This window comes from Alphaproteobacteria bacterium (assembly GCA_017302575.1).
Lineage (GTDB): Bacteria > Pseudomonadota > Alphaproteobacteria > Rickettsiales > UBA3002 > JAFLDD01.
In genome coordinates this window covers 518406-633748 of sequence record JAFLDD010000001.1, presented here as the reverse complement: position 1 = coordinate 633748, position 115343 = coordinate 518406, and the positions used below count along the sequence as shown (strand labels likewise).

Here is a 115343-nt window from a genome sequence, read left to right as displayed (position 1 = left end):
CAAGGTGCTGATCGCATCATCGTACAAGTGCCAGGCTTGCAGGACCCATCACAGCTTAAAGCGCTGCTTGGTAAAACAGCGAAAATGAACTTCCACTTGGTCAATGAGGAAGTAAGCGAGCAGCAAATTCTCAGTGGCGCTATGCCATCGGGCACTAAATTGTTGGGTAGTGATCGCGCTGGTGAACAAGCGCGTGTGCCCGTATTAAGTGAAGTAGCGCTAAGCGGCGAATTGCTGATTAACGCGAATGCTACCTTCCAAGACGGTATGCCAGTCGTGGATTTCACCTTTAATTCTCAAGGTGCACGCATTTTTGGTGAAATCACCCAAGCGAATGTGGGCCGCCGCTTCGCCGTTGTTCTGGACAATAAAGTAATTACCGCCCCCGTGATTCGTAGTTCGATTTTAGGTGGTCGCGGTATTATTGAGGGGAACTTCACGGTCGAGTCTGCCAATGAGCTAGCCATGCTACTGCGTGCGGGCGCGTTGCCAGCGCCACTCAATATCATCGAAGAACGCACCGTTGGGCCAAGCCTTGGTCAAGACTCGATCGATGCAGGCACGCTCGCCGCAACCGTAGGCACGGTGCTGGTGATTGTCTTTATGCTGCTTTCATATGGGCTTTTTGGTGTGTTCGCGAATGTCGCCTTGATGATGAATCTGGTGCTGATTATGGCCGCTATGTCGCTGCTGCAAGCCACGCTTACGTTGCCAGGGATCGCAGGCATCGTGCTGACGATGGGTATGGCGGTGGATGCCAACGTACTCATTTACGAACGTATCCGCGATGAGATTCGTATTGGCCGAACGCCCGCAGCCTCTATCGAATACGGCTTCAAGGCAGCTTTCGTCACCATTTTTGATTCGAACCTCACCACCTTAATTGCCGCCGCACTGCTTTACTATTTTGGTTCAGGTTCAGTGAAGGGCTTCGCGGTAACGCTGACCATCGGTATTTTGTGCTCGATGTTCACATCCATCATGCTCACTCGCTTGATAATTTATAACTGGGCACGCTGGGCAAGACCGAAAAAGCTGCCCATCTAATGCGCGACATCATGCCACCAACGGCTGCCCACCTGCTGAAGGTTGATTCCTACGGGGATCAGGGCTTTAGCATTAATGGTGTGATGCATGTTGATTCACTCTTATTGTTTCCCGAGCGTGTCGTCGTTTGGGAGAAGCTTGCCATACCCGCATGGACAATCGAGGATTTCAGTGAAGTCTTAAGCACCATTCCGCCGATTGAAGTTCTGCTACTAGGTACGGGCAAAACGCACCAGTTTGTTCACCCTGACCTCAAGAAGGCATTCAAGGCTAAGGGCATTGGCGTGGATAGCATGGACACAGGCGCGGCGTGCCGCACCTATAATATCCTGCTGTCTGAAAGCCGCAGAGTGGCGGCAATCTTGCTTAAAGCGCTATAAATCAATTGATTAATTTATATGGATTGATTAACTAAAGTTTAATGTTTCCTGTGGCATAATCCTGATGAACACATCAATCATTTGGGGGAACCATGGCAGACCTTGATAACAAACAACCTTATGTAAGACCAGATGCATACCTAACACCTGGTGAAGCAGGCGTGGGAACAAATATAGGCCTTCCCCCACAACATTTTGCAGAACTTGATACACGTTTGCGCGATTTGGTTACAACGTTTGCTCGTAGTGGTACCCAAAACAGTACGGTTGAGAGTAGTGGTCGTCAATTAATAGGCATTATCTTAAACCAGGCGAACGACATAGATACTCAGCGTGATGATGATACTCGTATCGAACGAGCCAGCCTTTTGCTTATGCTTCAAGACCCCTCCGCTGCCACTCGGCTTACTGAAATAAATGGTGCGAGTAACGAAATATTCAACGCGCTTAGGCCACAGCTTCGTGAAGCGATTTTACGTGAGCCGGATGATCTGATTAGCCGTGAGCGCTTGGAAGGAATTCTGCAGGATACCCTGCGCCAAGGTATTGGTAACATGGACCGTAACAAAGATGAACGCATCAGCGCTGCAGAACTTTCCAGTGTAGCCCCCAATGGGCCGCTGGTTTCATTGGTGCGCGAATATGAAGAAGGGCGCGGCGGTCGCTAATAATAAATAGAAAAGATTGGAATTAAAAGGCCACCTTTCGGTGGCCTTTTTTATTTAGGCGGCCTTCTTCGCTTTAGCAGCTTCAAAGTTCGCTGCTGCGAAATCCCAGTTTGCAAGCTTATCGAGGAACGTCGCGATGAAGTCAGGGCGACGGTTCTGATAATCAATATAATACGCATGCTCCCACACATCGATGGTGAGCAGGGCAATTTGTCCTTTAGTCATTGGCGTTTCGGCATTGGCGGTCTTTACCACTTTCAATTTACCGTCCGTATCGAGCACCAGCCACGCCCAGCCTGAACCAAATTGGGTCGCGCCTGCGTTCTTGAATTCTTCGACGAACGTATCGTAGGAGCCGAAGTCTTTCTCAATCGCTGCAGCGAGCGCGCCTGATGGTTTGCCGCCACCTGCAGGCTTCATGCTGTTCCAGAAGAAGGTGTGGTTCCATACTTGTGCCGAGTTATTAAAAATCCCCGCTTTCGAAGCATCGCCCGCCGAAGCCATGATGATTTCTTCCAGTGATTTGCCAGCGAGTGGGTTACCCTCAAGCAGTTTGTTCAGGTTCACCACATAGGCATTATGGTGCTTGCCATGGTGGAATTCGAATGTCTTAGCCGACATGTGTGGCTCAAGCGCGGTTGGGGCGTAAGGAAGGGCGGGTAGGGTAAAGGTCATAGCAGCCTCTTTTGATGTTAATGTTGACGCAGCCAAGGTAGGTGCTGAAATGGCGCTCACCGCCACTCCCGCTAACATTCCTTGGACAAAATCCCTGCGTGTCAATTCCATGTGTGCGGCAGTTATACTGGTTTTGCGCAAAAATTCAATGCGTGTTTCGTGGACAGTCATTTTACATCAAAAAAACCGAATGTTTGCCCCGTTTGACCTAAGGTTGAATTTCTGCTAACCCAGATGGGTCTTTCAAATAAAACTAAGAAAAGTCTCACAACAATTCGGTAGGTTTTATGCGTGGATTTCGTGACATTATCAGTAAAATGAGAGGTGACGATAGTCGCGCGGCACACATCGCCCTGACGGCGATGCTTGTAGTTTCAGTATTGTATGCTTCAGTGATTGCTTCTGCTTAATGTGTTGTTTTTGATTAGTGCTGCTCGTTTTTTTTGTTGGCATCGTTTCATCTCTGGGTTAGCCATCTGCGCGACCAATGCGCGAGGGCGGAATTTTGTATCACGATAGACTCACACCCTTCATTATCCATGAATCAGACGTTAGCGGCCGTGTCGTACGTTTAGGCGCGACGGTTGATGCTATTTTGCGCCGCCATGATTACCCGCTCGCCGTATCTAACCTGCTGGCAGAGCTTCTAGTTGTTGCGGCTATTTTATCGTCGAATCTAAAGCATGAAGGTATCGTGACCTTGCAGATGAAAGGCAATGGCCCCATACCAATGATGGTGGCAGACGCCGTATATGGCGGCGTGATTCGGGGTTATGCCGAAGTGCGCGGCGAGGTAATTGGCGCTTCTCCACGCGCCTTGTTGGGCGACAATGCCTACCTCGCTATCACTCTGGATGCAGACGCAGGCGAGCGTTACCAAGGCGTTGTAGAGCTTGAGGGCGAATCGATTGTCGATGCGCTGAATGCTTATTTTCGCAACTCGCAGCAGCTTGATGTCGCCTTTAAGCTCGCGACAGGCCGCGATGATGCTGGGGCTTGGAAAGCAGGCGGCGCGATGATTGAACGCCTACCCACAGCAAAAAGCGATAGTGAAGAATCTTTGGAGTCATGGCGCTACGCGCAAGTCATGTTGCAAACCCTTAAGTCCGAAGAGTTGTTGGATACGGAGCTGGATGTACAGGATCTGCTATATCGCCTCTACCATGAGCAGGGCGTGGTGGCCTATGATGCTCGACCCATTACCACCCAATGCCGTTGCTCGCGTGAGCGCATTCACAAGCTACTGCTCTCCATGCCTGAAGAAGACCGTCGCTATGCATTAGTGGATGGTAAGGTGAGCGTGCATTGCCAGTTCTGTAATACGGCGCAAGAGTTTACGCCCGAGCAGTTAAGTCTCTAATTCCCTCAATAAAATGCTGGATTATTGTACGGTTGTTTGATAAACAGTCGTTCAATACATCGCTTAACGGGAGTTCAAAACATGCCGCGTGCGAACGTCAAAGACAAGCGCAAAGCGCAGCTCATCGGTGCAGCATTAGAGTCGATCGCCAAGCGCGGACTCATGGAAACCACCATTACCCATATCTCCAAAGGTGCGGGTATGAGCCGTGGCATCATCAACTTCTATTTCAACAGCAAAGAGATGATGATGCGCGAAGCGCTGAAGTCACTCATCGACGAATATGAAGCGGAGTGGTTTGCCGCTATCGCCCAAGCGGGTGATGATGGCGCGCGTCGTTTAGCGTCACTCGTAAGTGCGCATTTCGACAAAAAATTATGCTCCGCCAAGCGCCTCAATGTCATGTCAGCGTTTTGGGGGCATGCGGCCACCCAAGCTGCCTACCGCAACCAGCTTGAAGCAGCCGATGCAAAAATCGAGCATGCATTTACCGAGGCACTTGCCCATATGCATGGCTCTTCCCTAGAAGACGCAAAGCATCACGCGCGCCAACTGCACGCTTTGATTCGTGGCCTGTGGCTCAACTTCATGCTGAACCCACAAACCGTTTCGCGCGAGTCGCTGGCGGCTGAGTGCTATAGCTTTATCGAGCGTCTTTCGGGCGGGCCTGTGCGCGTAGTGGTCAATAAAACAGAAGCCGCAGCTCCGATAGCGCCTGCAGCGCCTAAGGCTCCAAAGCCAGAAAAGCCGCCAGTTGCTAAGAAACCTGCCAAGAAAAAAGAACCCGCCCCCCAGCAAATGGACATCGAAGATCTATTTGGCAAGTTGGGTTAGAAAATATTTCTGAACACCAGCGAGCAGTTGTTCGTCGTAAGCGTCAGGTTGTAATCACCCGTGTAGGTAGTCCCATCGGGTGCTGTAGTACAGGTCCATGTCTGTACCCATATCTTGCCTTGGCTTGGCTTTCCGTCGTCCATCTTGCTATCAATGTTCCAAACATCCTCCGCCTTCATAACGATGCCATGTGAAATGGTATTCGTTGCGTTGGCGCCAGCAAAGAAGGCATTGCCTGCATCAAGTCCCCACCAATAGGGGCCTGCAGTCATATTCCACCTAACAGCGGTCCATCCAACATTTGGATATTTGGAGGCTGGGATATTGACTCCTCGTAAGGCAGCATAAGATTGTCCCACTACCCCAGTAACACCCGTATAACTTCCCTCAACGAGTCCTGCATTCGCCAAGTGCTGCCAGAAACGGAACATCTCATGCGCATTGGTAGCGGCTGCGCCATCAGCAATCCCACCGCCGCCATTACCATTACAGGTGGCGGCACTTGTTGCTGCTGCTGTCAATGCGGCACAGGTAGCGTCCGTTCCATCGGTCGTTGCGCCTGCTTGTGCGCCCCAAAATCTAACGGCGTTCGGCATATCGCCAGGATAAGCGAAATACTTGTCACGGAAGGTTTGGGCGGCGGCCATATAGCGCTGATATTCCGTGCTGACTGCCCGCAGCTCACTAGCGTGAATCAGTGATTGCCCCGCCAAGATGCCACCCGTAAGCAGGCCAAGAATGACCAGTACGATGGAAAGCTCGACGAGTGAGAAACCTTTTTGCATTATAGTCCCAATTTGATCATAAATGCGCAGGCGGCAACTGTTTTGGTCAAGTCGTATTGAGCGGTGCTACTGACGGAGGTGGTTGAGCAATCTGTTCCGCCGTTTGCGTTACCGGATGCCATAACAATCATGCCGCCATAAGCAGGCCGCCCATCATCCATTTTCGTATCGATATTCCATGCTTCTTCAGCTTTGAGGGCATCGCCCAACATATAATTACCCAGAGCGCCGCCAAAATGTAGCCAATTCATGGTAGGATAAGCGAAGAAGGTTGCACTATCGGCAGTATTTCCTAGATACCACAGCGAATATCCAGCTCTACCGAGTTTGCTGCCTGGTACGTTGGTGCCGATGATAGGGTTTTGGCCAGCAATTCCGGCGGGGCCTGCTAGACCAGTGTAGCTGCCTTCAATGAGTCCAGCCAACGCGAGTTGACGCCAGAATTGATAGGCCTCTGTTGAAGTACTGACCACGCTGCCATTGGCGATTTGGCCATCACCATTGCCATCGCACGAGCCTGCCGCGTTTGTGGCAGCAGATGAATTTGTAAGGCAATCTGCTGTGCCCGTCATGCGTTGCCAGAACGCTGTGGCATTGCGCATATCTCCAGGTACAGCAAAATATTTGTCACGGAAGGTATTACTCGCAGCTTGATAGCGCTGGATTTCAGTTGAAACGGCACGCAGCTCACTAGCACGAATGAGCGATTGCCCCGCCAAGATGCCACCCGTGAGTAAGCCAAGAATGACCAACACAATGGAAAGCTCGACAAGTGAGAAGCCGTGTTTCATGTGTGCTTTCCTACTTTGGCAAATCGGGATAAATATAGCCACATATGCGGCGAATGATTGGCCCAAGCATAATCGCAACGGGCACGGCAACCACAATATCAATCGCAAGTAAGTGCGGCCAGTAATCCCAGAATTGGTCAATCGGGCGCAGCACGCTGGTGGAAACTGCCGACATCACAACGCAAGTGCAGCTCGCCATGAGTGCTGCATAGGTAATGCGTGCGCGTTTGAGCGGGGTGGTGAAAAACATGAAGTGATTATAGGCTAGGCAGCGTGTGTCTGCAAAGTTTTTTGCCATGTATCAAGGTCTTGCAGTGCACGCGCCGAATAAGCCTGCGCGCGTGAGTCTTTACGAACACGCCCTGCAAGCGGTGTGAACAGCCCAAAATTGATATTCATGGGCTGGAAGGTTTCGGCATTTGCCTCGCCCGTAACATGCGCAAGCAATGAACCAAGCGCCGTGGTGCGTGGTGGTGGTGAAATTGCTTCACCAAGCAGCTCAGAGGCGTAGAATCGCCCAGCCATAAGACCGCATGCGGCGGATTCCACATATCCTTCAACGCCTGTGACTTGCCCAGCAAAGCGCAAATGCGGCGCAGACTTCAAGCGCAACGAGCCATCCAGCAATTTAGGGGAGTTGATAAACGTATTGCGGTGAATGCCGCCAAGCCTTGCAAACTCTGCATTCTCCAAACCTGGAATCATTTTGAAAATGCGTTGCTGCTCACCGTACTTAAGCTTCGTTTGAAAACCAACGATGTTGTAGAGCGTGCCTAATTTATTATCCTGCCGTAGCTGCACGACGGCATAAGGCCTTTCAGTAGGATTATGCGGATTAGTCAGGCCAACAGGTTTCATAGGGCCAAAGGACAAAGTCTCTTTACCACGCTCTGCCATCACCTCAATCGGCAAGCAGCCTTCGAAATAGGGCGTGTCTTTTTCCCATTCCTTGAATTCCGTTTTCTCGCCAGCGTTTAACGCATCGATAAATGCGTAATATTGCTCCTGCGACATGGGGCAGTTGATGTAGTCTTTACCATCGCCCTTATCCCAGCGCGACTGGAACCACGCCTTGCTCATGTCGATGGATTCTTTGAACACAATCGGCGCAATCGCGTCGAAGAAGGCGAGATATTCCTGCCCCGTATGTTTCAAAATCACTTGCGATAACGCCTCAGAGGTGAGGGGGCCTGTTGCGATGATCGTTGGCTCGTTTGGTAGTTCAGAAATTTCTTCGCGCACGAATGAAATATTGGGGTGATTTTCCAACGCCTCGGTAACGGCTTTTGAATAGCCCTCGCGGTCAACGGCAAGTGCGCCGCCCGCAGGCACTTTATGGGCGTCTGCGCAGCGCATGATAAGTGAATCACAACGACGCATTTCTTCGTGAATCAAGCCAACCGCATTGCGCTCATAATCGTCCGAACGGAAAGAATTGGAGCAAACAAGCTCAGCACAATCGGTGGTCTGGTGAGCGAAGGTTTTCTTCACGCCGCGCATTTCGTGAATGATAACGGTAATGCCGCGATTGGCCGCCTGCCACGCAGCCTCAGAGCCCGCAAGCCCCGCACCGATGATATGAAGTGTTTTGTTCATGCGCTCTGTAATAGCGCCAACGCCTGCTTGTGCAAGGTTTTATCGCCCGCTGCGACAACATTTGCATAGTCGCTTAGCGTTACGGGCTTGCCTTCCCATGTGGTGATCACACCACCTGCGGCTTCGATAATGGGAACAAGTGCCAAGATATCGTAAGGCTTTAAACCAGCATCCACTACCACATCACGTGCACCGCGTGCGAGAAGGCCGTAAGCATAACAATCGCCATCTTTCACGGTGCGGCGACAAGATTGCGCGAGCTTAGCGACTTTTGCACCTTGCTCTGGCGTAAAGTAGCGTAGTGAGGTGGTGGAGAACTCAGCATCCGCAAGTTTCTTGATGGTGCGTGTTTTTAATACATTGCCACTACAATAGGAAACGCCGCCACGTGTGGCTACCCAACGTTCGCCCGTAACGGGCTGATCAAGAATACCAAGAATCGGCACTCCGTCCGAACATAGTGCCACCAGCGTGCCCCATTCCTTGAGACCCTCGACAAAAGCACGCGTGCCATCAATCGGGTCGATGACCCACGTGTAGTTTTGAGTATACGGGGGTCTTACCCCCGAAGCCCCCGCCGCAAGCGGCTCGCTTATGCTACGCAGCGTTCCACTCACTGAAATGCCGAACTCCTCGCCGAAAATCGCATGGTCGGGGAATTCTTGTTCAATCAGCCCACGCATGGCGCTTTCGGCTGCTTTATCGGCTTCAGTCACGGGGCTGTTATCCGCTTTTGTCTCAACCGTTCCCACGCGCTCAAAATGCGGGCGAATGGCTCGACCAGCCGCATCGGCCAGCAAGTGAGCGAAGGCGATATAAGTTTTGATATCTTGCATAAGAATATGTTAAATAGGTGAAAATAGGCTGGTGCAAATGAAAAAAGGCTTCTCGCTCGTAGAACTTTCCATCGTTTTGGTGATTTTAGGACTTCTCACAGGCGGCATCCTTGCGGGTCAATCACTGATTCGCGCTAGTGAACTTCGTGCTGTCTCGGTGGAATATCAGCGTTACATTGCAGCAAAGCAGACTTTCCGAGACAAATATTTCGCACTTCCTGGCGATATGACAAACGCCACTACTTTCTGGACAGCACAGGACGCTGGCGATGGTTTGGGTGTGGACTGTACCGATGTTCCAAGCACGACTCAGGCAACCTGCAATGGAAATGGCGATGGTTTTCTTGTTGGTTACGAATTCTTTCGTTTTTGGCAACAATTGGCGAACGCGGGTTTGATTGAAGGAACCTATACGGGTGCACGTTCAGTAGCGGGGCAGGGAAATTCTCATGCGATTGGTACCAATGCCCCACGTAGCAAATTAGCAAATGCTGGCTGGAGCAACAGATATATGAATTCTGGAGATTATGCTGGAACCTTCTTCGCAACCGAAAAAGGAAATGCGATGATATTTGGCGCCCAGTCTACTAACTTTCATACATTGGCCAATGCGATCAAGCCGGAAGAAGCGTGGAATATTGACACAAAAATGGACGATGGAAAGCCAGCTTACGGCATGGTTGGCTCTAATTTTACCACTTGCACCACAGCAGGCGCAAACAACGTATTCACTGCCGATTATGCACTCACAACAACCAGCACAAGTTGCGCGCTGGTATTCCCATATGCTCTATAATTAGCCACTGAATGCCTGCAAGCCCGTAATGGCGCGGCCAAGGATGAGGGCATGTACATCATGCGTACCCTCGTAAGTGTTCACCGCTTCAAGATTACACATATGGCGCATCACGTGATACTCGTCGGAAATGCCGTTTCCACCGAGCATGTCGCGCGCAGTGCGGGCAATTTCGAGTGATTTGCCGCAGCTATTACGCTTCACGATGGAAATCATTTCTGGCGCCCAATTATCTTCGTCTAGCAAGCGACCCACACGAAGTGCGCCCTGCAAACCAAGATTAATCTCAACCATCATATCGGCGAGCTTTTTCTGAATGAGCTGATTCGCCGCCAACGGCTTATCAAACTGTTTGCGATTAAGGGTATAGTCACGCGCAATCTCAAAGCAGTGATGTGCTGCACCAAGCGCACCCCACGCAATACCATAACGCGCTTTGTTCAAGCATCCGAATGGCCCTTTGAGGCCGCTAACATTCAGCTCACGGTCTTCAGGAACAAACACATCATCTAGCATGATCATGCCAGTGATGGAGGCACGCAATGAAAGCTTACCATCAATCTTTGGAGTGCTGAGGTTGCCCTTATCTTTACGCTCAACAATAAAGCCACGAATCGTTCCATCCTCCACATGCTTTGCGCCATACACTTTCGCCCAGATGATGCAGATATCAGCAATGGGTGAATTGGTGATCCATGTTTTGGAACCGGTAATTTTATAGCCGCCATCTACTTTGGTTGCGCGGGTCTTCATCGAGCCAGGGTCAGAGCCATGGTCAGGTTCGGTAAGGCCAAAGCAACCAATAAGCTCCCCAGTTGCAAGCTTGGGCAGGTACTTCTCTTTCTGGGCATCGTTGCCGTAAGCATAAATCGGGTGCATGACGAGTGACGACTGAACTGAAAGTGCCGAACGATAGCCTGAATCAACCCACTCGATTTCTTTGGCAATCAAACCATAAGCGACATGCGAAAGCCCAGCACAGCCATAGCCTTCGATCGTTGAGCCAAGCAAACCTGCTTCGCCCATCTGGTGCATGATTTTTTTATCGAATGTTTCGGTGCGATTGGCTTCAATGATGCCAGGATAAAGCACGCTTCGCGCAAAACTGCGTGCGCTGTCGGCGGCCATGCGCTCTTCGTCGGTGAGTTGCGCGCTAAGATTGAACGGGTCTTCCCAATTAAGTGCCTGAATCATGTAATGCTCCTGTTGAGGAGGCTATAGCATCACACTTGGAGATTTACAATAGAGCCACGGTCCCAATAAATGCCGCGCCGCAGCGCAGTAAGGGCGTTATTAATCATCTCGCCTAGCTCGCTATCGCTAGGGAAATAATTTACGACGGCGCGCAGGGCCGAGGTGGCGCGCATTTCTTGTTTCGTTTCTGGGCGCTTGATGACGCCAGTCTCGGCGGCACGTAAAAATGGATTACCTGAACGAATTTGGGTCATGGCGTGATTATAGCACTACATGCCTGCGGCGGCAATGCTTAGCGCATCACGCGTCAACCAATCGGTAATTAGGCTGATTTGCTCATGATTCATAAGTGCAGGGGCGTGGCCGACGTTGGGTATGGTTACGGTGTCTGCGCGTAAATGGATACGCCGCATGGCGCTTACAGTATCCTCTTGCAGGATGTCAGATGTCGCGCCACGAATAATATAAGTGGGTACATTCACTTTATCCCATACCTCGGCGAGGTTCACATCCTCCACCTTAGTGAAGTTGCCACTAGCAACCCGTAATGGCTCGGCGATGCGGGGGTCGCATAAATAGCGCCATGTGCCGTCAGCATTTTGGCTGATGCTGTGGTTGATCAAATGTTGCCAATGCGCTTCTTCGGTAATGCCCCACGGCGCAAAATTGGTGCGAATATACGCTTCACCAGCAGCACGGTCTGCAAAATGAACGGGCATTTCGCTTACGTATTTATAGATACGACCCAGCGCTTCTTTGGAAAGGAATGAACCTACGTCATTCAGCACCAGTTTACGAACTCTATCGGGGTGAAAAGCCGCCACCATCATGCCGATGATGCCACCCATGGACGTGCCCACCCAGTCGACAGAGCGCATATGAAAATTGCTCATCACCGCGATACAATCTGCAACGTAAGTCGCATAATTATAAGCCATTGGGTTCTCTAAAAGCGCACTTTCACCACGTCCTGCCATGCTCAACGCCATCACGCGGTAGCCGCGTGAAACAAGGGCAGGGGCTAGAAAATCAAAGTCACGTGCGTTGCGTGTTAAGCCATGAACACAAAACGCGACATTCTTGGAATCGGTGTTGCCCCAATCATAAAACACAATCTCGTGCCGACCTTCATCATGCAGATTCGGCAAGCTGATACTGTGACGAGTGAAGCTCATTAAAATTTGATGAGGTTGCGCTCGATGGTCAAGCCCGTCATCGGAATTTCGGTGGGGATGCCTTCAAACACGTCTGCCAGCAAACGCGCTGAGCCTGCCGCTTGTGTCCAACCCAACGTGCCGTGACCCGTGTTGAGATACAAGTTGCTAATAGGCGTTTTACCAATGATAGGCGGACCATCAGGCGTTGAAGGGCGAAGACACGCCCATTCATCGATTTTCGATAAATCCGCTTTCGGGAATAATGTTCTGACGCCACGCACGATGGGGTCGATGCGCACTTTGCGAATATCATGATTATAACCCGCAAACTCCGCCGTGCCCGCAACGCGGATGCGGTCGCCAAGGCGGCTATAGACGACTTTTAATGCCTCGTCCGTCAAGCTAACAGTTGGGCAGAATTCATTCGCAGGGAAGGTGATAGAGTAGCCCTTCATGGGATAGATCGGCACATAAAGCCCAAGCTGGCGCAGATGCACCGAGCTATAGGCCCCCGTGCTCAACACGTAATGGTCAAAGCCGCTCAAATACCCTTGCGATGTTTCAATGTGCGAAATTTTACCATCAGCTTTATGTAGGCGCTTAATTTCAGTGCCATACTGGAACTTTACACCGTACTTCTCGGTGATGAGGGTAGCCAAGCGCTGCGTGAATTTATGAATATCGCCCGAAGCATCTTTAGGTGCCAACACACCGCCGAAGATTTTTTTATTCGAATGTGCCAGCGTTGGCTCAATCTTCACGCATTCTTCTGGTGTCAGTAGCGATTCAGGGTCACCACCCATTTTATGCTGGAAATCCGCCTGAATTTTTGCGTGATCCAAGCAGTTCTGACTGGAGAAAACGTGCAGAATGCCCTTGTTCAGATAATCAAAATCCAATTTCGTATCGGCGATGATTTCGTCCGTCTTCATACGGCTATAAACGCCAAGGCGGAGCAGTGCCTCGCTGTGGCGACGTGTACGTGCCGGTAAGCAATTGAGCAAGAATAGCAAGCCCCAGCGAATCATGTGCGGGTCAGCTTTGAAGCGGAAGACGAGCGGCGCATCGTCTTTGAACATCCAGCGAAACACGTCAGGGAATACGTAAGGATTTGCCCATGGCATTGCGTGTGAATAGGAAAGCTGGCCGCCATTCGCAAAGGAACATTCCATCGCGGCGGCGCTCTGGCGCTCAAGTACGGTTACTTCATGGCCACGCTTGGCAAGTTCATATGCCGATGTGACGCCTAATACCCCAGCACCTAAAATACAAATTTTCATGATTGCCTCATTGCTACGATGTGGTTTTATACGAACTTGCATAGAGGAGCAATGGGGTGTGGATATTCAAAATATCGTCGTATTAACGGGGGCGGGGATTTCTGCCGAATCGGGCTTGCAGACCTTCAGGGGCAGCGATGGCCTATGGTGCGGCCACCGTATCGAGGACGTCGCAACCCCTGAGGCCTATGAGGCCAACCCTGCACTGGTGCAGGAGTTTTACAATATACGCCGCCGCCAATTGCGTGAGGTGGAGCCCAATGCTGCTCACCATGCCCTCGCAAAACTGGCGCGCGCTTGGAAAGGTGAGTTTCTTCTGGTGACACAAAATGTCGATGATTTGCACGAGCGTGGTGGCTCACCCGTCGACTCGTTGCTGCATATGCATGGCGAACTCAAAAAGAAACGCCATAACGAGACAAGTCGCGTGCTGGACTGCGATGAGGATTTGGCATCCGATAGTGACTGGCGGCCCCATATCGTGTGGTTTGGCGAAATGCCTCTTGAGATGGAGCGCATTTACCGTGCGCTACGAAACTGCGATTTATTCATCTCGATTGGCACATCGGGCAATGTCTATCCCGCCGCAGGGTTTGTGGCTGAGGCACGTCACGCTGGCGCGCACACCATTGAACTAAACTTAGAGTCGTCTTTGGGCGAAAGCCTATTCGCTGAGAAACGCTATGGTAAGGCAACTGAACTCGTACCCGCGTATATCGACACGTTATTAAAGTGACTCAGCAGTTTTCAGCACTTCTGCCGCGTGCCCAGTGACTGACACTTTAGGCCATACCGCCGCAACTGAGCCTTTTTTATCGATCAAGAACGTAGCGCGCTGGATGCCCATGTATTTTTTGCCATACATGCTTTTTTCCACCCACACACCATAGGCTTCGCACACGGAGCCGTCCTCGTCGGAAGCGAGCGTGAAGGGTAGGCAATATTTGGTTTTGAACTTGTCATGGCTTTTTACGGGGTCCTTCGACACGCCGATAATCACCGTATCGGTCTTTTTGAATTTCGCATCAAGATCGCTGAAATCCTTGGCTTCGGTGGTGCAGCCAGGCGTATCGTCTTTCGGATAAAAATAGAGCACGACATTTTTCTTACCCGCATAATCTTTGAGGGCTACATTACCACCACCATCCGTAGCCATGCTAAAAGCAGGTGCTTTGTCGCCCACATTGAGCGAAGATGATTCGATTTTCTTTGCAGCTTTCGCCATGATGCTCTCCTAAGCAGTTGGTAACAATTCATCCCACAAGGCACGCACACGCGCCTCAACTTCCATCACACGGGCTTTGAGTGCGTCAAAATCATTCGCCCCCATAGCCGCTGTCAGCAAGCGTTTAAGGCCCGAAGGCGCATCGTCGGTGATGATGCCCGCCTCCCAGGTCAAACGCAAATAGCTGAGCAGGTCAGATAGGAATAATTTTGCCTGAATCAAGTCGTTGGCTTTTTGTGCGTCGATAACACGAAGATTCGCGGCTTCTTGTAGCACCGCTTCTGCTTGCGCATGCCAAACGCTAGGGTGCGCCAACGCTTCACGCAAACAGAGATATTGCGCGATAAAATCAATATCGACCATGCCGCCGCGATGATGCTTAAGATGCCATGGATTAGTGGTGCGATGTTCTTTGGCAATACGTTCGCGCATTTCGCGCACGTCCGTCAGTAGTACGTTGTGATCACGCGCTTTACAAATATGGCTACGAATGACCGTGCCGAGTGTTTCGACAAACGACGTGCCGTGATGCGCAATGATGCGCGCTTTGGTGAGCGCCATATGCTCGTAAGTCCAAGCACTGTTGGTGAAATACGCGTCAAACGCTTTGAGGCTAACGGCAATTGGCCCGTCACTGCCGCCTGGTCTTAGGCGTGTGTCAACTTCATACAAGCGACCCTCGCGGGTGAGAAGGGTGAGAGCGCTGACAAGGCGTTGGCTTACGCGCTGCACATGTGCGCGCATTTCAGATGCTGCATCCCCCTCATCATCGTAAACGAATACTAAATCCAGATCCGAGCCGAAGGTCATTTCGCGACTGCCAAGTTTACCTAACGCCAATGCCGCAAACGATAATGTACGAATATCGGGCACATCTTCGGCGTAAGCATCCAGCACGCTATTGATGGTGGTCTGGACAATCACGTCCGCAAGGTCGCTGAGGAAGCAGCCAATATCGAGCGGTTTGGCAAGTTTCTTCAATAAATGCACGCCTGCCTGAAAGCGCTTCTCGTTATTATAAAGCCGCAAATAACCCATGCGCTGCTCGTAATTCTGAGTATAGGCGATGCGCTCATGCAGTAGCGCAGCCAATTGTGTTTTACTGGGCAGGGGCTGGAAGAAGTCAGCTTCGAGCACGCTTTCCAAAAGGCCAGGGTCTTTGCTGAGTGTGTCGCCAAGCGCAGGCGCAGAGCCCAGAATATCTGCCAATAATTCGAGCAACTCTGGTCGCGTATTGAACAATGTAAAAATCTGCGCACCTGAAGGAAGCTTGTCGATGAAATCATCGAAATGGAAAAATGCTGTATCGGGTTGTGCGGTTTTACTAAGGGCGGTCAGCACGGCAGGTATCAATTCGGTTAATACTTGGCGTGAACGCTTCGAGCGTGTCGACCGGCGATGGCCACGATGCCAGCCCTGAATAATATCTGAAATGCGGCGTGCTTCTTTATAGCCCATACGCTCAAGTGTTTTGAGCGTTTCTGGGTCTGCCTCTACGCCGGTGAACACCAAGTTCCCATCCACTGCCAATGGCTCCGAGCCTTGCATAGACTCGGAATAAATGCGGTGAACTTCATTGAGCACATCAAGGCAATAGCTTCGCAAATCCTGCTGCGAATTGTAGTTAAGAAAAATACGCAGCCACTCCATACCGTCGTCGGTGTCGGGTAGGGTGTGCGTTTGCTCGTCATTTCGCATTTGCAGGCGATGCTCAAGATTGCGCAGATACACATAATGTTGGTGCAAGCGCTCACGCGTAGCGGGTGCGACAAGCTCCGCCTCGACCAATTTGTCTAGCGCATCCAGCGTGCTTTGTACGCGCAGCGTTGGAATACGCCCACCCCATACGAGCTGCTGGGTTTGGACAAAAAATTCTATTTCGCGAATGCCGCCCATGCCTGTTTTAATGTTGTGCCCTTCAAGCGTAATGGTTTTACCATGTGACACATTCATTTGGCGTTTGATGGAGTGAATATCCGCGATGGTCGCGAAATCGAGGCTTTTACGCCAAATATAAGGCACAAGCTCACTCAGGAATCGCTCACCTGCCACAACATCACCCGCAATCGGGCGCGCTTTGATCATCGCGGCGCGTTCCCAGTTTTGCCCCACGGTTTCGTAATAGGTGAGTGCTGAGCCAACGGTAACAGCGGGTGGCGTTGACATAGGATCAGGACGCAGACGCAAATCAGTGCGGAATACATAACCATCCTGCGTGCGTTCTTGCAGAAGTGTCACCAAGTCTTGCGCGATTTTATTCATGAAAATTTGGGCATTGCGCTGCCCCGTGTAGGGTAGCTGCTCTTTTTCATAAAGTATGATAAGGTCGATATCGCTGGAGTAGTTAAGTTCCAGCGCACCCAGTTTGCCCATCCCTAAAATGATGATCCCGCTTTCTAGACTTGGGTTATCCATGTGTTTGGGGGCAAATTCACCACGCTTGGCTGCCGCACTAAGCAAATGATTTAGCGCTGTCTGCACGCAGCGCTCTGCGCAGGTAGAAAGCAATGCGGTCACATTTTGAAGTGACATTTCGCCCGAAATATCTCCCAGCGCGACGGCAAGTGAAATCTGTGCCTTGGAAATACGCAGGTGCTTCATCAAATCATCTGTTGGCTCCGCGATTGCCGCGACAATACGCTGTGCTTCCTCGCTATAGCCGTGTGTTAGCCCACTAAAGAACACATCCGGATATTTTTGAATCAAGCGTGATATATACGGCGAATTGCCAGCACTGGCTTGTAACAAGGGCTTTGCCGCCTTATGTGCCATTGGCGCAGCAAAGGTGCTTGAAAGCGTTTCCCATAAATGGGCAGCGTCGCGCTCATTGCTTGCAGCAGGTAAGTGAAGGGTGCTATCAGAGTGAGTAGAAACCATAGGAACATCTCGCCGCAATAACGCACATGGTCAAGCGCATTACGCATAGTCTGGCGTTTTTAGTCACACTCCTCATCTTAATCGTTGGGGGTGCGGTGATTCTTACGGCAGGTGGCCCTAAGCATATTTCATGGCTTAAACCCACGATCGAGCGGGCATTGCAGGTCAAAGGATCGCCTTACAAAGTAAGTATTGGCGATGTGGTGATTGATTGGCGGTCGCTGAATCGCTTTGGCGCGATTCGCCTTACTCGTGTCGAATGGCAAAGCTTGGACGGTCAGGTGTTCGCGACACTACCAGAGATGGACGCTACCTTGCGACTCCCCAATCTACTGATCGGTGATGTAAGTTTGGGTAGTGTCACGGTGTATAACCCTAAGCTTTTCCTCGTGCGGGACGAGCAGGGTGAAATCAAGCTTGGCCTTCAAGAGGACAGCGCAATTCTTACCATCCAACAACTTCTCGCACCTATGATGGCAGAAGATGAGCAAGCAGAAGAGGATGACGACAGTGCCGCTTCGATTCGTTTGCCATTCAAGCGCTTCGCAATTGAGAATGCCTACATGCAAATGAAGGACATGAAGTCGGGCAGTAAGCTCATTAGCTCGCCTTTTTCGCTGCGTGTCGGGCGTGATGATGACGGCATTTATGGCGCGATGTCCATGCCATTTGTACGCAAAGACACCAGCAAAAACGCCACCACTCACTATGTAGCCGGCACCGCGCAATGGAGCCGCGAAACCAAAGAATCCATCGCCAGCCTAAGCTTCGAACAGATGCCAGCCGACATGATTTGCATGTTCACCTCCTGCGGCCCAGTTAGTGATGTAAAAGGCAAAGTATCGGGAAGTATCAAGCTCGGCTTCAATAAAAAGCATGTGCTTGAGAATGCCGATATTACGATGAACACCGCCCGCACAATACTGACGATGCCAGAGTGGTTCCCTAAACCGCTTGATATTCGTGAAGGTCTGATCTCCGCGCGCTTAAGCAAGAACGCTAAGCAGTGGCTGGTTCATGAATTGAACCTCAAGCTGCCTGATACCGTAATTAAAGCCTCAGGCAATGGTATGAAGCACGCGGATGGATGGGCAGTGCAGGTGACTGCAGGTCTCACCTCGTTGCCCATGAATGCGCTCTATAAATATTGGCCCATGATGCTTTCGCCCGAATCGCGCACATGGGTGACCACTCACATCACGGAGGGTATCGCGCGTAAAGCAACGCTCCAAATTTCCCTACAGCCACAGGATTTCAGCGCGGAATTTTACCCCGACCACGCGATTCGCTCAGAGATTGACGCCGAGAATTTGACGGTTGATTATCTCAAAGGCTTCCCACCCGCGACTGGTGTGAACGGCCATGTTGTCTTCACCGGCGAGACGATGGAGGCCTCAACCACCACAGGGAAAGTGCTGACAGGCACTACGATTGCTGGGTCGCGCATTCGTGTGAAGAATCTCAATGCACCGTCCACACCTATGGAAGCGGAATTGAAAGTTTCCGCACCCGCGCGTGACGTTGCCAGTTTGCTTGCCCTCAAGCATTTCGTGTTCGAGGACGCACTGAAGCTTAATCCAGAAACCATTCAAGGAACGGTCGATGGCCAGCTTGCTCTGAAGTTCGACGCGTTTAGTGGCAATCCAGATGGTGAAGTGAATTTCGATAAAGTGGACTATGACATTAACGGGCTTTTAACGGGCATTAGCCAACCCGATCTATGGGGTAAGCTTAATCTGCAAGCGCTAGACGGTACGATGCGCGCTAGCAACGACGCCTTCGCATTCAATGGAACGAGCAAAATTGATGATACAAAATTAACGCTCGACGTTGAGCAAGAAGAGTCGGGGCCCATGGTGGTTGGCGTAAAAGGCACGCTTGGCTATAAGGACTTTGTCGGTGTTGGCTTGCCTAAAATGCGTGAAATTAAAGGCGGTAACGCGAAAATTGATGCGCAGTTAGAAGTCGGTGCGGATGACGCAATCGTCAAGCGCGCTGCAATTGATGTGACCGACTTGGAGCTCGATATCCCGCCGATTACATGGAAAAAAGCGAAGGGCGTAAAGGGCACGCTGAATGTTAAGCAGCTTGATAAGCACACCTATGCACCGCATGCCTATGGTTTCGATATTCGTTCAGACGATTTGCGCGCCAAGGGTGAAGTCGCGACTAAAGACGATGAGGTGGTCTATGTTTCTGTTCCGCGTTTGCAAACGAACCTGAATGATTTCCGAGTTAAGTATGAAGTGAAGCCTTCTGGCAAAGAAGTGCGGCTGAGTGGGAAGCGCCTCGACGCATCGGGCAGTTACGACGAGGAAGAGAATACGTTGCTCCAAGATTTCCCCGCACTTGATTTGGAGGTCGATCTAGATGAATTCGTGCTGAGCCAGACAGGCCCCACCAAGCGCGTGAAGGGCTATTTGCGTTGCGATAAGCAGCGCTGCACTAGCGCCGAGTTCAACGGCACCGCAGGCAAAAGCGATTTTAGTGCGACCATCGGCACAGTGAATGGTCAACGCCAACTAGAATTAAAAGCAGGCGATGCGGGCGATTTCTTGCGGGCGCTTGATATTACGGACCGTGTCTATAATGGCGCGCTGAATCTCAAAGGCACGTATGATGACACCCAAAATCCCGCGCCATTTAATGGCCGCTTCATTGTTGAAAAATTCAATCTGAAGAATTCACAGGTGCTAGGAAAAATTCTCAGCGTCGGTTCGTTCAGTGGTTTGGCAAACACCCTTACAGGTGAGGGTATCTATTTTGATAAACTCGCCGCGACGATGATTGCGCTGGGCGGCAAAGTCACCGTGAAAGACGGTAAGGCGAGCGGTAGCTCTGTAGGGTTGACGATTGAAGGTGCGCTCGACACCGCGACCACTGTGCTCAACATGAAGGGCGTGATTGTGCCCGCAAATTGGATCAACGGTTTCGTCGGTAAGATTCCAATTATCGGTATGCTCGCGGGTGGCAGCGACGAGGGCTTAGTAGCGTTCCGCTACACGGTGGATGGCAAATATTCCGACCCGCAAGTGTCCGTAAACCCGCTTTCAGGGTTCACACCTGGTTTCCTGCGCAATATCTTCAGCATCTTCGACGCACCACCGCCTGATGAACTCAAAGACGTGCAGCCCGAAGCCTATCCGAGTGAGAAGAAAAAGAAATAGAACTTGAGTTTAGCAAATAAGAGGCGCGGGTTCTTTTGCAAAAGAACCAATCATAGGCAGTGATCTTTGTGTAATAGCTTCATTGAGAGAAACTATGCCGTCAGGATTTGCTTCTCTCAAGATTTTAGTAATTCTTTGTATGACTACTTCATCATTTGTTTCGACCGCAAAATCTTTTCTATGATTAAATCTATTGGGAGGAAAGACTCTGTTCATATGAGATTGAACTGCTTCTTCTCTAATATCCTCAGGTAAAATAGTTGCGTAAGCTAAAAGATGTCCTTTTAAAGTTGCAAATTGAACGCGGTTATCAACTTTGCCGTCATCATAATCTAGAACCGTAATTAGTTCATCTCTAATAATGGGGACGATTTCTCTTGCTATTTCTTAAACCGATTTCTGTGCGTCTATATCATACGGAGGCATAAAAATATCCTATGTTAAACTCACACTGTAAAACATATCAGTTAACTTTCTCTTAAATTGGAAGTGCGTGGCTATTAAATGTTAATAAGCTTCTGATTCCACTAGAAGAAAATGCTTGGTTTTGCCCGCAGAGACTTTCACGCTCAAATCCGTCACAACGTAATTATCGTCTTTGATTTGTTCGTCGTTGATACGGAATCCACCACCTTTAATGAAGCGCCGCGCTTCACCATTCGAAGCAGCAACGCCCGCCGCAACTAATAGCTTGTAAGCAGGTACGCCGACATAAGCAGGAATTTTTGGCAGTGTCGCGCTGGCTTTGCCTTGCTCGAAAGTCTCTTGCGCGGTGCGCGCCGCTTGCTGGGCTGCTTCGCGACCATGCAGCAGTGCGGTTGCTTCTGTCGCTAGCACTTTTTTCGCTTCGTTGATGCCTGCTCCCTCAAGCGCACCAAGCTTGGCAATTTCGTCGAGCGAAAGTTCGGTGAACAGCTTCAGGAATTTCACGACATCGGCATCTTCCGTATTGCGCCAATATTGCCAATAATCATAGGGCTTCAACATATCCGCATTGAGCCACACAGCACCCGCCGCCGTTTTACCCATCTTCGCACCGCTCGATGTGGTGAGTAGTGGTGATGTGATGCCGAAGAGGTATTTATCCGAATTCATAGCAACTTCGTCGTAGGCTGCGGAAACATCTTCTTCGACAGTTGCGGTCTTTGATGTCTTTATCTGTGGCATCAACCTACGGCTCAATTCGATGCCATTAACAATATTTCCCCATTGGTCAGAGCCACCCATTTGAACACGGCAGCCATGTTTGCGATTCAGTTCTACGAAGTCATAGGCTTGCAGAATCATATAATTGAATTCGAGGAATGAAAGATTCTGTTCGCGCTCTAGACGCAATTTTACAGAATCCATCGACATCATTCGGTTCACCGAGAAATGGCGACCATAATCGCGCAGGAAGGCGACGTAATTCAGGTCTTTCAACCAGTCGTCGTTATTCACCATCACGGCGTCGGTCTTGCCATTGCCGAAGGTAATGAATTTGCTGAATACTTGCTTCAAGCTGTCCATGTTCGCTTGAATGTCAGCATCGGTCAGTGGTGGGCGTGACTCATCTTTGCCCGAAGGGTCACCGATTTTGGTCGTGCCGCCACCGAGGAGAACGATGGGCTTATTGCCCGTTTTTTGCCACCAACGCAGCAGCATGATTTGCAGCAACGAGCCAACATGCAGCGACTTGGCCGTGCAATCAAAGCCAATATAAGCAGTGGCTGGGCCGCTCTTCAGCAGCGTCGCTAACCCTGCCTCATCCGTCATTTGGTGGAGGAAGCCACGGGTCTTGAGAATTTCAATAAAATCAGCGCTCATAATTCACTCTTGTGATGCAATGGCATAACGTGCATCATATCTTCCGACAAGAGGAAACCATGTTTGATACGCCAGAGTGGGTAATTGGATTGATGAGCGGCACCTCCGCCGATGGGGTGGATGCGGCGCTGATTCGCACGGATGGCAAGAAACATGTCGAAGTTGGCCCATCCCTGATGTTGCCCTATAGTGACTTGGAGCGCGCCGATATTCTGGGGCTGATGAAGGGGCAGGGAGACCGCGCCGCCATTGCCAATGCGCTGACCCTCAAGCATGCGGAAGCGGTGAATCTACTCATCAAGCAATCTGGGCTAGCACGTGAGAATATTAAACTGATCGGCTTCCATGGCCAGACCATTCGCCATGCGCCGCATGAGGGCATCACCGAGCAAATCGGCAATGCGCCGTTGCTGGTCGCAAAAACAGGTATTTCCGTGGTGAGTGATTTCAGAAGCCGAGACGTAGCTGAAGGCGGGCAGGGAGCGCCGCTCGTGCCGCTTTACCATCGTGCTTTGGCAGAAAATCTACCCAAACCACTCATGGTCGTGAATATTGGTGGAGTCGCGAACGTTACTTTCCTCGGAGAGAACCGTGAAATTTTGGCGTTTGATTGCGGCCCCGGTAATGCGCTGATGGATGACTGGATGCTGCACCACGCCGCCACACGTTATGACGCGAATGGTGAATTAGCATCGCGCGGTGAAGTGGATAAAGGGCGTGTTGAGAATTTCTTGGCTGATCCGTTTTTTGCACTCCCTGCGCCAAAGTCGCTGGATCGCAATCATTTCCAATCCCGCGTGGCGGAGGGGCTGACAGCAGCAGATGGTGTGGCAACCCTTGCGGCCTGCACGGTTGAAGCGATTGCAAAGGCGTTCGAACACGTCAATGATACGCCGAAATCATTGCTCGTCACGGGTGGTGGTCGCCATAATGCAACGCTTATGGCAATGCTCACGCAACGCTTGCCTAAAACCAAGGTAGCGCCTGTTGAGTCGGTTAAATGGAATGGCGACACGCTCGAGGCCGAGGCCTTCGCCTATCTTGCTATGCGTAGTGTTCGCGGGCTTGCTTTAACACTGCCGTCAACAACGGGCGTAAAAGTAAAAGTAACGGGCGGCGCGTTTTATAAAGCCTAAGCCTCATTAATTGCCTTGATCAGATTATCAAGCGGCAAGTTGCGGCGCTTACGGTCAGGGCGCAGACGTGGACGCGCCTTGAACTCTTCTGTCTTGGTGAGGACGTATTGGTCCACCAATTCATAAAGCTGGTCCATGTTATTGCGGTAATAGTGATCCGCACCGTTGATGACTTTGTAATCTACCTTGGTGCCTTTTTGCGCTCGGAGTTTTTCAACCAGTTGTGCAACGGCAGGCTCGCTCACGATATCGTCGCGGTCGCCTTGGGTAATCAGACCCGAAGCAGGGCATGGTGACAAGAAGCCGAAATCATACATATTTGCTGGCGGAGAAATCGCCAAGAAGCCTTCGATCTCTGGGCGGCGCATCAGCAACTGCAGCGAAATCCAAGCGCCAAAGCTGAAGCCAGCAATCCAGCAGCTTGAAGCATCTGGGTTTTGCAATTGTACCCAGTCGAGCGCGGTTGCAGCATCCGTCAACTCGCCGATACCATCATCAAATTTACCAACTGATCGGCCAACGCCACGGAAGTTGAAACGCAGTACCGAGAAGCCAGCACGTGCAAAGCTGCTGTAAAGGCGATAGACAATCTTGTTATTCATCGTGCCGCCATAGAGCGGGTGAGGATGCAGCACCACAGCGATTGGTGAGTGCTTATCGGGATTATGGTGATAACGGCCTTCTAAGCGGCCTTCGGGTCCTTGAAAAATCACCTCTGCCATACGGTCTCCATCTCAGATGTATTTGATTTAGGCGCGGTGGTAGCGTAAACCCCATCGGGAAACAAGGTTTTTATGGCATCTATACGCGACGAAATTGATAGCATCATGGCACGTGACCCAGCCGCAAGAACGCGCTGGGAGGTGATTTTTTGCTATGCGGGTTTCCATGCAATCATGATTTATCGTAGCGCTCACTGGCTCTGGCAGCGTGATTTGAAGCTATTGGCGCGCGTGCTTTCGCATATTGGGCGGTTGGTAACGGCAATCGAAATTCACCCCGGTGCAACCATTGGTGAGAAATTCTTTATCGACCATGGGTTTGGTGTGGTGATTGGCGAAACGGCTGTTATTGGCAATCACGTGACCATGTATCATGGGGTTACGTTAGGCGGCACATCACTCAGCCGTGGCAAGCGCCACCCAACCATTGAAGATGAGGTGATTATCGGTGCTGGCGCTCAGGTGTTAGGCCCTATCACCGTGGGTAAGGGGGCACGCGTTGGCTCTAACGCGGTGGTAGTAAAAGACGTGCGCGCAGGGGCAACGGTGGTAGGTATCCCCGCCCATGAAGTCGAGGCAGTGCAGGAAACTCAAAGCTTTACCTCCTACGGGACGACGGATGGAAATGACGATCACGATGTCGTAAAAACCTTGCTTGAACAGGTCAAAATGCTTGAGTCACGCTTGCAAAACATCGAAAAACGTAGCATAGAAGCGGGCGAAGAAGCGGCAGCAACGCGCTGGGAAGCGAAGCAATAATGTTACTCTCGACCAAAGGTAGATACGCTGTAATGGCGATGGTGGATTTAGCCACCCAGAAAAACGACAGACCGTTGACGCTGGCGGGTATTGCTGAACGTCAGGAAATCCCGCTCGCGTATCTGGAACAGATTTTTGCTAAACTCAAAAAGCGCGGCATTGTAAAATCGGTGCGCGGTCCAGGTGGTGGATACCAGCTTGCAAAAGCAGCACATGATACGAATGTTGCCGAAATCGTTATAGCGGCGGATGAGTCGATCAAAATGACGCGCTGTAATAACGGTTCGCACGAAGGCTGCATGGCGCCTAAAACGCGCTGCCTTACTCATGATTTGTGGGAAGGTCTTGGTTATCAGATTTTCAACTATCTTAAATCCGTATCGCTAGCAGATGTGTGCGAGCGTAAGCTCAAACAAAAATTCCCCCTCGATCCTCAGGAAGCGGCGAATATGTATATGCTCGCTGAAATGATGCAGGACACGACGGCTCATGCCTAAAAGTTACCTCGATTACAACGCCACATCGCCGATGCGACCTGCGGTGATTAAGGCCATGCAACCGCATGAGTGCTGTGCGCTGAACCCGTCATCGACCCATGCGGCGGGGCGTGTTGCCAAAAAATTGCTGGAAGATTCGCGTAAAGCGATTGCCGATAGTGTGAGCGTGTTCGCCAACGAGGTGCTTTTTACAGGTTCGGCAACCGAGGCAAACAACATGGTGCTGCGCGGGTTTGACCGCCCTATGTTGGTTTCTGCGATTGAGCATGCCTCCATACTTAAAACGGCATCATTACTGGGTGGCGACACACTTCCCGTTGATGAAAATGGCATCGTGATACTCGAGGTGCTCGACAAGAAGTTGGCTGCACTGGGTCGTCCCGCGCTGGTGAGCGTGATGCTCGCGAACAATGAGACGGGTGTTATCAACCCCATCGCCGAGATTGCCGATATCGTGCATAAACATGGTGGCTTACTGCATACAGACGCGGTGCAGGCGATCGGCAAAATCCCTGTCGATTTCGGGTTACTGAAAGCGGATATGATGACGATTGGTGCGCATAAAGTCGGTGGGCCAATCGGTATTGGGGCACTGATTTTGCGCAATGACGTGGCGATCAAACCCTTACTGACAGGCGGCGGACAGGAGCTTGGGCGTAGAGCCGGAACGGAAGATGTGGTAAAAACCATTGGTTTCGCCGCGCTGATGGGCGAGGTGGCCAATTGCCCAGAAGCCAAGCAGCACGCCGCTTGGCGTGATTGGCTTGAAGCAGAATTAGGTAGCGTTGTATTCAGCAAAGACGCTCCACGCCTGCCAAATACCCTGCAAATCGCTATGCCAAACGTCAAAAGCGAGACGCAGCTTATGAACTTTGACTTGGAAGGTTATGCTGTATCGGCGGGCTCTGCTTGCTCCTCGGGCCGTATCGAGCCTTCTTATGTGCTCAAGGCCATGGGAATCACTGAGGAAACAGCAAGTTGCGCGATTCGTATTTCCATGGGCTGGAATACCACAGAAAATGACGTAAAATCATTTGCCAGTGCGTGGAAAAACACCTATGAGCGCCTTGGAAAACATAAGGCTGCCTAGCCTTGATAATAGTTGACCTTATTACTATGTTATTATAGTAAGCGGACAAAACAACACGAGATACAGAATGACCATCAAGTTTCCCATTTTCTTGGACTACCAGTCCACGACACCATGCGACCCACGTGTGGTCGAAAAAATGCTGCCGTACTTCACTGAAAAGTTCGGCAATCCGCATTCGCGTAGCCACGCCTATGGTTGGGAAGCTGAAGAGGCGTGCGAACTAGCGCGTACGCAAGTCGCAAGCGTTATCAATGCCGACGAAAAAGAAATCATCTTCACTAGTGGTGCGACGGAAGCAAATAACATTGCGCTCAAAGGTGTTGGCCATTTTTACAAAGACAAAAAGAATCACATCATCACCGTGGTGACCGAGCATAAATGCGTACTGGATTCAGCGCGCCATTTGGAGATGGAAGGTTTCACGGTTACCTATCTGCCCGTTAAGCCAAATGGCTTGATTGATTTGAAAGAACTCGAAGCAGCCATTACCGACAAGACATTGCTGGTAAGCGTGATGGCGGTGAATAACGAAATCGGCGTGATTCAGCCACTCGCTGAAATTGGGGCAATCACCCGTAAGCATGGCGTGCTGTTCCATACGGACGCAGCGCAGGCATTTGGTAAAATTCCGCTCGATGTCGAGGCGATGAATATCGACCTCATGAGCATCAGCGCGCACAAGATTTATGGACCAAAAGGTGTGGGGGCTCTTTATGTGCGTCGTCGCCCACGTGTGCGTTTAGAAGCGCTGTTCACAGGCGGTGGCCAAGAGCGCGGCATGCGTTCAGGCACCTTGCCAACCCCGCTTGTGGTTGGGTTTGGCGAAGCAGCGCGCATCGCGCAGGCTGAAATGGCCAATGACGCTTCCCGCGTGCGCTACCTGAGCGACAAGTTCCTGAAAGCAACGCTCGACGGCGTAAAAGACGTGTTCTTGAACGGTGATCGCGAACAGCGTTGGCCGGGCTGCATCAACCTCAGCTTCGCCTATATCGAGGGCGAGTCGATGATTATGGCGATTAAGAACCTCGCCGTATCGTCTGGTTCGGCATGTACCAGCGCATCGCTGGAGCCTTCTTACGTGCTACGCTCCATCGGCGTGGGTGAAGAGCTGGCGCACACCTCGATTCGTTTTGGTATTGGCCGTTTCACGACCGAAGAAGAAGTCGATGAAGCGATTAAAATCGTTAGCGGTTCGATCGAAAAATTACGTGCCATGAGCCCGCTTTGGGAAATGGTGCAAGAAGGTGTAGATATTTCAAAAATTGAGTGGGCAGGCCACTAATTATGATACGCATTCCAGATGTTATACACCACAACCCGATTGCGGAAATGTTGCATCGTGGCAAGGTCATACGTCAGGTGACTAACGAAATTATGGGGAAACTCGGAGACGAGCAGATAGCGGTGCTGGTTCAAGCGTATGCCGATAAAGGGTACGAAGGGGACCTTTATGGACTAGTAGAAAGCAAAGTGCACAAGTATGTAGCGCATAAATACAAGGAAAATCACGCTATCCAATGTGATGATGCAATGGTTGAAGAGGCAAAAGCCTTTGTAAAAGGCGATATTGAGATAACGGAAAAGGTAGTGAGGGATAGGTAATTGGCATGGCATATTGTGAAGAAGTTATTGCTTCCATCATCGCCTGATAAATACTGATTCCTTTGATAAGCGAGTAGACGATTAATGAATACTGAGCCAGAGCGCGATGATGATGAAACCGCTAAATATGCGGAGAGGGTATCTGTATTTCGTTCAATGAATGCAGCGTTGGAAAAGGCCTTGAAATATGCAGAGTTCACTCAAGATGAAGAAATCACACTGCCTTTGATGGGTAAGGCCCTTTCAGTGCGTGAGGATCAAAACTTTTATTCTGGCATACATGATGTTGCCCTTCACGTTCAAAATGAATGGGGTTTAGCATTTCAAGTGTGTCGGATGAAGGTAATGGAGCGCTTAACCAATGAATATATAAGAGACGGCGTTGATCCAGAGAATATTGATGCAAGAACCGCATTTAATACGCTTGTATCTTATTTAGATAACCAGCAAGAAACAGAGCGGGTGAATGCTGAATTTCGCCAAAGGAGTTTATAATGGCATACAGTGAAAAAGTGATCGATCACTATGAGAACCCACGCAACGTTGGTTCGTTCGATAAAGACGATAGTGATGTAGGCACAGGCCTCGTTGGTGCGCCAGCGTGCGGTGACGTAATGAAGCTGCAAATCAAAGTCAGCAAAGAGGGCGTAATTGAAGACGCGCGCTTCAAAACCTTCGGCTGCGGCTCGGCGATTGCATCCAGCTCGCTGATTACCGAATGGGTAAAAGGCAAGTCGATTGACGAGGCAGCGCAAATCAAGAACACCGAGATTGCGCAGCACTTGGCGTTACCACCAGTGAAAATTCACTGCTCGGTATTGGCTGAAGACGCGATTAAAGCGGCTATCAAGGACTATAAAGACAAACATCAGAGCTAGTCATGCAAGCGGGCAAAGCCATTTCCATCACCGATCGTGCTGCTGAGCAAATCAAGGCGCTCATTGCGCAGCGCGAGAAACCGCCTGTTGCGGTGAAGGTGGGTATTCGCACGCGTGGTTGTTCGGGCATGAGCTACACCGTCGAATATGCGGACGAAATCGGCAAGTTCGACGAAGTCGTGGAAGATAAAGGCGTGCGTGTGCTCATCGACCCTAAGGCGGTGATGTTCCTCATCGGCACCGAGATGGATTTTGTCGAAGAAAAATTCAAAAGCGGCTTCGTGTTCGTGAACCCGAACGAGAAGGGACGCTGCGGCTGTGGCGAGTCCTTCCACGTTTAGCCATGACCAATTATTTCACACTGCTTGGCATTGCCGAATCCTTTGATTTGGATATCAAGACGTTGGAAAAATCCTATTTCGATATTCAACGCGCGGCACACCCTGACCGACAGATTGGTAAATCAGAAGCCGAGCGTATCGTAGCGATTGAGCGTTCGATGGACGCGAATCAGGCATACGAAGCCTTGAAGAACCCACTCACCCGCGCCGAGCATTTACTGGCCCTCAAGGGCGTTCATGTGAACTCCGAGGCAGACACGGTAAAGCCTTCACAAGCGCTGCTGGTGGAGATGATGGAGCTTCGCGAGCAGATATCCGACAGCAGTGAAGATGGCCGAAAACTGCTCGAATTAGTGAGCGATATCCGCAAAAGTGCCGATGAATCGGTGGATGCGATTGCCGAGGCGCTCAGCGCAAATGACCTAGAACATGCGGCGCAATACACGATTCGCTTGCATTATTTGGGCAAAGCGGCAGAAGAGGCGCATATGTACCTCTATCGCATCAAAGCCCAGCACGCCCACACGCACGAAAGCCACTAATGGGACATTTATTACAGATTCACGAGCCAGGCCAAACGCCTCTCCCGCATGAAGACAGCATTGCGGTCGGTATCGACCTTGGCACGACCCATTCGGTGATCGCCATCGCCAGTGAGGGTAAGGCTGAGGCTATTCATGATGCGCATAGCAAAGCCATCATCCCATCGGTTGTGCAGTATATTGGTAAAAGCGCCATTGTTGGGCACGAAGCACGTCACGCTTACGCCGAAGGTGAAATGGATGTGTTGGCATCCGTCAAACGCTTGATGGGCAAGTCTGCGGCGGACATTCCAAAAATCGCCGACCAATTGCCCTATGATGTAGAAACGGGCGAGGGGCTTGTAAAACTGAGGCTGGCTGAGCGTAGCGTTTCGCCAGTAGAAGTATCTGCCGATATTTTGAAGCACATGAAATTATTGGCGCAAGAGGCGCTGGGGCGCGAAGTCACCAAAGCGGTGATAACCGTGCCTGCTTATTTTGATGATGCAGCCCGCACCGCCACCAAAGACGCAGCGCGCATCGCAGGGCTAGAGGTTCTGCGATTGTTGAATGAACCGACTGCCGCAGCACTCGCCTATGGTTTGGATTCGAATGCTGAAGGCATTTTTGCTGTGTATGATTTAGGTGGAGGCACGTTCGATATTTCCATTCTTAAATTGCAGCAGGGTGTATTCCAAGTGCTAGCAACGGCGGGTGATACGCAATTAGGTGGCGATGATTTTGACCAGAAAATTGCTGAATATGTTATTTCCAGAACCCATCTCGACCATTTGCAGCTTACCGAAATGAGCCAATTATTGGCAGCATCACGTGCCGCCAAAGAAGCACTAAGTACTGCAAGTGAAGCCATTGTTGATTGGGCGGGCGAGCGCGTAGGCGTGACGCGCGCGCAGATAGAGCAATGGATTTCACCACTCGTTCAACGCACGATCTTGTGTGCCGAACAAGCCATTCACGATGCGGGCATCAGTAAAGCTGATATTCAGGGCGTTGTCATGGTCGGTGGTTCAACGCGCGTGCCGCTTGTTAAAGCGCAAATGAAAGCATTTTTTGAATGCCCAATACATGATTCCGTTGACCCTGACCTAGTAGTAGCTATGGGCGCTGCCTTGCAGGCCGAAGCGCTGACCAAAGGTTCGAACACGCTGTTGCTCGACGTATTGCCGCTTTCACTAGGCCTTGAAACCTATGGTGGCATTGTTGAAAAGATCATCCCGCGCAATACGCCGATTCCCGTGAGCGTGGCGCAGGAGTTCACGACCTATCAAGATGGCCAGAATGCGATGAGCATTCATATCGTGCAGGGTGAACGCGAAAAAGTAAGCGATAACCGTTCGCTGGCGCAATTTATCCTCACCGACATTCCGCCGATGGTGGCAGGCGCCGCACGCGTCAAAATCACCTTTGAGGTTGATGCAGACGGGCTGCTTAGTGTGCACGCAAAAGAACAGGTATCTGCTGTTGAGCAGCGTGTAGAGGTGAAACCATCATACGGTCTTGCATTTGAAGAAATCGAACATATGCTGCGCGAAAGCATGGAGCATGCGAAGTCCGATATTTTAGAGCGCTTATTAATAGAAGCGCGGGTAGAGGCAGAGCGTGTGATGCTGGAGTTACAGCGCGCGATGGAGCTAAGTCCTGATCTGCTTAAGCAAGGTGAAGTGGCGATGTTCGAAGCGCAAATGCAAACCTTGAAAGCCGCGATTGCTGGTACGGACAGGGAGCGCATAGATTACGAAGTGCATCAACTTCATGCGTTGGTCGGCCCATTTGCTGAACGTCGTATGAATCATGCTATTGCGGGTGCATTAGCCGGTAAAAACGTAGAAGAAGTCTAAAAACGGAGACATAGAATGCCTAAAGTGACCTTTGTACTGCATGACGGAAGCGAAAAAGTGGTGGATGCGCCAAATGGCATCTCGTTGCTTGAAGTCGCGCACAAGAACGACATTTCTCTCGAAGGCGCTTGTGAAGGTTCGCTCGCCTGTTCAACCTGCCACGTGGTGGTGGACGAGGCATTTTATGGTGGTCTACCCCCAGCCAGCGACGATGAAGAAGATATGCTGGATTTGGCGTTTGGCTTAACGCACACCTCGCGCCTTGGCTGTCAAATCATGATGAATGATAGCCTCGAAGGCCTCAAAGTGAAATTGCCATCCGCGACCCGTAACATGATGGTCGATAAGAAATAGCCATGAATGAATTAACCCCTCCGCCTGTTAAAAAATCACGTACTCATAAAATTCTGATTGCTGTTGTGCTTTCCCTGCTGGGTGTAGCTGGGCTTGGCTATTACGCCTCGCGAGCGGGCCTTGATAAAGCGGTAGTTGAGCAGCAGCTTAATGCGTGGATTGAGCAAACAGAGAAGCAAGCCAAAGAGCAAGGCCAGTCAATTGATATTCGTTATGGCGACGTTGCCATCAAAGGCGGACTGGCGGACGGCCACGCGCTAATCAGCAATATTGAGGTGATCAATACGACTACGCAGGAAAAGAATCGGGTGACTGTCGAGCAGATGCGCTTAGAGCCACACAGCGCGGATTTGAGTGAAGTGAGCATTACATTCCTCACACCGATTCATGTATTCGAAGGCAATAATCGCTTTGAGAGCGCATCCTTGGTGAGCGAGCCGCCACTTGCCTTTACCGTCGAAAAAACAGAACATGATGGTGAAGGCTTCACCCGCATTACCAACCATTTCTCGCAAAAGACCACGCTGCGCTTTTTAGTTGGTCAAGATGCTAGCGGCGAGGAGGAAGAAACCCAAACGCTCACCCCGCGCTATGATACGATCGACGTGAGCATGAGCGAAGGTAGCCGTGGAGTAGTCACCACCCATGAAAGTCGCCCAGATTTGGGTAGCAGCGAACTGCGCATTAAAAATCTCAAGATCGTTCCCGTGGGTAATGAAGTGGGTACGATTACCGTAGACTCTATAACCAGTGATTGGAAAAACAGCCTCAACGATGAAAAAATCAACGTGGTTGAAATCAGTTCATCGCTTAAAAATCTCAGCGCGAACGAAAAATTCTTGCCATTTGCACCAGTGAATGCCGCCCTCAAACTGCGTTTTGAAGGCGCTATGCCCCAAAGCCCCGAGGCATTGGCGGCAATGCAATCTGCGCAGACATCGCTGAAGTTGGATGAATTCAGTCTCAGCACCAAGGACGCAACGATCAGCGCAACCGCCGACTTCGTTGCCAATAAAGAGGATATCCTGCCCGTGGGCATGGCAAATATCAGTATTGGCAATGTCCAATCATGGCGCAAGATACTGAAGCAACATAAGGTCCTGCGGAAAAAAGATGAGCCGCTCATCAATACGCTATTTATTCGCGTGGCGGGGCAGACGCTGCCTGACGCGAAAGATGTCAGCATTGATATTCAGCGCGCCCGCGAAGGCGCATTCCAGATTGGTGGCATCACCTTCGAGGAGTTGCTGGCGATTCTTTTGGGTAATATTAAAACCCCTCTCGATACGAAATTGCCAGAGCCAACAGCACAGGCAGCACCGGTGGACGCAGTAAAAGCGGAGTAATCAGATGGCTAAGAAGAAAGCATCTACGAAGAAGAAGCAAAAACTCCCTACATGGGATTTGACCCATCTTTATACTGGTATTGATGACCGCACCATCGTGCGTGATATCGCGCAGATCGCCAAAGAATCTGCAGCCTTCGCCAAGGATTACCAAAAGAAAGTCAAATCACTGAATGCGCCAGCATTTGCTGAGGCAATCAAGCGCTATGAGAAACTCTCCGACGCGATGGGTAAATTAGGTAGTTACGCCCAGTTACTGTATGCGGGCGACATGGCAAACCCCGCCATTACCCAGTTTTACCAGAACACCTCAGAGACACTTACGCTGCATTCCAGTAAATTGGTGTTTTTCACGCTCGAAATTAACAGCCTGTCTGACGAGCAATTGAACAAACATTTCAAAGCGTCCAAAATCGTGGCACATTATAAGCCATGGTTGGCGTCGATTCGCAGCTATAAGCCCTATCAGTTGAATGACGCGCTGGAGCGCTTCATTCATGAAAACAGCGTAACCATACAAAGCTGGACGCGTCTTTATGATGAGTCCAATGCGCGCTTGGAATTCAAGGTGAACGGCAAAAAATTGGCGAATGCGGAAGTGTTCGATTTGCTTTCCGGAAAAGATGCGAAGCTGCGTAAAGCTGCCGCCAAAGAAATTGCCCGCGTCTATCAAGAAAACGCACCACTCTTCACGCTGATTACCAACACGCTCGCTAAAGCAAAGCAGATTGAGGACGATACGCGTAAATTTGCGCGTCCGATCAGCAGCCGCAATGTCTCCAACCAAGTCGAGGACGAGGTGGTGGATGCGTTAATTAAAACGGTGAAAGCGAACTATAAGAATCTCTCGCATCGCTATTATAAATGGAAAGCCAAGCAGTTCGGCAAAAAGAAGCTCGACTATTGGGACCGTAATGCACCACTCCCTAAAATGGCTGATGGAAACATTCCATGGCCTAAAGCCGTCAACATTGTGATGGACGCTTACGAAGTATTCTCACCTACGTTGGCGGATGTTGGGCAGCAATTCTTCGAAGGAAACTGGATTGATGTGCCTGCGCGCAAATCAAAGGCATCGGGCGCATTTGCTCACCCAACGGTTCCTTCCGCGCACCCGTATTTATTGCTGAACTACCTCGGCAAAACGCGTGATGTGATGACACTCGCTCACGAGTTGGGGCATGGTGTTCACCAAGTGCTTTCCGCAAGCCAAGGCGCGCTGATGTGCGATACGCCGCTCACGTTGGCAGAGACTGCATCGGTATTCGGTGAAATGCTGACCTTCCAATCCATGCTCAGCCAAGAGAAGGATAAGAAGAAGCGTCGTGCGATGATTGCCTCAAAAGTCGAGGACATGTTGAACACTGTGGTGCGCCAGGTGGCGTTCTGCGAGTTTGAGCGCATGGTGCATGATGAGCGTAAGCTGGGCGAACTCTCGACCAAACGTATCGGTGAAATTTGGATGCAGGTGCAAAGCGAGTCGCTTGGCCCAGCTATCCAATTACATCCAGAATACAACGTGTATTGGATGTATATCCCGCACTTCATTCATACGCCGTTTTATGTGTATGCCTACGCATTCGGCGATTGCTTGGTGAATTCGCTATATGGCGTGTATCAGAAGGAAAAAAGCGCAGGGCGTGGCGTAACCTTCGCCGATAAATACGTGGACATGCTGGCAGCAGGTGGCACGTTGCGTCACAAAGAACTGCTCAAGCCATTCGGTCTGGATGCGTCTAAGTCTGATTTCTGGCAACAGGGATTAGATGTGATTAGCCAATATATTGACGAGTTGGTGTAACTCGCTATCGCGTATCGTCAATGGCGGCATAAAATAGATGCAATTGCCAAGAGGCCTTAGCCACGCACCATCCGCAATATATTGCCCGCGCAACGTCATTATTTCCGAGCGCGTTAAATCAGTTTCCACAACACCGATCGCACCTTTGACGCGCACGTCTTTCACGCGTGAATGCTGCTGAAGATCTTTAAGCCCGCTCCATAGAGTCGCTTCAATCACCTCTACTTGCTCGAGGCGTGGTTCTTGCTCAAATAAATCGAGCGATGCATTGGCCGCAGCACAGGCGAGGGGATTGCCCATATAAGTAGGGCCATGCATGAAGGCTTTTTCGTATTCACCGCTCCAGAATGCTTCGAATACTTCTTGGGTTGCGAGCGTTGCAGCAAGCGGCAAGTGGCCGCCCGTCAAGGCTTTGCCGACACACATAATGTCCGGCACGATGGCAGCTTCTTGACAAGCAAACATACTGCCCGTGCGGCCAAAGCCTGTCGCGATTTCATCGGCAATGAATAAAATGCCATGCTCGCGGCACACGCGGCGAATCTCGGAAAGAATATCCGCCGAATGGAATTTGAATCCGCCTGCGCATTGCACGAGTGGCTCGATGATAAGGCCAGCGACTTGCCCTTTAATGGCCGCAACGGTCTCTTCAAATTCGGCGAAGCTATATTCGTCGGTCGGTATATCGAGCGTATAATTTTTGAGCGTGAGGCTATCAAATGCGCTGGTGAATGGGCTTTTGCCAGAAACACCCATCGCGCCAATCGTGTCGCCATGATAGCCATGATTGAAGCAAATGAATTTAGTGCGCTTCAAGTCGCCACGATTGCGCCAATATTGCAGAGCCATTTTAAGCGCCACTTCCACCGCTACTGAACCTGAATCACTGAAAAACACGCGATCCATTTTGCTAAGTGCACTTAGGCGCGTGGCAAGCCTGTAGGCTTGCTCATGCGCCAACCCACCCAGCATCACATGGCTGAGTGTTTCAGCCTGTTGCTGAATCGCTTTTACGATATGGGGGTGCTGATAGCCGTGACACATGGTCCACCACGAGGCGATACCGTCGAGCAATTTGCGGCCATCGGCGAGGTGAATGTAGCTGCCTTTCGCGCCGACAACGGCTAAAGGCTCGTCCGCCGTTTTCATTTGGGAATAAGGTAGCCAGATATGCTGCAACCCTTCGTCCAACCAGTCTGCGGAGGATTTACGCGGCACTTGCTTCCGATGCGTTTTCAGGTGGCATAGGGTGAATGCCCAGTTTTGCGAACAGGCGCTGATCTGCTTCCGTATCCGGATTGCCGGTAGTCAGCAATTTCTCACCATAGAAAATGGAATTTGCGCCGGCGAAGAAACACATGGCTTGCATTTCATCGCTCATCGCTTCGCGACCTGCGGAAAGACGCACCATGGATTGCGGCATCAAAATACGCGCCACAGCAATCGTACGCACGAAATCAACGGCGTCGACTGGTTTTTCTTTTTCTAGGGGCGTGCCCTTCACCTGCATCAACTGATTGATCGGCACAGACTCGGGGTGTTTGGGCAAATTCGCCAAGGTGCGCAGCATTTCTGCACGATCGGTTTCATTCTCACCCAGACCCAAAATACCACCCGAGCAAACCTTCATGCCCACGTTGCGTACGGCCTCCAGCGTATCGAGGCGGTCTTTGAACGTACGTGTGGTGATGATGTTTTTGTAATGCTCTTCCGAAGTGTCGATATTGTGGTTGTAATAATCCAATCCAGCTTCTTTCAGTTGCAGAGCTTGATGCGCATCGAGCATACCGAGGGTTGCACAGGTTTCCAAACCCAGTGCTTTCACGTCACGCACGAGTGCGGTGACTTTTTCCATGTCGCGGCCTTTGGGCGAGCGCCATGCAGCACCCATACAAAAACGGGTCGCGCCCGCTTCTTTCGCTTTTTTGGCAGCTTCGAGCACCGTATCATGCTCCATGAGCTTGGTTGCTTTTACGGGCGTTTCGAATGACGCGCTTTGTGAGCAGTAATTACAGTCCTCAGGGCAACCGCCTGTTTTGATGGAGCAGAGGGTGCTGACTTGCACGGCATTGGGGTCAAAATGCTGGCGATGCACACTCGCCGCACGGAATAACAGGTCATTCAATGGTAAATCGAATAAACCCTTCACCTCTTCACTTGTCCAATCATGCCTTGTCATAGTATCTCCTTATCGGACGCGGAATATAGCCATTGGATTGGAAAATGCCAGCATTAGACGACATGGTAGCCAAACGCCTAAAAGACCTCGCTGAGCGTCATCAGCAGAGGGTTTTGCGTGATTCTACGCGTACCGAAGGCATTTATGTCGAACGGGCAGGGAAAAAATACATATCTTTCTCCTGTAATGACTATTTGGGGCTTAGCCAGCACCCCAAGGTTATTGAAGCAGCGATTGATGCTACGAAAACCTACGGTGTAGGGGCAGGGGCTTCGCGCCTGATTACAGGCAATCACCCGCTCTATACGCCGCTTGAACAAACCATTGCCGCAAAGAAGAAAACCGAAGCCGCATTGATATTGGGTAGTGGTTATCTCACTAATCTTGGGGTCATTCCCGCGCTTATGGGCAAGGGTGATCTCATCATCGCCGATAAGCTGGTTCATGCTTGTATTATCGACGGTGCGCAACTATCCGGCGCGACACTCAAGCGCTTCAAGCACAACGATATGGAAGATTTGGCGCGCCTACTAGCATCGCGCGGCGATTATGAAAATTGCCTCATCGTCACCGACCACGTATTCAGTATGGACGGTGACATTGCGCCCCTCAAAGCCATGCGCACACTAGCGGATAAGCATGATGCATGGCTGATGGCAGACGATGCACATGGTCTGGGAATCATCACGCCCGAAGCCGAGCCGCATATTTGGATGGGCACATTGTCCAAAGCCGCAGGCAGCTATGGTGGGTATATCGCCGCCAGCCAGAAGGTGATTGATTATCTCATCACCAGCGCGCGCAGTTTTATTTTCTCAACAGGCCTGCCGCCCGCAACACTTGCTGCCGCCAACGAAGCCCTAAAATTGATGACGCCCGAACTCGCTGCAAAAGCACTCGCCAATGCCAAACGATTCAATTCAAATGCCAAAACTACCATTTTTCCCGTGATTTTAGGCGAGGAACAAACGGCGCTGGAAAAAAGCAAACAGTTGGAAGCTGCTGGCTTCTTGGTGCAAGCGATTCGCCCGCCGACCGTGCCTGCGGGTACAGCGCGCTTGCGCGTGGCGTTTAGTGCATTACATACCGAAGCAATGGTCGATGATTTGCTAAAAGCGCTATGAAAACACTCACACTCAGTGGATGGACACAACCAGCCGATGCATTGTCACGCATCGTGCCGGACTCGGTGCATTTTGATTATAGTGATTATGCTAGCCCTGAGGAGAGTTTTGAAGGCCTGAAACCATTTGCGGATATCGAGCGCGTTGTCGCATGGTCATTAGGCGGCCAATTGGCGCTTCGTGCCATAGCTGCTGGTGTATTAAAGCCTAAAAAACTAGTGCTCATCGCGGCGCCATTTCAATTCGTTTCTGAATTCGGTATGGATGATTTCACGTTCAATCAATTCCGCACCAACTATGCGAACGACGCGGCTCGTAGTAAAACACGCTTTCATGGCCTGATTGCCAAAGGCGACAAGCACCACAGGGATGTTGTAACGCTCCTTGGCCATCACCCTGAAGTTGAAAACACGGCGCGTTGGCTGCCGTGGCTCGATGATTTGTCGCGCTTCAGTGTCGAAAATCTCAACGTATCTGCCATTCCTGAGCCGCTCATCATCCATGGAGAGAATGATGTTATCGTACCAGTTGAGCAGTCAGAAATGCTAGTAAAACATCTAGGTTGTGGCATATTAGAAAAGTGGAAAGAGTGCGGACACGCACCGCACCTACACGACACAGACACATTCAGAGCTAGAATTTCAGAATGCCTATAGAACAGCAACGTGTTGCCGAGGATTTTAATCGTGCCGCATTTTCGTATGATGCGCACGCAACGCTTCAGCACAGCTTGATGGTTGATGCGTGTCTGCTTGCTAGTGAATATTTCAAACCCAATTCCAAAATTCTAGATGTTGGCTGCGGCACAGGTGCATTTGCGTTGCATACGCGCGATTATAATAAAGAATGGAACGTTGTGGGCGTTGACATTGCGCCCGCTATGGTCGAGCTGGCGAGCAAATATTCCCCATGCTTCGTTGGCAACGCAACGGATCTACCATTCAATGAACTATCATTTGATGGCGTATTCTCAGGGGTCTGCTTGCAATGGGTAAGCGATAAGCAAAAAGCGCTAAGCGAAATGGCGCGGGTAATAAAACAGGGTGGGCGAGGGGTGATCACCAGTTTTGGTGCGCGTACCCTGCGCGAATTGCGTGATACGATGTGCGCCGTCGGTATGCCCTATAGTGTCATGGAAATGCCAAGCTTGGATGTATACGTACGTCTTGCAAAGTTGGAGGGCTGGAAGGTATTGTCGGCGCAGCAATCGACCACAGTTGAATATGTCGCTTCTGTTGAAGAAGTCATGCGCCAGCTCAAGCGCATTGGCGCTACGAACAAGCATAAGGACCGCCCGCGCCATTTATTCGGTGTACGCCGCTTTGAACGCATGCTGGGCGAATACGAAAAATTGGCGACACCGCTTGGCATTCCTGTTACATGGGACGTGATATCCCTTGTATTAGAGAAAGCATGACCGCTTCTTTTTTTGTTACATCCACCGGCACTGGCATCGGCAAGACATTCGTGACTGCCGCCATTGCACATCGCCTGAAAATTCCAGCTTTCAAGCCCATTTCATGTGGCGGTAACGAAGATAGCGAAGTGTTGATGGCTGCTACCAGCCAATCGCTCGATGAAACCACGCCGTGGCGCTATGCCGCGCCGCTTGCCCCCAGCATGGCCGCCCCGAAAGAGGGTAAGCGGGTGAATCTTGATGAGGTGGTGACATGGTGCAAAGCCCGCCACGGCCTTGTCGAAGGTGTGGGCGGTATCATGGTACCACTCAATGAGAGTGAAACCGTGTTGGACTGGATGAAGCAGCTTAATTGGCCGCTTATATTGGTAACGGGAAGTTATCTGGGAACCATTAGCCACACACTTACAGCGTTAGAGGTGCTGAAAGCCGCCAAGCTCGATGTGCGTGCGCTAATCATCAGTGAGTCACTAGAAAACAACGTAGGTCTGCACGAAACACGTGATGCACTTGCACAATTTGCTAAACATGTGCCACAACTTATAACGCTACCGCGTGCTGATTCGTGGAGAACCGCTCAAATGGAGATGGCATGGCTACGCTAGAATGGTGGAAAGATAAACTCGACCGCGCGCTGCTGATCAAGCCGCGCCCTCGCAAGGAGCCCTCAATTTACGCGACGTTCTATGAGCGCATGATGGCCTCGGCCATCGACATGGGCGTGATGATTTTTGCCCTTGGCCCCACGATGAATAGCATCAGCCGTAAAATTTATAGCCAAATGTCGCCTGAGCAGGTCGATGCACTCACCCAAACTACAACGATTAGTGACGCATTACACCAAGCGGCAGCAACGGGCTTTCTGGCGTTGTGGCTAGTAAATTCAGTATTGCAAATGATGTTGATTGGCGTTGCATATATTAGCTGTCAAATGCTTTTCAAGAACACTCCTGGCAAATGGCTGTTGGGCTTAAAACTCACCACTTCCGACAATCAGACATTTCCTGCTGTCTGGCGATTGGTGCTGCGCTTTATCGGTTATGGTATTGCGTGCCTGCCATTATTGCTCGGTATCGTGTGGATGAATTTTGATAAGCAATCGCGCGGCTGGCATGATTGGCTAGCGGGCACTCGCGTCATCACCACGCGCCCAGATGGTTGGTATTGGGCACAAACAAAGCGTGGATTCTTCTGGGCGAAAGAGCGCCTACTTCGCAAATAATCGGTTGGCGAACCAGCCCGCTACGATAGCGAGCAATATGCAAGCAATCCCGTAAAGCCATGGTTGGTGATGCGCTGTACGGAACAACCATGCATCCGCACCTGTTTTATACGCACGTAGTGGAATCGTCTGGCTGCTGACGATACTTCCATCCCTCACCAAATACGAGGTAACGGTATAATCGCCCTCAGCGAGAGAATCAGGAAAGGGGATAGTGGTGCGGAATAGAGTTTCACCAAAATAGCGGATCGGTGCGGTGTTGGTGTACCAGCCACGTCGTGAAAGCTCGCCAATCAAGCCAGCATCAAATACCGCATTGCTGCTGCTGTCCTTTGCAACCACATTGGTTGCGCCAATGCCTAAATAGGACTGCATGGCTGGGCTGAGTAATTTATCAAGCGGCTTGGTGCTTCCCACCGCGTAATACATTGGGAGTGGGCCATAGCGTCTGCTTTCGACATGCATCCACATACCCGCAATTTTTTCTTTGCGACGAATGCGTATATCGGCCTCTGGGCCGTGTACGACGATGACTAGCTCACCTTGCTCATTGCGTGCGCCGTAAAGCAGCAGTTCTTCACCACTAAATCGCTCATGAATCTGAATGCTACGCTTAGAGATATCCGAGACAAGCGGTGTATTGAAGTTTGCCAAAGGCTGAGCCATGGCCGCATTCGCCGTAAATAAAAATACACTGAGCAGGAATAATCTCATCGCTCAATCACCGTCAGCGTAAAAATTTCGGGTGGGGTAATAAATAGCCCGTAGCCCAGTCGTAGTGCCACCGCGAATAGAATCAGCGCGAGCAACGCGCGCAAGTAATGCACGGGTAAACGGTGCGTGAGGCGTGCACCCCATTGTGCGCCAACCACCGAACCCATCAGCAATAATATGGCTAATACCACATCCACTGTTTGCGTCGTAACGGCGTGAAGCAGTGTGGTAACCGCCGTGGTAAATGTCATGTGATATAGCGATGTGCCCACGACTACCGAAGGCGGCATACGTAACACATAAAGCATCATCGGCAGCATGATGAAGCCGCCACCAATGCCCATTAATGCGACGAGAAGGCCAGTGAGAATACCCATGCCGACAGGCAGTAAAACGCTATGCGTAACTTCCGAGCGCGCAAAATGACGACGCAAAGGCAGCTTCTCCAATATCGGAAAGAGAATCGTGTCCTCCACACTTTCGCGTTTACGCCCTTGGTGGTAAAGCCACGCCTCACGCGCCATTAGAATACCAATCAAGATCAGGATGGTCACATAAAGCAAGGTGATGATGAGGTCGATTTGACCAGCGCGACTCAGTGCTTTGAACAACACAATACCCAACACTGCGCCAATGATGCCGCCAACCACAAGGTGATTACCCATGAGCACGTCGACACGCTTATGTTTCAGATGGTTGAGATATCCTGAAAACGATGACGCGATAATCTGATTGGCAGAAGTGGCCACTGCTACTGCAGGCGCAACACCCATGAACATCAAAATCGGTGTGAGCAAAAATCCGCCACCAATGCCAAATAGGCCAGCGAGTATGCCCGTAATACCGCCAAGCGCGATAAGATCAAAAACGCTGGCCGAGATTTCGGCAATGGGGAGATAAACTTGCAACGACTATCTCAAGAACGCAGCAAAATATTGGCGCAGGCGTTTTTCTGCCTCGCTGTTAAATTGCGTCATCATTTCTTGTGTCATGGTGTGGAACAAGCGTTCACGTTCTTGCAATGTCGCCTTCTCATTAATCGAGCGCGAGCGAATCACATTCACGTCTCCTTCGGCGATAGCAACCGCATGCACCCCGTCATAGATACGGAATGTTGCGCGGAGCTTGCCGTCATAACGATCACTCTGATCGTCAGTGAAGAAGCCACGTAGTCCTTCGGTTTTAGGAAGCGGAACTTCCACCACCGAGGCTTCATCAATCGTCACTTCCATTAGGCCGGAGGTGCCCGCAGCTTGAAGCCTGTCACTCGCCCATTGTTTAACGGCGTTGGTAGGCGTCATGAAGAAGATATGCTCCACGTTCGGTGATTTCATTGGTGGTTCATATTGCTCCACCACGCGAATTTCGACGGCGGCTAAGCGAATCTTTGGCTGGTTCGCAAAGCTGATTGGTGCAAGGTTCTGTGGGGCAGGTGCTGGCTGGCAACCCATAAGCGCAAGCGCGCTAAGTGCGAATACTATTTTTTTCATAAGTTCCTCCGTGGTGAGACTATGTAGCAGTTCGCCGCGCTTCGGGCAACTTGGCATCGGGCGGGCGAATATATAGGGGCACTGCTTCGTGAAGTGGCGTGATATCCAAAAGCGGCGCGGCCTTACATAAGATCGCCGCATCAATCGGTGCAACCATGCTTGCTACATGGTCAATCAAGATATTCCCCACAACATGAGAGGTGCGAAGTTTCAAAGCACTCGGCGCAATCATGGTAATGTCGCAGGTGGCAACGGGTTTGTCGGTAAAATCGAATGACTGGTGGTAAAGTTCTCCCTTACCGGCGTTGAGCACCACATCACACGCCTGTCCCGCTTGCCAAGCGTAAGCTTCCGTTGTGGTAAGGGTTTTGAGTGGTGTCTTTGTCACCAAATGAATGCCATGTGCGGCGGCGAGTGCGATGCGAATGCCTGTGAACGTACCAGGGCCAGTGGTGGTAATAATCGCTGTAATGTCCTTATAGGCTAGATTCGCCTGCTTAAGCAGCGTATCAATCGTCGCAATTAATAGGGCGGATTGCTTCCCCGCAGGGATGGTCTGGCTATAGCACGCATCCGCCACGCGCAGCGCCACGGAACTATCGCCCGAGGTGCAGTCAAATGCTAGATATGTAGCCTTGTCATTCATGTGTGATGCTCTATATTGTAAAAAATACAAATGCAGGAGTTTTTTATGGCGGTATGCAGTCTTGAAAAAGAAAAATGTGGCCCATGCCATGGTGAAGGCAGCGCCTTAACGGCGGATGAGGCAGCAAAACTCATGAGCGAGCTAAGCGGTTGGAATTTTGCGCAAAGTGGCGCAGCTATCCATAAGCGCTTTGAATTTAAGGATTTTATGACTGCGCTCGCTTATGTGCAGAAAATCGCCGTTGTCGCTGAAGAGGAGGGTCACCACCCCGATTTAGGCCTAGGCTGGGGCTATGTAGACGTGACGTTGACGACGCATTTTTTCAACGCCCTAACCCGTAATGACTTTATCGTTGCAGCGAAAATCGACGCGCTATAAACAGCGCGCATGGCGAAGAAACTCTATATCAAGACCTATGGCTGCCAGATGAATGCGTATGATTCCGTGCGCATGAGTGAGTTGCTCGCCCCCATGGGTTACGAGCAAACTGACGCGCCAGATCATGCGGATTTGGTCATCCTCAATACCTGCCATATTCGTGAGAAAGCGGCCGAGAAAGTCTATTCCGACCTAGGTCGTATGCGCGACATCAAGCAGTCGCGCCCTGAACAGAAAATGCTCATTGGTGTGGCGGGCTGTGTCGCGCAGGCTGAGGGCGAAGAAATTGTGTCGCGCGCACCTTATGTGGATCTGGTTGTTGGCCCGCAATCTTACCAGCATTTACCTAATTTGATTCGCGAAACCATTCGTTCGAATACGGCAGCGATTAACCTCGCTTTTCCTGAGATATCAAAATTCGACCAACTCACGGAAGCGACGCTGACCCAAGGCTCTAGCGCGTTTGTGTCGATACAAGAGGGCTGCGATAAATTCTGTACCTTCTGCGTTGTGCCCTACACGCGCGGTGCGGAATATTCGCGCAGCGTGCGCGATGTGTTGGAAGAAACCCGTAAGCTGGTGGATTTGGGTGCGATTGAAATCACGCTCCTTGGTCAGAACGTCAATGCGTATCACGGCATCGGCATGGACGGAAAAGAGTGGGGGCTTGGTAAACTCATTCGCGAAGTGGCAAAGATTCAGGGTATCAAGCGTATTCGTTACACAACATCGCACCCAAATGATGTGGACGATGAATTGATCGCCGCACATGGTGATATCGAGATTCTCATGCCCATGCTGCATTTGCCGGTGCAATCTGGTTCGAACAAGATTCTCAAAGCCATGAACCGCAAACACACGGCGAGTGATTATCTGGTGGTGATTGAGAAATTGCGCGCGGCGCGCCCTGATATTCAGTTCTCATCCGATTTCATTGTCGGCTTCCCTGGCGAGACCGACACAGACTTCGAGGATACGTTGCGACTGGTCGAAACAGTTGGCTTTACGCAAGGCTATAGTTTCAAATTTAGCCCGCGCCCAGGAACGCCTGCGGCAGAAAAGGCGCAGCAGGTGGAAGAAGCGGTGCTTGATGCGCGCCTTCAAACCCTCCAAAACTTGCTGGCCGTTCAACAAGAAAAATTCAATAAAACCAAGTTAGGAACTACGCTTTCTGTGCTATTTAATCGCGAAGGTAGGCTTGAAGGGCAAATGCAGGGCAGGTCGCCATTCATGCAATCTGTGTATGTGGATAACGGCGCAGCCTATGCAAATCGCCTCGTTGACGTGCATATCACAGGCGCATACGCTAATAGTCTCAAGGGCGAGGTGATCAGCACTTCGCAGCGTCTTAACCCCCAGCAGGAGCGCGTAGCGCATTATGGCTAAGCCAGACAAAAAAACGTCCCGTGAAACTCAGTCCGTAAATATTTTCTTCGAACATAACCACTTCTTGCCAATGTTATATGGTGCGAACGACTCGAATCTGGAGCGTTTGGAGCAGTTGCTGCATGTAACGCTCGTCTCGCGTGGTAACATGATTTCCATCACCGGTCATAAGCGCGATATCGAGGCGACTGAGCAGGTCTTGCAGTCGCTCTACAAACAAATCGAAAGCGGTGCTGAAATTTCCGACGCTGACGTGGACGCGGCCGTGCGCCTGATCCCGCCCGTGCTGGACAATAAAAAACCAAAAGGTCGTGATGGCCAAGACTTAGAGACGGATGTTTATATTCGCACCCTCAAAAAAACCATCGCCCCCTATACGCATGTGCAAGCCAATTACATGCGCACGCTGTATGATAACGAGTTGGTGTTTGCATTAGGGCCTGCAGGTACGGGTAAAACCTACATTGCGGTGGCGATGGCGGTATACCAACTCATCAATAAAAAAGTGGAACGGATTATTCTCTCACGCCCAGCAGTTGAGGCGGGTGAGAAAATCGGCTTCTTGCCAGGCGATATCAAAGACAAAATCGACCCCTATATGCGCCCACTATATGACGCGCTGTTCGACATGATGCCCGCCGACCGCGTGCAACAGCACATGGATAATGGCGAGATTGAGCTCGCGCCACTCGCCTTCATGCGTGGCCGAACCTTCAGCAATGCCTTCGTGATTCTCGACGAAGCGCAAAATACCACCCGCACGCAGATGAAAATGTTCCTGACGCGTATGGGTGAGCGTTCGCGTATCCTGATTACGGGCGACTTATCGCAAATCGACTTGCCGAAAGACGTGAAGTCCGGCCTTGCCGATTGTATTCCTAAAATCGAGCATATCCCAGGCATCGACGTGATTCGCTTCAGTGACGGTGACGTGGTACGCCACCCACTGGCGAAGAAAATCGTGCAGGCCTATGACGAGTGGGAAGAAAAGAAAAAACAATTCGCCGAGCAGAATGACAATTAACTTACTCGTCGATGACCCGCGCTGGCGCAATAGTTTCAAGACGTTGCGCGTGGACGTGCTGAAAGCCGTGCGCATGGTGCTGAAGGACTATGACGTGAAGGGCGCAGTTGTAACGCTGAAGTTTTCCACCAATGAAGACGTTGAAACCCTAAATCACCTCTATCGCGGTAAGAAGAAACCCACCAATGTGCTTTCTTTCCCCAATGACGAGCCACCACTAGGTGATATCATCCTCGCTTATGAAACGGTGAAGCGCGAAGCGAAAGAGCAAAAAAAGACCTTCCGCGCGCATACGCTGCATTTGGTGGTGCATGCAACACTGCATTTATTGGGCTATGACCATGAGAAATCTAGAGAGGCAGAAGAAATGGAAGCGCTTGAAATTGCATACTTAAAGCGATTGGGCATTGCCAACCCATACGAATCCCGCTAAGTCTATTCAACCATATGCCCAGCTCAGACATAGAACCCGAATTACCTGGGTTAGAATCCAAATCCCATCACGGTAAAAGCGGAACCGCGACGCCGTCGCCCATGCAGCTTGCGATTAAATGGTTTCGCCATAAAGTAGTTGGCCGCGCTGAAAACACCCTCAAGGAAGCACTGGAAGAAGTGCTCGAGGAAAATTCCCCAGAGATGCAATCCATCAGCGAAGCAGAGAAGAACCTGCTCAAGAACATGATTCATTTCGGCGAATTGACGGTGCATGACATCATGGTGCCGCGCACGCAAATATTGGCGCTGCCAAAACAAACGTCGCTGGCTGAACTCAAGACTCACATTATTAGCATTGGTCATACGCGCATTCCTGTTTATGCAGAGTCGCTCGACCAGATTGAGGGATTCATCCACGTTAAGGACCTTTTCCCATTCGTGGCGGGAGCAAAGCCCTTCGATATCGCCATGGTGATGCGTGAGATTTTATTCGTGCCACCTTCGATGAAGATTGTCGATTTGCTGGTGCGCATGCGTATGTCTGGCTGCCATATCGCGATTGTTATCGACGAATATGGTGGGACGGATGGCCTCGTCACCATGGAAGATTTGTTCGAAGAATTGGTGGGTGAAATTCAAGACGAACACGACGAAGATCACGAAGAGCTGATGGTAGAGTGGGTGGGCGGTAACATTGTTGAAGTGGATGCGCGCGTGCCAATCATTCAGCTTGAAGAAACGCTCAATGAAAGCTTCCGCAAAGAAGGCGACGAAGTTGATACGGTGGGTGGGTTAGTCTTCTCGGCGCTGGGACGAGTGCCAATCAAGGGAGAAGTGCTGCATATTCACCCTAACTTTAAATGCGAAATTATTGCGGCAGACCCGCGTCGTATACGCCGTTTGCGCATTACCAAGCACGCATGATTGCCCGTTTCGTGAAGTGGGCAGAGTGGGTCCAAGCGCGTCAAGGCTGGCAGCGCACAGTCCTATTGTTCATTGCGGGTGCGCTTAGTGCATTAGCCCTTGCGCCTTATTATTTATGGCCCGTATTATTTGTCACGTTTCCGCATTTGCTATTGCAGATGGAGAAGGGAACCGCTCGCCAAACAGCATGGCGTTGCTTCGTATTTGGGTACGGTTTTTTTGTCGCAGGCACGTATTGGATAGCATTTTCATTGTTGGTGGATGCCGCGCAGTTCGGCTGGCTGTTTCCTATTTCTGTTTTCGGACTGAGCGCTGCTTTTGCCATATATTTCTTAGTGAAGGGCTACCTCTTCGCCAAGCTACGCACCACACATCGATTCGCGAACATCTGTTTATTTGCGGCGCTTTGGGTGGGGTTTGAGTACCTGCGTTCTGCGGGCATATTTGGTTTCCCATGGAATTTGCTGGGCTACACCTCCATGGCCTCTGAGCGTTTGTCACAACTTGCTTCCGTCACGGGAACATTTGGTTTGTCGTGGCTTATTGCGCTGTGCCTATTCCCGCTCATATATCGTAACCGCGCTTATATTTCAGCGATCTTGGCATTAGTGATTGCCGTCTATAGTTACGGCATATGGCGCGTACCAAGCAGCGCCGCGCCTGTCACCGAAACGCGTTTGCGTTTAGTGCAGCCGAACATCCCTCAAGAAATGAAATGGACAGACGCTGGCAAAGACCAGTCGATGCGCATTCACGGCGTGCTCACCCATATGCAGACCGACGCGCCACTAGCTGATGTCGTCATCTGGTCGGAGACGGCATTTCCATTCACCGTCTATGATGGCAGTGGCTGGTTCCATATGGTTCGCCATTTTGCGCCATATGGTGGGGCTTTTATTACCGGCGTCATTCGCTCGCATCGCGATGAGGTGTGGAATAGCATGATGGTGGTAGATAACAAAGGCGAGTCGCTTGATTATTATGACAAGCACCAGCTTGTACCATTTGGCGAATTTGTTCCACTGCGCAGTATATTGCCGCTTGAGAAAATTACCCCTGGCACCATTGATTTTTCACGAGGTGAGGGTGTGCGTACACTGCGCATTGTGGGTGTGCCTGCCTTCAGTCCATTGATATGCTATGAGGTGGTTTTCCCGTGGCTGGCCGCTAAAAAGGATGACCGCCCCGCATGGCTTTTGAATCTCACCAATGACGCATGGTATGGCGACACGGCAGGCCCATACCAGCACTTTGACATGACGCGAATGCGCGCCATTGAGCAGGGTTTGCCACTCGCAAGGGTTGCAAATACGGGAATATCAGCCCTCATAGACCCCTATGGTCGTATCGTTGGAAAATTACCATTAAATGAGCGCGGCATTATCGACAAAGCTTTACCAAAACAGTTGAATATTACTCCTTACGCGCAGTTCGCAGAAGCGCCTATTTTGCTGATATTATTCATTTTTATGTTGGTTTATATATCTTACTGGAGAGCAAGGTTACCTTAGGAATTTCTTAATAACCTTTAATTAGCTTGCGATATAAAACCAAAGCGTTTACTGAATCTTCTTCAGTGTAATTTAGGTTGTATACATACGTTATGAGTGATTCACATCCAGTCGACGTTCATGTCGGCAAACGTTTGCGGTTAAAGCGCACCATCATGGGGTTAAGCCAAGAGTCGATTGGCAAAGCCATTGGCGTGACGTTCCAGCAAATTCAAAAATATGAGCGTGGTATCAACCGCATGGGCGCTAGCCGCCTTTACGATTTTGCCAAGACCTTGAATGTTCCTGTTTCCTATTTCTTTGAAGGATTCGGTGACGAGCTGACCGTCGATAGCGCGGTAATGGGTATGGCAGAAGGTGAAGCACCTGCCTATGAGCATGAGCAAGTCAGTAGCCGCGAGACGATGGATATCATGCGCGCCTACTACAAAATTAAAAATCCCGCAGTGCGCAAACGCATCATTGAATTAATCAAAGCGGTTTCGGAAGAAAACGCCGACAAATAAGTTGACGTTACGGCGCAGTTCGTTAAGTTGCGCCCCAGAATTGGTGGGCATTTGGAGTTTGGCGGCCACCTTAAAAACCGGTCTAAGCATGTTCGCACTGCCAGCACTCCAGATTATTTTTGATAGGAGCTTCCTGTGAGTCAGTTTGAACGCAGTCATTACATTTTTACCAGTGAATCCGTCTCGGAAGGGCACCCCGATAAAATCTGCGACCAGATTTCCGACGCCGTGGTGGATGCATGCCTGACAGAAAATCCAGAAGCGCGCTGCGCATTTGAGACTATGGCAAGCACCAACCGCATCATCATTGCAGGTGAAACGCGTGGTGCTGATAAAGTGACCGCTAAGCGCATGGAAGAATTGGCGCGCAATGTCGTTAAAGACATTGGCTATGAGCAAGAAGGTTTCCATTGGAAAAACTTTGAGTTCCATAATCACGTACACCAGCAGTCAGCCGACATCGCGCAAGGCGTTGATAGCGGCGCGGACAAAGACGAAGGTGCAGGCGACCAAGGCATTATGTTTGGTTACGCGTGCAACGAAACCCCTGTATTGATGCCAGCACCACTTTATTATTCGCACCGTATTTTACAGGCGCTATCTGAGGGTCGTCGCAGTGGCAAGTTCGACAAGCTTGAGCCGGATGCAAAAAGCCAAGTGAGCTTGTTATACAAAGACGGCGTGCCTGTGCGTGCCAACTCGGTGGTTGTTTCAACCCAGCACAGTCCTGATATTTCACAAGCTGAAATCCGTGAATTGATTCGTGGCGTGGTGCAAAACGTTCTACCAAAAGGCTGGATGCCAGAAGAAAATGAACTCTTCACCAACCCAACGGGTCAGTTCATCATTGGTGGTCCAGACGGTGACTCAGGCCTCACGGGTCGTAAGATTATCGTCGATACGTACGGCGGTGCGGCCCCACATGGCGGCGGCGCGTTCTCGGGTAAAGATCCAACAAAAGTTGACCGCTCGGCAGCGTACGCTGCGCGCTATCTAGCGAAAAACGTTGTGGCTGCTGGTCTTGCTGACCGTTGCACCATTCAGCTTTCTTACGCCATTGGCGTATCACGCCCTGTGTCGTTCTTCGTGAACACGCATGGTGATGCGCGCGTGAACCCAGAGAAGCTCGAGAAGGTATTACAGCAATTGGTGAATCTCTCACCGCGCGGTATCCGTACGCATCTGCAACTAAATCGCCCAATCTATCTGCCAACTGCTTCGTATGGCCATTTTGGTCGCGAGCCTCAGGCAAATGGCGCATTTAGCTGGGAGAAAACGGACTTAGTCGCGGAGTTGAAGCGTGAGTTCGGCATCAGCAACGCAGCCTAAGTACCTATCGAGTTTTGGTCGTAATCGCGGGCGTAGCCTTCGTCCCTACCAGCAACAGCTGGTGGATGAGCTGTTGCCAACTCTAAAGCCGTCGATAGAGTCTGGCTATAAACGCTATGCACTGGAGATTGGTTTTGGCGCTGGCGAGCATCTAGCTGCGCAGGCTAAGCACAACCCCGACACGCTCTATATTGGGTGCGAGCCTTATATTAATGGCGTCGCCAAGCTGCTCACGGAAATTGACCAGCATAAACTCAAGAATATTCGCCTGCATACGCGCGATGCACGCGAACTGCTTGAAGTGCTGCCCGAAGCCATTTTCGATGAGATATTTGTTTTGTTCCCAGACCCGTGGCCGAAGGTGCGTCATAACAAGCGCCGCCTGATTAATCAGCAGACGCTCAGCATGCTCTCACGTGTTCATAAAAAAGGCGGTAGATTGCTGGTCGCTACCGACCATGTGGATTATTCAGCATGGATATTGGAGCATCTTCTGGCGCACCCTGATTATGAGTGGACGGCCAAGGAAAAAGCCGATTGGCAAACACCCCCCAAGGACTGGACAGTCACCAAATACCAGCGCAAAACCACCGAACAAGGCCGCGAACCCATGTTTTTTGAGTGTGTTAAAAAGTAACACGCGAATCTTCATCAAACCTTCACATGACTTTGATGAAGTGCATTTGTAGGTTGGCATCACAAAAAACCAATTATGAGGATGAGTATGTCGACCCCTGAAGAACGCGCAATTGCAAATCAAACATTACAATCAAATATCGTTGCTTATGGCTATACCGAGTTACGCCCCGGTGCCTATAAATGCAGCGTATTGTTGGATGATTCGCTGATTGGCACAAAAATGGATGGAAAGCCAAATCTCCTCGCTTCGTTTAAAAATCTTATCGTTGATGGGATTAAACTGAAAGCGATGGGAGAAGCAACGCACGGTGTAGTATCTCAAGATAACCGTACGCCGGTGATAAGCGTTATGGTAAGCAGCAAAGATAAAGCCGAAAGATTTTGTGATATGATTCAGGAGCTTGCGCCGAACTCAGCGAGAGCAGATATTGCGGCTTTGCGAAATATACAGGCTGTTAGTGCTGCGGGTCGTGCTTAGTACGTAAGAAATGGCTTGATTTTAGTGTGCCAAAACCCTAAATAGCCCCAACATTCAAATACACACACAAAGAGGTGGCCTCAACAAGCCGCCTTTTTTGTTACTTGGAGATACGATGAGCAATGTAGCTCAACAGGTAAGAGAACTCATAGAACCGTCGATTACGTCGATGGGGTTCAACCTCGTGCAGGTAAAACTCAACGATGGTAAGCATCGCTTACTGCAAATTATGGCCGAGCGCCCGGATGGTTCCATGACGCTGGATGATTGCGAAAAAATCAGCCGCCAGATTTCTGCGATACTTGATGTGGAAGACATTATCGACAGCGCATACCGCCTCGAAGTCGGCTCACCCGGTATTGACCGCCCGCTTGTCTCGCTCAAGGATTTTGAAAATTACAAAGGCCATAGCGCAAAGTTGGAGACCATTCTGCCAATCCATGGCCGCAAACGTTTTACTGGCACGATTAAAGCCATCGAAGGTGAGAACGTGGTTCTTGCTGTTGATAAAGAAGAATTCGTTATTCCGCACCGCGATGTTCAAGCAGCAAAGCTGGTGCTGACCGATGCATTGATTAAAGCCCACCAAAAGAAAACCGCCTAAAGGAGAAGAACAATGGCTGCACCACAAGTAATTCACGGCTCAACCGAGATGCTGCAAATCGCAGATGCAGTAGCGCGTGAAAAGAACATTGACCGCGACACCGTGCTGGAAGCAATGGAGAACGCGATTCAAATCGCAGGCCGTAAAAAATATGGTCAAGAGCACGACATCCGCGCTGAGATTGACCGCAAGACAGGTGCTATCACCTTGTTCCGCGTCATCACGATTGTTGAGGCAATCGAGAACCCAGAAGACGAAGCGAAGTTTTACACGGTCGCACAAGGCCAGAAAAAATTCCCTGGCTGCAAAGTCGGTGACGAGTTCCGTGACGAACTACCACCCATCGACTTCGGTCGCGTTGCGGCACAGACTGCGAAGCAAGTGATCGTACAGAAAGTGCGTGATGCTGAGCGTGAGCGTCAGTTCGACGAATTCAAAGACCGCATTGGCGAAATCGTCAATGGTACGGTGAAGCGTGTAGAATATGGCAACGTAACAGTAGATTTCGGCCGTACCGAGGCTGTGATTCGCCGCGATGAATTGATCCCAAGAGAGACCTTCCGCAAGGACGATCGCATCCGCGCCTACATTCATGACGTGCGTCGTGAGAAGACGGGTGCTCAGGTATTCCTGTCGCGTACCCGCCCTGAATTCCTCGCGAAACTCTTCATGCAAGAAGTGCCAGAAATTTACGATGGCGTAATTGAAATTAAAGCGGTTGCTCGTGACCCTGGTTCACGCGCTAAAATCGCCGTCATGTCGCATGACCCAAGCGTAAACCCCGTGCTTTCATGCGTGGGTGTGCGTGGTTCACGCGTACAGGCAGTGGTTTCGGAACTGCAAGGTGAGAAAATCGACATCGTGGAATATGCGGAAGATCCTGCGACCTTCGTGGTGAACGCGCTTTCTTCGGCAGAAGTAAGCAAAGTCGTGATCGACGAAGACTCAAACCGTATCGAAGTAGTCGTTCCAGACGATCAGCTTTCGCTGGCAATTGGTCGCCGTGGTCAAAACGTGCGCTTGGCTGCGCAGCTCACTGGCTGGAACATCGATATTCTGACCGAAGAAGCCGAGTCAGACCGTCGTACGCAAGAGTTCAACCGCCTCAGCGCGCTCTTCATTGAAGCACTGAACGTGGAAGAAGTGATTGCACACTTGCTTGTGACCGAAGGCTTTAGCTCGGTAGAAGAAGTTGCCTTCGTTCCGGTGGAACAGCTTGCCGACATCGAAGGTTTCGATGAAGCAGTGGCCGCAGAACTTCGCAATCGTGCTAATGATTATCTCGACACCAAACGCGCTGAGACCGAGAAAAAGCTCAAGTCGCTGGGTGTAGAAGAAGCATTGATGAAGCACGAAGGCCTCAGCCTCGATATCGTTGAGAAATTGGCAGATAATGGCGTAAAAACCATGGACGATTTCGCAGGCCTCGCAACCGACGAATTCATGGAAATCATTCCAAAATCAGGCCTCAGCATGGACGAGATCAGCGCGATGATTATGAAAGCGCGTGAATCTTGGTTCGCTGCATAACCATGCGGAGGAACGCAACATGGCAACGGAGGTTGAACGTCAGTGCATCGTAACGCGGCAGGTGAAACCTGTCTGCGAAATGATACGCTTTGTCGTCGGCCCTGAAGATCGCTTAGTGCCTGATGTTGCTGGAAAATTACCAGGCCGTGGATTGTGGCTGACCGCCTCGAAGCTGTCACTAGCGGAAGCGATTGCCAAACGTTCCTTCGGCAAAGCTGCCAAGCAAACCGTTGAAATACCAGACGGCCTGCAAGAGCTGATTGAGCGGCTATTGCAGCAGCGCCTGCGTGATGCGCTATCGATGGCACGTAAAGCAGGGCAGCTACTGAGTGGCCACGACAAGGTCATGGAAGCCCTTGCTAAGGGCGAAGTAGCGGCGCTCTTGCACGCTTCCGACGCAAGTGAAGACGGCATCCGAAAAATGAAAGCAGGTGACATTCCCTCTTACCGGAGTTTATCGCGCGCCTTACTTTCAGAAGTGACGGGGAAAGAGAATGCGGTGCACGTGGCTGTATTGAACGGCTCGGCTGGTGCATTTTTTATCGCAGAATTGCGCCGTTTCGCTTTATTTATGGAAGAAACTGGTTTATAGCACAACGCCTTAACAGAAAAGAACGACTGAACATGACCGACGATACCACCTCTAAAAAAGACGCACTGAAACTTTCAGCGCCTAATACGCTGTCGCTTACCAAGACGATGGAGGCGGGGAAGGTTAAGCAGAATTTTCAGCGTGGCCGCAGCAAGACGGTAACAGTTGAAGTCAAAAAAACCCGTACCTTTGCTCGTGGCAATGAAGGCGGCGCACCAATGGTTGAGGTGCAAAAGGGCGCTTCGGACGCGAGCAAGCAGCGTGTATTGAATCAAGCCGAGCGCGAAGCGCGCCTGCGTGCCCTCCAGCAAGCGGATAAACAAGACGATGCCTTGGCATACCAAGCCATTAATCCCGTTCGTTCGTTTGACGATGTTGAAGACGAAATTCTGGAATCCACCTCCACGGCGACTACGCCAATGGATGATGTGGCAGCGCGCAATTTAGAGAAACTGAAAAATGCGCCTTCCAACTCACGCCCAGCGCGCCCAGATTTGCCAGGTGCATTAAAGCGCCCAATGAATCCAGCGCGTGTCGCGGCTGATGAAGAAAATGAACGTGCGGCGGCAGCTAAGAAAAAGCGACTCAGCACCGAGCCAGACAATGAATATAAACGTGGCGGTAAAATGACCATTTCCCAAGCCTTGGGTATGGACGACGGTACCATGCGCGTACGTTCGCTTTCTGCGGTGAAGCGCCAGCGCGCCAAGGTCGCGAAAAAAGCAAACGTCATTCCTTCTTCGCAGCAAGAGAAAATCGCCCGTGAAGTAATCATTCCAGAAGCAATCACCGTTCAAGAGCTCGCTAACCGTATGGCCGAGCGTGCCGTAGACGTGATTAAAGAACTCATGAAATTGGGCACTATTGCCACCCCCCAACAAGCGATTGATGCAGATACCGCAGAATTGATTGTGGGTGTGTTTGGCCACAAATTCAAACGCGTGAGCGAATCAGACGTTGAGGAACATCTCAGCCAAGACGAAGACGCAAATGAGGCGCTGGCGCCACGTTCACCCGTCGTGACGATTATGGGTCACGTTGACCATGGTAAAACCTCACTGCTCGACGCGCTCCGTCAGACGGACGTGGTATCGGGCGAGGCGGGCGGTATTACCCAGCATATCGGTGCCTACCAAGTGCAAGTGCCAAGCGGCGATAAAATTACCTTCCTTGATACACCTGGTCACGAAGCCTTCACCGCGATGCGTGCGCGCGGCGCAAAAGTTACGGATATCGTGGTACTCGTCGTTGCGGCGGATGATGGTATCATGCCTCAAACCATCGAGGCGATTAACCACGCAAAAGCAGCAAAAGTGCCAATTATCGTGGCCATCAACAAAATCGACAAGCCAGGTGCTGACGTTAACCGTGTAAAAACGGCTCTCATGCAGCACGAGTTGGTGCCAGAAGATTTCGGTGGTGACGTGATGTGCGTCGAAGTTTCTGCGAAAGCAAAAACCAACCTCGATAAATTGCTCGAATCTATTCTGCTGCAAGCAGAGGTGATGGAACTTAAAGCTAACCCAGAGCGTCGTGCGACAGGCTCGGTCGTTGAAGCGAAGATCGACAAAGGTCGCGGTGTGGTGGCAACCATTCTCGTGCAACGTGGTACACTGCGTAAAGGTGATATCGTGGTTGCAGGCGCTGCCTATGGCCGCGTGCGCGCTATGCACAATGACAAAGGCCAAGACATTGAGGAAGCACCACCAAGCTTGCCAGTGGAAATCCTCGGCCTCGACCAAGCGCCAGACGCGGGGGATGAATTCTCGGTTGCTGAAAGTGAAAAAGCAGCACGTGATATTGTGGAATATCGTCGTGAGAAAGAGAAAAAGCGTATCGCTGTATCGACCGCTAAATCGCTCGACCAGCTATTTGCCGCCGCAGGCGAAAATGCAGTGAAAGAACTCAATGTTATCGTCAAGTCAGACGTGCATGGTTCCGCAGAAGCCATTGTTGGCTCACTTGCAAAATTCGATGGCGACGAAGTGAAAGTGCGCATCGCCCATATGGGTGTTGGTGCAGTGACAGAGTCGGACGTGATTTTGGCTCAAACCACGGGCGCAATCATCATCGGCTTCAACGTCCGCGCGATGCCGAAGGCGAAAGAACTCGCGGCCGCACAGAAAATCGATATTCGTTACTACTCGATCATCTATAACCTTATTGACGATATCAAAGCCGCGCTTTCTGGCTTGCTCAGCCCAGAGCTGCGCGAAAGCTTCATTGGCTACGCAGAAATTCGCGAAGTCTTCAACATTACCAAATACGGTAAAGTTGCTGGCTGTATGATTACCGACGGCCTCGTGAAACGTGGCGCGAAAGTACGCTTGCTGCGTGATAACGTGGTGATTCACGAAGGCACGCTCAAAACACTCAAGCGCTTCAAGGACGAAGTGAAAGAAGTGAAGTCTGGCTTCGAGTGCGGTATGGCGTTCGAGAATTACGAAGATATCCGCCAAGGCGACATGATTGAGTGCTTCGAAGTGCAATCGATTGCGCGCTCGGTGGAAGCAAAAGAAACGGCAAACGCCTAGGGGGCTCGCATGGGGGAAAGTAAACCGCCATCACAGCGCCAGCTTCGTGTTGGTGAAGAGATCCGAGCTGCACTCGCGCAAATCTTCATGTTCGGTGAAACCCACGTGCCAGAGCTAGATGGCGGTTCCATCACCGTTTCCGAAGTGCGCATTTCGCCTGACCTCAAAAACGCTACCGTGTTCGTGATGCCGCTTGCGGGCAGCAACAAAGAAAAAATCATGGAAGCGCTGAAAGAAAACGTAAATCGCATTCGCTATCTCATGAACCAGAAAGTCGTGCTGCGCTTTTCACCGAAGATTTTCTTCAAGCTCGATACTTCCTTCGAAGTGGCAAACCGTATCAACACGCTACTGCAATCCGACCGCGTGCGCCAAGACGTCACTAAAGATGATAAATAATGGGTTTTATTATCACATTTTTGTTGCTGATAGTCGCCGCCCTTATTCTCAAAAAAATTGCGATTGCCAATAATCTAAATAAGTGGGCTGCATATTTTTTCTATCCATTATTATCTGCCATAATATTATTCCCGATATCTAGATTAATGTATCATACTTGTGGTTTTGTAAGTGATTGTGACGCAGTTTTTTCGATGGCAGTTTTGGCTATTATATTTGCGCCATTCACTACCTTAGTAGCAATCGCGATATTGTATGTCGAAAATCGAAATATTAATAGATAGATGCATTGTTAGTGGGCGCCAAAAATAACATCACTGGCTGGCTGAATCTCTATAAGCCCATTGGCATGACATCCGCGCAGGCTGTCAACAAAGTGAAGTGGCTCACTAAAGCAAAAAAACTCGGCCATGCGGGAACGCTCGACCCGCTTGCGACGGGCATTTTGCCCATCGCCTTTGGTGAGGGCACGAAATGCATCAACTTGCTGATGGACGCGAAGAAGACCTATCGTTTCCGTGTGATGTTTGGCGAACGCCGCAGTACCGACGATGCAGAAGGCGAAGTCGTCGCCACCAGCAACCACATTCCAACCGAGGCGGATATTCGAAATATACTGCCCAAGTTCACGGGTGAGATTCTCCAAACCCCACCCATCTATTCCGCCATTAAGGTGGACGGCGAGCGCGCCTATGATTTAGCGCGGGCAGGGGAAGATGTGGCGCTGAACGCTCGTCCAATAACTGTTCATTCTATTGATTTTAAAGGATTTACCAAGCCTAATGAGGCCGAATTTGAGGCACTGGTGGGCAAGGGCACTTATATACGCTCCTTGGGGCGTGATATTGCCCAAGCGCTTGGTTCTGAAGGATATATCAGCCTGTTGCACCGCGCATCGGTAGGGCCATTCCATGAAGCACAGGCGATTTCACTGGATTTTTTGGAAAACTCTGCGCATATGGGCGCCACCTTTGAGGGGGCTACCCCTGATTGGTTGCTGCCCACCCGCGCCGCGCTGGTCGACATCCCGGCCGTGACGATAGGTGACAGTGAATGGCAACGGCTTCGCCATGGACATGTGCTTGAACGTCCGCACCCGCCAACCCCTTTAATGGGGCTTCTCTATAAGGAAGAACTGGTGGCACTCGCGGAAAGTGACGGCACGGTCATTAAAACGAAGCGGTTGCTGAATATTTTTTAAACCCGATGTCGTATGGAGAAGTCTCATGAGTATCACTGCTGAACGCAAAGTTGCAGTCGTTAAAGAATACGCTACCACCAAGGGTGACACTGGTTCACCAGAAGTTCAGGTGGCATTGCTCACCGAACGTATCAATAACCTGACCGAACACTTCAAAGGCCACGCGAAAGATCACCACTCGCGCCGTGGTTTGTTGATGTTGGTTAGCCGTCGTCGTTCATTGCTTGAGTATCTCAAGAAGAAAGACAACGCACGTTACAACGCATTGATCAGCAAACTCGGTCTGCGTAAGTAACACGATAAGAATACGTCTTGCCCGCGCTTCATGTACCGCGCGGGCAGGGCGGCTGTAAACGGTACATGAACAGGCTTCCCGCCTGAGGCACTGCGGAATAGATCGTTTTTATTTGCGGAATGAGGTGTACGGCATAGGGCTGGCACGGCGGCAGAGGGGAAGAAAGAAAGGAATGAACGAAATGTTCAACGTTACTAAAAAATCTATTGAATGGGGTGGTCGCACCCTGACTCTCGAAACTGGCCGTATCGCCCGTCAAGCTGATGGTGCTGTCATGGTCACTTATGGCGAAACCATGGTACTTGTTGCTGTGACCGCCGCAAAAGCTCCCAAGCCCGATATCGACTTTTTCCCACTCACGGTGAACTACACCGAGAAAACCTATTCGGCAGGTAAAATTCCAGGTGGCTTCTTTAAGCGCGAAGGCCGCCCAACTGAAAAAGAAACCCTTACGTCACGTCTGATCGACCGCCCAATCCGCCCAATGTTCGCGGAAGGCTTCTATAACGAAGTGCAAGTCGTTGCGACCGTGATGTCACACGATATTGAGAATGATCCAGATATCGCGGCGATGGTTGGTACCTCAGCAGCGCTTGCTATTTCTGGCGTACCATTCTTGGGCCCAATCGCTGGCGCACGCGTTGGTATGATTGATGGTCAGTTCGTATTGAACCCAACCAAGACCCAACTGGCTACCAGTTCGCTTGATCTAGTGATGGCTGGCACCAAGACCTCGGTACTGATGGTTGAATCAGAAGCACAAGAACTACCTGAAGAGAAGATGTTGGAAGCTGTTATGTTTGGTCACAAACATTGCCAACCCATCATTGAGCTCATCATTGCGTTCGCAGAAGAAGCAGCGAAAGAGCCATGGGACTTCAAAAAAGCAGAACAACCTGCAGAACTCGTTTCTGGCATTAAAGAAGTGGCGGAAGCTGGCTTGCGTGCTGCTTACAAAAAGACCGTGAAGCAAGAGCGCGTCGCAGCGATTGATGAAGTGAAGAAAGCGGTGAAAGAAAAGTTCGTGAACGAGACCACCAGCGAGAAAGTAGTTGGCGGCCTCCTCAAGAAGCTCGAGCAAGACATTGTTCGTACCGCAATCGTGAAAGAGAAAAGCCGTATCGATGGCCGTGGCCTTGCGGATATCCGTAAGATTGACTGCCAAGTTGGCATTTTGCCACGCACGCACGGTTCTGCACTGTTCACGCGCGGTGAAACCCAAGCCCTCGTGGTATTGACCCTCGGCACGTCGCAAGACGAGCAGATGATCGACGCCGTAGACGGCACGTACGATGAGCGTTTCATGCTGCATTACAACTTCCCACCATATTCGGTTGGTGAAGCAACGATGCTGCGTGCGCCTGGCCGTCGTGAAATCGGTCACGGTAAACTGGCATGGCGTGCGGTTCGCCCACTCATTCCAAGCAAAGAGCAGTTCCCATACACCCTGCGTATCGTTTCGGAGATTACCGAGTCGAACGGTTCATCATCGATGGCAACCGTGTGCGGTAGCTCACTCGCGATGATGGATGGTGGCGTGCCACTGTCGCGTCCGATTGCGGGTATCGCAATGGGCTTGATTCTTGAAGGCAAAGAATTCGCAGTTCTCTCTGACATCTTGGGCGATGAAGATCACCTCGGTGACATGGATTTCAAAGTGGCGGGTACTGAGCGCGGCGTAACCTCGTTGCAGATGGATATTAAAGTCCAAGGCATCACCGAGGAGATCATGAAGGTAGCACTGACCCAAGCGAAACAGGGTCGTACGCATATCTTGGGTGAAATGGGCAAGGCATTGACGGCGCCACGCACTGAAATGTCTTCACGTGCACCACGCATCACCACCATCAAGATTAGCAAAGACAAAATCCGTGAAGTGATTGGCTCAGGCGGTAAAGTGATTCGCGAAATCACTGAAACCACTGGCGCAAAAATCGACATTGCAGATGATGGTACCATCAACATCTTCGCAACGACTGGCGAATCTGGCAAAGCAGCGCTGGAATGGATTCAGTTCATCGTAGCGGAAGCTGAAGTGGGCAAAATCTACGATGGTAAAGTGGTACGCATCGTTGACTTTGGTGCATTCGTGAATTTCATCGGCGGTCAAGACGGTCTCGTGCACGTAAGCGAGATGGCTGACCATCGTGTTGAAAAAGTAAGCGATGTTGTTTCAGAAGGCCAAAGCGTGAAAGTGAAAGTACTGGATATCGATGAGCGCGGCAAAGTTCGCCTCTCGATGAAAGTAGTGGATCAGACAACGGGCGAAGACATGTCGGATCAGTACGAAATGTCAGGCAAGACCATGCGTCGCAAGAAGCAAGGCGGCGAATAGTCTTTACGTTAGACGAAACAAAAGGGGTGCTGAAATTTCAGCACCCCTTTTTTTTATGACTTTATGCCAGATTAAATGATTACTAAGGGCAGCCAGGTCCTGATGATGTCGTCATGCGTGACCCAGACGGTAATGCTATGCCGACTTCCTCTCCATCAATATTTGCAGTGAACCCGATAGCGCCTTCAGCAGTAAGGTTTGAGGACAGTTGCTGAGATTCTGTGTTGCAAGGCGTCAAAAAAGTAAGGTCCACGGGTGCATCTGTGGTAATACGGAATGATCCGTCTGCATTCACAGTGACTTCAACGTTGGTCAGAACTCTTTCTGCGGTTTCTTGGTTCAAAGGTGTTTTTTCGGCGCTCATATGCTTCTCCTCAATTGAATGTTGAAGAAAATATAAACTAAGAATGTGACAGTCTGATGACAAAACAAACAAAAAGGGCGCTCATTGAGCGCCCTTTCATCTCTAGAAGTAGAGAAGAAGTTATTTCTTCTTCTTAGCTACTTTCTTTTTCGACTTAACTACTTTCGAAGCCGATTTTTTAGCTACGGTTTTCTTTTTCGCAGCAGGCTTCTTCTTTGCAGTGGTCTTCTTAGCAGCTTTTTTCTTAACAGCCATGGTAATCTCCATAAAAAAGTTAACAACAACTCCTCTATACGCGTGAGGTGGTTAAAATTCTATGAACGAAATGCAGTTAGAACATTTTGCGTATGATTTTTTTGCATGTGTCTTTTGATTCGTTGCAACGATGCAACATAGATGTTGATGTGCGATGCATCACAAACAACAATCACTAGTATGTGCTGTCACACAATCTTCACAAAACGTGAAGCGCGCATTTGATATAATCTACGGATGTCGGATCCATCAGCAAACATAAAGTTCAAAGGCAATATCGAGATTACGCGAGCGCATGCGCCTGGAATATATGATGCTGTCACTGAGCTGTGCAAAAAAGCTGGCGTAGAAATGCCCAAGATATTCTTGCTTGATGGTAGTGGCACAGGGAATGCGTATCACCAATTTACAATGAATCATATTGCTGCTGCTTCAGAGCCGGCTCGAAAGCACTTATTGTTGGGGTGAGGCTTTCTAGAGATTATGGGGCACCATAATCTTGAAGCACTAGAAGTAAGTGATGAGATCAAGGCGGTCATCGCTCATGAAATTGGCCACTTCAAATCACAAGATACAAAGCTGCACCGAATTCTTCCTATGCGCATGTCTCCGCAAATCGGAATATTGGCAGGCTTCGCTGGCGTAGTGCTTTACGATCTGATCGATCGCCATATGAAAGAGAAAAGTAAAGAGAATCTAACGCCCGAACAAATGAAGAGCGAACAAGCCGCAGAAATGGATCGGCTGACAAAACCAGAAGAAGATGATTCCCCCGTCATGGAATCGATTGGCACGGTCGCAAAATATGTAGCGGGCGGGTTGCTTGGTGGTGCCATTGGTGTTGGCGCGTTTGCTTTAATGCATCGCCGTGTAGAATTTCGCGCAGACCGAATCAGCGCCGAGTTGATGGGGGATGGTAAGCCGCTAGCGCGGGCATTGAAAATGTATGCAAGCGGCATGCAACAAAGGGTGACCCCAGAAGTGAGAGAAGCAGCGCAGGCGCAAGATTGGTTTACCAAACTGCTGTCACAATTTACGCACCCGAAATTGCATAAGCGTATCGAAAAACTGGAATCATGGTCGCGTTAGGCGGATTGCTTTTTCAATAACTCAGCAATCAAGAATGCAAGCTCAAGCGACTGCGACGCGTTAAGGCGTGGATCGCAATGCGTATGGTAGCGATTCGACAAATCCAGTTCGCTAATGGCTTGCGCACCACCTAAACATTCCGTGACGTCTTGACCCGTCATTTCAAAATGCACACCCGAACCATGTGTGCCTTCGCCCGCATGAATTGCGAAGAACTTACGCACTTCACCTAAGATATCGGTGAACTTGCGTGTTTTGTAACCGTTGGGTGATTTGATGGTGTTGCCATGCATGGGGTCACACGACCAAACCACATTGCGGCCTTCTTCTTTCAATGCGCGCACGAGCGGCGGAAGTTTTTCTTCGACCTTGCCAGTGCCCATGCGTGAAATCAGCGTGAGGCGACCAGACTCGTTATTCGGATTAAGCGTGTCGCACACTTTCAACAAATCATCGCGCGTCATGCTTGGGCCGACTTTGCAGCCAATAGGGTTAGCAACACCGCGCAGGAATTCCACATGCGCCTCGTTTGGGTCGCGGGTGCGATCACCAATCCAAAGCATGTGCGCGGAGCCAACATAATGCTCGCCCGTGTCTTTATCACGACGGGTGAGGCCGGCCTCATAGCCAAGCAGCAGTGCTTCATGTGACGTATAGAAACGCGCCTCGGAAAGTTCTTCGCTCGTATCGAGTTGCAAACCCGTTGCGGTAATAAAGTCGAGACAGTCATTGATGCGCTGCACAACGTCTGCGAAGTGGCGACCTTGCGGCGAACCCGAAACGAAGTCCGCATTCCATTTTGACACTCTGTTCAACGCCGCGTAACCCGAACGCGCCAGCGAGCGCAGGAAGTTCAGCGTCGCCGCCGATTGATAATAGACTTGCAATAAGCGATCTGGGTCAGCCACGCGCTGCGCTGCGTCAAACTCCATGCCATTGACCATGTCGCCACGGTAGCTTGGCAAGTCTTGCCCGTTTTTGCTTTCGATACCTTCCGAGCGCGGCTTGGAGAACTGGCCCGCAATGCGCCCCACTTTAATAACGGGTGAACCCGCGCCATACATCAGCGCGATGGTCATTTGAATCAGCACTCGGAAGAAGTTGTTGAGATTCTTCTCCGAAAACTCGGCGAACGACTCGGCGCAATCACCGCCTTGCAGCAAGAAGGCACGACCATCGACCGCGAAGGCGAGTTCTTTCTTCAAACGACGAATTTCCTCCAGCGAGACAAGCGGCGGCACCGTCATGAGCTGCTTCTCGACCCGCGCCAGCGCATCCGCGTCCTTATAGTCGGGCTGCTGCTTGATAGGCTTGGCTCTCCAGCTATCAATGCTCCAATCAGGGGCTTGGCTGGCTTTTTCGGCGATGTTCGTCACTTTACTCATATAATTCCTTGCGCCCTAGGCCTCATTCGCCTAGGAAATGTGCGGTATATGTAAGGATAAGAAGGGTTTATGTCTAGGCATAGTTTTCATAGAATTAGCCTTTTTCGTTCGAGTCACAAAAAGTCCAGTGATAGGAGTAAAGCGACGCGGTGTAGTGATTCATACACCCTAGCTTTACGACGCCGCAATGGGCTTTTTGTGCCGAACCCTTTAGGGCAGCGAATATTTGACCTTTTGCGTTGTCGCGTCCTTTGCGCGTATGCTAAGGCTATGCGTCGCAGTCCGCTCCTAGCAGAAGGTCAAATATTGAGCTGTGAAACAAGGATAATTCTATGAATTCTATGCCCTCAATTGATGCAGAACATACGATAGCTTTCATGGGTGTGGAAGGGGCCAATGCCGATTTGGCCTGCCGCCAGAACTACCCCTATATGCAAACCATGGCCCTGAATTCCTTCGAGGAAGCCTTCGCAGCAGTCGAGGAAGGCAAGGCGAAATACGCCATGATCCCGATTGAAAACAGCCAGGCGGGTAGGGTGGCCGAAATTCATAATATCCTGCCGCGCACCAATCTGCACATCGTGGCCGAGCATATCCAGAAGGTGCAGCACCATCTTTATGGGGTGAAGGGCGCGAAGGCCGAAAACGTGACGGATGTTTACAGTCACCACCAAGGGCTGCTTCAGTGCCGCAAATATATTACGACACATAAACTCAAAACCCATATCCATGATAATACTGCAACGGCGGCAAAAGATGTGGGTGTGTGGGGCGACAAAACCAAAGCCGCTATTTGTTCGGAGCTGGCGGGCGGTCTTTACGGCCTCGACAAATTGGCCGAGAATATCCACGACGCCGAAGATAACGAGACGTTGTTCGTCGTAATGGCGAAAGAACCCGTGGACCCCAACCCCGAAGACGGCATGGTGCTCACCAGTTTATTTTTCACCCTGCGCAACATTCCTGCGGCGCTCTATAAAAGCCTCGGTGGTTTTGCCACCAACCACGTGAACATGATTAAACTCGAAAGCTACATTCGCGGTAGCGGCCTGCGCGAAACCGCGCAATTCTTCATGACGTTCGAGGGGCACCCAAGCCAAAAGCATGTGCAACTCGCTATCGAAGAACTCGGCTTCTTCACCCATAAGGTGAATGTGCTCGGCGTGTACCCTGCGGACAAAGAGCGTTATAGGTAGTTATTTTTCTCCAACTACAACAAAATATGTTGGAGTTTCTAGTTTTGCGAATAGTCGTATCCGAACGACTATTAAATCAGGACGATTGGTATGTTCTGAGTAAAAAGACACTTCATGCATAGATTGTTGTGGTGCTTCTGCTTTCGTCAAGTCGCCTACATACAATTTTGATTTTGTTGTATCTTGATTGGTTATAATTTTCTTTAAGAATGGCTTAAATCCATTCAATCCAAGTTCTGCACATGCAAAGCAATGAGCAATTTTACTTAATAGAAGTGAAAACTCGTGTGTTTGGAATTTAGCTTCAGGCATAACGGCAGCAATTTTAAACCTATCCACTACCCCTTGTAGGTATCGGTTCATGTCGCGTTCAAAAAAAGCTCCGCGAATCCAAAATTTTTTAGTTGCTGAGTCAAGCCTACCTTCTTGAGGCAAGTCAGACAAAACTAAAGGTAAATCATAATGAGGAAATAAAACCAAAAAAGGATAAGATTCCCTCTCAATCGGGATATAACTCCAATCTGATTCAGATGTAAGTTTGACTTTTAGAGGTAGTGTTTCTGGGCGCTCTTGAGGACGGCGCGTAGGCATATCGTAATACATTCTCAACGGACCGAGAATTATTCTCTGACATGTTCTTTCAAAAGAGGTGGTAATTTTTGCACAAGATTTGCAACTGGCATCAGGTATTTTCCAAGTGCCTCCAATGCCATAGGGTATTATATGCTCATCGGTAAGATTTAGCGTTGAATCGCAGTAAATACACAATCCAACTTTAGGATAAGTTTTTGGTGTGAGAGGCGGCAGAATGGATGAAAGATTAATCATCGACACATATTAGGTATAGGCGAATTCCTTGCAAGGGTTTAGCCATCAACAATAAACTTACTTCCCCTCAAACAACTTTAAATATTCCCCATAGCCCTGAAGCGCTAATTGGGCCTTAGGCACAAAGCGCAGGGAAGCGCTGTTGATGCAATAGCGGTGGCCGCCTTTTTCTTTTGGCCCGTCATTGAACACATGGCCAAGGTGAGAGTCGCTTGCTGCTGAGCGCACTTCCACACGTTCCATACCATGACTGCCATCGATTTTCTTGGCGATGATGCTTTCATCAATCGGCTTACTGAAGCTTGGCCAGCCCGTGCCGCTATCGAACTTATCGGTGCTGCTGAAGAGTGGCTTGCCTGTGTAGATATCGACGTAAATGCCTTCCTCTTTATTGTCCCAATATTCGTTCTGGAACGGGCGCTCGGTGCCATTCTCTTTGGTCACGTAATGCTGCATATCGGTGACGTTGGGCGTGTCTTTGGCATTGGCGCTCATGGCGGCTCCTATAACGAGGGTGCAAATAACGGCGGAAATACGGATAATCTGGTTCATGTCCATATATTCGTAGGTGGGTTGAATTGGGTTACAATTCAAGGGCTGGCCTCGGGAAACGTCATAAAATTGTCATACAAAACAAGGTGGTAGGCCTTTATAATAATTCCACAAACGAAAGGTGTTTTTATGGCCGATACTGAAAATGATGAAGGCGCAAGCCCACGTAACTTCGCAGCAGAAATGGATGCAGCCGAAACGCACAAAAAATGGGAATTTATGCAAGCGCTAAAAGAAGCGTGTATCGAGAAATGGCGCCCGATGCTGGACAAAATCCTCGAGGAATCCGCAACTAAGGGCGCGACGGGTATTACCAGCTATCACGATATTTTGAGCGTCTCACTCGCCCATGGTGGCGGTGAGGACGATATTCCCGAATATCACCAGTGCTATGTGCGCATCAGAGTGCCGAAGGGAATCAGAAACCAGCCAGAAATCACCGAGAATGTGGTGAGCATGATGAATGAGGGCGTCGTTAATATCGATCACGCGGCGATTCCCCACACCAATTCGGATGGCAGCAAAGATGTGCGTATCTGCGTGCAGGCGGGCAAATTAGGACTTATGGGTGACGAGGTCAGGGAACGCTTCGGCTGCGAACTGCCCGATTTGCGTGCTACCGGAATTTCCAAAGCCTAATGTTTGTTTAGTGTTGGCGTGCGGTGGTTGTTTGCTGCTCGTTGCGCAGTACATCTTGAACATAACGACGAATCGTTCGTTGCACCGCGTCGAGTGGCTCTAGCTTTTCTAGGTCGATATCTTCGTATAAATTCGTAATCTCTCCATCGGTGTTACAATAACCCGTGCAGATTAGCTGTTCGAGCTCGCGTGGCGTATCAAAATACGAAGTCTTGGAAGCTAGGTTCCATGCGCGCGCAACCGCTTGCTTAGGCTCATGGCTCATCCGTTTATAAACGTTATTTTCAATGATTGCTTCAATACGACTCAGTAATTCCTCGCGCTGTTCGGGTTGCAAGGGGGTGTCCATAATACGCTCAATGCCCTCATGGCGAAAATCACGATTATTGCGATCGAGATAACGATCAACCGTATCTTTCACCGCGCCATGAATATGCGCAATATCCTCTACGGATAGTGCGTCTAGGTGCTCCTCCTCCAACTCAAGCATCATATCTTGAAGTTCTTTACAGCTACTTATTCCACCGCGATTCAGTTCCGATGCCAAGTGCTCAATAACAGCCGCCGCATTTGGGAAATCTTTGCTAATTCTGTGCTCGGCAATGTATCGGCGCAATTCATCGGCGCGGATATCGCATTGGCGTGGCGTCATGGCGATGTCTAATTCACGTTCTACCCAGCTTGCTTGAGGCATATAAGTGCTCCATCGGTAATGGTTATATTCGCCGCCAGCCTAGCATTTAATAATGTTATAAATGTGAAGATTAGGTGAATATTGAGCCATTTAACCTTGTCTTGCGCCCAGCAAAAACCCTGCTATAAACGCGCAGTCCAAGGGTATAGGGGCAGTTAGCTCAGTTGGCCAGCCCTACGGCGCTTGAGTAAAAAGCTCTAACCAACTGGTTAGGGTTATGTATTGGGGGCGGTTAGCTCAGTTGGTTAGAGCGCGTCGTTGACATCGACGAGGTCGGAGATTCGAGTTCTCTACCGCCCACCATTAAAAATTACGAGAATCTCCAGATTCGACCAAAAGCTTAGCGAGGTACGAGCTTAGCGTTGGCGAGGAGGCGCTTAGCGCCGAGCATGTTCTCTACCGCCCACCATTAAAAAAGCCCCCCATTTGCATGGAAGGCTCTTTCACGAGCGTCACTTTGCGGGCTATGCTGCGAAACGATCCTCGTATCCATAATGCTTATAAAGATTGGTTCGGAAGTTAGGATTGGCGAAATCTGGCCAATGATCCTTGTCGAAGCCATCTGTCGTTTTAAGGCGATCTTTGGCGATGTTGAGCGTAAATTCTTTATCTTTTTGATTGAACGCCATTGCTTCTGGTGGAATGGCAAACAACTTGTCGCCCATACCTAAAATGCCGCCAAATGATAGCACATAATAGGTAATGTTATGATTGGAGCTATCAATCATGATATCTCTTACATGCCCGAGTTTTTCGCCTTGAGCGTTCTTCACGTCTTTACCGTCAAGCGACGATGCAGATATTAAATGATGATATGTCATAATAATCTTCTCCTGTGTTAATAGATGCAGCGAATTCTGCTAAAGGAGTATGATTGTTAGAACGTAAAGATGCGTGTGGGTATTCAGTGAAATACGTCATGAACACGTAAAGATGGTATCAATTACCGCCCACCACCTACGCCGCCGCCATTGCTGCCCCCAGAGCCGCTTTCGCGTTTCGATCTCTTTTGGATGCGGTCTTCGTAATCACCCCAGCGCATAACCTCTGACAAGCGATGCGCCCATTTTGCTTCGTGATCGGGGTGATTGGGTTGGGGCAAAAGTGCATCCGCATAACCTAATGATTTATGGCGCTCTGCCTTTGCGCGGCGTCGTTCCATAGCATCGAGGCTATCTTGGCCAGCGATTTTGCTGCTATCCTCAATAACTCCCAGCTCTTCGAGTGCTAAGCCTAAGCCATAAGGGCTCAGACCAATGATGCTATGGCCTGCACCCATTTTTCTCACATATTCAACGCCACGTAGTGCGCCTGTATCCTTCGTGATAACGAGGGTCACGCGGTCTTGTTCATAGTCGTTCGACTTGGCAATAAGGTAACGCTCCACTGAACGCTCGCCTTGATCGCGACGGAAGCGTTCGAATGCATCGTCGTCGCTAACAGCATTATAAAGTTCTCGATCTGAGTACATGGCTTGCATGATGCAGCGTTCCTGTGGTGAACAGTCCGCAAAGAACTTCTTAGCCTTACGTGCCAAATTCTCACGCTGAGCGCTGGCAACAACCATATCGACCGTGAGGTCATTAATATTGAACTTACTATTCTGTTCGCGGATTTTGCTCTCAGTATCAGCAAAATGCTCTACGTGCTTTTCATAAGTCTCACGTACACGATGACAGAAATCATGAACATCGCTCGGGCATATGGAGTGATCGCTGATATCGATTCCATAGCGTTCTGCCAAATAGCGCGCACCATTTGCAATGCGTTGTGTAGCTTCATCATTATTAGCCAGTAAAGCTGCTGCCTTGCCTGCAAAGAAAAGTTTATAAGCGCGCGAAACTTCATTCTCCACAACCAGCATGTGCTTATTTTCTTTTGCGAGATCTTCGTCGCCCTCTGAATGCTGTAAAAAGAAAGTTTCTAATGCACCGACAGGTTTTCCTGCGGATTGTAGGTATTGAGCTTTTGCGCGGATTTCAGCCTCTAAGAATTCTGGAAAGACGCGGCGGCGCGTCTCAGTACCAATTTGGATAGGCAGTACGATCCGATAATCACTAAAGATCGGTTTATAAATTGTATTACCAGATTGCCCGCCTTCAGTTGCGTAAGTAATCAGTTTATTAACGCCATCTAGCACCGCGCCACCCGCGCAGTTACTATCAACGATAACTTCAATTTTACTACGCCTTTTGAATTTCTTGGACATGCCGCAATTATAGCGGTCAAAAATAAACGAAATATGAAGGTTAGGTGAAAATTATGCGCCAGCAGGGCCGCCGTGCCCAGTGTTATCTGTTACGCGAATTTTCGAAACATCCACTTTCCCATTGCGCAGTGCCTGCGTGAAAGCTTCTGCGCTGGAATGGTCAAATTTTGCCACATCTTCTGTATTGTTAATGGTCACGCGCGACCTCCAATCACCAGTGGTCCCTGGTGTTTGCGGCAGTCGTTGGGGCGCAAATTTTGCTTGAGCGGCTTTAAGAAAATCATCGTCAGTAATAACAATCGGCGCTTTTTCGTCTGGAATGTCGATGGTGCGTAGCATTCGCCTTGCGCCAATATCGTCTGAAATTACTAGGCTGGTCGTTTTGTCTGCCTCTTCGTCGGGCAATGTCTGAATTGCTTCGGCTATACCGTACTCACCTGCATCGCTCATAGTATCTGAGAAAATATTGTATTTATGAAGGCTTCGGCTAAAACCGCCGACTAAATAGCAGGCTTGTATTAAGCATCGCTCTTTATCACTTAAACTATCAAAGAAATCTTTAGTTACTTCAGACATTTTGTTGATGACTTCACGGCGCGCCTCTAGATCAAGACCAGCTTTTGAGCGTGGTGCGTTTGTATTACCAATGCGATCATGTAAGCCTTGAATGGTGCTTACTACTTCTTCAGGAGTGAAGGTATCTATTGATATATTGCACTTATTGGCAATTTCGGTAGCGGTTTTTGCTAAAAGCTCTGGGTAATCTTTCTGATAACCTAAAACGCTATTCAATTTTTTAATAAAAAATGTTTTCCAAGCAGCAGATTCTGCAGTTTCTGGCACTACTAAATGCTCGCGGTGTTTCTCAAAGAATGCACGATTGGCGCGCGCATTCTCGATCGTACGTTTTACTTGCTGATCGCTTTCGGGCTGAGAGTCTCTGAATGAAACAGAGTCTTGAAAATCAGAAAACAAAACTCGGTTTGCTTCAATATTGACGATGGAAGGAACAATAATACGATAACTCGTGTAAATTTGGGGTCTTGTATTTTGCGCGTGCTCAATCATTTCATCTACGGCGGCGAGCACTTTAGGCTGCATACTGCAAGTATCGATATAAATATCGAGCCGCTTATCGCCCTTGAATGCGCCGCCTGATAAACTGAGAGTTTTCCGTGCCTTTGCCATGGGCGGATAATAAGCGTGAAAAGCTTTAAAAATCGTTAAAAAAAAAGAAAATTAGGCGCTTTTGGTCAGTAATCTATTGGCAAAAGGCTGGCTGCGAACCTCTTTGGGAAGGTTAAAATAGACATTTTCCTTCACTACCTCAAAGGGCTCGACCTTCACCACGCGTAGTGTCTCAAGGAAGGTAATCACGCGCTCCACCAACAATTCTGGCGCGGAAGCACCCGCCGACAACCCAACGCGCGAAATACCCGTGAGCCATTCGGGTTTAATGTCGGTGGCATCATCAATCAAATAAGCGGGAATGCCCGACTCCTCGCCCAAGTCACGCAAGCGGTTCGAGTTCGACGAATTGCGCGAGCCAACCACCAGCAGCAGTTCGACCTGCTTGGTCATTTCTTTCACGGCTTGTTGACGGTTTTGCGTGGCGTAACAAATATCTTTCGTCTCTGGTCCCTGAATGGCTGGAAACTTCGCTTTCAGCGCCGCGATAATGGTTTTGGTGTCATCCACACTCAAGGTGGTTTGGGTGACGTAAGCGAGCTTATCGGGCGTTTGAACAGTGAGTGCCGCGACATCCGCCTCATTTTCGACGAGATAGACGTTCTTCACGCGCCCGCTTGTGCCCTCAACTTCTGGGTGGCCCTCATGACCAATCAAGATGATTTCAAAACCTTCACGCTCGTAGCGAATCGCTTGATTATGCACTTTCGTTACCAGTGGGCAGGTTGCATCAATCACGGGTAAATCACGCAATTTGGCGCTGTTCTCGACTTTTTCCGAAATACCATGTGCCGAAAATACGGTGATGCCGCCTTCGGGAATTTCATCCACCTCTTTGACAAAGACAACACCCTTGGCACGCAAATCTTCCACCACCCATTTATTATGCACGATCTCGTGGCGCACATAGATGGGTGCGCCATAAAGCTCGAGTGCTTTCTCGACGATTTCAATCGCGCGATCGACCCCTGCGCAAAATCCGCGCGGTGCGGCCAATAATACGGTGAGCGGTGCTTCCATAGCCCTAGTCCCTAGCCCTTAGACGGGGTCTTTTCAAGCAATATGCGGCTGCGCAAGGTAAGATTCAGACTGCATTTCATGCAGGCGCGAGGCCGTACGGTGGAATTCAAAGTTTCCATCCCCCTTGGGGTAAATATCATCCGGCGCAGTAGCGGCAGTGGCAATTAATTTAACGCGGTGGTCATAAAGCGTATCAATCAGCGTCACGAACCGCTTTGCCTCATTGCGATGCTCAGGCGTAAGGGCAGGTATGCCTTGTAATATCAAGGTGTGAATTTGCTTTGCTAATACCAGATAATCATTGGGCCCAAGTGGTCGTACGCACAGCTCACCAAACGTTAGCCACGCAATACCTTGGTGATATTTTTCAATCAATAATTTGCGGCCTTGAATGTATAATTCAAGCTCGGAGGATGCGGCGTGATCGGTCAGCATATTCCAGCTTTCGATCAAGAAATCATCTGCCTCGCTATCACGTGGGAACACATAGGTGGCGCGCATCGCCTTAAGCTGCTTGAGTCGATAATCCGTCGCGCTTTTGATTTCGTGAATCGTTAGGCGCTTCTCGATAATATCAACGAACTTCAAAAATTGGTCGCGCTGCAAACCGCCTTGATACAAGTCGCGCGGGTGGCGGTTAGACGTAAATACCACAGTAACGCCAGCATCCATCAACCCACCAAACAAGCGTGAAAGAATCATCGCGTCAGTCACGTCGCTTACCTGAAATTCGTCTAAACACAGCACTGTTGTGCTATGGGCAATTTCGCGTACAAGGGTGGACATCAAGTCTTCTTCAACACTGACGCTGCGTAAATCATGCAAGCGTTTATGCACTTCCTGCATAAAGGCATGAAAATGCACGCGGTACGTTGGCAGCTTGTCTTTGATGCGCTCAACAAACATATCCATGAGCATGGATTTACCGCGCCCCACATCACCCCATAAATAAAGCCCGCCGCTCGATGGCAGTTTCGCCTTAGCAAATGGCAATAAGCGGCGTTTTGGCACAGCAGGAGGGGTGGTTAAACGCTGAAATAGCGCCTCAAGCACCTTGGCAGCAGCTAGCTGTGCCTCATCTGGCGAGAGCTTGCCTGCATCCACACGTGCACGATAGGTAGGAAGAAGTGTTTTCGCTTCTTGCGTCATGACTCGCTTTTAACTACGAAGTGAGGGTAATGCCAGACCAAATCAACGCATATACCCAGTTGCAGACCATGTTGCACTCATGGCGTGTCAAACGTCAGACAGTGGCGCTGGTGCCAACTATGGGTGCACTACACCAAGGGCACCTAGAACTTGTGCGCGAAGCCAAAAAGCACGCGCAGGCAGTGGTGGTTAGTATTTTTGTGAATCCCACACAGTTTGGCCCCAAAGAAGATTTCTCCAAATATCCACGCATGCTTGAGAAGGATATCGCGCTACTAGCCGAGGAGGGGATTGACCTCGTCTGGGCACCAAGCGTTCAGGAAATGTATCCCGAAGGCTTCGCCACGCTGATTCATGTGTCAGAGGTGAGTGAAGGGCTATGCGGCGCGATTCGCCCTGGGCACTTTAACGGGGTGGCCACGGTTGTCATGAAACTGTTCAACCAGATTAAGCCAGATGTCGCGCTATTTGGTGAAAAAGACTACCAGCAGCTTTGCGTGATACGCCGCCTAGTCACCGACTTGAACGTCGAGATAGAGATTATCGGTGTGCCCACCGTGCGCGAGAAAGACGGGCTGGCTATGTCATCACGAAACCAATATCTCAGCGCTGAAGAACGCAAAATTGCGCCCATACTTCATAAGACATTGGTGGAAACAGCAAAGGCTATCGCGCAGGGTGATGCGATTGACGCAACGCTCGAAGAGGCAAAGCACCAGCTTCATGTCGCGGGTTTTCATAAAGTGGATTACCTTGAGCTGCGCGAGGAAGAAACCCTTGTGCCACTCGCGCAATATGGTGTACCCGCACGCTTATTACTTGCTGCCCATTTGGGTACGACACGATTGATTGATAATGTGAGAGTCCTATGAACCAACAAGAAATACTCAGTGAATTTGAAGCGGCAGAAGCCATTCTCAAAGGCCATTTCATTTTATCATCGGGCCTGCATTCCGACACATACTTGCAATGCGCACGCGTGTTGATGAACCCAAAACGTGCCGACAGATTATGCAACGAGCTCGCTCAAAAAGTAACACAAGCACTGAAAGGCAAGACAATCGACCTCGTCGTTGCGCCAGCTATGGGTGGTGTGATTGTTGGTTACGAAATGGGTCGCCAACTCGGTGTTGAAACAATTTTCTGTGAGCGCGAAAATGGTGAATTCACTCTGCGCCGTGGTTTTGCAATTCCAAAAGGCGCGAATATCTTGCTCGTCGAAGACGTGGTGACTACGGGCAAATCATCCCTCGAAACGGTGGAGTGCATTAAAGCGCATGGCGGCAAGGTGATTGCAGAGGCATCGCTGATCGACCGTTCAGGCGGTGAATCAAAGAAATTGCCATTCCCGCTTATTTCACTGCTAACGCTGGATGTGGTGACCTTTAGTGCGGATAAAGTGCCCGCCCACCTTGCCAAAGTCCCTGCCATCAAGCCTGGCAGCCGTTGGTTGCAGAAAAAAGCGTAAGATTCCCGTTATTCGAGATTCAGTAGAATCGAGTCAGCCATGAGCCAGCGAAGCTGCGCGAAGGACTAGTCAGTATGACGATGTCCGGAGCATAAAAAACTACTTCGCGGGTGAAACCATCATCACCATCTGACGACCTTCGCTTGATGGTTCTTGGTCAACCTTCACCACGTCCTTCAGCTCTTCCTTGATGCTTAGCAGTAGCTTCATGCCAAGATCTTGGTGTGCCATTTCGCGGCCTCGAAAGCGCAGGGTGAATTTCACTTTATCACCTTCCGCCAAGAACTCACGCGCATGACGCAGCTTGATGCTTAAGTCGTGCTTGTCGATATTTGGGCGAACTTTGATTTCTTTAATCTCGATGACTTTTTGCTTCTTCTTCGCTTCCTGCTGTTTTTTCTGCATTTGGTATTTGTATTTACCGTAATCCAGGATTTTACAGACAGGTGGTTCAGCGTTTGGTGAAATCTCGACCAAGTCTAGACCTGCTTCTTCAGCGAGGCGAATGCCTTCTTTCACGGAAACGACACCGACCATTTCACCTGCAGCATCAATCAAACGAATCGATTGTGCTTTAATGTAGTGATTAATGTTGGGTTCATTCGGATCACGTTCTTTTTCAAAACGCGGTGTGTTCTCACGACGCGGCGGGCGCGGGCCAGAAAAATTATTCGGGCGTGGGCCAGTGTTGGAACGGAAGGGGGGACGGGAGCCTGCGGGTCTATTGCCTGGAGGTCTGTTACCGGGCGGTCTAGTATTCATAACGCGTCATAAGTTAGTTCATCTCCTTGGTTGTGAAACAGCCCCTATGCGGGTGGCTGAATTTCAGTACTTAGGGTAGCGATTGCCGCGCTAAGTGCAAGTGTTTCTTGGCTTTCTGAGCCCAAACGACGAATCGCGACAGTGCCTGCGTCCCTATCACGCCCACCCACCGCAATGATGAATGGCACTTTTTGCAAAGAATGCTCGCGCACTTTATACGTGATCTTGTTGTTCGACAAATCACTCTCAGCGCGAATACCTGCGGCTCTCAGAGCGCTTGTCACTTCGTTTGCGTAAGCGTCGAACTCATTGGTGATGGGGCAAACCACCGCATGGGTTGGCGTCATCCAGAGAGGGAATTTACCCGCATACTGCTCAATCAGAATACCAATAAATCGCTCGAACGAGCCTAAAATGGCGCGATGCAACATAACGGGGCGATGCTTATTACCGTCTTCGCCAATGTAATGTGCGTTCAAACGTTCGGGAAGAACGAAGTCCACTTGCAGTGTGCCGCACTGCCAGTCGCGGCCAATGGCGTCACGCAATACGAACTCTAATTTTGGGCCATAAAATGCGCCTTCGCCAGGGTTGAGGGTGTATTCCAAACCTGCGGCGGTCACTGCATCTTTCAATGCGCCTTCGGCTTTGTCCCACGTCGCATCCGTGCCCGCGCGCTTCTCAGGGCGGTCCGAGAATTTAACGCGCACCTCAGTGAACCCCAAGTCGCGATAGACTTCTTTGAGTAGGTCGCAGAAGCGAATCGTTTCTTGAGTGATTTGGTCTTCGGTGCAGAAGATGTGTGCATCGTCTTGCACGAAACCGCGCACGCGCATTAATCCATGTAGCGCACCTGAAGGTTCATTACGGTGACAATTACCAAACTCCGCCATGCGAATTGGTAAATCGCGATACGACTTCAAACCGACATTGAAAATTTGCACGTGGCAGGGGCAGTTCATAGGCTTGATCGCAAGATGCTTATCTTCCGATTCACTGATGAACATATTCTCTTTGAATTTTTCCCAGTGGCCCGACATTTCCCACAAGGTGCGCTCAACGAGGATAGGTGTTTTCACTTCGATGTAGCCATTACGCTGTAATTTGCGGCGAATGTAATTTTCAAGCTCGCGATAAATCGTCCAGCCTTTATCATGCCAGAATACTTGGCCCACTGCCTCTTCTTGAATATGAAACAGATCAAGCTCTTTACCCAGTTTACGGTGGTCGCGCTTTTCCGCTTCTTCAAGCATTGTGAGGTGTGCTTTGAGTTCTTTGTCGTTGGCAAAGGCGATGCCATAAATACGCTGAAGCATTTTGTTTTTCGAATCACCGCGCCAATAAGCACCTGAAATTTTGGTAAGCGCAAAGGCTGCGGTGATTTTATTGAAATGCGGTACGTGCGGGCCAAAGCACAAGTCGATGAATGCGTTATCACCTTCGCCTTGGCGATAGAGCGACACTTCACCATCTGGCGCGCCTTGAATAATTTCCGCTTTGTAGGATTCGCCACGTGACGTGAACAACGCAATCGCTTTCTGCTTTTCCCACATTTCACGTTTGACGGCATGCCCACGCTTCAAAATCTCGCGCATACGCGCCTCGATTTTTGGCAAGTCGTCGGGAACGAGTGGCGTTTCCAATTCAACGTCGTAATAAAATCCATGTTCAATGGTTGGGCCAATCGCCAGTTTAGCGCTTGGGTAAAGTTCTTTCACGGCCAGCGCCAAGGTTTGCGCGGTGATAGTGTGGCGAATGACATCGATACCTTCCGCGTCCTTCGCGGTGAGGATTTGAAACGCAGCATCATGGGTGATGGGCAAATATAAATCGCGCTGTACACCGTCGACTTTCATGGCAACGGCGGCCTTCGCCAAGCCTGCGCCAATTGATGCGGCGACTTCCTCGCCCGTAGTGCCTGCGGGATAGGTCCGCGCGGTGCCATCTGGTAAGGTGAGGGTGATGTCTTTGGTCTGTGCTGCGGCTTGCGCCATAAAAACTCCTAAATTGGGCGCTGAACTTAGGTTTTTTTAGGGGGTGGTGTCAAGCGGGCGAAGCCCATGAATGACGGTTAATACCTCGTCGACACTTAAATCCTGCAAAGATGTGCGTTGAATGCAATGCACATGCTCACCCGGAGGGGCGGATTTCTTGGGGTTCGACGCGCCCGAAAACAGTACCACCGAAGGGCAGCGTGAGGCCGCAATCACATGCATTGGCCCTGTGTCATTCCCCACAGCCATAAATGCGCTTCGCGCCAACACCGCTAATTGGGCAATGGTCGTGTTGCCGCAGAGGTTAATCGCCTGCGGAACGCGGTCAGCAATCATTTGCAAGGCATTGGCCTCAGCTTTGCCGCCGATCAAAACAGGTACAAGTTTCTTGGCAGCAAGTTCGCTGGCTAAGGCGGCATATTGCTCTGCAGGCCAGCGTTTTTCAGGGCGATGTGCTGCGCCACCCGCAACTATCAGTACATACGTCACGTCTGGTACGAGGCCGCGCACCTCGGCATTCAGCCAACGCAAATCAGGCAATCCGACATGATCGATGCCTGCAATCTGCAATTGTCTGCGGTAATTATCAAGCGCGTGGCGACCATGGCGCGCCTTGTCTTTATAGCGATGCGAGGCAAATTTAGCGATGCCACTAAAGAACGGGCGAGGACGCTTGAACAGCCACCAATAGCTTGTACTGCGTTGTGAGGTTTGCACATCATAGACAAAATCCCACTTCACACTATTAAGGCGTTTCTTGAGCCGTTTGAGGGCTTTGCGCTGGGTGATGCGTGGTTTGCTGTCGACCCAGATTTCGTCGAAATACGGACTTTGCGAGAGTAGTTCTGCGTAAGGTTTGGTAGTGAGGCAGACAATCCGAGCGAGAGGGTGGTGACCACGAATCGCTGCAAACATTGCGGTGGCGATAATCACATCGCCCAACGCACCATGTTTGATGACCAATATTTCCTCGTGATGACTCACTCCAGCAGCTCCCGATAAACTTGAATCGTCTTCTCTTTCATCTGTAGCACTGAAAAACTGCGTTGAATATGCTTACGGGCAAATACACCCATCGCGTGAACCATCTCTTCGTCACGCATGAGCGCATAACGAATCGTCTCCGCCATCGCATCGGCATCACCCACAGGAATCAGGTAGCCCGTTTCATTGTTAATGATAGTCTCACGCACCCCACCATGATCAAACGCGATCACGAGCTTGCCCATTGCCTGCGCCTCAATCGACACGCGCCCGAACGATTCAGGCTTCATCGAGGGGATAAGCACCACGTCGCTGAGTGAATAGGCTTCGTTCATGAAGTTCGTATTGTTGGCAAGTCTGACCTTGCCTTCAAGCCCCATGGCGATAATCTTTTGCTCCAACTCGGTGCGATACTCTTCGTGGCCATGGTCGCTGCCTGCCATCACGCATATAAATGGGCGGTCGCCAAGTTTCACTAGCGCTTCAAGCACAACATCCAGCCCTTTGATGCGTGAAATACGGCCTGGCACGAAAATGATTTTCTGCGCCTCATCTGGCAAACGCCATTGCTTGGTGAGTGCGATGATGCGGTCGGGAATAATTTTTTCAGGGTCAAATATCGTGGCATCCACACCGCGCGGAATAAGACGCAACTTGGTTGGGTCAACCTGATATTCACGCAGGATATGGTCATAAACAAAGCGCGAAACGGCAATCACTCGATCGGCTTTCACCATCACGCGGTTATAACTCTTCTTGAATGGCCCCTTAAGGCCATAGACACCGTGGAACGTGGTAACGAAGGGCGTCTTTGTACGTCGCGCTGCTAAATAGGCACTCCAAGCGGGTGCGCGCGAGCGTGCGTGGATCAAGTCCACGTCCTTGAGTTTCATGAGTTGCACTAACTTGCCCGCATTTTTCCAAATACGATAAGGGTGTTTTTCGTAAAGGGGCAAAACAAAATGCTCACCACCATGATAGGTGATGTGCGGAATCATTGCCCCGCCGCCAGAGGCAACGAGCGGTTTCATGCCCGCTTTGCGGATAGCGTCCGTAATTTCGACCGTGCCGCGCTCAACCCCGCCCGAAACAAGGCGTGGCAAAACCTGCAATATGGTATGGCGGTGACTCATGCCTCTGAAGTAAACAATCAGCGCGCACATACCAACTTCTAAATTGCGTCTGCCCACAGCCTCGACTATGCCGATGGGCATGACAATCAAGCACCATAAAAGCCAATCAGGTTATGACATTGCCTACCAACACCACGAAGGTAAGGGGGTGGGTGTCGTATTTATTCACGGGTTTCGCTCGGATATGGAGGGCAGCAAAGCTGTCGAACTCCACGCATTTTGCAAAGAGCACAATATTCCGTTCACGCGGTTCGATATTTTTGCGCATGGCGTAACAGGCGGTGATTTTCTGGATTATACCATCGGCCATGGCGTGCGTGATACGCTAGAGATTCTTGATCACATCGCCACGGGCGACCAGATATTAGTCGGCTCCAGCATGGGTGGGTGGATTATGCTTCGCGCCGCGCTGGAACGTAAACTTCAAGTGTGCGGATTAATCGGTATAGCCGCCGCCCCCGATTTTACGGAGCGATTCCCCGATAAAATGACCCCCGAAGAACGTAAAACAATCGAAGAAGAAGGTGTCATCTGGCGGCACAGCCCTTATTGGGGCAAGGACGTTCCAACAACCAAAAACCTGCTCGATGAAGGGCGTAATCATCTCGTGCTCGACCACCCCATTCCGCTCGATATCCCTATCCATCTACTCCACGGCCAACACGACGAAGACGTGCCATGGCAGCTCTCCATGCAAATCAGCGAAACAGTCACCAGCAGCGCGGTAGAGGTAACACTGGTGAAAGATGGCGACCATCGCCTCTCTCGCCCGCAGGACATGGAATTACTCAAGGACGCGGTGCTAAGAATGTATCGCCGTTTGACAGCGTGAGTGCTGCTCGCTACACAAACACAACAAAGGAAACCATATGAAACCCACCGCAAAACCACATAATCCCTGTTTCTCTTCTGGCCCATGCGCAAAGCGCCCTGGTTGGACACTCGATGCTCTCAAAGGCGGCGCACTTGGCCGTTCGCACCGTGCCAAAATCGGTAAAACGAAATTGAAAGAGGTGATTGACCTCAGCAAAAAGATTCTCGGTATCCCTGATGATTATCGCCTTGGTATCGTCCCTGCTTCCGACACGGGCGCGATTGAAATGGCGATGTGGTCGATGCTCGGTGCGCGCGGCGTGGATGTATTTGCGTGGGAATCTTTTGGCAAGACATGGGCAGGGGATTGCAAAAAACAACTCAAGCTCACTGATTTGAAACTCTACGATGCGCCATATGGTGAGTTGCCAGACCTCAGCAAAGCTGAATGGTCGCGTGATGTGATTTTTACGTGGAACGGCACGACCAGTGGTGTGCGCGTACCTAATGCGGACTGGATTCCTGATAATCGCGAAGGCCTCGCTATTTGTGATGCGACCAGCGCCGTATTCGCAATGGACGTGCCATTCAAGAAGCTCGATGTGGTGACATGGTCATGGCAGAAAGTGCTAGGCGGTGAGGGTGCGCATGGCATGATCGCCCTAAGCCCACGTGCGGTCGAGCGCCTCAAGACCTATAACCCTGCATGGCCACTGCCAAAAATTTTCCAAATGACCAAAGGTGGTGAGCTGATTGAGGGTATCTTCTTGGGCGAAACCATCAACACGCCTTCCATGCTCGCCGTGGAAGACGCGCTGGACGGTCTGCGTTGGGCAGAATCCATCGGTGGTTTGAAAGAGCTTATCAAGCGTTCGATGTCGAATCTCTGTGCAATCAATACATGGGTCGATGCTACACCGTGGATTACATTTTTGGCGAACAAGCCGGAAATCAATAGCTGCACCTCTATTTGCCTCAAGATTATTGACCCATGGTATGTTGGCTTGAGCGAAGACGCCCAACAAAAAGTCGCCAAAGATATCGTCTCGCTGCTCGATAAAGAGGGTGTTGCTTACGACATCGGCGCGTATCGCGATGCACCTGCGGGCTTGCGTATTTGGGGCGGCGCTACGGTCGAAACCAAAGACATCGAAGCACTGCTACCTTGGCTCGAATGGGCGTGGAATGAAGTGAAAGCAACCGCAGCCAAAGCAGCTTAATCTTCTGCTTTATGGCGAGTAGGCTGGCTCTTGCCATCGAATTTTACGATTTTTCTCTGGCTGCAACGGACTATATTTTCAATAGCAGCTTCTTGGCTAAGATTAGCGACAACTTTACCCATGATAGTTGCATCTGCTGGATGTATGAGGTCGCCCTCTTTATCAAGCACTCCTGCCTCTTTCATCATAAGCAATCCATATTCGATAACAGACCCGCAGAGAGCTTTATGCATTTGTGCGTCATTCGGGATTTTAGGGTGCACTTCGCGCAATGCACTATACACCGTATTTATGCCGCTTTCACCAGTTGCTGCCCTTAAAATAGCTGCAGTAAATTGACCTAAGGCCAGCTCTTTATCAAAATCATAGTGAGCACGAGCACAAGCATCGATCATTCTGGTGACTGAGTACGGGCTAAGAGCCGCATCCCTAGCTTGTTGCGGCGTCATGCCACGAGTAGGGTCACCTGCACCCTCTCCAAAATGGATAGGAACTACATTGTCGTCATCATTACCTGTATCACTCATAATATCCCTCTTGCGGTTTGCCTTCTAAACACGTTATACAGCCTCAATCTAATTTATAACTATTAAAAGCACGTTAATCGGAGTTATTATGCCTAAAGTTCTTATTTCGGATAAATTAAGCCCACAAGCCGTTGAAGTATTTAAGAATAAAGGCATTACGGTTGACCTTAAGACAGGCCTTTCGGAAGAAGAACTCGTCAAAATTATTGGCGAATATGATGGTTTGGCCATTCGTTCGGCCACCAAGGTGAACGAGATCGTGCTCGCCGCGGCGCATAAACTGAAAGTAGTTGGCCGCGCTGGTATCGGCGTTGATAACGTGGATGTGAAAGCGGCAACCGCACGCGGCATCATCGTGATGAACACTCCCTTCGGTAACTCTGTCACCACTGCCGAGCACGCATTAGCGATGATGATGTCGTTGGCGCGCCAAATTCCATCGGCCAATGCTTCGACCCATGCAAGTAAATGGGAAAAGAATAAATATATGGGCGTTGAGCTTGCGGGCAAAACCCTTGGACTCATTGGTTGCGGTAACATTGGCAGCATCGTGGCTGACCGTGCGCAGGGCCTCAAAATGAAAGTGGTGGCGTTTGACCCATTCCTTTCCGTTGAGCGTGCTGCGGCCATCAATGTCGAGAAAGTGGAGCTGGACGCATTATTAGCGCGCGCCGATTTCATTTCACTGCACACACCAATGACAGATTCAACCCGCCACTTGCTGGGTAAAGAGAATCTGGCGAAGTGCAAAAAGGGTGTTCGTATCATCAACTGCGCACGCGGCGGACTGATTGTGGAAGCCGACCTCAAAGCCGCCATTGAAAGCGGCCACGTTGCAGGTGCCGCGCTTGATGTATTCGAGGAAGAGCCAGCAAAAGACAATCCACTCTTCGGAATGGAGCAGGTGGTTTGCACCCCACACCTTGGCGCTTCTACCAATGAAGCTCAGGAAAACGTAGCCATTCAAGTGGCGGAGCAAATGGCGGAATACCTCACCGTTGGCACGGTAACCAACGCCCTCAATATGCCAAGCGTCTCAGCAGAGGACGCGGCGCGCCTCAAGCCATACCTTGATCTGGCGGCACGTTTGGGTGGCTTTGCTGGTCAAATGACCAAGTCTGGCCTCAACAAAGTGTCGATTGAATTTGAGGGCAAGGTAACCGAACTGAATACCAAGCCACTTACGGCGGCGGCGCTTAATGGCCTGCTCAGCCCGCTTATGGAAGGCGTAAATATGGTGAATGCTCCAGTGGTAGCCAAAGAGCGCAATATCGACGTTTCCGAAATTCGCCATGAGCGCACGGCGCATTACAAAACCCTGATGCGCGTTACCGTACATTCAGACAAAGGAACCTTCAGAGTTGCAGGCACCTTGTTTGGTGATAAGCCACGCCTTGTTTCCGTCAATGATGTCGCGCTGGAAGCGTCCCTCGGAAACCGCATGCTCTACGTAAATAACGAAGACAAACCGGGGCTTATCGGTGGTTTGGGCAACTTGCTTGGTGAAGCAAAAATCAACATCGCTAACTTCCACCTTGGCCGCAACAAAGAAGGTAGCGACGCCGTGGCTCTGCTAGAGGTGGATGATGAGGTTTCGGCTAAAATCCTCGATAAAATCGCCAAATTACCTAGCGTGAAGGCAGTAGAATTGCTCAATTTCGCTTAGTGCTGCAAAAATACAACATCCTGTTGTAATCAAGCACCAGTGTGACCTAGTTGCATGTGGATAACTGGCAAATAGCCTTTTGCTGTGCCTATATGGATCACGAGGCAGGTTGCTCCAAAAAATACCGCGATGCCGTTAAGTAAGCCTTAACTCTTCGCTGGTACTTTGGGTGCAACAGAGGAGTTGTGACCATGTATATTAGTGTAAATAAATCAACGACCACGCGTCGTCCTGTTCAATACGCTGCCCTTGCCTCGGGCACGATCAGCCATGTCTGGTCGGAAGAAGAAGAGTATAGCACCTTGAATCGCCGCAAAGTGCGCGTCGAGCTCAAGCGCGAATCGGACATCCAGAAAAAATCCGCGAAGTAGCTTTTATTCCATGTGCTGGCCGCCATTGACGGAGAGGGTCTCTCCCGTAATGAAGCCTGCCTCATCCGCTACTAGGAAACATACAGCGCGGGCGATTTCTTTAGGTTGGCCCAGACGACCGACTGGAATCTGCGCCACAATCTTTTTGACCACATCTTCAGAAACAGCCTTCACCATGTCGGTTTCGATATAGCCAGGAGCTACGGCATTCACCGTAACGCCCTTAGCAGCGCACTCACGCGCCAGCGCCTTGGTAAAACCAATCACCCCCGCTTTAGCAGCAGAATAGTTGGTCTGGCCGAATTGACCAAGCTGACCATTGATGGAGCCAATCGTTACGATACGACCGTAGGAGCGAGCGCGCATCCCCTCGATCACTGCGCGTGACATGTTGAAAAGTGATTTGAGGTTGGTGTTAATCACCGCGTCCCAATTATCTTCGCTCATTTTATGCAAAAAGCCGTCACGCGTGATGCCAGCGTTATTGATGAGAATATCAATCGGCCCAACATCCGCCTCGATGGTGCGAACGGCAGCTTGGCACTCGTCATAGTTGCCAACGTCAAAACGAAACACAGCAATGCCTGTTTCCTTTTTGAAAGCTTGTGCGGCTTCTTCATTGCCATGGTAACTAGCTGCAACCTTGCAACCAGCTTTTTTAAGGTCAATCGCGATTGCTTTACCAATACCGCGTGTACCACCTGTTACGAGTGCGACTCTGCCTTTCATGAAACTCTCCCTATGCAGCTTTTTCTACGCACATAGCAATGCCCATTCCGCCACCAATACACAAGGTGGCTAGGCCTTTTTTCGCACTACCACGATTCATTTCGTGCAAGAGTGTTGTAAGAACGCGCGCCCCCGAAGCGCCGATGGGGTGACCTAAAGCAATCGCACCGCCATTGACGTTCACCTTGCTTTCGTCCCAACCCATGCCGCGATTCACGCTGATAGCTTGCGCCGCGAATGCTTCATTCGCTTCAATAAGGTCGAGGTCTTTGATCGTCCAACCCGCTTTTTCGAGAGCCTTCTTAGACGCAGGAATCGGCCCCGTGCCCATGATGGATGGGTCAACGCCCGCCGTCGCCCATGATTTGATAACCGCGAGAGGTTTCAAGCCGCGCTTATCTGCTTCGGCGCGTGTCATCAGCACTACGGCAGCCGCACCGTCATTGAGGCCGCTAGCATTACCTGCCGTCACGGAACCGTCTGGCTTGAATGCAGGGCGTAACTTGGCGAGTGACTCTGCTGTTGTGTCGGCACGAATGAATTCATCTGCCTCCACGACCGTGTCACCTTTTTTACCTTTGATGGTAATTGGAATAATTTCAGCTTTGAATTTGCCTTCTGCTTGCGCTTTAGCGGCTTTCTGTTGGCTAGCCGCCGCGAACTTGTCCTGATCGTCGCGGGTGATTTGGAACTGCTGGGCAATATTCTCTGCCGTAATGCCCATGTGGTAATTATTGAATGCATCCCACAAGCCATCAACAATCATGGTATCGAGCATTTTACCATCACCCATCTTCACGCCATTGCGAAGCTGCATGGCATGTGCGGAACCGCTCATCGACTCTTGGCCACCTGCAATCACAATCGTTGCATCACCATTGAGAATCGACTTCATGCCTTCTGCCACTGCGCGCAGGCCTGAACCACAGACTTGGTTGATGGTGTAAGCCGTTGCTTCTTGCGCAACACCGCCGTGAATAGCAGCTTGGCGGGCAGGGTTCTGGCCTGTAGCTGCAGTAAGAATTTGCCCCATAATCACTTCGGAAACATCCGCGCCATTAAGCTTGTTGCGTGCGATAAGACTTTTGATGACTTCTGCACCAAGCTGCGCTGCGGTAAGTGGTGCGAGCGACCCACTGAAGTTACCAATAGCGGTACGCACTGCATCTACGATTACGATTTCTTTTTCTTTCGACATATTGTCCTCCGTTTAGGGTTGCTAAGGTGATAGGTGAGCGCAGGCGCAATGTCCAGCCCCCATGCCGCGCTGCACTAAAAGCGCTTGGCCAACCACTTGGCGAGCGGCTCCCATAATTCTTTTTTGGCGTTCTTGCCCGCAACCATGCTGACATGCCCGCTTTTGGGGTACATCACATCGGACTTGCGGATCATCTTGGCGAGTGGCTCCGCCACCCTTTTGGGTACGATGGCGTCGTGCTCAGGAATCACACATAAGGTAGGGCATTTGATAGATTCAGGCTCAATCCATTTTCGGCCAATTTTCCATTGGTGGCTGGCGAGCATATTGCCTTGTGGCCAATCGACCAAACATTCCTCCGCCACTTTTTGGGTAAGTGGCACGCCGTCATTCACCCATTGCTCGACGGCAAGAAAATGCTTTTTCTCTTCCGCAGAGAGCAGGGGATAGGCGCTATATTTTTTCTGCACATGCCATGGGTTGATCAGGTGAAACATGGTCTGCACGATGACATTTGGCACAGGGTTCATACTCGCGATGCTATTGCGAAGCATCATTTGTGCTGAAGGCTCGAGCAAAATACGTGGTGTATCCTCTGCCGAAAAATCCCATGGCGTGGCAAGTAGTAGTAACGCATCCACCAAGAAAGCGGCAAGCTGTGCCATGGCCACAGCAAAGACACCGCCCATGCAATAGCCCAGCAGCGCAATCGGCCCGTCGTGATTTTCGCGCAAGGTTTGCAGGGCTGGAATCGCATAAGCGCTGATATAGTCGGCACAGCTGAAATCCATTTCCGCATCACTTGGTATGCACCAATCCAATATCAGTGGGCGATAACCTTGCGATACCAGATATTCAGCAAAGCTTGCCTCAGGATATAAATCGAGCACATAGAATTTATTGATCAGCGAGGGGATGCATAAAATCGCCACCCCATCCGTTTCCTGTGGTGCTAAATCGAGTAGGCGCGCTGAACCCTTTTTCCAAAGCACACGGTACTTTTTCTCGGGTCGCTCATAGCTTGCACCCATATAGGACTGGATGCCTTCCAGAAATCCTGTCGTTTGCTGGGCCGCTTGTTCCGAAAGCGATTGCAAAAACTGTGGGTCAAAAAAGGCGGATGAATTATCGTTTTTTCCGAGCAGGCTTTTTAGCAGTTGCGCGTTTTGCTCTGCGAGGTTTTGCCACTCGCTTAGCAGGGCCTTTGTTTGCGTCTCGACGGGATGTTCGAGTCGCGGCATGAATTTCATCCAACTGTTTAGCCAGTCGTTCGAGCTGCCGCTCCACGCGTTTGAGGCGCCCGTCGAGAAGCCTGATTGCATCATCGCCATCAGCAGGTGCATGGGTAGGGTTTCGGGGGGTATCATTCGTGCCTCCACTCATGCGGTGCATGGCCGCCAGCATGGTTTTTATAGCATCTGGGTCGGTCATCTGCCGGTGCATCTGATCTTGCCAAAGCCGTAAAAAAGCCTGCGCTTGCGCGGTATAGTCTGTTTTTGTTGCCATTTTAGGTTGAATAGTCTAGACGGGACGCTCACGAAAAACAAGGCAGGACATATGAAAAAACCCGCACAGGTCGAACCTATCGTTATCAAAAAATACGCAAACCGTCGTTTGTACAACACGGACACTTCTAGCTATGTCACCCTCGACGACTTAGGCGAGATGGTGAAAGAGGGCGCGGAGTTCATCGTATATGATGCAAAATCGGGTGACGATCTAACTCGCCAGATCCTGACGCAAATTATTTTCGAGGAAGAGTCGAACAGTGGCACCAACTTGTTGCCTGTTAGCTTCCTGCGCAACTTGATTGGGTTTTACGATAACTCGCTCAAGGATTTCTTGCCTGCGTATTTAGAAACTAGCATGCAGGCGTTCTTGAAGAATCAAGAGCAAATGCGCCAATATATGCTAGGTGGTAAATCAGGCAACCCAATGGAAGCCTTCACCAGCGCGGCACATCAGCTTGAAGAAATTGGTAAGCAGAATATGGAAATGTTCACCAAGGCGTTTTCGATGTTCACGCCATTCAATCAGCAAGAAGCGAATAAGAAGAAGTAAGTGTTAGCGGCCAATCTTGGTGACGGCACTCAAAGTATCGCGAATAACTGTTGGCGCGGCTTCGAGAGCTTCTAGCGTTGCTACGCTGGCAGCTTTTACTTGGTTCGCGCGTTGCTCAGCTTGAGCATAAATTTCAACAAAACTGTTGGCAGCACCAGTGATATCAATGCTTCTGCCATTAACATGCCCAACCAGGTTGCCCATCATTCTCGCAGTCTCGGCAATAGGAGTTAGCTTGACTGCATTTCTAGCTAATTCATAAATTGGGTTATTATCGTTGCTCATGTTGGTATCTCCTACACCTCCTTTATATAGGAGAATTGTTACAGTCGTATGACAATGGGGCAGGAGTTTTGTGAAGATTGTGTGACAGAAGCCTTAAAAATGGCTTAAAGTTTAGCCACGAACAGGGTCGGAAAGCAGCGATTCATTGGCTCTTTCGTCAGCTAAAGCAGCCACTTGGCTGGCTTGACGCGGTGCAACATCGCGGCGCTCGCGGCGAATGTCACTGCGGTCCGCCCAATTACGTTGTTGGCGGCGTTCATCGAGACTCATGAGCTCATCGGGCACATCGGTCATTTGGCGGGTCAACTCGTGCTTGGCCTTCGCGCTAGCAAGCGCTGTCGTGGCATCATGGCCATGGGTAACCTGCGGAATGGTTTCGGTGACGGTTTGAGTAGGAATATTATGTTGAACGGGCTGAGTCAGGTGATTGCCGACATCCATCAAGTGCGGCAATGCCATTTTTCCAGCAAAGAATGCACCAACCGAACCAACCGCAATACCCGCCCAATTTGTAACAGCAGCAGGCGCTCTTGTAGCAAGTTCTGCGGCATTACCAACGCCGGGAATCAAGCTAAATAGATTGCCTAATGACGTCCAAACAAAGCTGAAAGCGCCCTGAATGGCGGGAATGATATGTTGGGTCACAATCGCGCCAGCGCCAGCAAAAAGCTTGGTTGCTTCAACGGCAAATGCGCCAGTATTTGCGGGGTTCAATGCCCATGCTGCAGCACCATAGCCCACTACCGCAACGGCAACCACAGCACCAATAATCAGCGCGCCTTTAACTACAGCGCCCCAATTAATGTCCTGACGAATTTCACTACGTCCTGGTATGGTCTTGGTTATGGTTTGTGCTTGAGGCATCTTCTACACCTTTACATTGTGTAGAATAACAAACTTACTCGTCTAGCAGTGTGACAGTTTTGTGAAGATTGGTTTATGATTGCGAGGGAACTCTTTGTTCCCTCGTGACTCCCTCCGCCGCTTACGCGGCTCGCGCAGCTACGGCGCTACGCTTGATTACTGGATCACTGAACCAGGCTTAGCGCCGTAAGCCAGCGCATCGAGGCGATAGACGCGCGCATAGAGTTCACGCGACTTATCGGATAGATAATTGATGTAATAAGGCAGATTATCGAGCGCGTAAGGCTTAGGTGTAAGGCAGAATTCCGCCGCATCGAGGCGATATTTTTCACCCGCCAATTCTTCATCGATCTTGCCAGAAAATACGGCCTTGCGCACCATGATCCACGCCATTACGCTGGTAAGACGCATCGTGATGCGCGACATTTCCGCCGCGTAAATCGGCCTGTCCATTGGTGTAATAATGGATTGCTCTTCTGCCCCACGCGCTTGAAAATATTGATGCGCGTCAAAAAGCAGGTTCAAGGTTTCATTGAACACGCTGGGTAGAAAGAGTACTTGTTGGTCTAGCTTTGCTTGCCGAGTGTTGGGCTGCATGTTATTTCTCCACTCAGCTTTCAGGATATCGCAACTTCGTTAATTTTCTTTTAAGAAGCCTAGCCCTTAATTCGATTGAACGGAAATTCAGTAATGTCGGAATATTCCATAAATACAAAAGGTTCATCGTGGATTATGGCTAATGCTGGTTCTGGAAAAACCTATGTATTGGCGCGTCGCGTCGTGCGTTTGCTGCTGGAAGGTGCGCGACCAGAATCGATTTTGTGCCTGACCTATACCAAAGCGGCCGCGAGTGAAATGCGTGAGCGTATTGTGGCGCTGCTTAAATCGTTGGCGATAGCACAAGGAGAGGCGCTTACCAAAACCCTCAACGATATTATGGGTGAGAGCCCATCACCACAGCACACGGCGCGCGCGGCAAGCCTGTTAAGTGCGGTGCTTGATAGCCCGCTTGGTGGCATGACCATCACCACGATTCACGGCTTTTGCCAACGTCTACTGGCAGGTTTCCCGCTTGAGGCAGGCATATCGCCACATGCCAGCTTGCTCGATGATCGTGAGCAAACAGAGTTGATACAACAAGCAATCTACAAGCTCTACATCACAAATGATTCAGTGATTGCCAAATCACTCAGCTTCATTGCCGATATCGCCGCCGAGGGCAGGCTGAACCAGTGGCTTACCCAGCTTATTTACCAACGCAACGAATGGAAATCGCTTACCGATTTGACGTCCGATGATGCGATGAAACGCGCCATTGAAGCGCGCCAGCCGCTTGACAGTTATGAGCGCGATGTTTGGCGCAAACGCTTGCAAGAAGGTGTTGTTACCTCACTTATCAGCGCCGCGATTGGTATATGGGAAGCAGGGGGCGCGCACACGAAAACAGCAGCGACCTCAGCACGCGAGTGGCTCGCTAACCCTCAAGATTCAACCTATCTTTCGTTATGGCTTACGCAAGAACACCAGCCGCGCAAAACGATTTTACCTGAGAAATTATTCGCAGGTCATGAAGTGTTGCGCGAGCAGTTAGAGCGTGAACAACAGCGTGTTTATGCGATCACCCAAGCGCTCGCTACTATCGCCACTGCTGAAGAAACCTATCACATGGCCGTGTTGGCGCGTGCTGTTAATCAGATATATACGAACACCAAATTAGTGCGAAGTGCGCTCGATTATGAGGACTTGATTGTACATGTCGAAACGCTGTTTGCCCACGAATTACCATGGGTGATGACGAAGCTCGATTACCGCATCGACCACCTGCTGCTGGATGAAGCGCAAGATACATCACCAGCGCAATGGCGTATTAGCGAAGCGCTGGTCAAGGAATTATTGGCGAGCGACGCACCTTCGGGTCAAACTCGCAGCATCTTCGTAGTGGGTGACGTGAAGCAATCCATCTACAGCTTCCAAGGAGCCGCGCCCGAAATGTTCGAGGCCATGCGTGACGATTGGTCGAAAGCCTTACCAATTTCCTCTTTCACGCTGAGTAAGTCCTACCGCTCTGCTGCGCCGATTCTTGAAGTGGCTTCTGCTATCTGCGGCACTGAGCATGCACTGCATCGCCAAGGTATGGCGGGGATTGTCGAGTGCTGGCCGCTCATTGACCCACCTGAGAAAGAAATCGCAACGCCCTACGAATTACCCACCGAGTATCGTGATGAATCGCGTGCCGAGAGCATGTTGGCATTGCAAATTGCGGGTACTATTCGTGCATGGCTCGACGAAGGGCGTGTGTTAAAGGCGCGTGGCCGCGCTGTGCAAGCGGGCGATATTATGATTCTGGTTCATCGCCGCAAACCAATGACGCCGCTATTGATACGCGAATTGCAGCGCATGGATGTTCCCGTTGCAGGAATCGATCGCTTGGCGCTTTCAACTCACCTCGCTGTGCGTGATGTGATAGCTTTAATACGTTGGCTCTATGCGCCCGAAGACGACGTAGCCTTGGCACAAATTCTGCGCTCACCACTCGTTGGAATGAGTGAAGAGGCGCTGTTCGACGTTGCCCATAATCGCGGCGAGGCAAGCCTGTGGCAGCAAGTGAAATCGAATGAATCATTGCAGCGCTGGCGCGGCTTGCGAGGCGTAACGCCGTATCAATTCATCTACCAATTATTGGAGATAGAAGGGCTGCGACGTGCCTATGCGAGTCGCTTTGGCAATGAAATCCACGAGGTATTGGATGAGTTGCTTGAGCATGCTGCACTTAGTGAGCGGGACGTCACGAATTTATTCGCGTATGCCGATCAGCTAGAACATGCAGGGCGCGAAATTAAGCGTGAGTCTGTTGGTGGCCAAGCCCATAACGAGGTGCGGGTGATGACCGTGCATGGTGCCAAAGGTCTTGAAGCGCCTATCGTGATATTGGCGGACACGACCAGCGCCCCCGATCTTAGAAAAGAAATGTGGTTCGATGGGCCGACCATTGCCATTACCGACGAAGCAAAAAATGCCGGTTTCCTTGATGCACTCAAAGCTAAACGTCGCGACGCCATGCAGCAAGAATATGAACGGCTGCTTTATGTTGCGATCACCCGCGCCGAAGACGAATGTTACATCACCGGCGCTAAGCCGCCGCGTGTAAAAGACATTAATCCGCGCTGCTGGTACGCGCTTAGCCGCGATGCGCTAAAATCCCTACCGAATGTCGAATCGCATGAGGGAACATATCGTGCAATTTCAGCACAGACCGCGCCAGTAGAGGAAGTGGCAGTGATGCCAGTGGCGCGCGAAGCACTGCCTGTGTGGGCGCATAACGCCGCACCGCAAGAAAACAAAACTCAGCATTTTTCACCTTCGCGTTTGGGCAATAGTGAACTTGCACTCTATGATAAAAGCGAAGGTGATGCACGAACACGCGGTGTCATCATCCACCGCTTGTTAGAGCTTGCGCCACAACACGCAACACCTGAAACCTTGGCGCAGCTTGCGCAATTTATTGCACCTGACTGGCAAGCATCGCAGCGCCAAGCCATCGTTTCAGATGTACACCGACTGCTTCAGCACCCCGATATGGGATGGGTATGGCAAGAGCAGGGCTTTAACGAAGTAGGTGTCTCAGGGCAGATTGAGATGGATGGGGTTAGCTACCCTATGTCTGGTCAAATTGACCGACTGGTCATGCGCAAAGACGAAATCATCATTCTGGATTATAAAACCTCTGCCAACCTCCCTCAAACTGTGGCGCAGACAAGCCAGAACTACCTGCTGCAAATGAAGGCTTACAAAACCCTATTTGCCAATAAATACAGCGATAAAACCATTCGTTGTGCCTTGGTGTGGACCCACGCGCCCCGCCTAGACTGGCTGGATGAAATTGTCGCTAAAATGGACTGGGATAGTTTCCGCCTAGCGTCTTGACGCATGGGGTTTAAGGGCTTATCTATTGCTTAAGTTAACAATAATAACAGCGAGAAGATTATGACCAGCAAACACATTTCCGATAGCGAATTTGACGCAACCGTAGCCGCAGGTAGCCAACCCGTGTTGGTGGATTTCTGGGCAGAATGGTGTGGCCCATGCAAGCAGCTCTCGCCTGTATTGGACGAATTGGCCAATGAATATGCAGGCAAGCTGACGGTGGCAAAAGTGAACATCGACCAGAACCCTGACTCGCCTCAGAAATACGGCGTGCGCGGTATTCCAACCCTCATCGTGTTCAAAGAAGGCAAGCCTGTAGCTACTAAAGTTGGCTCACTACCAAAAAGCCAACTCGTAGAGTGGCTCAACGGCGTACTTGCTGCCTAGCAACCTCTATAGCTCTATTTATCTTGTTTCGCGGCAATAAATTTTGATTTCTGCGAGATGAAGACCGCAGACGCCTAGCCGCAGCATAAGCGCAAGGGATTCAACGATGCAAAAATCAAAATTCATGCCGCCCTACGGGTTCGGCAGAAATGGGGTATTGCGGTGTCGAAAGGCTTTGATGTATGAATCACTACATCATGCAGCCTTTCTCCTATCACTCCACCATTTCTGACTCGAACGAAAAAGATAAATAGAGCTATAGATGTTGCTCAAGTTAGAAAACGAACTCATCACGCGCTTCGGTGCTACTCCCGTCATGGGGGCGGAGCTTGAATGTTATGTAACCCTCACACCTGAAACGATGGATGCATTCTGGGCGCCTGTTGTTGATGCTCTCAAAAAAGAATCCATCCCCGTGCTACGCGTTGAGAAAGAGCGTGGCGAACATCAATACGAATTAGTACTGGGCACGGGTTCGCCGCAACAGCTTTCACATTGGCTGCTATTCGCTAAATCGACGATTGAGGAACAAGCAGTAAACTCAGGCGTAGACTATTCATTCCAAGCGCGGCCCTATGATGACCAGCCATCGAGTGGTCTGCATATTCATGTAAACCTCACGGATTCTGAGGGCAATAATCTCTACCATAAAACCGACGAGGACATGAGCGAAGCGCTGCGTTTCTCGCTCGGCGGCCTCATGGCGCGGCTGGAAAAAGATATGGCAATTTTTTGCCCTACGACCGAATCACACCGCCGTTATGATGATGATGACCATGTGCCGCGTAAATATTGTTGGGGCGTGAACAACCGTTATTGCGCGCTGCGTATCCCTATGGAGCGTGACCCCTATAACAAACGTATCGAACATCGCATGGCAGGGGCAGATGCCGACGCAGCCAAGGTGATTGAGGTTATATTACTGGGTATTCTGGAAGGGCTCGAGAATCGCATTGAGCCACCTGAGCAAGAATATGGCAAGCCAGCGAAAATTTATTTAGCGAGTGACGCAACATAAGCGCTGACAGCTTTCACATCGCCCTTATGTTCAAAAATCTTCTGAACAATGGCAGAGCCGACCACTACACCGTCCGCCAATTTACCGAATGCTTTAACTTGTTCGGTAGTTTTTACGCCAAAGCCCACGGCAACGGGTAAATCGGTAACTTTGCGAATCGCGGCGATGTTCTTTTCAATATCCGCATTCGTTGCGCTGCCCGCACCTGTAATGCCAGTGATAGACACAAAATAGAGATACCCACTCGCACCTTTGACCAGAAGCGGCAAACGCTCTGGCACGGAAGTGGGCGCAATCAAACGCACCAGCGAAATGCCCGCCTTGGTGAGTTGTGGTTCTAACTCGGCAGCTTCCTCAGGTGGTAAATCGACGATGATAACACCATCCACACCTGCTGCGGCTGCATCACGCGCAAATGCGTCGTAACCATAAATGAAAATGGGGTTGAGGTAGCCCATCAACACCAAGGGCACGTCTACATGTTTTTTGCGAAACTCTGCAGCAAGGGCGATAATCTTTTTAAGCGTCGCGCCCGCCTCTAATGCACGCAGGCCAGCAGCTTGAATGGTAGGCCCATCCGCCATTGGGTCAGAAAAGGGAATACCAAGCTCGATAATGTCAGCACCTGCTGCAGGCAGTGCATCGAGCAATTTGGCGCTTGCCTCAATACTTGGGTCACCGCCCATGATGAAGGGAATAAACGCAGCGCGTTTTTCGGCTTTGCACTTGGCGAATGCGGCGGCAATGCGGCTCATAGTTTTACTCCGAGCGCTTCGCCAACCGTGAAAATATCTTTATCGCCACGACCACAGAGATTCATGACGAGAATATGGTCTTTGGGTAATTTCGGTGCACGTTCGATCACATGCGCGAGTGCATGTGCGGGCTCTAGTGCAGGCAAAATACCCTCAAGCGCAGCCAATGTTTTGAAAGCGTCAAGCGCCTGTGTATCTGTTGCGCTAACATATTCAACACGCTTTTGGTCTTTAAGCCATGCGTGTTCAGGGCCAATACCTGGGTAATCAAGCCCTGCGGAAATGGAGTGTGCTTCTTCGATCTGTCCATCGTTCGTTTGCAGCAAATAGGTGCGGCAGCCATGTAATACACCCGCCGAACCACTGGTGAGTGAAGCGGCATGTTCATGCGTGTTCAAACCTTTGCCAGCAGCTTCGACACCGACGAGTTTTACGCTCGCATCGTCGAGGAAGGGATGGAATAGACCAATCGCATTTGAGCCACCACCAATGCAGGCAACGAGGGTGTCAGGCAATTTACCTTCGCGTGATTGCATCTCTGCTTTTACTTCCGTGCCGATGACGGATTGAAAATCACGCACCATCGCAGGGTAGGGGTGTGGACCCGCGGCCGTGCCAATCAGATAATAGGTGTCATGCACATTCGTTACCCAGTCACGCAGCGCTTCATTCATAGCGTCCTTCAAGGTGCCATTGCCTGCGGTAACGGGAACAATTTCCGCGCCTAATAATTTCATGCGGAATACGTTTGGTTTCTGGCGCTCCATATCCTTCGCGCCCATATAGACAACGCACTTCAAACCAAATCGCGCACAGACCGTGGCAGTGGCAACGCCATGTTGACCCGCACCAGTTTCGGCGATGATGCGCTTTTTGCCCATACGAATCGCAAGCAAAATCTGACCGATGCAGTTATTGATTTTATGCGCGCCAGTGTGATTCAGCTCGTCGCGCTTAAAATAGATTTTTGCACCTTTGAGGTGCTCGGTTAAACGCTCAGCAAAATAAAGCGGCGAGGGGCGACCCACGTAATGTTTCATCAAATCATCGAATTGCGCTTTGAAGGAGGTATCTTTGCGCATGGCTTCATAGCCTTGCTCCACCTCCAAAATAAGGGGCATTAAGGTCTCGGCCACGTAACGGCCACCATAAGGGCCGAAATGACCTTTGGAATCTGGAAGTGCGCTCATGCGCGGGTACTTAGCACGGCCTTATTGAAGGCTGCAATCTTTTCAATGGATTTTTCGCCAGGTGCGGACTCAATTCCCGTTGAAACATCGACCATCGGTGCTTTGGTGGTACGAATCGCATCGGCCACGTTTTCGGGGTTCAAACCGCCAGCCAGAAACCATGGGCGGCCAATCACAAGGCCGTTTAGCACGTCCCAGTTAAAGGATTTACCTGTGCCGCCATCTTTTCCGTGCTGCTTGGTGTCGAACAGCACATAATCCGATTCACGGATAATCCCATCCACGCCCACCAAATCATCCGCATCATGAATCGCAATGGCGCTGATGATGTGAGCGCCCGTGCGCTTGCGGATATCAATGATACGGGCAGGGCTGGTGACATTGTGTAACTGCCAATAATGCGGCGTGTAATGCGCCATGATGTCATCGATCAGCGTGTCATGTGGGTTGACCAATACGGCAACATGTTCCGCGCGTTCGCCAATATGAGCGGCGAGGTCCGCCATTAAACGTAAATCCACATGGCGAGGTGAGGCAGGGTGGCTAACCAAGCCAATGAATGAAGCGCCTGACTCTATCGCCACATCAATTGTATGGGTGGTTTTGAACCCACAATTTTTAATGAGGGGCATGAGCTTTTTGATAAGCGCTGAGTTGTTTCTTTAGGCGGCGAATTTCACTGCGACGCAGGAAATTAATTTTGAAAGCGTAGACAATACCAATCAAAAGGCCTGCGCCAAACATGGCAGCGAGCGCTGCATAGGCAGGTACTTCAAGGCTACCCGCAAACGGGAACATGCCAATGATAATAGGTTCACGATTGGAAAGAATGAAAAGAACGCACACAAAGCCAAGCACAGCATAAAACAGCAGCGCTAATAGCTTAAGCATAACTAGTCTTTAGGAATGACGTTAGTCACGCGCTCACGGAGTTCTTTACCAGTGCGGAAATAAATCGCATGACGTGTGCCCACAGAAACCACCGTACCATTCTTGGGGTTGCGAGCAGCGCGCGCTTCACGTGTACGTACCGAGAAAGCACCAAAGCCACGAAGCTCCACACGGTCACCAGTTGAAAGTGCGTCAGAAATTTCGTCGAACATGGTGTTCACCAGCACTTCAATATCGCGCTGGTACAGGTGAGGGTAACGCTTACTGAGACGCTGGATAAGTTCAGATTTCGTCATTTTTGTTCCTCAAATTCAACGCGTTAGAACTGCGATGAAGGATGCCATAGGCTCACTAGCCCGTCAAGCGGAACTGTAAGGGAACTGAAAATTTCTACATTCGTAAGCTGCTGGAGTTTCTCTAGAATCGTCTTAAACTCTGGCTCTGGCTCACTATCCACAACCTTCAAAGTGGCAGGAATCTGGCGATTTTTAGCCATCCAAGCAACCGCTTCGGCGTCGCCACCCAGCCCATCAATGAGCTTAAGGGCATAGGCTTGGCGACCTGTATAAACACGGCCATCACCCAACCTACGGGCTGTCATAAGGTTCAAATTGCGGCGTTCGGCCATCAAACCAACGAAAAAGGCGTAAGCGTCATCAACTGTTTCACTGACAATGGCGCGCTCACGTTCGCTAAATGGCTTGGTGAGCGAGGGAGAATCTTTAAATTCGCCCGACTTAATCGTAATGGGGGTGATGCCCAATTTATCAGCCAATCGGCTAACTTCCACGGACTGCATCATCACGCCGATTGAACCAGTAATCGTGCTTTCGCGTGCGATTATATAGTCTGCACCAAGTGCCGACATGTAACCCGCAGAAGCGCAGACTGTACGCATAACAGCTACCACTGGCTTCTTCTTCGCCAAGTCACGCAGTTGCAAATAGACTTCCTCACCCGCCAAGGCAGTGCCGCCTGGCGTATCGAAACGTACGATGACTGCTTTTGCGTTCGAGTCGTTTTTGATTTTTTCGATAAGCACATCGCGCTTTTCGTCGTCGGTCATCACGCCATCGATCGTGATGCGCGCAATGTATGACTGGCCAACGGAAACACCTAATTCCTCAGGATTGAGAAATGCAAAAAGCGCCCCAAACCCAGCAAGGATAGCGATAAATCGCCAACGTCCGAGCTGCGCTTTGAGGCGCTTTCGATCAATAATTTGGTCAGGTGTAAAAGGCATGACCAGAGGTCACAGCTTACGCTGCGTCCTCTTCGTCATCTTTCTTCGACTTTTTGCCTTTTTTCTTAGCGCCGCCCTCAGCGAGTGCTGCACCTAAGATGTCACCAAGTGATGCGCCTGAATCCGAAGAACCGTATTCTTCGATCGCACGCTTGTGCTCGTCCATTTCGAGTGCCTTAACCGACACTTGAACGCGGCTCGTCTTTTTGTCAGAGCCAATCACTTTAGCATCGACGCGGTCACCAACAGCGAAACGCTCTGGGCGTTGATCTTGGCGATCACGCGACAGCTCGTTCTTCTTGATGTAAGCCTTAACGCCATCTGCCAATTCCACCTCGATACCGTCTTTATCAACGGCAACGACTTTACAGGTAACGGTAGCATTCTTTTTGAACTGCTCCATCACTTCGCTGTTTGGATTTTCGGTCAGTTGCTTAATGCCAAGGCTGATGCGCTCTTTCTCGATATCAACGATGAGAATGCGTGCCTTAACCTTGTCACCTTTTTTGAAGGCTTTGATAGCTTCTTCACCCGCTTCGTTCCAGCTAATGTCGCTGTGGTGAACGAGGCCGTCAATGTCACCGCTCAAGCCTACGAACAGACCGAAATCGGTGATGTTGCGTACTTCACCTTCAACGATGTCACCTTCGTGGTTCGACGCTGCGAATGCACCCCATGGGTTATCAACGCACTGCTTGATACCAAGGCTGATACGGTGCTTGTTGGTATCAACATCCAACACTTGCACTTCAACTTCCTGACCATTCGAAACCAGTTTCGATGGGTGAACGTTTTTCTTCGTCCAGCTCATTTCTGAAACGTGCACGAGGCCTTCAATGCCTGAATCGAGCTCAACGAACGCACCGTAATCGGTGATGTTGGTGATTTTGCCTTTGAGACGCGCGCCCACTTCGAACTTGCCGGTAACGCCTTCCCATGGGTTGCTCTCAAGCTGCTTCATGCCGAGGCTGATGCGCTTGGTGTCTTGGTCGTATTTGGTTACGATCACGCGAACGCTGTCACCAATCGAGAATACTTCAGATGGGTGATTGATACGCTTCCACGAAATATCGGTAACGTGGAGAAGACCGTCAACACCGCCCATATCGATGAACGCGCCGTAATCGGTGATGTTCTTAACGATACCGTCGAGGGTTTGGCCTTCCGAGATTTTATCGAGCAGTTGGTTACGGGTCTCTGCACGTGATTCTTCAAGAACCGCGCGGCGTGAAACCACGATGTTGCCACGACGACGATCCATTTTCAGGATCATGAATGGCTGCTTAACGCCCATAAGTGGGGTGATGTCTTTGATAGGGCGAATGTCCACTTGTGAACCAGGCAAGAACGCTACTGCGCCTTGGATATCCACGGTGAAACCACCTTTTACGCGACCGAAGATGGTACCATCTACTTTAACGCCTTGTTTGTGGATCACTTCGAGTTTCACCCACGCTTCTTCGCGCAGTGCTTTCTCGCGACTGAGACCAGCTTCGCCTGCTTTATTTTCAAAGCGCTCAATATAGATATCGTACTGATCGCCAACTTTTACGTCTGCTGCTGCAGCACCAAATTCGCGTAGTGGGATACGTCCTTCGGACTTCAGACCCACATCAACAACTACCAAGTCGTTCTCGATAGCAACAATAGTACCTTTTACTACTGCGCCTTCAGTCAGCGCTGCTGATGCTGAAGATTCAAATAATTCTGCGAAATTCTCACCAGTGGAGAAATCATTTTCATTGTATTCATTTTTACGGATTGCTGCGCTAGACGCCATATTAATAACCTTACTCATGAGCCTGTTAGTCATTAGAGTGAATAACGGTTTTCGCGCCTGGCTCTCTTGGTTTGAGCACCGTTCCGCCTGCGCACCCGCGCAAGGGACGCCCTACATACGCTCGAATCGGCAAAAAGCAAGCTTTTTTGCACAAAATAACGCCCAAGGCTACAGATTAGCCAATGATTTCAAGGGTTTTTTCTAACACCTGATTGGCAGTAAAGCTGCTAGTATCAATGGTGACAGCGTCTTTGGCGGGTTTTAAGGGAGCAACGGCGCGCTCGGAATCGCGTTTATCGCGCTCCAGTAGATCCTCTTTTACGGATTCATAATCAACGGTCACGCCCATTTCAGAAAGTTCTTTGTGACGACGAGCAGTACGCGTTTCAATCGAGGCGGTGATAAAGAGCTTCACATCCGCATCGGGGCAGACAACCGTGCCGATATCGCGCCCGTCCAGCACAGCGCCAGAGGGGCGTTTGGCAAAGTTGCGCTGATACTCAAGCAAGGCTTCGCGCACTTCTGGTATTGCCGAAACGATGGAGGCCGCTTTGCCAATTTTCTCTGAACGCAATTTGGGATTCGCCAAATCGTGATCTTGAATGGAGCGCGCGGCAGCGATGACGGCGGCAACATCGTTGGGGTCTTTATTCGCATAAACGACGCGCATACCCACCGCACGGTAAAGGCTACCCGTATCAAGATAGGCTAGCCCAAAATGGTCGGCCAAGCGGCGCGCTAAGGTTCCTTTGCCTGAGGCGGCGGGCCCATCCACCGCGATAACCAGTCTGCGGGCGGGGGATTTGGTTTTGTCATTCGTGGTAACAATACTAGCGCCGAGTTGTTTCATCAGTGACACGAAATTGGGAAAGCTCGTAGCGATGGCACGCCCATCATCCACCGTAATGGGTTGTTCGCTAACTAGACCCATCACTAAAAAGCTCATCGCGATGCGGTGGTCATAATGGGTTGGTATTACGCAGCCACCCTTAGGTGCTTGGTGGCGACCGTGAACAATCAGGCTATCGCCTTCTTCAAGTGCATCAATGCCGCAACGATTCAAGCCTTCGATAATAGCCGAAAGGCGATTGCTCTCTTTTACACGCAATTCAGAGAGGCCATGCATCACGCTGCGGCCATGTGCCATGGCTGCTGCAATGGCTAGAATGGGGTATTCATCAATCATGCTTGGTGCGCGTGAGGCAGGGACGGTAACAGGTTGCAACGCGCTGCTGCGAACGCGAATATCGCCAACAAGTTCGCCGCCAATTTCACGTTGATTGGAAATGGTAATGTCGGCACCCATTTCTTTGAGGGTTTCAAAAAGCCCCGTGCGCAGTGGGTTCAAGCACACGTGTTGTAGTGTGATATCTGAATCAGGCACGAGTAGCGCCGCAACCATCGGGAATGCAGCAGATGATGGGTCGCACGGCACTTCAAATTCGCGGTCTTGATAGGTCTGTGCAATTTGCCCCGTCACTTCAATAATCGTGGCCTCATCGCTGCGCTTAGTGACATTCACGGGAATGCCGAAATAATTCAGCATGCGCTCGGTGTGGTCGCGGGTCGCTTCTTTTTCAATCACGGTTGTGGTGCCAGGCGTATTGAGTGCCGCAAGCATCACCGCCGACTTCACCTGCGCCGATGCTACGGGCAATTCATACGAAATCGGCATAGGGTGTTTTGCACCTTTAAGTGCAATGGGTAATTTGCCACCTTCTTTGGTGAGAAAGTCACCGCCCATTTGCGATAATGGGGTAATCACGCGCTGCATAGGGCGGCTTCTTAAACTGTCATCACCCGTGAAATGTGAAGTAAAGGGGTAGGGCGTCAATAACCCCATCATCAGGCGTGCCCCTGTTCCAGCGTTGCCCATATCCAAGACATCATTCGGCTCCGAAAGCCCCCCAATCCCAACGCCATGAACGACCCATGAGCCATCCATTTGCTTCTTGATATCCACACCGCAACTGCGAAGAGCATCGGCAGTGCGAAGAACATCTTCGCCCTCCAAAAGGCCATGAATCGTGGTAGTGCCAATCACCTGCGAAGCAAGCATGAGCGCGCGATGCGAGATGGACTTATCCCCAGCCACGCGAATACTTCCAGCTAGGCTAGAAGCCGCACGGCTTGTCATTGGTTGCATCGAATCGTGGGCGGATATCATCTGGCAGTTGCCTTTTACATTCAATTACGTAAGGGTGGTGGGATAACAGACAAATTCTCGTACATCAAGGAGTGTAGGAATGCCTCAACTGGGTGAAAAGCGTCAATGCCCGAAATGCAGTGCAAAATTTTATGATTTTGGTGCCGACCCCATTAAATGCCCCAAATGCGCCCATACTTGGAGTGCCAAGAGCGCCAAGGCGTCTAAAAAGCCTAAAAAGAAAATCGAGCCAGTGAAGCCTAAAAAAGTCATTAAGCCTAAATTGGAAGAAGATGAATTGCCAATCGACCTGCCCGAAGTAGAAGATGAGGGGGAGCTTGAGCCGCTAGAGGACGATGATGTAGAAGTGCAGTCGCTCGAGGAAATCGGCGAACACGAAGAAGAAGAGGAAAGCGATCCCAATAGCGACGATGCGGACGATGACATGTTCCTCGAAGAAAAACTGCCAGAGGATGCCATTGTCGATGATTTGGAAGATTACATCGAGCGCGATGAAGACGAAGAAGACGAAGAAGACGAAGAAGACGAAGAAGACGAAGATGATGACAGCGACGATGAAGAGGATGATGAAGACGAGGATGATGACGACGACGCACCACGTTCAAAAAAGAAACGAAAGAAAAAATGAAAATTATTAATCGCGAGCCAGAAGCCCATTTCATTGAGCTTCTAAGTGTGGTTCAGGAACAGCGTCAGGGCTGGTCGGCAGTGCATTTCGCGTTTTCTAATTTGCTTGAGCATTACCGCAGTGAATATCAGCTCAAGATCGCCATCAACCTGATGAATGACCTCATGGGTGACCGTGACGGCGCCATTTACCACTGCGAGGACGCGACCATTTACGTGCTGGCCAAGAATATCTCCAAGCCACTCATGGATAAAATGATCTTCCAGTTGCGCTATCTTTTCATGGATGATCCGTTGTCCTACACGCCTGAGGGTGATGAAAACCCCGAGTTCGCGCACATCTATAATGTAGAAGAGCAGTGGCAGGAACTGAACGACAGTATTAAGCGCCGCATGGTGGCGCGCGTGCGCAAGGCGCAGGGTCTTAGCACTCCGCAACGCATCGTTCCTAAAACAATGTCGCCTGCAATGGCGGCGGCTGGTATTGGCCAAGCACCGCCCGTTAAAAAAGAGAATAAGTATTTTGATTCTTCTAGCCTCGCGACGGTCGAGCGGGATTTAAGAAGCATCGATATTGGCAAGATGATTCGTCGTCAGCCTGTGTGCGCCGCTATTCAAGACATGCCAATGCGCACGGTATTTGATGAGATGTATATTAACATCGCCCACCTGCGCCAAATGCTCGCGACCGATGTGGATTTGCTTAGCAATCGCTGGCTATTCAAATATCTGACGCAGATTCTGGACGAGAAAATGCTCAATCTCGTGCGCCAGAATATCACCTCGATGCTGGCAACACCGTTAAGCCTTAACCTCAATGTGCCAACGCTACTTTCCAACACCTTCACGGAGTTTGACGCAAGCGTGAAACCTGGCTCAAAAGTGTCTATTGTGCTTGAGCTACAAATCGCTGATGTATTCTCTGACATGTCGGCATTCCTTACCGCTAAGGACGTGGTACAGAAGCTTGGCTACCGTGTTTGCCTAGATGGAGTTACGGATTTAAGCTTCCCGCAAATTGACCGTAAACGCCTAGGGTTTGACCTCATCAAACTACAATGGAACGCTGAAACTCAGTATAATGAAGCGCGCGACAAAAAATTGGTCGACGCGATTAAAGAATGTGGAAGTAACCGCGTAATCATGACGCGTTGTGATAACGAAGCAGCCGTGCGTTATGGTCAAGCACTGGGTATTTCGCTCTTCCAAGGTCGTTACTTGGATAGCGTGGTGAATCCGAAGTCGCTGCTGCAGAATTAATGCAATTTCTTATCGAACATCAGGCAACAATCATCGGCATTATCTGGATGATGGTGCTAGGGCCCGCCGTTGGAAATTACGCATGCTCGGTGGTATATCGCTTGCCGCTTGGCAAAACGCCTTTCGAGCGCCACCCATATTGCGGTCATTGCAATGCAGACCTCAAACCAATCGACTTATTCCCGATCGTTTCATTCTTCCTCACGGGCGGAAAATGCCGCTACTGCGCGGGTAAAATTCCCAGCATTTATACAGTAATTGAGCTGGCCTGCCTCGTGCTATTCATCACCAATTTTCTAGTATTCGGCATTTCCGAAACATTCCTGCTTTATACCATTGCAGGTGTATTCGCCATTATCCTTGCAGCGATACAATACCAGCAAGGCTGGCTGAGCGCGATCATCTATAGCTATGTATTCATGGCCCTCGCGCTTGAGCGCACGCGCGTGGAAGGAACCATTTATAGTTGGGTAGAGCCCAGCTTTATTATGCTGGTGATATGTTTGCTGATTGAAAAAATCCGCAGTTTTATGCTGCGTCGCCCGTTCAAACCATTCGAAGTGAATTGGATTTGGTGGCCCGTTCTCGCGGCTACTTTTGCTTAACAGGGGTAGTGAAGCCAACCTCAGAAGCAAATGCATTCATGGCATCATCATTTGGCAATAAAATGCCATCTGGGGTTGCTTCCTCTTCTTTAACTACATCAGGGCTAATAATAACCTGCGCCATGTATTGATTTATAAAATCATCAGTTTGCTTAAACCAAGCGCCGTCTGCCTGTCTTTCCCATCCAGTGGCTAGTGTTGAACGCCTTTTATCAATCATATCGTTCGCGATGCGAAACGGGTATCGAGTGCGGTGTTCGTAATCAATCTCTATACTGAATTCACCCATGATATTACAATATACGCCTGATTGGCGAATGGCTTGCTCTAGCACCATGCGAACGAGGTCGTTTCTCTCAAATGAGAGCGAGCTTTGGCGAATGTTTTCTGTTTTGTATCGATTGTGAAAGTCCGCATTAAGCGTCTTTGCGTCGTCTAAAATACCCATAACATTGCCTCATGTTTCTTAGGTTTAGTTTGACCTAAACCTATAAAGAAATCTTTTAGAAAACGTTAATTTTCTATGAGTTTTCTTATTCTACCGTTACCGATTTGGCTAAATTGCGCGGTTGATCAACGTCTGTGCCCTTCAGCACCGCCGTGTGGTAGGCCAAAAGCTGAATGGGAATGGCATACAAAATAGGCGCTACAAAGGGGTGAACCGTGGGCAGGGCAATGCTTTGATGCACAATATCGCCCAATGCTTTAACGCCCTGAGCATCGCTCAGCACGATGATTTTACCGCCGCGTGCCGCCGCTTCCTGCACATTGCTGGCAGTTTTTTCGAATAAATGGTCATAGGGCGCGATGGCAATGACAGGCACATGTTCGTCAATCAGCGCGATAGGGCCGTGCTTCATTTCACCAGCAGCATAGGCCTCCGCATGAATGTAGGAGATTTCCTTCATTTTAAGCGCTGCTTCATGCGCAATCGCGTAGCTTGTGCCACGACCAATATAAAGCATATCAGAAGCATGCTGAACATCACCCGCCAGGGCTCGCAATGCATCGTCGTGGTAGAGAATTTCTGACACGCGTGAGGGGACTTCCGCCAACGCATGGGTGAGGCGCGCCATTTCATTTTCAGGCAAGCTGCCACGCGCTTCTGCCAACGCTAAACTAAGGCAGGCAAGCACCGTAAGCTGTGTGGTAAATGCTTTCGTCGAAGCTACGCCAATCTCTGGGCCAGCATGGGTTGGTAAAATCGCCTGCGCCTCATGCGCCATACTGCTTTCCGCCACATTCACGATCGCCAGCGTGTGTTGCTTTTGCGTCTTAGCGTATTTGAGCGCAGCAAGCGTATCTGCCGTTTCACCTGATTGTGAAATCACAATCGTCAAGCCGCCTTGCTGCATCACAGGTTCGCGGTAACGAAACTCAGAAGCCACATCAATATCGACATGCACGCGCGCCAGCGACTCCAGCCAGTAGCGTGCTACCAATCCCGCATAGTAGGAAGTTCCGCAGGCAATGATAGTGACATGCGAAATATCACCCAACGCAAAGGGAAGTTTCGGCAGGGTAATGCGCGATGTCGCGGGGTTATAATAGACATTGAGCGTATTGCCGATAACGGAAGGCTGCTCGAAAATTTCTTTTTGCATGTAATGCGCAAAATTGCCTTTACCTATCGTCTCGCTGCTGACTGAACTTATTTTTACTGGCCGTTCAACCAAATTATCCAATTCATTGAATATGCTTACTTTGTCAGGTGATATTTCAGCCCAGTCGCCTTCTTCTAGATAGCAGATTTTTTGTGTCAAAGGCGCAAGCGCCACTGCGTCGGAGCCAAGATAGTTAGCGCCATTACCATAACCGATAGCGAGAGGTGAGCCGCGACGTGCCGCATAAAGTGTGTGTGGCTCACTCGCGAAAATAATGCCCAACGCAAACGCGCCGTGTAAGCGCTTTAAGCATGCGGACACTGCATCTTTAGGTGTTTTCCCCTGACGCAAATAATAGCTGATAAGTTGGGGCACAACTTCTGTATCGGTCTGGCTTGAGAATTGGTGGCCGTGAGATTCCAGCTCTGCTTTCAGTTCATGAAAGTTCTCAATAATGCCGTTATGTACTACCGCGACTTCTGCTGTTGCGTGCGGGTGTGCATTTGTTTCATTGGGGGCGCCATGGGTTGCCCAGCGCGTGTGGCCGATACCTGTTACACCATCAAGAGGCTGTTTTTGGAGCAAGTCTGCAAGCGCTTTCAACTTGCCCTGCGCACGACGACGTTCGATCTTGCCATTCACCAGCGTTGCAATACCTGCCGAATCATAGCCGCGATATTCTAGGCGCGTCAGCGCATCATGAATCAATGGCGCTGCGGGCGCATTTGAAGCAATACCGATAATTCCACACATAATACAGGCCACGTAGCATGCGTAATGGTGCGCCGCAATGGTTATATTTTGTTATTAAGTGCTTGGATTAACTATTTATTAGTGGTTATCTCCTATCACTCTAGTCTTGGAGACATATGAGCCTGTCAGTACAACAATGGATGCAGCGCGGCGTAATGGTGATGAGCTTGCTATTGCTCATGTTATTGTTGCTCGTTTTTTCGATGACTGCTGTCAATCACCTACGTGACGATTACGAGCGTGAATTGCGCACCCAAGCAGCTATGGTGAATGATGATATTCTGGGCGCGTGGAAGAATACTAAACGTCAGCAAGCCATTTTAGAAAAACTCTCGGTGAATCGCGAATTGCAGCGCGCATGCACGGTAAATGCAAAAGGTAAAGTCATCGCGGATTGGACGCGTCCATCCAAAAAGAAGGTGCCGAACGATTGCCTCAACGCGATTCAAAAACAGCAAGGCCAATGGTTCAGCGCTATTGTTAAAGTGCCTGTAGTTACGAATTCCGCTCCCTCAAGTGAGATTGGTAGCTTGTGGTTGATGAGCGGCTTCCCATCGATCTTCGAGCATTTTGGCGAATCAATGCTATCTATGCTCGGCGCTGTATTCTTATTCATGGTGATTGGCTTCATCTTCGTGCAGCGCATGCAGGTGATTTTGTTACGACCTGTTCGCCAAATTGCCAATACTGCGCAGCGCGTATCACTCTATAAAGACTTCTCGTTACGTGTATCGCCAGGGCCGCTTACTAACGTGCCACGCGAAATTGAAGTGCTGATTGATTCGTTCAATAGCATGCTTAAAGAAATCGAAGACCGTGACGGCAAGCTACTACGTAAGAACGTTGAGCTAGAGAAAGCACGCCAAGCGGCGGAAGCCGCGAATATCGCCAAATCACAGTTTTTGGCGAATATCAGCCATGAATTGCGCACGCCGCTTAACTCCATTATCGGCTTCTCGACCATGATCAAAGACCAGCAATATGGCGAGGTGGGGGATAGTAAATACCTCGAATATGCAGGCGATATCTACGATTCGGGTAAGCATTTGCTCGAAATCATCAATGATATCCTAGATCTCAGTAAAGCCGAAGCGGGCAAGTTAAGCATTAAACACGAGCATTTCCAGATCGAGAAGGCCATTGATAAGGCTATCAACCTCATCACCCAGCGCGCGCAACAGGGCAAAGTCACTGTCTACACCGACATTGCTGAGAAACTGCCTCGCATCGTTGCCGACCGCGTGAGACTGGTGCAAATCCTTCTCAACTTGATTTCGAACGCCGTGAAATTTACGCCTGAGGGAGGCCATGTAATCGTGCGTGTCAGGGCCGAAGGAGGCGCCAATGCCACCCATTATTTCATGATCGATGTCACAGATACCGGCATCGGCATGACCAAAGAGGAAATCCATCAGGCATTCCAGCCATTCCAGCAGGGAGATGGGGGGCTAAACCGTAAATATGAAGGAACGGGGCTTGGGCTGCCCCTTACACGGAAATTGGTGGAACTGCATAATGGCAAAATCACTATTGAAAGCGAAAAAGGCAAGGGGACAAACGTGAGAATACAGTTGATTTCTAACCCAGCTTTGCTTGATTAACCCCGCAACCTATGGCATGACATCAGAAAAACAAAATGGAGTGCGCCTTGAAACAGACATACCTCGACACAATTCTATTAATCGAACGCCTGCACCGCCGTTTTCTCGACGTCGTTAAGACAGAACTCGACCGCCTTCGTATTGATGATATCAATAACGTACAGACGCTCATTCTATACAATATCGGTAACGACCAATTGACGGTGGGTGAACTAACGAACCGTGGTTACTATTTGGGTACCAACGTTTCGTATAATGTAAAAAATCTCGTGGAAAGCGGTTACCTCGTTCAGGAAAAAGCACCACATGACAAGCGTTCAACCCGCGTCAGTGTTTCTGAAAAGGGTTTGAAGCTCGTGGCAATGCTTGATGCGTTGTTCGAGAAAAACGTAGCCGATCTTGAGAAAATCTCACCGAACCTAACGCTGCTTAGTGAAACCAATAAAAGCATGCACCAGCTTGAGCGTTACTGGACGGATTATATTAATCGCCTCCACTAGGAGTTTATATGAAAGCATTGCGCTTTTTAGCCATTCTAGCCGCCACATTGGGCATCGCAGGCTCTTCTGCATTCGCTCAGGAAAAATTCGCAACCATTGGTACGGGCGCGATTACGGGCGTCTACTATCCTGCGGGTGGGGCAATCTGCCGCTTGCTTAACCAAAAGCGTAAAGAACATGGCATTCGTTGTTTCGTAGAATCAACGGGTGGTTCTATTTACAACCTCAACGCACTGCGTGACGGTGAATTGACCTTTGCTATCGTTCAGTCTGATTGGCAGTACAACGCTTATAAAGGTGAAGGCATTTTCGACAATGGCCCAGCTTTCAGTGACCTGCGCTCTGTATTCTCTCTGCACAGCGAGATGTTCACCGTTGCGGTGCGTCCAGGTAGCGGCATTCGCAGCTTTTCAGATTTAAAAGGCAAGAAAGTAAACGTCGGCAACCCTGGTTCAGGCATGCGTGAAATCATGCAAGAGATGATGAGCATTAAGGGTTGGACGGAATCTGACTTCGCAATGGCAAGCGAATTGCGCCCAAGCGATGCTGCAAAAGCACTTTGCGACGGCACGATTGACGCAATGGTATTCGCGGCAGGTCATCCTAACGGTTTGATTCAAGAGATCACCGCAGGCTGTGGCGCAACGCTCGTTCCTATTCAAGGCCCAGAGGTTGATGCGCTCATCAAGAAGTATCCTTATTACGCGCGCACGGCCATTCCAGGCGGCATGTATAAAGGTAATGCCCAAAACACCCCAACCTTTGGCGTGAAGGCAACACTGGTTACCACCGCAGAAGTGAGTGACGAGACGGTCTATCAGATTGCTAAGGGTGTATTTAATAACTTCGATGATTTCAAAACACTGCACTTTGTATTCGCAACGCTCGAGAAAGACCGCATGGTTGAGGCTGGCTTGACCGCCCCACTGCATGACGGCGCGCTGCGTTATTACAAAGAATCAGGAATGCTGAAATAGTCTAGAAGCTACGGTTGATGCAGAAATCAACCGCATCATGTAGCGCATCACGTATTGGCGATGGTTTGAAAGGCTCAAGCAGGGCATGTGCTTTAGCAGCGTAGTCGCGTGCTAATGCGAAGGTTGCATCAATCCCGCCATAATGCTGGATCAGTTGTTTTGCGCGCACCAAATCATCATGCTGCGCTTCACTCTCACCATCAAAGCAGCGCTGCCAGAACGCCTGCTCTTCAGGTGTTGAGGCTTGGTAAGCGACAATCACAGGAAGCGTTACTTTGCCATCGCGGAAATCATCACCAATCGCTTTGCCTAACTCAGCTTCCTGCGCGGTGTAGTCCAGCGCATCATCAATCAATTGAAATGCCATGCCAAGCGCATGACCGAATCCACGCATATTCTCGCGGTGTGAAGGTTGGTCGCTTACTACCGCGCCTAGCTCACATGCTGCTTCAAACAATGCAGCCGTTTTAGCGGCAATCACTTCGAGATAGACCTCTTTCTCGATACTCAAATCATGGCTGACCATAAGCTGTTTTACTTCACCAGCAGCAATCGTCGCCGATGCGTCAGAGAGGATCTTGAGCACGTCGAGTCCACCATCCGCGACCATTAATTGGAAGGCGCGGCTAAGTAGAAAGTCACCCACTAGAACGCTCGATTTATTTCCCCAAATCGCATTGGCGGTTTCTTCACCACGACGCAGATGGCTGTCATCAACGACATCATCATGCAGAAGGGTGGCGGTATGAATAAACTCAACACACGCTGCTAGTTGCACATGGCGAGTGCCTGAGTATCCCATAAGCTGCGCCGCCGCGATGGTAAGGGAAGGGCGAATGCGCTTACCGCCAGCACTGACAATATGTGACGCAAGGTCGCTAATCAACGTGATGTCGCTTTTGACATTCTCAAGAATCACCGCATTCACGCGCTGCAAATCGGCTGCGGTGAGTTGGCGTAACGCGTCCATGGAAGCGGTGCTTGGCGCTGATGCTGTCTGAGCGGTGGCAGTGTTCATACGCTGGTGGTAGCGAAGCGAGGCTGAAAATGCAAGTAAACGTCAAGCCAGAATGGTGTTTTTATCGCCATGCATGGCTTCTTTGATAGCTTCCATCGGCCTTACGAAATGCTGAATGCCCTGCTGAAAATGCATATAACCTTTGTAGCCAGTCGTTTGCAGTGCATTTTCAAAGATTACGCGGATCTGCTGCTCAACTTCCTGCGGTAAATGGCGTGCGCTGCGTATGACTAAATCAAAATGTTTACCCGCATCCGCTTTTTTTACAAATCCATCAAGCTGCAGTTCACCTAAATGCGATAAATCCACCTCAATCAAGAAGCGCTGACCGCCGCCCTGAGATGCTTTCTTACCGCTTTCATCTTCATGCTTAAAGAACATGCGAATATGCTGAATTTGCGCTTCCGAATAGAACGGCATGACAACGCTCATCCATTGTGGAATCGCATCGCTGAATACTTGTTGGAGTTGCGCAAATTCGCGGCTGAGACGTTTGAGGATCTCTGGCGAACTCATATCCAGAATCTCGATGGCGCGTTTGCCAAACCATTGCTCTGGGTTGCCGCTTTTAATAGCTGAGAATAAGAACAGCATCTCGTTCGTTAGTTTAACATGGGGCTTTGGCAAAATATTCTGAATCAACTGAGTCGCAAGTGCTGGGTCCTGCGCGGATATGGCGGTAATCGCATCACGAACACTATGCCAGTCTCGCGCCAAGCTAGTGAGTTCTTCTAGATCGGTTGGTAATAACGGCGCAATCGGCGCAGTGCTGCGTTGAGGGGATTGCGGGGCTATCTCCAACGTCAATTTAGTGCCGGTGGGCAATGGCTGTGCAGTAAGTAATTTAAACGTGCCAAGTGGAGACTGAATAATACTCGCTCCATCCATTTCATGACCAATCACCTGCGCAGTGACGGTTGGAATTGGCGCAGTACTGCTTGCGGGTGCGGAATGCGGTATCGCGACTGGCTTTGAAATGGCTTGGGGTAATACTGTCTCAGTAGTCGGTTGCTTTTGTGGGGTCGCCGCAGCGTTTACGATGATGGGTGGGGTGGTCGGAGCGGTCGATATCGGCGCGGTAGTGGCGGGTATAATAACGGGGCTATTCGTCGTAGGAACGACACTTGGAGTGCTGGCAGAGCTGGCGCTAACAGCAGTACCAGTCACAGTGATAGGCGCTGAAGTGGCAGGCGTTGCTGCCTTATCCAACCTCGCAGGAGTCGCTGTAACGTTTGCCGTTATCGGAGCTGGAGGAGGATTGATAGCCGCAGCATTTGGTATTGGCGCAGTGCTAATATTCGAAACTGTGGGTGGGTTAATAACGGGTGCATCTTTGATTGTTGCAGCAGTTATTGGCGCTTGCTGGCTTGGCGCTTCATTCGGCAATGGCAATTCGGTGGCCAAAATTTTTACCGCTACGTTTACATCTTTTTGCAAGCTCGCGACCATTTGTGTCCAGTATTGAGCTACTTCAGGCGGCAAGCCTTCAGGAATCAATATGTTCGACGATAATAAGACTGCTGGCAAAACGATAGGCGCTGTCGTGGCGGCAGGGTTGGTGGTGCTGGGTAATGCCTGCGACTGCGGTAATAGCGACGAATTTAAGATAGTATCGCTTAGAGAGGGTGCCGCCGTGGTTCTTGCCACATAGTCTTGTGGGCTTAGCCCATCGATAGTTAGAATGCGCGCGCGTGACTCAATCGCTGCATCGACACGAATCACTACTTCGCTGCCTGTTTTCAAAAACAGTTCGCTTTTTACAAGCACATCACCAATTGTGGTGCGTAGAATCGGATTTTGCTGAGCATCGCGATTCACAACATAACCTTGTAGAATCGCACCCACTGCCACATTCTCGAGTAATGGCTTAGCAACGTCCTGAGCGTTGACAGAAATAGTGACAGGCTGAATGCTTACAAGCGTATTAAGTGGCGCAGGGGGTGTAAGCTGCTGCACCATCTATTTTCCCTGTAATAGCTTAATCGAAATAGTTGCTGCATCGCTTGCCGCCGTAGTGTGCGGCGCCGTTTGGATGATCGAACTTTGCTGGCGAATCGCGTCCTTCACCTTATTATCTTTGCGGATAATGCCCAATAATGGCGGCGTGAATTTAAGGAAGCTATTC

The 115343-nt window shown here is 50.3% G+C and carries 119 protein-coding genes and 1 tRNA gene (2 of these 120 cut by a window edge); 66 read left to right on the top strand and 54 right to left on the bottom strand.

Annotated features, from left to right (window positions below; all coding sequences use genetic code 11):
• The 3 genes from secD to J0M34_03230 all read left to right on the top strand — a co-directional run.
• Positions 1-1047 carry the 3' portion of a protein translocase subunit SecD gene (gene secD, locus J0M34_03240; GenBank protein ID MBN8543259.1) on the top strand. Its footprint begins 522 nt before the window's first position, so 1047 of the gene's 1569 nt are visible here — the last part of the coding sequence; its start codon lies beyond the left edge, outside the window; its stop codon occupies positions 1045-1047.
• Positions 1047-1427: an Mth938-like domain-containing protein gene (locus tag J0M34_03235; protein ID MBN8543258.1), complete on the top strand. Its 381-nt coding sequence runs from the start codon at positions 1047-1049 to the stop codon at positions 1425-1427. The genes secD and J0M34_03235 overlap by 1 nt, the downstream gene beginning before the upstream one ends.
• A 92-nt stretch (positions 1428-1519) precedes the next feature.
• Positions 1520-2095, top strand: a complete 576-nt coding sequence (locus J0M34_03230) for a hypothetical protein (GenBank protein ID MBN8543257.1) — start codon at positions 1520-1522, stop codon at positions 2093-2095.
• 54 nt (positions 2096-2149) lie between these two features.
• Here J0M34_03230 and J0M34_03225 read toward each other — a convergent pair whose 3' ends face one another.
• Positions 2150-2770 (bottom strand): superoxide dismutase, encoded by a 621-nt coding sequence (locus tag J0M34_03225; GenBank protein MBN8543256.1) that lies wholly within the window; start codon positions 2768-2770, stop codon positions 2150-2152.
• Between the two features lie 487 nt (positions 2771-3257).
• On the opposite strand from J0M34_03225, the gene J0M34_03220 reads away from it, so the two are divergent.
• Both J0M34_03220 and J0M34_03215 read left to right on the top strand, forming a co-directional pair.
• Positions 3258-4130: an Hsp33 family molecular chaperone HslO gene (locus J0M34_03220; GenBank protein MBN8543255.1), complete on the top strand. Its 873-nt coding sequence runs from the start codon at positions 3258-3260 to the stop codon at positions 4128-4130.
• An 81-nt stretch (positions 4131-4211) separates the two neighbouring features.
• Positions 4212-4964, top strand: coding sequence for a TetR family transcriptional regulator C-terminal domain-containing protein (locus J0M34_03215; protein ID MBN8543254.1), 753 nt, complete (start codon positions 4212-4214; stop codon positions 4962-4964).
• Here J0M34_03215 and J0M34_03210 read toward each other — a convergent pair.
• From J0M34_03210 to J0M34_03190, 5 genes are read right to left on the bottom strand one after another with little or no spacing between them, the layout of a single operon-like run.
• Positions 4961-5749, bottom strand: a complete 789-nt coding sequence (locus J0M34_03210) for a prepilin-type N-terminal cleavage/methylation domain-containing protein (GenBank protein MBN8543253.1) — start codon at positions 5747-5749, stop codon at positions 4961-4963. The two genes, J0M34_03215 and J0M34_03210, sit on opposite strands and share 4 nt — an antisense overlap.
• A complete protein-coding gene (locus tag J0M34_03205) occupies positions 5749-6540 on the bottom strand; it encodes a prepilin-type N-terminal cleavage/methylation domain-containing protein (protein ID MBN8543252.1) in 792 nt (263 codons plus the stop codon). Before J0M34_03205 ends, J0M34_03210 begins: the two co-directional genes overlap by 1 nt.
• A gap of 10 nt (positions 6541-6550) precedes the next feature.
• Entirely contained in the window at positions 6551-6790 is a 240-nt protein-coding gene (locus J0M34_03200) for a DUF2798 domain-containing protein (protein ID MBN8543251.1), read from the bottom strand.
• A 14-nt stretch (positions 6791-6804) separates the two neighbouring features.
• Entirely contained in the window at positions 6805-8136 is a 1332-nt protein-coding gene (gene trmFO, locus J0M34_03195; protein MBN8543250.1) for a methylenetetrahydrofolate--tRNA-(uracil(54)-C(5))-methyltransferase (FADH(2)-oxidizing) TrmFO, read from the bottom strand.
• Positions 8133-8972: an inositol monophosphatase family protein gene (locus tag J0M34_03190; protein MBN8543249.1), complete on the bottom strand. Its 840-nt coding sequence runs from the start codon at positions 8970-8972 to the stop codon at positions 8133-8135. Before J0M34_03190 ends, trmFO begins: the two co-directional genes overlap by 4 nt.
• A gap of 37 nt (positions 8973-9009) precedes the next feature.
• Here J0M34_03190 and J0M34_03185 point away from each other — a divergent pair, with 37 nt between their 5' ends.
• The gene (locus J0M34_03185) at positions 9010-9768 is read left to right on the top strand and encodes a prepilin-type N-terminal cleavage/methylation domain-containing protein (protein MBN8543248.1); all 759 of its coding nucleotides are present in this window, start codon (positions 9010-9012) and stop codon (positions 9766-9768) included.
• On the opposite strand, the gene J0M34_03180 is transcribed toward J0M34_03185, so the two are convergent.
• Genes J0M34_03180 through J0M34_03165 form a run of 4 tightly spaced genes read right to left on the bottom strand, consistent with a single transcriptional unit; the run spans position 9769 to position 13399 of the window.
• A complete protein-coding gene (locus J0M34_03180) occupies positions 9769-10962 on the bottom strand; it encodes an acyl-CoA dehydrogenase (protein ID MBN8543247.1) in 1194 nt (397 codons plus the stop codon).
• A gap of 29 nt (positions 10963-10991) precedes the next feature.
• Positions 10992-11216: a hypothetical protein gene (locus tag J0M34_03175; GenBank protein MBN8543246.1), complete on the bottom strand. Its 225-nt coding sequence runs from the start codon at positions 11214-11216 to the stop codon at positions 10992-10994.
• A gap of 15 nt (positions 11217-11231) precedes the next feature.
• A complete protein-coding gene (locus tag J0M34_03170) occupies positions 11232-12137 on the bottom strand; it encodes an alpha/beta hydrolase (GenBank protein ID MBN8543245.1) in 906 nt (301 codons plus the stop codon).
• Positions 12137-13399 carry a D-amino acid dehydrogenase gene (locus J0M34_03165; GenBank protein MBN8543244.1) on the bottom strand — a complete coding sequence of 421 codons (1263 nt, stop codon included), beginning with the start codon at positions 13397-13399 and terminating at the stop codon, positions 12137-12139. Before J0M34_03165 ends, J0M34_03170 begins: the two co-directional genes overlap by 1 nt.
• On the opposite strand from J0M34_03165, the gene J0M34_03160 reads away from it, so the two are divergent.
• Positions 13398-14135, top strand: a complete 738-nt coding sequence (locus tag J0M34_03160; protein ID MBN8543243.1) for an NAD-dependent deacylase — start codon at positions 13398-13400, stop codon at positions 14133-14135. The two genes, J0M34_03165 and J0M34_03160, sit on opposite strands and share 2 nt — an antisense overlap.
• Here J0M34_03160 and bcp read toward each other — a convergent pair.
• Positions 14127-14624, bottom strand: coding sequence for a thioredoxin-dependent thiol peroxidase (bcp, locus tag J0M34_03155; protein ID MBN8543242.1), 498 nt, complete (start codon positions 14622-14624; stop codon positions 14127-14129). The two genes, J0M34_03160 and bcp, sit on opposite strands and share 9 nt — an antisense overlap.
• Before the next feature lie 9 nt (positions 14625-14633).
• Positions 14634-17501 carry a bifunctional [glutamine synthetase] adenylyltransferase/[glutamine synthetase]-adenylyl-L-tyrosine phosphorylase gene (locus J0M34_03150; GenBank protein MBN8543241.1) on the bottom strand — a complete coding sequence of 956 codons (2868 nt, stop codon included), beginning with the start codon at positions 17499-17501 and terminating at the stop codon, positions 14634-14636.
• Positions 17502-17527: 26 nt separating this feature from the next.
• Between J0M34_03150 and J0M34_03145 the strand changes: the two genes are divergently transcribed.
• A complete protein-coding gene (locus J0M34_03145) occupies positions 17528-20668 on the top strand; it encodes an AsmA-like C-terminal domain-containing protein (GenBank protein ID MBN8543240.1) in 3141 nt (1046 codons plus the stop codon).
• Between the two features lie 507 nt (positions 20669-21175).
• Here the strand turns inward: J0M34_03145 and J0M34_03140 are convergent.
• The gene (locus J0M34_03140) at positions 21176-22474 is read right to left on the bottom strand and encodes a tyrosine--tRNA ligase (GenBank protein MBN8543239.1); all 1299 of its coding nucleotides are present in this window, start codon (positions 22472-22474) and stop codon (positions 21176-21178) included.
• 59 nt (positions 22475-22533) lie between these two features.
• On the opposite strand from J0M34_03140, the gene J0M34_03135 reads away from it, so the two are divergent.
• Positions 22534-23610, top strand: a complete 1077-nt coding sequence (locus J0M34_03135) for an anhydro-N-acetylmuramic acid kinase (GenBank protein ID MBN8543238.1) — start codon at positions 22534-22536, stop codon at positions 23608-23610.
• Here the strand turns inward: J0M34_03135 and J0M34_03130 are convergent.
• The gene (locus J0M34_03130; protein ID MBN8543237.1) at positions 23607-24332 is read right to left on the bottom strand and encodes an alpha/beta hydrolase; all 726 of its coding nucleotides are present in this window, start codon (positions 24330-24332) and stop codon (positions 23607-23609) included. The two genes, J0M34_03135 and J0M34_03130, sit on opposite strands and share 4 nt — an antisense overlap.
• A gap of 72 nt (positions 24333-24404) precedes the next feature.
• Between J0M34_03130 and cysE the strand changes: the two genes are divergently transcribed.
• The 13 genes from cysE to J0M34_03065 all read left to right on the top strand — a co-directional run bounded on the left by cysE (position 24405) and on the right by J0M34_03065 (position 35383).
• Positions 24405-25091: a serine O-acetyltransferase gene (gene cysE, locus J0M34_03125; protein ID MBN8543236.1), complete on the top strand. Its 687-nt coding sequence runs from the start codon at positions 24405-24407 to the stop codon at positions 25089-25091.
• A complete protein-coding gene (locus J0M34_03120) occupies positions 25091-25588 on the top strand; it encodes an Rrf2 family transcriptional regulator (protein MBN8543235.1) in 498 nt (165 codons plus the stop codon). The genes cysE and J0M34_03120 overlap by 1 nt, the downstream gene beginning before the upstream one ends.
• Positions 25581-26678, top strand: a complete 1098-nt coding sequence (locus tag J0M34_03115) for a cysteine desulfurase (GenBank protein ID MBN8543234.1) — start codon at positions 25581-25583, stop codon at positions 26676-26678. Before J0M34_03120 ends, J0M34_03115 begins: the two co-directional genes overlap by 8 nt.
• Positions 26679-26745: 67 nt before the next feature.
• Positions 26746-27963 carry an IscS subfamily cysteine desulfurase gene (locus J0M34_03110; protein MBN8543233.1) on the top strand — a complete coding sequence of 406 codons (1218 nt, stop codon included), beginning with the start codon at positions 26746-26748 and terminating at the stop codon, positions 27961-27963.
• A 2-nt stretch (positions 27964-27965) separates the two neighbouring features.
• Entirely contained in the window at positions 27966-28283 is a 318-nt protein-coding gene (locus J0M34_03105) for a hypothetical protein (protein MBN8543232.1), read from the top strand.
• A gap of 84 nt (positions 28284-28367) precedes the next feature.
• Positions 28368-28778, top strand: coding sequence for a hypothetical protein (locus J0M34_03100; protein ID MBN8543231.1), 411 nt, complete (start codon positions 28368-28370; stop codon positions 28776-28778).
• Entirely contained in the window at positions 28778-29161 is a 384-nt protein-coding gene (gene iscU, locus J0M34_03095) for a Fe-S cluster assembly scaffold IscU (GenBank protein ID MBN8543230.1), read from the top strand. The genes J0M34_03100 and iscU overlap by 1 nt, the downstream gene beginning before the upstream one ends.
• Before the next feature lie 2 nt (positions 29162-29163).
• Entirely contained in the window at positions 29164-29502 is a 339-nt protein-coding gene (locus tag J0M34_03090; GenBank protein MBN8543229.1) for an iron-sulfur cluster assembly accessory protein, read from the top strand.
• A gap of 2 nt (positions 29503-29504) precedes the next feature.
• Positions 29505-30044, top strand: coding sequence for a Fe-S protein assembly co-chaperone HscB (hscB, locus tag J0M34_03085; GenBank protein ID MBN8543228.1), 540 nt, complete (start codon positions 29505-29507; stop codon positions 30042-30044).
• Entirely contained in the window at positions 30044-31882 is a 1839-nt protein-coding gene (hscA, locus tag J0M34_03080) for a Fe-S protein assembly chaperone HscA (protein MBN8543227.1), read from the top strand. The genes hscB and hscA overlap by 1 nt, the downstream gene beginning before the upstream one ends.
• A 15-nt stretch (positions 31883-31897) precedes the next feature.
• Entirely contained in the window at positions 31898-32236 is a 339-nt protein-coding gene (locus J0M34_03075; protein ID MBN8543226.1) for a ferredoxin family 2Fe-2S iron-sulfur cluster binding protein, read from the top strand.
• A gap of 2 nt (positions 32237-32238) precedes the next feature.
• Entirely contained in the window at positions 32239-33582 is a 1344-nt protein-coding gene (locus J0M34_03070) for a DUF2125 domain-containing protein (GenBank protein MBN8543225.1), read from the top strand.
• A gap of 4 nt (positions 33583-33586) precedes the next feature.
• Complete coding sequence (locus tag J0M34_03065; protein MBN8543224.1) at positions 33587-35383, top strand: M3 family oligoendopeptidase; 1797 nt, start codon at positions 33587-33589, stop codon at positions 35381-35383.
• On the opposite strand, the gene J0M34_03060 is transcribed toward J0M34_03065, so the two are convergent.
• Positions 35345-36601 (bottom strand): adenosylmethionine--8-amino-7-oxononanoate transaminase, encoded by a 1257-nt coding sequence (locus J0M34_03060; GenBank protein ID MBN8543223.1) that lies wholly within the window; start codon positions 36599-36601, stop codon positions 35345-35347. The genes J0M34_03065 and J0M34_03060 overlap by 39 nt on opposite strands.
• Entirely contained in the window at positions 36591-37562 is a 972-nt protein-coding gene (bioB, locus tag J0M34_03055; protein ID MBN8543222.1) for a biotin synthase BioB, read from the bottom strand. Before bioB ends, J0M34_03060 begins: the two co-directional genes overlap by 11 nt.
• A 44-nt stretch (positions 37563-37606) precedes the next feature.
• Between bioB and J0M34_03050 the strand changes: the two genes are divergently transcribed.
• From J0M34_03050 to J0M34_03030, 5 genes are read left to right on the top strand one after another with little or no spacing between them, the layout of a single operon-like run.
• A complete protein-coding gene (locus tag J0M34_03050; protein ID MBN8543221.1) occupies positions 37607-38686 on the top strand; it encodes an 8-amino-7-oxononanoate synthase in 1080 nt (359 codons plus the stop codon).
• Positions 38683-39342, top strand: coding sequence for an alpha/beta hydrolase (locus J0M34_03045; GenBank protein MBN8543220.1), 660 nt, complete (start codon positions 38683-38685; stop codon positions 39340-39342). The genes J0M34_03050 and J0M34_03045 overlap by 4 nt, the downstream gene beginning before the upstream one ends.
• The gene (locus J0M34_03040; protein ID MBN8543219.1) at positions 39333-40103 is read left to right on the top strand and encodes a methyltransferase domain-containing protein; all 771 of its coding nucleotides are present in this window, start codon (positions 39333-39335) and stop codon (positions 40101-40103) included. The genes J0M34_03045 and J0M34_03040 overlap by 10 nt, the downstream gene beginning before the upstream one ends.
• Positions 40100-40708 (top strand): dethiobiotin synthase, encoded by a 609-nt coding sequence (gene bioD / locus J0M34_03035; protein ID MBN8543218.1) that lies wholly within the window; start codon positions 40100-40102, stop codon positions 40706-40708. The genes J0M34_03040 and bioD overlap by 4 nt, the downstream gene beginning before the upstream one ends.
• Complete coding sequence (locus J0M34_03030) at positions 40696-41325, top strand: RDD family protein (GenBank protein MBN8543217.1); 630 nt, start codon at positions 40696-40698, stop codon at positions 41323-41325. Before bioD ends, J0M34_03030 begins: the two co-directional genes overlap by 13 nt.
• Here the strand turns inward: J0M34_03030 and J0M34_03025 are convergent.
• From J0M34_03025 to tsaB, 4 genes are read right to left on the bottom strand one after another with little or no spacing between them, the layout of a single operon-like run.
• Complete coding sequence (locus J0M34_03025; GenBank protein ID MBN8543216.1) at positions 41311-42039, bottom strand: TIGR02186 family protein; 729 nt, start codon at positions 42037-42039, stop codon at positions 41311-41313. The two genes, J0M34_03030 and J0M34_03025, sit on opposite strands and share 15 nt — an antisense overlap.
• Positions 42036-42947 (bottom strand): sulfite exporter TauE/SafE family protein, encoded by a 912-nt coding sequence (locus tag J0M34_03020; GenBank protein ID MBN8543215.1) that lies wholly within the window; start codon positions 42945-42947, stop codon positions 42036-42038. Before J0M34_03020 ends, J0M34_03025 begins: the two co-directional genes overlap by 4 nt.
• A 3-nt stretch (positions 42948-42950) precedes the next feature.
• Positions 42951-43529 (bottom strand): hypothetical protein, encoded by a 579-nt coding sequence (locus J0M34_03015; GenBank protein MBN8543214.1) that lies wholly within the window; start codon positions 43527-43529, stop codon positions 42951-42953.
• Positions 43530-43548: 19 nt separating this feature from the next.
• Positions 43549-44175, bottom strand: coding sequence for a tRNA (adenosine(37)-N6)-threonylcarbamoyltransferase complex dimerization subunit type 1 TsaB (gene tsaB, locus J0M34_03010; protein MBN8543213.1), 627 nt, complete (start codon positions 44173-44175; stop codon positions 43549-43551).
• Between the two features lie 45 nt (positions 44176-44220).
• Here tsaB and J0M34_03005 point away from each other — a divergent pair, with 45 nt between their 5' ends.
• The 18 genes from J0M34_03005 to pnp all read left to right on the top strand — a co-directional run bounded on the left by J0M34_03005 (position 44221) and on the right by pnp (position 62275).
• On the top strand, positions 44221-44553 hold the full coding sequence (locus tag J0M34_03005; GenBank protein ID MBN8543212.1) for a 4a-hydroxytetrahydrobiopterin dehydratase: 333 nt from the start codon (positions 44221-44223) through the stop codon (positions 44551-44553).
• 9 nt (positions 44554-44562) lie between these two features.
• Positions 44563-45939 carry a tRNA (N6-isopentenyl adenosine(37)-C2)-methylthiotransferase MiaB gene (gene miaB, locus J0M34_03000; protein MBN8543211.1) on the top strand — a complete coding sequence of 459 codons (1377 nt, stop codon included), beginning with the start codon at positions 44563-44565 and terminating at the stop codon, positions 45937-45939.
• Positions 45932-46963, top strand: coding sequence for a PhoH family protein (locus tag J0M34_02995; protein MBN8543210.1), 1032 nt, complete (start codon positions 45932-45934; stop codon positions 46961-46963). The genes miaB and J0M34_02995 overlap by 8 nt, the downstream gene beginning before the upstream one ends.
• Positions 46953-47396 (top strand): rRNA maturation RNase YbeY, encoded by a 444-nt coding sequence (gene ybeY, locus J0M34_02990; GenBank protein ID MBN8543209.1) that lies wholly within the window; start codon positions 46953-46955, stop codon positions 47394-47396. Before J0M34_02995 ends, ybeY begins: the two co-directional genes overlap by 11 nt.
• 14 nt (positions 47397-47410) lie before the next feature.
• Positions 47411-48322, top strand: a complete 912-nt coding sequence (locus J0M34_02985; protein ID MBN8543208.1) for an HlyC/CorC family transporter — start codon at positions 47411-47413, stop codon at positions 48320-48322.
• Positions 48319-49833 (top strand): apolipoprotein N-acyltransferase, encoded by a 1515-nt coding sequence (lnt, locus tag J0M34_02980; GenBank protein ID MBN8543207.1) that lies wholly within the window; start codon positions 48319-48321, stop codon positions 49831-49833. The genes J0M34_02985 and lnt overlap by 4 nt, the downstream gene beginning before the upstream one ends.
• Positions 49834-49925: 92 nt before the next feature.
• Positions 49926-50339, top strand: coding sequence for a helix-turn-helix transcriptional regulator (locus tag J0M34_02975; GenBank protein ID MBN8543206.1), 414 nt, complete (start codon positions 49926-49928; stop codon positions 50337-50339).
• Between the two features lie 135 nt (positions 50340-50474).
• Positions 50475-51668, top strand: a complete 1194-nt coding sequence (locus J0M34_02970) for a methionine adenosyltransferase (protein ID MBN8543205.1) — start codon at positions 50475-50477, stop codon at positions 51666-51668.
• A complete protein-coding gene (gene trmB, locus J0M34_02965; protein MBN8543204.1) occupies positions 51640-52305 on the top strand; it encodes a tRNA (guanosine(46)-N7)-methyltransferase TrmB in 666 nt (221 codons plus the stop codon). Before J0M34_02970 ends, trmB begins: the two co-directional genes overlap by 29 nt.
• Before the next feature lie 87 nt (positions 52306-52392).
• Positions 52393-52785, top strand: a complete 393-nt coding sequence (locus tag J0M34_02960; GenBank protein ID MBN8543203.1) for a hypothetical protein — start codon at positions 52393-52395, stop codon at positions 52783-52785.
• A 115-nt stretch (positions 52786-52900) separates the two neighbouring features.
• Positions 52901-53389 carry a ribosome maturation factor RimP gene (rimP, locus tag J0M34_02955; GenBank protein MBN8543202.1) on the top strand — a complete coding sequence of 163 codons (489 nt, stop codon included), beginning with the start codon at positions 52901-52903 and terminating at the stop codon, positions 53387-53389.
• Positions 53390-53401: 12 nt separating this feature from the next.
• A complete protein-coding gene (gene nusA / locus J0M34_02950; GenBank protein MBN8543201.1) occupies positions 53402-54919 on the top strand; it encodes a transcription termination/antitermination protein NusA in 1518 nt (505 codons plus the stop codon).
• 19 nt (positions 54920-54938) lie between these two features.
• Positions 54939-55511, top strand: coding sequence for an RNA-binding protein (locus tag J0M34_02945; GenBank protein ID MBN8543200.1), 573 nt, complete (start codon positions 54939-54941; stop codon positions 55509-55511).
• Positions 55512-55543: 32 nt separating this feature from the next.
• Positions 55544-58045, top strand: a complete 2502-nt coding sequence (gene infB / locus J0M34_02940; GenBank protein MBN8543199.1) for a translation initiation factor IF-2 — start codon at positions 55544-55546, stop codon at positions 58043-58045.
• 9 nt (positions 58046-58054) lie between these two features.
• A complete protein-coding gene (gene rbfA / locus J0M34_02935; protein MBN8543198.1) occupies positions 58055-58444 on the top strand; it encodes a 30S ribosome-binding factor RbfA in 390 nt (129 codons plus the stop codon).
• Between the two features lie 349 nt (positions 58445-58793).
• A complete protein-coding gene (truB, locus tag J0M34_02930) occupies positions 58794-59645 on the top strand; it encodes a tRNA pseudouridine(55) synthase TruB (protein ID MBN8543197.1) in 852 nt (283 codons plus the stop codon).
• A gap of 25 nt (positions 59646-59670) precedes the next feature.
• The gene (gene rpsO, locus J0M34_02925) at positions 59671-59940 is read left to right on the top strand and encodes a 30S ribosomal protein S15 (GenBank protein MBN8543196.1); all 270 of its coding nucleotides are present in this window, start codon (positions 59671-59673) and stop codon (positions 59938-59940) included.
• Between the two features lie 181 nt (positions 59941-60121).
• A complete protein-coding gene (gene pnp / locus J0M34_02920; protein ID MBN8543195.1) occupies positions 60122-62275 on the top strand; it encodes a polyribonucleotide nucleotidyltransferase in 2154 nt (717 codons plus the stop codon).
• A gap of 82 nt (positions 62276-62357) precedes the next feature.
• On the opposite strand, the gene J0M34_02915 is transcribed toward pnp, so the two are convergent.
• Positions 62358-62639 carry a hypothetical protein gene (locus J0M34_02915; protein MBN8543194.1) on the bottom strand — a complete coding sequence of 94 codons (282 nt, stop codon included), beginning with the start codon at positions 62637-62639 and terminating at the stop codon, positions 62358-62360.
• A gap of 492 nt (positions 62640-63131) precedes the next feature.
• Here J0M34_02915 and J0M34_02910 point away from each other — a divergent pair, with 492 nt between their 5' ends.
• Positions 63132-63362: a hypothetical protein gene (locus J0M34_02910; protein MBN8543193.1), complete on the top strand. Its 231-nt coding sequence runs from the start codon at positions 63132-63134 to the stop codon at positions 63360-63362.
• A 15-nt stretch (positions 63363-63377) separates the two neighbouring features.
• Complete coding sequence (locus J0M34_02905; GenBank protein MBN8543192.1) at positions 63378-63983, top strand: M48 family metalloprotease; 606 nt, start codon at positions 63378-63380, stop codon at positions 63981-63983.
• On the opposite strand, the gene J0M34_02900 is transcribed toward J0M34_02905, so the two are convergent.
• Positions 63980-65368 (bottom strand): 3-deoxy-7-phosphoheptulonate synthase class II, encoded by a 1389-nt coding sequence (locus J0M34_02900; GenBank protein MBN8543191.1) that lies wholly within the window; start codon positions 65366-65368, stop codon positions 63980-63982. The two genes, J0M34_02905 and J0M34_02900, sit on opposite strands and share 4 nt — an antisense overlap.
• 332 nt (positions 65369-65700) lie before the next feature.
• On the opposite strand from J0M34_02900, the gene J0M34_02895 reads away from it, so the two are divergent.
• Entirely contained in the window at positions 65701-66564 is an 864-nt protein-coding gene (locus J0M34_02895) for a prephenate dehydratase (protein MBN8543190.1), read from the top strand.
• Here J0M34_02895 and J0M34_02890 read toward each other — a convergent pair whose 3' ends face one another.
• Together J0M34_02890 and msrB are read right to left on the bottom strand one after the other, a co-directional pair.
• Entirely contained in the window at positions 66565-67392 is an 828-nt protein-coding gene (locus J0M34_02890) for a hypothetical protein (GenBank protein ID MBN8543189.1), read from the bottom strand.
• 57 nt (positions 67393-67449) lie between these two features.
• Complete coding sequence (gene msrB, locus J0M34_02885; GenBank protein ID MBN8543188.1) at positions 67450-67887, bottom strand: peptide-methionine (R)-S-oxide reductase MsrB; 438 nt, start codon at positions 67885-67887, stop codon at positions 67450-67452.
• 186 nt (positions 67888-68073) lie between these two features.
• Here msrB and J0M34_02880 point away from each other — a divergent pair, with 186 nt between their 5' ends.
• Positions 68074-68583 (top strand): hypothetical protein, encoded by a 510-nt coding sequence (locus J0M34_02880; protein MBN8543187.1) that lies wholly within the window; start codon positions 68074-68076, stop codon positions 68581-68583.
• A gap of 7 nt (positions 68584-68590) precedes the next feature.
• Here the strand turns inward: J0M34_02880 and J0M34_02875 are convergent, their stop codons facing one another.
• Positions 68591-69277, bottom strand: a complete 687-nt coding sequence (locus J0M34_02875) for a hypothetical protein (GenBank protein MBN8543186.1) — start codon at positions 69275-69277, stop codon at positions 68591-68593.
• 226 nt (positions 69278-69503) lie between these two features.
• On the opposite strand from J0M34_02875, the gene J0M34_02870 reads away from it, so the two are divergent.
• Positions 69504-69580 (top strand) — tRNA-Val (locus J0M34_02870).
• A 161-nt stretch (positions 69581-69741) separates the two neighbouring features.
• On the opposite strand, the gene J0M34_02865 is transcribed toward J0M34_02870, so the two are convergent.
• From J0M34_02865 to J0M34_02845, 5 genes are all read right to left on the bottom strand, one after another.
• Positions 69742-70098, bottom strand: a complete 357-nt coding sequence (locus J0M34_02865; GenBank protein ID MBN8543185.1) for a PRC-barrel domain-containing protein — start codon at positions 70096-70098, stop codon at positions 69742-69744.
• A gap of 122 nt (positions 70099-70220) precedes the next feature.
• On the bottom strand, positions 70221-71486 hold the full coding sequence (locus tag J0M34_02860) for a hypothetical protein (protein ID MBN8543184.1): 1266 nt from the start codon (positions 71484-71486) through the stop codon (positions 70221-70223).
• A gap of 51 nt (positions 71487-71537) precedes the next feature.
• Entirely contained in the window at positions 71538-72587 is a 1050-nt protein-coding gene (locus J0M34_02855) for a hypothetical protein (GenBank protein MBN8543183.1), read from the bottom strand.
• A gap of 138 nt (positions 72588-72725) precedes the next feature.
• Positions 72726-73694: a 4-hydroxy-3-methylbut-2-enyl diphosphate reductase gene (gene ispH / locus J0M34_02850; GenBank protein ID MBN8543182.1), complete on the bottom strand. Its 969-nt coding sequence runs from the start codon at positions 73692-73694 to the stop codon at positions 72726-72728.
• Positions 73695-73727: 33 nt separating this feature from the next.
• Positions 73728-74843, bottom strand: a complete 1116-nt coding sequence (locus tag J0M34_02845) for an AFG1 family ATPase (protein ID MBN8543181.1) — start codon at positions 74841-74843, stop codon at positions 73728-73730.
• Between the two features lie 29 nt (positions 74844-74872).
• Here J0M34_02845 and J0M34_02840 point away from each other — a divergent pair, with 29 nt between their 5' ends.
• Both J0M34_02840 and J0M34_02835 read left to right on the top strand, forming a co-directional pair.
• A complete protein-coding gene (locus J0M34_02840; protein MBN8543180.1) occupies positions 74873-75715 on the top strand; it encodes a pantoate--beta-alanine ligase in 843 nt (280 codons plus the stop codon).
• Positions 75712-76311 carry an orotate phosphoribosyltransferase gene (locus tag J0M34_02835; GenBank protein ID MBN8543179.1) on the top strand — a complete coding sequence of 200 codons (600 nt, stop codon included), beginning with the start codon at positions 75712-75714 and terminating at the stop codon, positions 76309-76311. Before J0M34_02840 ends, J0M34_02835 begins: the two co-directional genes overlap by 4 nt.
• A gap of 99 nt (positions 76312-76410) precedes the next feature.
• Here J0M34_02835 and infC read toward each other — a convergent pair whose 3' ends face one another.
• From infC to J0M34_02815, 4 genes are read right to left on the bottom strand one after another with little or no spacing between them, the layout of a single operon-like run.
• Complete coding sequence (gene infC / locus J0M34_02830; protein MBN8543178.1) at positions 76411-77073, bottom strand: translation initiation factor IF-3; 663 nt, start codon at positions 77071-77073, stop codon at positions 76411-76413.
• A gap of 44 nt (positions 77074-77117) precedes the next feature.
• Positions 77118-79067, bottom strand: coding sequence for a threonine--tRNA ligase (thrS, locus tag J0M34_02825; GenBank protein ID MBN8543177.1), 1950 nt, complete (start codon positions 79065-79067; stop codon positions 77118-77120).
• 36 nt (positions 79068-79103) lie between these two features.
• Positions 79104-80051: a glycosyltransferase family 9 protein gene (locus J0M34_02820; GenBank protein MBN8543176.1), complete on the bottom strand. Its 948-nt coding sequence runs from the start codon at positions 80049-80051 to the stop codon at positions 79104-79106.
• The gene (locus J0M34_02815) at positions 80048-81184 is read right to left on the bottom strand and encodes a glycosyltransferase family 4 protein (protein ID MBN8543175.1); all 1137 of its coding nucleotides are present in this window, start codon (positions 81182-81184) and stop codon (positions 80048-80050) included. Before J0M34_02815 ends, J0M34_02820 begins: the two co-directional genes overlap by 4 nt.
• A gap of 79 nt (positions 81185-81263) precedes the next feature.
• Between J0M34_02815 and J0M34_02810 the strand changes: the two genes are divergently transcribed.
• A complete protein-coding gene (locus J0M34_02810) occupies positions 81264-82016 on the top strand; it encodes an alpha/beta hydrolase (GenBank protein ID MBN8543174.1) in 753 nt (250 codons plus the stop codon).
• Positions 82017-82053: 37 nt separating this feature from the next.
• On the top strand, positions 82054-83217 hold the full coding sequence (locus tag J0M34_02805; GenBank protein MBN8543173.1) for a phosphoserine transaminase: 1164 nt from the start codon (positions 82054-82056) through the stop codon (positions 83215-83217).
• On the opposite strand, the gene J0M34_02800 is transcribed toward J0M34_02805, so the two are convergent.
• Positions 83214-83744 carry a hypothetical protein gene (locus J0M34_02800; GenBank protein ID MBN8543172.1) on the bottom strand — a complete coding sequence of 177 codons (531 nt, stop codon included), beginning with the start codon at positions 83742-83744 and terminating at the stop codon, positions 83214-83216. The genes J0M34_02805 and J0M34_02800 overlap by 4 nt on opposite strands.
• An 88-nt stretch (positions 83745-83832) precedes the next feature.
• On the opposite strand from J0M34_02800, the gene J0M34_02795 reads away from it, so the two are divergent.
• Positions 83833-85410, top strand: coding sequence for a phosphoglycerate dehydrogenase (locus J0M34_02795; GenBank protein MBN8543171.1), 1578 nt, complete (start codon positions 83833-83835; stop codon positions 85408-85410).
• A gap of 191 nt (positions 85411-85601) precedes the next feature.
• Positions 85602-85781 carry a hypothetical protein gene (locus J0M34_02790; GenBank protein ID MBN8543170.1) on the top strand — a complete coding sequence of 60 codons (180 nt, stop codon included), beginning with the start codon at positions 85602-85604 and terminating at the stop codon, positions 85779-85781.
• 3 nt (positions 85782-85784) lie between these two features.
• On the opposite strand, the gene phbB is transcribed toward J0M34_02790, so the two are convergent.
• The 3 genes from phbB to J0M34_02775 form a co-directional block, all read right to left on the bottom strand.
• A complete protein-coding gene (gene phbB, locus J0M34_02785; GenBank protein MBN8543169.1) occupies positions 85785-86510 on the bottom strand; it encodes an acetoacetyl-CoA reductase in 726 nt (241 codons plus the stop codon).
• A 10-nt stretch (positions 86511-86520) separates the two neighbouring features.
• Positions 86521-87708, bottom strand: coding sequence for an acetyl-CoA C-acetyltransferase (locus J0M34_02780; protein MBN8543168.1), 1188 nt, complete (start codon positions 87706-87708; stop codon positions 86521-86523).
• A gap of 74 nt (positions 87709-87782) precedes the next feature.
• On the bottom strand, positions 87783-89075 hold the full coding sequence (locus J0M34_02775; protein ID MBN8543167.1) for an alpha/beta fold hydrolase: 1293 nt from the start codon (positions 89073-89075) through the stop codon (positions 87783-87785).
• A 190-nt stretch (positions 89076-89265) separates the two neighbouring features.
• Here J0M34_02775 and phaR point away from each other — a divergent pair, with 190 nt between their 5' ends.
• Positions 89266-89769: a polyhydroxyalkanoate synthesis repressor PhaR gene (gene phaR, locus J0M34_02770; protein ID MBN8543166.1), complete on the top strand. Its 504-nt coding sequence runs from the start codon at positions 89266-89268 to the stop codon at positions 89767-89769.
• 3 nt (positions 89770-89772) lie between these two features.
• Here the strand turns inward: phaR and J0M34_02765 are convergent, their stop codons facing one another.
• The 3 genes from J0M34_02765 to J0M34_02755 form a co-directional block, all read right to left on the bottom strand.
• Positions 89773-90054, bottom strand: a complete 282-nt coding sequence (locus tag J0M34_02765) for a hypothetical protein (GenBank protein MBN8543165.1) — start codon at positions 90052-90054, stop codon at positions 89773-89775.
• A gap of 111 nt (positions 90055-90165) precedes the next feature.
• Complete coding sequence (locus J0M34_02760; protein MBN8543164.1) at positions 90166-90918, bottom strand: hypothetical protein; 753 nt, start codon at positions 90916-90918, stop codon at positions 90166-90168.
• Between the two features lie 156 nt (positions 90919-91074).
• Positions 91075-91515: a DUF1465 family protein gene (locus J0M34_02755; GenBank protein MBN8543163.1), complete on the bottom strand. Its 441-nt coding sequence runs from the start codon at positions 91513-91515 to the stop codon at positions 91075-91077.
• Between the two features lie 135 nt (positions 91516-91650).
• Between J0M34_02755 and J0M34_02750 the strand changes: the two genes are divergently transcribed.
• The 3 genes from J0M34_02750 to J0M34_02740 all read left to right on the top strand — a co-directional run bounded on the left by J0M34_02750 (position 91651) and on the right by J0M34_02740 (position 96247).
• Positions 91651-94842, top strand: coding sequence for a UvrD-helicase domain-containing protein (locus tag J0M34_02750; protein ID MBN8543162.1), 3192 nt, complete (start codon positions 91651-91653; stop codon positions 94840-94842).
• A gap of 60 nt (positions 94843-94902) precedes the next feature.
• Complete coding sequence (trxA, locus tag J0M34_02745) at positions 94903-95229, top strand: thioredoxin TrxA (protein MBN8543161.1); 327 nt, start codon at positions 94903-94905, stop codon at positions 95227-95229.
• Positions 95230-95491: 262 nt separating this feature from the next.
• On the top strand, positions 95492-96247 hold the full coding sequence (locus tag J0M34_02740) for a hypothetical protein (GenBank protein MBN8543160.1): 756 nt from the start codon (positions 95492-95494) through the stop codon (positions 96245-96247).
• Here J0M34_02740 and trpA read toward each other — a convergent pair.
• The 8 genes from trpA to aroA form a co-directional block, all read right to left on the bottom strand.
• A complete protein-coding gene (trpA, locus tag J0M34_02735) occupies positions 96223-97002 on the bottom strand; it encodes a tryptophan synthase subunit alpha (protein MBN8543159.1) in 780 nt (259 codons plus the stop codon). The genes J0M34_02740 and trpA overlap by 25 nt on opposite strands.
• Positions 96999-98192: a tryptophan synthase subunit beta gene (trpB, locus tag J0M34_02730; protein ID MBN8543158.1), complete on the bottom strand. Its 1194-nt coding sequence runs from the start codon at positions 98190-98192 to the stop codon at positions 96999-97001. The genes trpA and trpB overlap by 4 nt, the downstream gene beginning before the upstream one ends.
• Complete coding sequence (locus J0M34_02725; GenBank protein MBN8543157.1) at positions 98189-98824, bottom strand: phosphoribosylanthranilate isomerase; 636 nt, start codon at positions 98822-98824, stop codon at positions 98189-98191. The genes trpB and J0M34_02725 overlap by 4 nt, the downstream gene beginning before the upstream one ends.
• Positions 98811-99083, bottom strand: coding sequence for a LapA family protein (locus tag J0M34_02720; GenBank protein ID MBN8543156.1), 273 nt, complete (start codon positions 99081-99083; stop codon positions 98811-98813). The genes J0M34_02725 and J0M34_02720 overlap by 14 nt, the downstream gene beginning before the upstream one ends.
• Positions 99084-99085: 2 nt before the next feature.
• Complete coding sequence (locus J0M34_02715; GenBank protein MBN8543155.1) at positions 99086-99379, bottom strand: integration host factor subunit beta; 294 nt, start codon at positions 99377-99379, stop codon at positions 99086-99088.
• Between the two features lie 23 nt (positions 99380-99402).
• Positions 99403-100326, bottom strand: coding sequence for a signal peptide peptidase SppA (sppA, locus tag J0M34_02710; GenBank protein ID MBN8543154.1), 924 nt, complete (start codon positions 100324-100326; stop codon positions 99403-99405).
• Positions 100327-100342: 16 nt separating this feature from the next.
• Positions 100343-102106, bottom strand: coding sequence for a 30S ribosomal protein S1 (rpsA, locus tag J0M34_02705; GenBank protein ID MBN8543153.1), 1764 nt, complete (start codon positions 102104-102106; stop codon positions 100343-100345).
• 175 nt (positions 102107-102281) lie between these two features.
• Complete coding sequence (aroA, locus tag J0M34_02700; protein MBN8543152.1) at positions 102282-104273, bottom strand: 3-phosphoshikimate 1-carboxyvinyltransferase; 1992 nt, start codon at positions 104271-104273, stop codon at positions 102282-102284.
• A 79-nt stretch (positions 104274-104352) separates the two neighbouring features.
• On the opposite strand from aroA, the gene J0M34_02695 reads away from it, so the two are divergent.
• From J0M34_02695 to J0M34_02685, 3 genes are read left to right on the top strand one after another with little or no spacing between them, the layout of a single operon-like run.
• Entirely contained in the window at positions 104353-104901 is a 549-nt protein-coding gene (locus J0M34_02695) for a TIGR02300 family protein (GenBank protein MBN8543151.1), read from the top strand.
• The gene (locus J0M34_02690) at positions 104898-106160 is read left to right on the top strand and encodes an EAL domain-containing protein (GenBank protein ID MBN8543150.1); all 1263 of its coding nucleotides are present in this window, start codon (positions 104898-104900) and stop codon (positions 106158-106160) included. Before J0M34_02695 ends, J0M34_02690 begins: the two co-directional genes overlap by 4 nt.
• A complete protein-coding gene (locus J0M34_02685) occupies positions 106160-106765 on the top strand; it encodes a prepilin peptidase (protein ID MBN8543149.1) in 606 nt (201 codons plus the stop codon). Before J0M34_02690 ends, J0M34_02685 begins: the two co-directional genes overlap by 1 nt.
• Here the strand turns inward: J0M34_02685 and J0M34_02680 are convergent.
• Positions 106752-107213: a hypothetical protein gene (locus tag J0M34_02680; protein ID MBN8543148.1), complete on the bottom strand. Its 462-nt coding sequence runs from the start codon at positions 107211-107213 to the stop codon at positions 106752-106754. The genes J0M34_02685 and J0M34_02680 overlap by 14 nt on opposite strands.
• Before the next feature lie 85 nt (positions 107214-107298).
• Positions 107299-109122, bottom strand: a complete 1824-nt coding sequence (glmS, locus tag J0M34_02675) for a glutamine--fructose-6-phosphate transaminase (isomerizing) (protein MBN8543147.1) — start codon at positions 109120-109122, stop codon at positions 107299-107301.
• Positions 109123-109238: 116 nt separating this feature from the next.
• Here glmS and J0M34_02670 point away from each other — a divergent pair, with 116 nt between their 5' ends.
• From J0M34_02670 to J0M34_02660, 3 genes are read left to right on the top strand one after another with little or no spacing between them, the layout of a single operon-like run.
• Entirely contained in the window at positions 109239-110723 is a 1485-nt protein-coding gene (locus J0M34_02670) for a HAMP domain-containing protein (protein ID MBN8543146.1), read from the top strand.
• A gap of 47 nt (positions 110724-110770) precedes the next feature.
• The gene (locus J0M34_02665; GenBank protein MBN8543145.1) at positions 110771-111223 is read left to right on the top strand and encodes a MarR family transcriptional regulator; all 453 of its coding nucleotides are present in this window, start codon (positions 110771-110773) and stop codon (positions 111221-111223) included.
• 8 nt (positions 111224-111231) lie between these two features.
• Entirely contained in the window at positions 111232-112200 is a 969-nt protein-coding gene (locus J0M34_02660) for a TAXI family TRAP transporter solute-binding subunit (GenBank protein ID MBN8543144.1), read from the top strand.
• 1 nt (position 112201) lies between these two features.
• On the opposite strand, the gene J0M34_02655 is transcribed toward J0M34_02660, so the two are convergent.
• The 3 genes in view from J0M34_02655 to J0M34_02645 are tightly spaced (at most 42 nt apart) and all read right to left on the bottom strand, a layout consistent with a single transcriptional unit that may run on beyond the window.
• On the bottom strand, positions 112202-113218 hold the full coding sequence (locus J0M34_02655) for a polyprenyl synthetase family protein (GenBank protein ID MBN8543143.1): 1017 nt from the start codon (positions 113216-113218) through the stop codon (positions 112202-112204).
• A gap of 42 nt (positions 113219-113260) precedes the next feature.
• Entirely contained in the window at positions 113261-115177 is a 1917-nt protein-coding gene (locus J0M34_02650; GenBank protein ID MBN8543142.1) for a hypothetical protein, read from the bottom strand.
• Positions 115178-115343, bottom strand: partial view of a MinD/ParA family protein gene (locus J0M34_02645; GenBank protein ID MBN8543141.1) — the 3' portion only. The gene runs 593 nt beyond the window's last position; 166 of the gene's 759 nt are visible here — the last part of the coding sequence; its start codon lies beyond the right edge, outside the window — the gene reads right to left on this strand; it ends in the stop codon at positions 115178-115180. It abuts the gene before it with no gap.

Coding starts and splice junctions, on each gene's coding strand:
- J0M34_03235 (MBN8543258.1), top strand. CDS start 1,047: ATGCGCGACATCATGCCACCAACGGCTGCCCACCTGCTGAAGGTTGAT.
- J0M34_03230 (MBN8543257.1), top strand. CDS start 1,520: ATGGCAGACCTTGATAACAAACAACCTTATGTAAGACCAGATGCATAC.
- J0M34_03225 (MBN8543256.1), bottom strand. CDS start 2,770: ATGACCTTTACCCTACCCGCCCTTCCTTACGCCCCAACCGCGCTTGAG.
- J0M34_03220 (MBN8543255.1), top strand. CDS start 3,258: ATGCGCGAGGGCGGAATTTTGTATCACGATAGACTCACACCCTTCATT.
- J0M34_03215 (MBN8543254.1), top strand. CDS start 4,212: ATGCCGCGTGCGAACGTCAAAGACAAGCGCAAAGCGCAGCTCATCGGT.
- J0M34_03210 (MBN8543253.1), bottom strand. CDS start 5,749: ATGCAAAAAGGTTTCTCACTCGTCGAGCTTTCCATCGTACTGGTCATT.
- J0M34_03205 (MBN8543252.1), bottom strand. CDS start 6,540: ATGAAACACGGCTTCTCACTTGTCGAGCTTTCCATTGTGTTGGTCATT.
- J0M34_03200 (MBN8543251.1), bottom strand. CDS start 6,790: ATGTTTTTCACCACCCCGCTCAAACGCGCACGCATTACCTATGCAGCA.
- trmFO (MBN8543250.1), bottom strand. CDS start 8,136: ATGAACAAAACACTTCATATCATCGGTGCGGGGCTTGCGGGCTCTGAG.
- J0M34_03190 (MBN8543249.1), bottom strand. CDS start 8,972: ATGCAAGATATCAAAACTTATATCGCCTTCGCTCACTTGCTGGCCGAT.
- J0M34_03185 (MBN8543248.1), top strand. CDS start 9,010: ATGAAAAAAGGCTTCTCGCTCGTAGAACTTTCCATCGTTTTGGTGATT.
- J0M34_03180 (MBN8543247.1), bottom strand. CDS start 10,962: ATGATTCAGGCACTTAATTGGGAAGACCCGTTCAATCTTAGCGCGCAA.
- J0M34_03175 (MBN8543246.1), bottom strand. CDS start 11,216: ATGACCCAAATTCGTTCAGGTAATCCATTTTTACGTGCCGCCGAGACT.
- J0M34_03170 (MBN8543245.1), bottom strand. CDS start 12,137: ATGAGCTTCACTCGTCACAGTATCAGCTTGCCGAATCTGCATGATGAA.
- J0M34_03160 (MBN8543243.1), top strand. CDS start 13,398: ATGATTGCCTCATTGCTACGATGTGGTTTTATACGAACTTGCATAGAG.
- J0M34_03165 (MBN8543244.1), bottom strand. CDS start 13,399: ATGAAAATTTGTATTTTAGGTGCTGGGGTATTAGGCGTCACATCGGCA.
- bcp (MBN8543242.1), bottom strand. CDS start 14,624: ATGGCGAAAGCTGCAAAGAAAATCGAATCATCTTCGCTCAATGTGGGC.
- J0M34_03150 (MBN8543241.1), bottom strand. CDS start 17,501: ATGGTTTCTACTCACTCTGATAGCACCCTTCACTTACCTGCTGCAAGC.
- J0M34_03145 (MBN8543240.1), top strand. CDS start 17,528: ATGGTCAAGCGCATTACGCATAGTCTGGCGTTTTTAGTCACACTCCTC.
- J0M34_03140 (MBN8543239.1), bottom strand. CDS start 22,474: ATGAGCGCTGATTTTATTGAAATTCTCAAGACCCGTGGCTTCCTCCAC.
- J0M34_03135 (MBN8543238.1), top strand. CDS start 22,534: ATGTTTGATACGCCAGAGTGGGTAATTGGATTGATGAGCGGCACCTCC.
- J0M34_03130 (MBN8543237.1), bottom strand. CDS start 24,332: ATGGCAGAGGTGATTTTTCAAGGACCCGAAGGCCGCTTAGAAGGCCGT.
- cysE (MBN8543236.1), top strand. CDS start 24,405: ATGGCATCTATACGCGACGAAATTGATAGCATCATGGCACGTGACCCA.
- J0M34_03120 (MBN8543235.1), top strand. CDS start 25,091: ATGTTACTCTCGACCAAAGGTAGATACGCTGTAATGGCGATGGTGGAT.
- J0M34_03115 (MBN8543234.1), top strand. CDS start 25,581: ATGCCTAAAAGTTACCTCGATTACAACGCCACATCGCCGATGCGACCT.
- J0M34_03110 (MBN8543233.1), top strand. CDS start 26,746: ATGACCATCAAGTTTCCCATTTTCTTGGACTACCAGTCCACGACACCA.
- J0M34_03105 (MBN8543232.1), top strand. CDS start 27,966: ATGATACGCATTCCAGATGTTATACACCACAACCCGATTGCGGAAATG.
- J0M34_03100 (MBN8543231.1), top strand. CDS start 28,368: ATGAATACTGAGCCAGAGCGCGATGATGATGAAACCGCTAAATATGCG.
- iscU (MBN8543230.1), top strand. CDS start 28,778: ATGGCATACAGTGAAAAAGTGATCGATCACTATGAGAACCCACGCAAC.
- J0M34_03090 (MBN8543229.1), top strand. CDS start 29,164: ATGCAAGCGGGCAAAGCCATTTCCATCACCGATCGTGCTGCTGAGCAA.
- hscB (MBN8543228.1), top strand. CDS start 29,505: ATGACCAATTATTTCACACTGCTTGGCATTGCCGAATCCTTTGATTTG.
- hscA (MBN8543227.1), top strand. CDS start 30,044: ATGGGACATTTATTACAGATTCACGAGCCAGGCCAAACGCCTCTCCCG.
- J0M34_03075 (MBN8543226.1), top strand. CDS start 31,898: ATGCCTAAAGTGACCTTTGTACTGCATGACGGAAGCGAAAAAGTGGTG.
- J0M34_03070 (MBN8543225.1), top strand. CDS start 32,239: ATGAATGAATTAACCCCTCCGCCTGTTAAAAAATCACGTACTCATAAA.
- J0M34_03065 (MBN8543224.1), top strand. CDS start 33,587: ATGGCTAAGAAGAAAGCATCTACGAAGAAGAAGCAAAAACTCCCTACA.
- bioB (MBN8543222.1), bottom strand. CDS start 37,562: ATGACAAGGCATGATTGGACAAGTGAAGAGGTGAAGGGTTTATTCGAT.
- J0M34_03050 (MBN8543221.1), top strand. CDS start 37,607: ATGCCAGCATTAGACGACATGGTAGCCAAACGCCTAAAAGACCTCGCT.
- J0M34_03045 (MBN8543220.1), top strand. CDS start 38,683: ATGAAAACACTCACACTCAGTGGATGGACACAACCAGCCGATGCATTG.
- J0M34_03040 (MBN8543219.1), top strand. CDS start 39,333: ATGCCTATAGAACAGCAACGTGTTGCCGAGGATTTTAATCGTGCCGCA.
- bioD (MBN8543218.1), top strand. CDS start 40,100: ATGACCGCTTCTTTTTTTGTTACATCCACCGGCACTGGCATCGGCAAG.
- J0M34_03030 (MBN8543217.1), top strand. CDS start 40,696: ATGGCTACGCTAGAATGGTGGAAAGATAAACTCGACCGCGCGCTGCTG.
- J0M34_03025 (MBN8543216.1), bottom strand. CDS start 42,039: ATGAGATTATTCCTGCTCAGTGTATTTTTATTTACGGCGAATGCGGCC.
- J0M34_03015 (MBN8543214.1), bottom strand. CDS start 43,529: ATGAAAAAAATAGTATTCGCACTTAGCGCGCTTGCGCTTATGGGTTGC.
- tsaB (MBN8543213.1), bottom strand. CDS start 44,175: ATGAATGACAAGGCTACATATCTAGCATTTGACTGCACCTCGGGCGAT.
- J0M34_03005 (MBN8543212.1), top strand. CDS start 44,221: ATGGCGGTATGCAGTCTTGAAAAAGAAAAATGTGGCCCATGCCATGGT.
- miaB (MBN8543211.1), top strand. CDS start 44,563: ATGGCGAAGAAACTCTATATCAAGACCTATGGCTGCCAGATGAATGCG.
- J0M34_02995 (MBN8543210.1), top strand. CDS start 45,932: ATGGCTAAGCCAGACAAAAAAACGTCCCGTGAAACTCAGTCCGTAAAT.
- ybeY (MBN8543209.1), top strand. CDS start 46,953: ATGACAATTAACTTACTCGTCGATGACCCGCGCTGGCGCAATAGTTTC.
- J0M34_02985 (MBN8543208.1), top strand. CDS start 47,411: ATGCCCAGCTCAGACATAGAACCCGAATTACCTGGGTTAGAATCCAAA.
- lnt (MBN8543207.1), top strand. CDS start 48,319: ATGATTGCCCGTTTCGTGAAGTGGGCAGAGTGGGTCCAAGCGCGTCAA.
- J0M34_02975 (MBN8543206.1), top strand. CDS start 49,926: ATGAGTGATTCACATCCAGTCGACGTTCATGTCGGCAAACGTTTGCGG.
- J0M34_02960 (MBN8543203.1), top strand. CDS start 52,393: ATGTCGACCCCTGAAGAACGCGCAATTGCAAATCAAACATTACAATCA.
- rimP (MBN8543202.1), top strand. CDS start 52,901: ATGAGCAATGTAGCTCAACAGGTAAGAGAACTCATAGAACCGTCGATT.
- nusA (MBN8543201.1), top strand. CDS start 53,402: ATGGCTGCACCACAAGTAATTCACGGCTCAACCGAGATGCTGCAAATC.
- J0M34_02945 (MBN8543200.1), top strand. CDS start 54,939: ATGGCAACGGAGGTTGAACGTCAGTGCATCGTAACGCGGCAGGTGAAA.
- infB (MBN8543199.1), top strand. CDS start 55,544: ATGACCGACGATACCACCTCTAAAAAAGACGCACTGAAACTTTCAGCG.
- rbfA (MBN8543198.1), top strand. CDS start 58,055: ATGGGGGAAAGTAAACCGCCATCACAGCGCCAGCTTCGTGTTGGTGAA.
- truB (MBN8543197.1), top strand. CDS start 58,794: ATGACATCCGCGCAGGCTGTCAACAAAGTGAAGTGGCTCACTAAAGCA.
- rpsO (MBN8543196.1), top strand. CDS start 59,671: ATGAGTATCACTGCTGAACGCAAAGTTGCAGTCGTTAAAGAATACGCT.
- pnp (MBN8543195.1), top strand. CDS start 60,122: ATGTTCAACGTTACTAAAAAATCTATTGAATGGGGTGGTCGCACCCTG.
- J0M34_02915 (MBN8543194.1), bottom strand. CDS start 62,639: ATGAGCGCCGAAAAAACACCTTTGAACCAAGAAACCGCAGAAAGAGTT.
- J0M34_02910 (MBN8543193.1), top strand. CDS start 63,132: ATGTCGGATCCATCAGCAAACATAAAGTTCAAAGGCAATATCGAGATT.
- J0M34_02905 (MBN8543192.1), top strand. CDS start 63,378: ATGGGGCACCATAATCTTGAAGCACTAGAAGTAAGTGATGAGATCAAG.
- J0M34_02900 (MBN8543191.1), bottom strand. CDS start 65,368: ATGAGTAAAGTGACGAACATCGCCGAAAAAGCCAGCCAAGCCCCTGAT.
- J0M34_02895 (MBN8543190.1), top strand. CDS start 65,701: ATGAATTCTATGCCCTCAATTGATGCAGAACATACGATAGCTTTCATG.
- J0M34_02890 (MBN8543189.1), bottom strand. CDS start 67,392: ATGATTAATCTTTCATCCATTCTGCCGCCTCTCACACCAAAAACTTAT.
- msrB (MBN8543188.1), bottom strand. CDS start 67,887: ATGAGCGCCAATGCCAAAGACACGCCCAACGTCACCGATATGCAGCAT.
- J0M34_02880 (MBN8543187.1), top strand. CDS start 68,074: ATGGCCGATACTGAAAATGATGAAGGCGCAAGCCCACGTAACTTCGCA.
- J0M34_02875 (MBN8543186.1), bottom strand. CDS start 69,277: ATGCCTCAAGCAAGCTGGGTAGAACGTGAATTAGACATCGCCATGACG.
- J0M34_02865 (MBN8543185.1), bottom strand. CDS start 70,098: ATGACATATCATCATTTAATATCTGCATCGTCGCTTGACGGTAAAGAC.
- J0M34_02860 (MBN8543184.1), bottom strand. CDS start 71,486: ATGTCCAAGAAATTCAAAAGGCGTAGTAAAATTGAAGTTATCGTTGAT.
- J0M34_02855 (MBN8543183.1), bottom strand. CDS start 72,587: ATGCAGCCTAAAGTGCTCGCCGCCGTAGATGAAATGATTGAGCACGCG.
- ispH (MBN8543182.1), bottom strand. CDS start 73,694: ATGGAAGCACCGCTCACCGTATTATTGGCCGCACCGCGCGGATTTTGC.
- J0M34_02845 (MBN8543181.1), bottom strand. CDS start 74,843: ATGACGCAAGAAGCGAAAACACTTCTTCCTACCTATCGTGCACGTGTG.
- J0M34_02840 (MBN8543180.1), top strand. CDS start 74,873: ATGCCAGACCAAATCAACGCATATACCCAGTTGCAGACCATGTTGCAC.
- J0M34_02835 (MBN8543179.1), top strand. CDS start 75,712: ATGAACCAACAAGAAATACTCAGTGAATTTGAAGCGGCAGAAGCCATT.
- infC (MBN8543178.1), bottom strand. CDS start 77,073: ATGAATACTAGACCGCCCGGTAACAGACCTCCAGGCAATAGACCCGCA.
- thrS (MBN8543177.1), bottom strand. CDS start 79,067: ATGGCGCAAGCCGCAGCACAGACCAAAGACATCACCCTCACCTTACCA.
- J0M34_02815 (MBN8543175.1), bottom strand. CDS start 81,184: ATGAGTCACCGCCATACCATATTGCAGGTTTTGCCACGCCTTGTTTCG.
- J0M34_02810 (MBN8543174.1), top strand. CDS start 81,264: ATGACAATCAAGCACCATAAAAGCCAATCAGGTTATGACATTGCCTAC.
- J0M34_02805 (MBN8543173.1), top strand. CDS start 82,054: ATGAAACCCACCGCAAAACCACATAATCCCTGTTTCTCTTCTGGCCCA.
- J0M34_02800 (MBN8543172.1), bottom strand. CDS start 83,744: ATGAGTGATACAGGTAATGATGACGACAATGTAGTTCCTATCCATTTT.
- J0M34_02795 (MBN8543171.1), top strand. CDS start 83,833: ATGCCTAAAGTTCTTATTTCGGATAAATTAAGCCCACAAGCCGTTGAA.
- J0M34_02790 (MBN8543170.1), top strand. CDS start 85,602: ATGTATATTAGTGTAAATAAATCAACGACCACGCGTCGTCCTGTTCAA.
- phbB (MBN8543169.1), bottom strand. CDS start 86,510: ATGAAAGGCAGAGTCGCACTCGTAACAGGTGGTACACGCGGTATTGGT.
- J0M34_02780 (MBN8543168.1), bottom strand. CDS start 87,708: ATGTCGAAAGAAAAAGAAATCGTAATCGTAGATGCAGTGCGTACCGCT.
- J0M34_02775 (MBN8543167.1), bottom strand. CDS start 89,075: ATGATACCCCCCGAAACCCTACCCATGCACCTGCTGATGGCGATGATG.
- phaR (MBN8543166.1), top strand. CDS start 89,266: ATGAAAAAACCCGCACAGGTCGAACCTATCGTTATCAAAAAATACGCA.
- J0M34_02765 (MBN8543165.1), bottom strand. CDS start 90,054: ATGAGCAACGATAATAACCCAATTTATGAATTAGCTAGAAATGCAGTC.
- J0M34_02760 (MBN8543164.1), bottom strand. CDS start 90,918: ATGCCTCAAGCACAAACCATAACCAAGACCATACCAGGACGTAGTGAA.
- J0M34_02755 (MBN8543163.1), bottom strand. CDS start 91,515: ATGCAGCCCAACACTCGGCAAGCAAAGCTAGACCAACAAGTACTCTTT.
- J0M34_02750 (MBN8543162.1), top strand. CDS start 91,651: ATGGCTAATGCTGGTTCTGGAAAAACCTATGTATTGGCGCGTCGCGTC.
- trxA (MBN8543161.1), top strand. CDS start 94,903: ATGACCAGCAAACACATTTCCGATAGCGAATTTGACGCAACCGTAGCC.
- J0M34_02740 (MBN8543160.1), top strand. CDS start 95,492: ATGTTGCTCAAGTTAGAAAACGAACTCATCACGCGCTTCGGTGCTACT.
- trpA (MBN8543159.1), bottom strand. CDS start 97,002: ATGAGCCGCATTGCCGCCGCATTCGCCAAGTGCAAAGCCGAAAAACGC.
- trpB (MBN8543158.1), bottom strand. CDS start 98,192: ATGAGCGCACTTCCAGATTCCAAAGGTCATTTCGGCCCTTATGGTGGC.
- J0M34_02725 (MBN8543157.1), bottom strand. CDS start 98,824: ATGCCCCTCATTAAAAATTGTGGGTTCAAAACCACCCATACAATTGAT.
- J0M34_02720 (MBN8543156.1), bottom strand. CDS start 99,083: ATGCTTAAGCTATTAGCGCTGCTGTTTTATGCTGTGCTTGGCTTTGTG.
- J0M34_02715 (MBN8543155.1), bottom strand. CDS start 99,379: ATGACGAAATCTGAACTTATCCAGCGTCTCAGTAAGCGTTACCCTCAC.
- sppA (MBN8543154.1), bottom strand. CDS start 100,326: ATGCCTTTTACACCTGACCAAATTATTGATCGAAAGCGCCTCAAAGCG.
- rpsA (MBN8543153.1), bottom strand. CDS start 102,106: ATGGCGTCTAGCGCAGCAATCCGTAAAAATGAATACAATGAAAATGAT.
- aroA (MBN8543152.1), bottom strand. CDS start 104,273: ATGATATCCGCCCACGATTCGATGCAACCAATGACAAGCCGTGCGGCT.
- J0M34_02695 (MBN8543151.1), top strand. CDS start 104,353: ATGCCTCAACTGGGTGAAAAGCGTCAATGCCCGAAATGCAGTGCAAAA.
- J0M34_02690 (MBN8543150.1), top strand. CDS start 104,898: ATGAAAATTATTAATCGCGAGCCAGAAGCCCATTTCATTGAGCTTCTA.
- J0M34_02685 (MBN8543149.1), top strand. CDS start 106,160: ATGCAATTTCTTATCGAACATCAGGCAACAATCATCGGCATTATCTGG.
- J0M34_02680 (MBN8543148.1), bottom strand. CDS start 107,213: ATGGGTATTTTAGACGACGCAAAGACGCTTAATGCGGACTTTCACAAT.
- glmS (MBN8543147.1), bottom strand. CDS start 109,122: ATGTGTGGAATTATCGGTATTGCTTCAAATGCGCCCGCAGCGCCATTG.
- J0M34_02670 (MBN8543146.1), top strand. CDS start 109,239: ATGAGCCTGTCAGTACAACAATGGATGCAGCGCGGCGTAATGGTGATG.
- J0M34_02660 (MBN8543144.1), top strand. CDS start 111,232: ATGAAAGCATTGCGCTTTTTAGCCATTCTAGCCGCCACATTGGGCATC.
- J0M34_02655 (MBN8543143.1), bottom strand. CDS start 113,218: ATGAACACTGCCACCGCTCAGACAGCATCAGCGCCAAGCACCGCTTCC.
- J0M34_02650 (MBN8543142.1), bottom strand. CDS start 115,177: ATGGTGCAGCAGCTTACACCCCCTGCGCCACTTAATACGCTTGTAAGC.